This is a genomic window from Streptomyces sp. NBC_00466 (genome assembly GCF_041433995.1).
In the GTDB taxonomy this organism is placed as follows: Bacteria; Actinomycetota; Actinomycetes; order Streptomycetales; family Streptomycetaceae; genus Streptomyces.
Map to the genome: position 1 here is coordinate 974,254 of NZ_CP107896.1, position 115,343 is coordinate 1,089,596.

At 69.3% G+C, this 115,343-nt stretch carries 97 protein-coding genes and 6 pseudogenes (1 of these 103 running past the window's edge); 38 read left to right on the forward strand and 65 right to left on the reverse strand.

All coding sequences use genetic code 11. The features are described 5' to 3' along the window. Positions 1–14: the 5' portion of a M16 family metallopeptidase gene (locus OG210_RS04230; protein WP_371535018.1), read on the reverse strand. Its footprint begins 1,381 nt before the window's first position; 14 of the gene's 1,395 nt are visible here — the first part of the coding sequence; it begins with the start codon at positions 12–14; the stop codon falls past the left edge of the window. A 181-nt stretch (positions 15–195) separates the two neighbouring features. Between OG210_RS04230 and OG210_RS04235 the strand changes: the two genes are divergently transcribed. Continuing rightward, a complete protein-coding gene (locus tag OG210_RS04235; RefSeq protein WP_371535019.1) occupies positions 196–2,643 on the forward strand; it encodes a DNA topoisomerase (ATP-hydrolyzing) subunit A in 2,448 nt (815 codons plus the stop codon). A gap of 115 nt (positions 2,644–2,758) precedes the next feature. Here the strand turns inward: OG210_RS04235 and OG210_RS04240 are convergent, their stop codons facing one another. Both OG210_RS04240 and OG210_RS04245 read right to left on the reverse strand, forming a co-directional pair. Continuing rightward, positions 2,759–3,988 (reverse strand): GTP-binding protein, encoded by a 1,230-nt coding sequence (locus OG210_RS04240; RefSeq protein ID WP_371535020.1) that lies wholly within the window; start codon positions 3,986–3,988, stop codon positions 2,759–2,761. 122 nt (positions 3,989–4,110) lie between these two features. Beyond that, on the reverse strand, positions 4,111–5,250 hold the full coding sequence (locus OG210_RS04245; RefSeq protein WP_371535021.1) for a citrate synthase: 1,140 nt from the start codon (positions 5,248–5,250) through the stop codon (positions 4,111–4,113). A gap of 175 nt (positions 5,251–5,425) precedes the next feature. Here OG210_RS04245 and OG210_RS04250 point away from each other — a divergent pair, with 175 nt between their 5' ends. Together OG210_RS04250 and OG210_RS04255 are read left to right on the forward strand one after the other, a co-directional pair. Next, on the forward strand, positions 5,426–6,742 hold the full coding sequence (locus tag OG210_RS04250; RefSeq protein ID WP_371535022.1) for a citrate/2-methylcitrate synthase: 1,317 nt from the start codon (positions 5,426–5,428) through the stop codon (positions 6,740–6,742). 63 nt (positions 6,743–6,805) lie between these two features. Next, entirely contained in the window at positions 6,806–8,440 is a 1,635-nt protein-coding gene (locus tag OG210_RS04255) for a sensor histidine kinase (protein ID WP_328332304.1), read from the forward strand. A 47-nt stretch (positions 8,441–8,487) separates the two neighbouring features. On the opposite strand, the gene OG210_RS04260 is transcribed toward OG210_RS04255, so the two are convergent. The 3 genes from OG210_RS04260 to OG210_RS04270 form a co-directional block, all read right to left on the reverse strand. Further along, positions 8,488–9,000, reverse strand: coding sequence for an SRPBCC family protein (locus OG210_RS04260; RefSeq protein ID WP_328332303.1), 513 nt, complete (start codon positions 8,998–9,000; stop codon positions 8,488–8,490). A gap of 244 nt (positions 9,001–9,244) precedes the next feature. After that, positions 9,245–9,748, reverse strand: a complete 504-nt coding sequence (locus tag OG210_RS04265) for a nucleoside deaminase (RefSeq protein ID WP_328332302.1) — start codon at positions 9,746–9,748, stop codon at positions 9,245–9,247. Continuing rightward, positions 9,745–11,208, reverse strand: coding sequence for a cytosine permease (locus OG210_RS04270; RefSeq protein ID WP_371535023.1), 1,464 nt, complete (start codon positions 11,206–11,208; stop codon positions 9,745–9,747). Before OG210_RS04270 ends, OG210_RS04265 begins: the two co-directional genes overlap by 4 nt. A gap of 302 nt (positions 11,209–11,510) precedes the next feature. On the opposite strand from OG210_RS04270, the gene OG210_RS04275 reads away from it, so the two are divergent. Beyond that, positions 11,511–13,127 (forward strand): helix-turn-helix domain-containing protein, encoded by a 1,617-nt coding sequence (locus tag OG210_RS04275; RefSeq protein ID WP_328332300.1) that lies wholly within the window; start codon positions 11,511–11,513, stop codon positions 13,125–13,127. 82 nt (positions 13,128–13,209) lie between these two features. Here OG210_RS04275 and OG210_RS04280 read toward each other — a convergent pair whose 3' ends face one another. The 3 genes from OG210_RS04280 to OG210_RS04290 form a co-directional block, all read right to left on the reverse strand. Beyond that, positions 13,210–14,241 (reverse strand): ABC transporter substrate-binding protein, encoded by a 1,032-nt coding sequence (locus OG210_RS04280; RefSeq protein WP_328332299.1) that lies wholly within the window; start codon positions 14,239–14,241, stop codon positions 13,210–13,212. A gap of 135 nt (positions 14,242–14,376) precedes the next feature. Beyond that, positions 14,377–15,276 (reverse strand): ABC transporter permease, encoded by a 900-nt coding sequence (locus OG210_RS04285; protein WP_328332298.1) that lies wholly within the window; start codon positions 15,274–15,276, stop codon positions 14,377–14,379. Then, positions 15,266–16,081, reverse strand: a complete 816-nt coding sequence (locus OG210_RS04290; protein ID WP_328332296.1) for an ABC transporter ATP-binding protein — start codon at positions 16,079–16,081, stop codon at positions 15,266–15,268. Before OG210_RS04290 ends, OG210_RS04285 begins: the two co-directional genes overlap by 11 nt. A gap of 156 nt (positions 16,082–16,237) precedes the next feature. On the opposite strand from OG210_RS04290, the gene OG210_RS04295 reads away from it, so the two are divergent. After that, positions 16,238–16,960, forward strand: a complete 723-nt coding sequence (locus tag OG210_RS04295; RefSeq protein ID WP_371535024.1) for a response regulator — start codon at positions 16,238–16,240, stop codon at positions 16,958–16,960. Here OG210_RS04295 and OG210_RS04300 read toward each other — a convergent pair. From OG210_RS04300 to OG210_RS04325, 6 genes are all read right to left on the reverse strand, one after another. Further along, positions 16,934–18,526, reverse strand: coding sequence for a cation acetate symporter (locus OG210_RS04300; protein ID WP_328335638.1), 1,593 nt, complete (start codon positions 18,524–18,526; stop codon positions 16,934–16,936). The genes OG210_RS04295 and OG210_RS04300 overlap by 27 nt on opposite strands. A gap of 11 nt (positions 18,527–18,537) precedes the next feature. Beyond that, positions 18,538–19,008: a DUF485 domain-containing protein gene (locus OG210_RS04305; RefSeq protein ID WP_328332292.1), complete on the reverse strand. Its 471-nt coding sequence runs from the start codon at positions 19,006–19,008 to the stop codon at positions 18,538–18,540. A gap of 121 nt (positions 19,009–19,129) precedes the next feature. Next, the gene (locus OG210_RS04310) at positions 19,130–19,804 is read right to left on the reverse strand and encodes a response regulator transcription factor (protein WP_328332290.1); all 675 of its coding nucleotides are present in this window, start codon (positions 19,802–19,804) and stop codon (positions 19,130–19,132) included. Then, entirely contained in the window at positions 19,801–20,946 is a 1,146-nt protein-coding gene (locus OG210_RS04315; RefSeq protein ID WP_328332288.1) for a histidine kinase, read from the reverse strand. Before OG210_RS04315 ends, OG210_RS04310 begins: the two co-directional genes overlap by 4 nt. Then, positions 20,943–21,464 carry a DUF1453 domain-containing protein gene (locus OG210_RS04320; RefSeq protein WP_328332286.1) on the reverse strand — a complete coding sequence of 174 codons (522 nt, stop codon included), beginning with the start codon at positions 21,462–21,464 and terminating at the stop codon, positions 20,943–20,945. Before OG210_RS04320 ends, OG210_RS04315 begins: the two co-directional genes overlap by 4 nt. A gap of 185 nt (positions 21,465–21,649) precedes the next feature. Continuing rightward, positions 21,650–23,770 (reverse strand): DNA topoisomerase IV subunit B, encoded by a 2,121-nt coding sequence (locus OG210_RS04325; RefSeq protein WP_328332284.1) that lies wholly within the window; start codon positions 23,768–23,770, stop codon positions 21,650–21,652. Between the two features lie 433 nt (positions 23,771–24,203). On the opposite strand from OG210_RS04325, the gene OG210_RS04330 reads away from it, so the two are divergent. Next, positions 24,204–24,434 (forward strand): hypothetical protein, encoded by a 231-nt coding sequence (locus OG210_RS04330; RefSeq protein ID WP_266852304.1) that lies wholly within the window; start codon positions 24,204–24,206, stop codon positions 24,432–24,434. A 231-nt stretch (positions 24,435–24,665) separates the two neighbouring features. Here the strand turns inward: OG210_RS04330 and OG210_RS04335 are convergent, their stop codons facing one another. The 14 genes and pseudogenes from OG210_RS04335 to OG210_RS04400 form a co-directional block, all read right to left on the reverse strand. Continuing rightward, positions 24,666–25,493: a serine protease gene (locus tag OG210_RS04335; protein WP_328332282.1), complete on the reverse strand. Its 828-nt coding sequence runs from the start codon at positions 25,491–25,493 to the stop codon at positions 24,666–24,668. A gap of 152 nt (positions 25,494–25,645) precedes the next feature. After that, a complete protein-coding gene (locus OG210_RS04340; RefSeq protein WP_328332280.1) occupies positions 25,646–27,193 on the reverse strand; it encodes an RNA polymerase sigma factor in 1,548 nt (515 codons plus the stop codon). Between the two features lie 329 nt (positions 27,194–27,522). Next, the gene (locus tag OG210_RS04345) at positions 27,523–28,461 is read right to left on the reverse strand and encodes a FadR/GntR family transcriptional regulator (protein WP_328332278.1); all 939 of its coding nucleotides are present in this window, start codon (positions 28,459–28,461) and stop codon (positions 27,523–27,525) included. Between the two features lie 106 nt (positions 28,462–28,567). Continuing rightward, entirely contained in the window at positions 28,568–30,472 is a 1,905-nt protein-coding gene (locus tag OG210_RS04350) for an ABC transporter ATP-binding protein (protein ID WP_328332276.1), read from the reverse strand. A 100-nt stretch (positions 30,473–30,572) separates the two neighbouring features. Beyond that, positions 30,573–31,346, reverse strand: a complete 774-nt coding sequence (locus tag OG210_RS04355) for an NUDIX domain-containing protein (RefSeq protein WP_328332274.1) — start codon at positions 31,344–31,346, stop codon at positions 30,573–30,575. A gap of 95 nt (positions 31,347–31,441) precedes the next feature. After that, positions 31,442–33,478 carry a glycogen debranching N-terminal domain-containing protein gene (locus OG210_RS04360; protein WP_371535025.1) on the reverse strand — a complete coding sequence of 679 codons (2,037 nt, stop codon included), beginning with the start codon at positions 33,476–33,478 and terminating at the stop codon, positions 31,442–31,444. Positions 33,479–33,600: 122 nt separating this feature from the next. Further along, the gene (locus OG210_RS04365; RefSeq protein ID WP_328332272.1) at positions 33,601–34,896 is read right to left on the reverse strand and encodes a DUF4192 domain-containing protein; all 1,296 of its coding nucleotides are present in this window, start codon (positions 34,894–34,896) and stop codon (positions 33,601–33,603) included. A 226-nt stretch (positions 34,897–35,122) separates the two neighbouring features. Then, positions 35,123–35,260, reverse strand: a pseudogene (locus OG210_RS04370) (transposase); the annotation flags it as partial. Positions 35,261–35,768: 508 nt separating this feature from the next. Continuing rightward, a complete protein-coding gene (locus OG210_RS04375) occupies positions 35,769–36,134 on the reverse strand; it encodes a transcriptional regulator (protein ID WP_328332270.1) in 366 nt (121 codons plus the stop codon). Further along, the gene (locus tag OG210_RS04380; RefSeq protein ID WP_328332268.1) at positions 36,121–36,639 is read right to left on the reverse strand and encodes a hypothetical protein; all 519 of its coding nucleotides are present in this window, start codon (positions 36,637–36,639) and stop codon (positions 36,121–36,123) included. Before OG210_RS04380 ends, OG210_RS04375 begins: the two co-directional genes overlap by 14 nt. A gap of 708 nt (positions 36,640–37,347) precedes the next feature. Then, positions 37,348–37,770 carry a Rid family hydrolase gene (locus OG210_RS04385; protein WP_328332266.1) on the reverse strand — a complete coding sequence of 141 codons (423 nt, stop codon included), beginning with the start codon at positions 37,768–37,770 and terminating at the stop codon, positions 37,348–37,350. 71 nt (positions 37,771–37,841) lie between these two features. Next, on the reverse strand, positions 37,842–38,516 hold the full coding sequence (locus tag OG210_RS04390; RefSeq protein ID WP_328332264.1) for an HD domain-containing protein: 675 nt from the start codon (positions 38,514–38,516) through the stop codon (positions 37,842–37,844). A gap of 1,277 nt (positions 38,517–39,793) precedes the next feature. Beyond that, positions 39,794–40,753 carry a helix-turn-helix domain-containing protein gene (locus tag OG210_RS04395; protein WP_328332262.1) on the reverse strand — a complete coding sequence of 320 codons (960 nt, stop codon included), beginning with the start codon at positions 40,751–40,753 and terminating at the stop codon, positions 39,794–39,796. Between the two features lie 864 nt (positions 40,754–41,617). Beyond that, positions 41,618–42,499, reverse strand: coding sequence for an SDR family oxidoreductase (locus OG210_RS04400; protein WP_371535026.1), 882 nt, complete (start codon positions 42,497–42,499; stop codon positions 41,618–41,620). 88 nt (positions 42,500–42,587) lie between these two features. On the opposite strand from OG210_RS04400, the pseudogene OG210_RS04405 reads away from it, so the two are divergent. Next, positions 42,588–43,160 (forward strand): annotated as a pseudogene (locus OG210_RS04405) (TetR/AcrR family transcriptional regulator). A gap of 291 nt (positions 43,161–43,451) precedes the next feature. Here OG210_RS04405 and OG210_RS04410 read toward each other — a convergent pair. The 4 genes from OG210_RS04410 to OG210_RS04425 all read right to left on the reverse strand — a co-directional run bounded on the left by OG210_RS04410 (position 43,452) and on the right by OG210_RS04425 (position 48,610). Beyond that, a complete protein-coding gene (locus tag OG210_RS04410; RefSeq protein WP_328332258.1) occupies positions 43,452–43,829 on the reverse strand; it encodes a hypothetical protein in 378 nt (125 codons plus the stop codon). Between the two features lie 372 nt (positions 43,830–44,201). Further along, on the reverse strand, positions 44,202–45,017 hold the full coding sequence (locus tag OG210_RS04415; RefSeq protein WP_371540162.1) for a phosphotransferase: 816 nt from the start codon (positions 45,015–45,017) through the stop codon (positions 44,202–44,204). 162 nt (positions 45,018–45,179) lie between these two features. After that, entirely contained in the window at positions 45,180–46,082 is a 903-nt protein-coding gene (locus tag OG210_RS04420; protein WP_328332256.1) for an aminoglycoside phosphotransferase family protein, read from the reverse strand. Positions 46,083–46,450: 368 nt separating this feature from the next. Then, entirely contained in the window at positions 46,451–48,610 is a 2,160-nt protein-coding gene (locus OG210_RS04425; protein ID WP_328332254.1) for a RecQ family ATP-dependent DNA helicase, read from the reverse strand. Positions 48,611–49,011: 401 nt separating this feature from the next. On the opposite strand from OG210_RS04425, the gene OG210_RS04430 reads away from it, so the two are divergent. Then, the gene (locus OG210_RS04430) at positions 49,012–49,656 is read left to right on the forward strand and encodes a hypothetical protein (RefSeq protein ID WP_328332252.1); all 645 of its coding nucleotides are present in this window, start codon (positions 49,012–49,014) and stop codon (positions 49,654–49,656) included. Positions 49,657–49,818: 162 nt separating this feature from the next. Here the strand turns inward: OG210_RS04430 and OG210_RS04435 are convergent, their stop codons facing one another. The 7 genes and pseudogenes from OG210_RS04435 to nrdR form a co-directional block, all read right to left on the reverse strand. Then, complete coding sequence (locus OG210_RS04435; RefSeq protein ID WP_328332250.1) at positions 49,819–50,481, reverse strand: hypothetical protein; 663 nt, start codon at positions 50,479–50,481, stop codon at positions 49,819–49,821. A gap of 96 nt (positions 50,482–50,577) precedes the next feature. After that, positions 50,578–51,292 (reverse strand): annotated as a pseudogene (locus OG210_RS04440) (ribonuclease HII). Between the two features lie 371 nt (positions 51,293–51,663). Continuing rightward, on the reverse strand, positions 51,664–52,593 hold the full coding sequence (locus tag OG210_RS04445; protein WP_328332246.1) for an ADP-ribosylglycohydrolase family protein: 930 nt from the start codon (positions 52,591–52,593) through the stop codon (positions 51,664–51,666). A 12-nt stretch (positions 52,594–52,605) separates the two neighbouring features. After that, positions 52,606–53,265: a histidine phosphatase family protein gene (locus OG210_RS04450; protein ID WP_328332244.1), complete on the reverse strand. Its 660-nt coding sequence runs from the start codon at positions 53,263–53,265 to the stop codon at positions 52,606–52,608. A gap of 100 nt (positions 53,266–53,365) precedes the next feature. Continuing rightward, positions 53,366–53,971 carry a YdbC family protein gene (locus OG210_RS04455; protein ID WP_328332242.1) on the reverse strand — a complete coding sequence of 202 codons (606 nt, stop codon included), beginning with the start codon at positions 53,969–53,971 and terminating at the stop codon, positions 53,366–53,368. A 316-nt stretch (positions 53,972–54,287) separates the two neighbouring features. Next, positions 54,288–57,173, reverse strand: coding sequence for a vitamin B12-dependent ribonucleotide reductase (locus tag OG210_RS04460; protein ID WP_328332240.1), 2,886 nt, complete (start codon positions 57,171–57,173; stop codon positions 54,288–54,290). 125 nt (positions 57,174–57,298) lie between these two features. Further along, positions 57,299–57,811: a transcriptional regulator NrdR gene (gene nrdR / locus OG210_RS04465; RefSeq protein WP_328332238.1), complete on the reverse strand. Its 513-nt coding sequence runs from the start codon at positions 57,809–57,811 to the stop codon at positions 57,299–57,301. A 561-nt stretch (positions 57,812–58,372) separates the two neighbouring features. On the opposite strand from nrdR, the gene lexA reads away from it, so the two are divergent. After that, the gene (gene lexA, locus OG210_RS04470; protein WP_328332235.1) at positions 58,373–59,167 is read left to right on the forward strand and encodes a transcriptional repressor LexA; all 795 of its coding nucleotides are present in this window, start codon (positions 58,373–58,375) and stop codon (positions 59,165–59,167) included. 172 nt (positions 59,168–59,339) lie between these two features. Here the strand turns inward: lexA and OG210_RS04475 are convergent, their stop codons facing one another. The 5 genes from OG210_RS04475 to OG210_RS04495 form a co-directional block, all read right to left on the reverse strand. After that, positions 59,340–61,310, reverse strand: coding sequence for an ATP-dependent DNA helicase (locus OG210_RS04475; protein WP_328332233.1), 1,971 nt, complete (start codon positions 61,308–61,310; stop codon positions 59,340–59,342). Between the two features lie 38 nt (positions 61,311–61,348). Beyond that, on the reverse strand, positions 61,349–63,154 hold the full coding sequence (locus tag OG210_RS04480; protein ID WP_328332231.1) for an IucA/IucC family siderophore biosynthesis protein: 1,806 nt from the start codon (positions 63,152–63,154) through the stop codon (positions 61,349–61,351). 264 nt (positions 63,155–63,418) lie between these two features. Then, on the reverse strand, positions 63,419–64,159 hold the full coding sequence (locus OG210_RS04485) for a GNAT family N-acetyltransferase (protein ID WP_328332229.1): 741 nt from the start codon (positions 64,157–64,159) through the stop codon (positions 63,419–63,421). Positions 64,160–64,197: 38 nt separating this feature from the next. Further along, the gene (locus OG210_RS04490) at positions 64,198–66,156 is read right to left on the reverse strand and encodes an IucA/IucC family protein (protein ID WP_328332226.1); all 1,959 of its coding nucleotides are present in this window, start codon (positions 66,154–66,156) and stop codon (positions 64,198–64,200) included. A gap of 45 nt (positions 66,157–66,201) precedes the next feature. Then, a complete protein-coding gene (locus OG210_RS04495) occupies positions 66,202–67,587 on the reverse strand; it encodes a diaminobutyrate--2-oxoglutarate transaminase family protein (protein WP_371535027.1) in 1,386 nt (461 codons plus the stop codon). Between the two features lie 298 nt (positions 67,588–67,885). Between OG210_RS04495 and OG210_RS04500 the strand changes: the two genes are divergently transcribed. Next, positions 67,886–69,106 carry a hypothetical protein gene (locus OG210_RS04500; protein WP_328332222.1) on the forward strand — a complete coding sequence of 407 codons (1,221 nt, stop codon included), beginning with the start codon at positions 67,886–67,888 and terminating at the stop codon, positions 69,104–69,106. Between the two features lie 75 nt (positions 69,107–69,181). Then, positions 69,182–70,351 carry a hypothetical protein gene (locus tag OG210_RS04505; protein WP_328332220.1) on the forward strand — a complete coding sequence of 390 codons (1,170 nt, stop codon included), beginning with the start codon at positions 69,182–69,184 and terminating at the stop codon, positions 70,349–70,351. Positions 70,352–70,492: 141 nt separating this feature from the next. Here OG210_RS04505 and hflX read toward each other — a convergent pair whose 3' ends face one another. The 6 genes from hflX to miaA form a co-directional block, all read right to left on the reverse strand. Then, positions 70,493–72,010 (reverse strand): GTPase HflX, encoded by a 1,518-nt coding sequence (hflX, locus tag OG210_RS04510; RefSeq protein WP_328332218.1) that lies wholly within the window; start codon positions 72,008–72,010, stop codon positions 70,493–70,495. Between the two features lie 148 nt (positions 72,011–72,158). Then, positions 72,159–73,616, reverse strand: a complete 1,458-nt coding sequence (locus OG210_RS04515) for a M1 family metallopeptidase (protein ID WP_328332216.1) — start codon at positions 73,614–73,616, stop codon at positions 72,159–72,161. A 98-nt stretch (positions 73,617–73,714) separates the two neighbouring features. Then, positions 73,715–75,862, reverse strand: a complete 2,148-nt coding sequence (locus tag OG210_RS04520; RefSeq protein WP_371535028.1) for a bifunctional (p)ppGpp synthetase/guanosine-3',5'-bis(diphosphate) 3'-pyrophosphohydrolase — start codon at positions 75,860–75,862, stop codon at positions 73,715–73,717. A gap of 194 nt (positions 75,863–76,056) precedes the next feature. Next, entirely contained in the window at positions 76,057–76,929 is an 873-nt protein-coding gene (dapF, locus tag OG210_RS04525; protein ID WP_328332212.1) for a diaminopimelate epimerase, read from the reverse strand. A gap of 47 nt (positions 76,930–76,976) precedes the next feature. Further along, positions 76,977–77,435, reverse strand: coding sequence for a hypothetical protein (locus tag OG210_RS04530; protein ID WP_328332210.1), 459 nt, complete (start codon positions 77,433–77,435; stop codon positions 76,977–76,979). 106 nt (positions 77,436–77,541) lie between these two features. Continuing rightward, positions 77,542–78,480, reverse strand: coding sequence for a tRNA (adenosine(37)-N6)-dimethylallyltransferase MiaA (gene miaA, locus OG210_RS04535; RefSeq protein ID WP_328332208.1), 939 nt, complete (start codon positions 78,478–78,480; stop codon positions 77,542–77,544). Positions 78,481–78,662: 182 nt separating this feature from the next. Between miaA and OG210_RS04540 the strand changes: the two genes are divergently transcribed. Both OG210_RS04540 and OG210_RS04545 read left to right on the forward strand, forming a co-directional pair. Next, the gene (locus OG210_RS04540) at positions 78,663–78,959 is read left to right on the forward strand and encodes a hypothetical protein (RefSeq protein ID WP_328332206.1); all 297 of its coding nucleotides are present in this window, start codon (positions 78,663–78,665) and stop codon (positions 78,957–78,959) included. 28 nt (positions 78,960–78,987) lie between these two features. After that, positions 78,988–79,233 carry an antitoxin gene (locus OG210_RS04545; RefSeq protein WP_328332205.1) on the forward strand — a complete coding sequence of 82 codons (246 nt, stop codon included), beginning with the start codon at positions 78,988–78,990 and terminating at the stop codon, positions 79,231–79,233. Between the two features lie 190 nt (positions 79,234–79,423). Here OG210_RS04545 and OG210_RS04550 read toward each other — a convergent pair whose 3' ends face one another. From OG210_RS04550 to OG210_RS04560, 3 genes are all read right to left on the reverse strand, one after another. Further along, entirely contained in the window at positions 79,424–80,134 is a 711-nt protein-coding gene (locus OG210_RS04550) for a class III extradiol dioxygenase subunit B-like domain-containing protein (protein ID WP_328332202.1), read from the reverse strand. 184 nt (positions 80,135–80,318) lie between these two features. After that, a complete protein-coding gene (miaB, locus tag OG210_RS04555) occupies positions 80,319–81,821 on the reverse strand; it encodes a tRNA (N6-isopentenyl adenosine(37)-C2)-methylthiotransferase MiaB (protein WP_328332200.1) in 1,503 nt (500 codons plus the stop codon). A 54-nt stretch (positions 81,822–81,875) separates the two neighbouring features. Continuing rightward, positions 81,876–82,526 (reverse strand): CBS domain-containing protein, encoded by a 651-nt coding sequence (locus OG210_RS04560; RefSeq protein WP_328332198.1) that lies wholly within the window; start codon positions 82,524–82,526, stop codon positions 81,876–81,878. 279 nt (positions 82,527–82,805) lie between these two features. Here OG210_RS04560 and OG210_RS04565 point away from each other — a divergent pair, with 279 nt between their 5' ends. After that, the gene (locus tag OG210_RS04565; RefSeq protein WP_328332196.1) at positions 82,806–83,801 is read left to right on the forward strand and encodes a TAXI family TRAP transporter solute-binding subunit; all 996 of its coding nucleotides are present in this window, start codon (positions 82,806–82,808) and stop codon (positions 83,799–83,801) included. 108 nt (positions 83,802–83,909) lie between these two features. Beyond that, positions 83,910–84,715 (forward strand): annotated as a pseudogene (locus tag OG210_RS04570) (IS5 family transposase). Here OG210_RS04570 and OG210_RS04575 read toward each other — a convergent pair. Then, a protein-coding gene (locus tag OG210_RS04575) for an IS5 family transposase (protein ID WP_371540165.1) occupies positions 84,707–85,551 on the reverse strand; the annotation gives its coding sequence in 2 pieces (ribosomal slippage) (positions 84,707–85,194 and positions 85,194–85,551; 846 coding nt in all). The pseudogene OG210_RS04570 and the gene OG210_RS04575 overlap by 9 nt on opposite strands. A 65-nt stretch (positions 85,552–85,616) precedes the next feature. Between OG210_RS04575 and OG210_RS04580 the strand changes: the two are divergent. Both OG210_RS04580 and OG210_RS04585 read left to right on the forward strand, forming a co-directional pair. Further along, positions 85,617–86,285: pseudogene (locus tag OG210_RS04580) on the forward strand (hypothetical protein); the annotation flags it as partial. Between the two features lie 150 nt (positions 86,286–86,435). Further along, a complete protein-coding gene (locus OG210_RS04585; RefSeq protein WP_371535029.1) occupies positions 86,436–87,272 on the forward strand; it encodes a hypothetical protein in 837 nt (278 codons plus the stop codon). A gap of 192 nt (positions 87,273–87,464) precedes the next feature. Here OG210_RS04585 and OG210_RS04590 read toward each other — a convergent pair whose 3' ends face one another. After that, positions 87,465–88,694: an FAD-dependent monooxygenase gene (locus tag OG210_RS04590; protein ID WP_371535030.1), complete on the reverse strand. Its 1,230-nt coding sequence runs from the start codon at positions 88,692–88,694 to the stop codon at positions 87,465–87,467. A 36-nt stretch (positions 88,695–88,730) separates the two neighbouring features. Between OG210_RS04590 and OG210_RS04595 the strand changes: the two genes are divergently transcribed. Both OG210_RS04595 and OG210_RS04600 read left to right on the forward strand, forming a co-directional pair. Beyond that, positions 88,731–88,874, forward strand: coding sequence for a hypothetical protein (locus OG210_RS04595; protein WP_371535031.1), 144 nt, complete (start codon positions 88,731–88,733; stop codon positions 88,872–88,874). Between the two features lie 47 nt (positions 88,875–88,921). Beyond that, a pseudogene (locus tag OG210_RS04600) lies at positions 88,922–89,346 on the forward strand (TetR/AcrR family transcriptional regulator C-terminal domain-containing protein). A gap of 831 nt (positions 89,347–90,177) precedes the next feature. On the opposite strand, the gene OG210_RS04605 reads toward OG210_RS04600, so the two are convergent. Beyond that, complete coding sequence (locus OG210_RS04605) at positions 90,178–90,846, reverse strand: HAD-IA family hydrolase (RefSeq protein WP_328332188.1); 669 nt, start codon at positions 90,844–90,846, stop codon at positions 90,178–90,180. A gap of 712 nt (positions 90,847–91,558) precedes the next feature. Between OG210_RS04605 and OG210_RS04610 the strand changes: the two genes are divergently transcribed. Then, positions 91,559–92,365: an IclR family transcriptional regulator gene (locus OG210_RS04610; RefSeq protein ID WP_371535032.1), complete on the forward strand. Its 807-nt coding sequence runs from the start codon at positions 91,559–91,561 to the stop codon at positions 92,363–92,365. A 241-nt stretch (positions 92,366–92,606) separates the two neighbouring features. Next, positions 92,607–93,470, forward strand: a complete 864-nt coding sequence (locus tag OG210_RS04615) for an IclR family transcriptional regulator (protein WP_328332184.1) — start codon at positions 92,607–92,609, stop codon at positions 93,468–93,470. A 118-nt stretch (positions 93,471–93,588) separates the two neighbouring features. Here OG210_RS04615 and OG210_RS04620 read toward each other — a convergent pair whose 3' ends face one another. From OG210_RS04620 to OG210_RS04640, 5 genes are read right to left on the reverse strand one after another with little or no spacing between them, the layout of a single operon-like run. Continuing rightward, positions 93,589–93,765: a (2Fe-2S)-binding protein gene (locus OG210_RS04620; RefSeq protein WP_328332181.1), complete on the reverse strand. Its 177-nt coding sequence runs from the start codon at positions 93,763–93,765 to the stop codon at positions 93,589–93,591. Between the two features lie 6 nt (positions 93,766–93,771). After that, positions 93,772–95,115: an aminotransferase class III-fold pyridoxal phosphate-dependent enzyme gene (locus OG210_RS04625; RefSeq protein WP_371535033.1), complete on the reverse strand. Its 1,344-nt coding sequence runs from the start codon at positions 95,113–95,115 to the stop codon at positions 93,772–93,774. Then, entirely contained in the window at positions 95,112–96,086 is a 975-nt protein-coding gene (locus OG210_RS04630; protein WP_328332177.1) for a hypothetical protein, read from the reverse strand. The genes OG210_RS04625 and OG210_RS04630 overlap by 4 nt, the downstream gene beginning before the upstream one ends. Before the next feature lie 4 nt (positions 96,087–96,090). Next, complete coding sequence (locus OG210_RS04635) at positions 96,091–96,924, reverse strand: hypothetical protein (protein WP_371535034.1); 834 nt, start codon at positions 96,922–96,924, stop codon at positions 96,091–96,093. Then, a complete protein-coding gene (locus OG210_RS04640) occupies positions 96,921–98,093 on the reverse strand; it encodes a hypothetical protein (protein ID WP_328332173.1) in 1,173 nt (390 codons plus the stop codon). The genes OG210_RS04635 and OG210_RS04640 overlap by 4 nt, the downstream gene beginning before the upstream one ends. Positions 98,094–98,431: 338 nt before the next feature. Here OG210_RS04640 and OG210_RS04645 point away from each other — a divergent pair, with 338 nt between their 5' ends. The 15 genes from OG210_RS04645 to OG210_RS04715 all read left to right on the forward strand — a co-directional run bounded on the left by OG210_RS04645 (position 98,432) and on the right by OG210_RS04715 (position 110,441). Beyond that, positions 98,432–99,106, forward strand: a complete 675-nt coding sequence (locus OG210_RS04645) for an HAD family hydrolase (protein ID WP_328332171.1) — start codon at positions 98,432–98,434, stop codon at positions 99,104–99,106. Then, positions 99,094–99,804 carry a dTMP kinase gene (locus OG210_RS04650; protein ID WP_371535035.1) on the forward strand — a complete coding sequence of 237 codons (711 nt, stop codon included), beginning with the start codon at positions 99,094–99,096 and terminating at the stop codon, positions 99,802–99,804. Before OG210_RS04645 ends, OG210_RS04650 begins: the two co-directional genes overlap by 13 nt. A gap of 8 nt (positions 99,805–99,812) precedes the next feature. Then, entirely contained in the window at positions 99,813–100,436 is a 624-nt protein-coding gene (locus tag OG210_RS04655; protein ID WP_328332169.1) for a class I SAM-dependent methyltransferase, read from the forward strand. Then, positions 100,433–101,662, forward strand: a complete 1,230-nt coding sequence (locus tag OG210_RS04660; protein ID WP_328332168.1) for a hypothetical protein — start codon at positions 100,433–100,435, stop codon at positions 101,660–101,662. Before OG210_RS04655 ends, OG210_RS04660 begins: the two co-directional genes overlap by 4 nt. 60 nt (positions 101,663–101,722) lie before the next feature. After that, positions 101,723–102,505, forward strand: a complete 783-nt coding sequence (locus tag OG210_RS04665; protein WP_328332166.1) for a hypothetical protein — start codon at positions 101,723–101,725, stop codon at positions 102,503–102,505. Continuing rightward, positions 102,506–103,531: a Gfo/Idh/MocA family oxidoreductase gene (locus OG210_RS04670; protein ID WP_328332165.1), complete on the forward strand. Its 1,026-nt coding sequence runs from the start codon at positions 102,506–102,508 to the stop codon at positions 103,529–103,531. Beyond that, positions 103,528–104,289, forward strand: a complete 762-nt coding sequence (locus tag OG210_RS04675; RefSeq protein WP_328332164.1) for an SDR family NAD(P)-dependent oxidoreductase — start codon at positions 103,528–103,530, stop codon at positions 104,287–104,289. The genes OG210_RS04670 and OG210_RS04675 overlap by 4 nt, the downstream gene beginning before the upstream one ends. Next, positions 104,286–104,879, forward strand: a complete 594-nt coding sequence (locus OG210_RS04680; protein WP_328332162.1) for a pyridoxamine 5'-phosphate oxidase family protein — start codon at positions 104,286–104,288, stop codon at positions 104,877–104,879. The genes OG210_RS04675 and OG210_RS04680 overlap by 4 nt, the downstream gene beginning before the upstream one ends. 176 nt (positions 104,880–105,055) lie before the next feature. Then, positions 105,056–105,433, forward strand: a complete 378-nt coding sequence (locus tag OG210_RS04685) for a 6-carboxytetrahydropterin synthase (RefSeq protein WP_328332160.1) — start codon at positions 105,056–105,058, stop codon at positions 105,431–105,433. Between the two features lie 196 nt (positions 105,434–105,629). Beyond that, positions 105,630–106,253 (forward strand): 7-carboxy-7-deazaguanine synthase QueE, encoded by a 624-nt coding sequence (locus tag OG210_RS04690; RefSeq protein ID WP_371540167.1) that lies wholly within the window; start codon positions 105,630–105,632, stop codon positions 106,251–106,253. After that, the gene (folE, locus tag OG210_RS04695; RefSeq protein ID WP_328332158.1) at positions 106,253–106,855 is read left to right on the forward strand and encodes a GTP cyclohydrolase I FolE; all 603 of its coding nucleotides are present in this window, start codon (positions 106,253–106,255) and stop codon (positions 106,853–106,855) included. Before OG210_RS04690 ends, folE begins: the two co-directional genes overlap by 1 nt. Positions 106,856–106,872: 17 nt before the next feature. Continuing rightward, positions 106,873–108,030, forward strand: coding sequence for an IMP dehydrogenase (locus tag OG210_RS04700; protein WP_328332156.1), 1,158 nt, complete (start codon positions 106,873–106,875; stop codon positions 108,028–108,030). Continuing rightward, the gene (locus OG210_RS04705) at positions 108,027–108,605 is read left to right on the forward strand and encodes a phosphoribosyltransferase family protein (RefSeq protein ID WP_328332154.1); all 579 of its coding nucleotides are present in this window, start codon (positions 108,027–108,029) and stop codon (positions 108,603–108,605) included. Before OG210_RS04700 ends, OG210_RS04705 begins: the two co-directional genes overlap by 4 nt. Next, entirely contained in the window at positions 108,602–109,867 is a 1,266-nt protein-coding gene (locus OG210_RS04710) for a UbiD family decarboxylase (RefSeq protein ID WP_371535036.1), read from the forward strand. Before OG210_RS04705 ends, OG210_RS04710 begins: the two co-directional genes overlap by 4 nt. A 67-nt stretch (positions 109,868–109,934) precedes the next feature. Then, positions 109,935–110,441, forward strand: coding sequence for an NUDIX domain-containing protein (locus tag OG210_RS04715; RefSeq protein ID WP_328332150.1), 507 nt, complete (start codon positions 109,935–109,937; stop codon positions 110,439–110,441). On the opposite strand, the gene OG210_RS04720 is transcribed toward OG210_RS04715, so the two are convergent. Then, the gene (locus tag OG210_RS04720; protein WP_328332149.1) at positions 110,389–111,330 is read right to left on the reverse strand and encodes a PfkB family carbohydrate kinase; all 942 of its coding nucleotides are present in this window, start codon (positions 111,328–111,330) and stop codon (positions 110,389–110,391) included. The two genes, OG210_RS04715 and OG210_RS04720, sit on opposite strands and share 53 nt — an antisense overlap. 38 nt (positions 111,331–111,368) lie before the next feature. Between OG210_RS04720 and OG210_RS04725 the strand changes: the two genes are divergently transcribed. Together OG210_RS04725 and OG210_RS04730 are read left to right on the forward strand one after the other, a co-directional pair. Next, positions 111,369–112,649 (forward strand): CynX/NimT family MFS transporter, encoded by a 1,281-nt coding sequence (locus OG210_RS04725; RefSeq protein ID WP_371535037.1) that lies wholly within the window; start codon positions 111,369–111,371, stop codon positions 112,647–112,649. Further along, positions 112,646–113,362, forward strand: a complete 717-nt coding sequence (locus OG210_RS04730) for an HAD family hydrolase (RefSeq protein ID WP_328332145.1) — start codon at positions 112,646–112,648, stop codon at positions 113,360–113,362. Before OG210_RS04725 ends, OG210_RS04730 begins: the two co-directional genes overlap by 4 nt. 96 nt (positions 113,363–113,458) lie before the next feature. Here the strand turns inward: OG210_RS04730 and OG210_RS04735 are convergent, their stop codons facing one another. Together OG210_RS04735 and OG210_RS04740 are read right to left on the reverse strand one after the other, a co-directional pair. Next, positions 113,459–114,379: a helix-turn-helix domain-containing protein gene (locus OG210_RS04735; protein ID WP_328332143.1), complete on the reverse strand. Its 921-nt coding sequence runs from the start codon at positions 114,377–114,379 to the stop codon at positions 113,459–113,461. Positions 114,380–114,461: 82 nt separating this feature from the next. Then, on the reverse strand, positions 114,462–115,247 hold the full coding sequence (locus OG210_RS04740; RefSeq protein WP_328332141.1) for a nucleotidyltransferase domain-containing protein: 786 nt from the start codon (positions 115,245–115,247) through the stop codon (positions 114,462–114,464). Between the last annotated feature and the right edge of the window lie 96 nt (positions 115,248–115,343).

Below are 115,343 nucleotides of genomic sequence, written 5' to 3' on the forward strand. Positions count from 1 at the left end.
TGACCCATGGGCATGTACGTCCCTTCGATCGCGTGTGTTGACCGCGTTGAAATGCAGTCCTGCCACTGTATGCAAGCCCGCCGACAGCCGGGAGCCATCCCGGTGTGCACGGGTCGCGGTCGGTGTTGTCAGTGGGACAGTCCACAATGGTCGGCGTCAGTACCGGACCAGGCACGTGAAGGAGCCGCAGCAGCGATGGCCCGCCGCAGCACGAAGACCCCGCCGCCGGAGGACTTCGAGGAGAAGATTCTCGACATCGACGTGGTCGATGAAATGCAGGGCTCCTTCCTGGAGTACGCGTACTCGGTGATCTACTCACGGGCTCTGCCGGACGCCCGTGACGGTATGAAGCCCGTACACCGGCGCATTCTCTACCAGATGAACGAGATGGGGCTGCGGCCCGACCGCAGCTATGTGAAGTGCGCCCGGGTCGTCGGCGAGGTCATGGGCAAGCTGCACCCGCACGGCGACGCGTCGATCTACGACGCCCTGGTGCGGCTCTCGCAGCCCTTCTCCATGCGGCTCCCGCTGGTCGACGGGCACGGCAACTTCGGCTCGCTCGGCAATGACGACCCGCCGGCCGCGATGCGGTACACCGAGTGCCGGATGGCTGACGCCACATCGCTGATGACCGAGTCGATCGACGAGAGCACCGTCGACTTCGAGCCCAACTACGACGGCCAGGAGCGCGAGCCCGCGGTGCTCCCGGCCGCCTATCCGAACCTGCTGGTCAACGGCTCGTCCGGGATCGCGGTCGGGATGGCGACCAATATGCCGCCGCACAATCTGGGCGAGATCATCGCGGCGGCCCGCCATCTGATCAAGCACCCGGGCGCCGACCTCGACACCCTGATGCGCTTCGTGCCCGGGCCCGACCTGCCGACCGGCGGCCGGATCGTGGGCCTCGACGGGATCAGGGACGCCTACGAGCGCGGGCGCGGCACCTTCAAGATCCGCGCGACGGCCACCGTGGAGGACGTCACACCGCGCCGCAAGGGCATCGTCGTGACCGAACTGCCCTTCGCGGTCGGGCCGGAGAAGGTCCGTGCCAAGATCAAGGACCTGGTGGCGTCGAAGAAGCTCCAGGGCATCGCCGATCTGAAGGACCTCACCGACCGGGCGCACGGACTGCGGCTGGTCATCGAGATCAAGAACGGCTTCGTGCCCGAGGCCGTCCTGGAACAGCTCTACAAGCTCACCCCGATGGAGGAGTCCTTCGGGATCAACAACGTGGCGCTGGTCGACGGACAGCCGCTGACGCTGGGCCTCAAGGAGCTCCTGGAGGTCTATCTCGACCACCGCTTCACGGTCGTCAGACGGCGCAGCGAGTTCCGCAGGACCAAGCGGCAGGACCGGCTGCACCTGGTCCTCGGACTGCTCGTGGCGCTGCTCGACATCGACGAGGTCATCCGCCTCATCCGGTCGAGCGACAACTCGGCGCAGGCCAAGGAGCGGCTGATCTCGCACTTCTCGCTGAGTGAGATCCAGACGCAGTACATCCTGGACACTCCGCTGCGCCGGCTCACCAAGTTCGACCGGATCGAGCTGGAGAGCGAGCGCGACCGGCTGAACGAGGAGATCGGGGAGCTGACCCGGATCCTGGAGTCCGACGCGGAGCTGCGCAAGCTGGTCTCGGGTGAACTGGCCGCGGTGGCGAAGAAGTTCTCCACCGACCGCCGCACGGTGCTGCTGGAGTCGGCGGGTACCCCGGTCGCCGCGGCCTCGCTGGAGGTCGCCGACGACCCGTGCCGGGTGCTGCTGTCGTCCACGGGGCTCCTGGCGCGTACGGCCACCGCCGACGCGCTCAGCACGGAGGGGCAGAAGCGCACCAAGCACGATGTGGTGGTCTCGGCCGTACCGGCGACCGCGCGGGGCGACATCGGTGTGGTGACGTCGGCCGGACGGCTGCTGCGGCTGGCCGTGATCGACCTGCCGCAACTGCCGGATACCGCGGCCGCGCCCAGCCTCGCGGGCGGCGCGCAGATCGCGGAGTTCGTCTCGCTCGCCGACGGTGAAGAGGTCGTCTGCCTCACCACGGTCGACGAGTCCTCACCCGGTCTCGCGATCGGCACCGAACAGGGCATCGTCAAGCGGGTGGTGCCCGACTACCCGGCCCACAAGGACGAGTTGGAGGTCATCGGCCTCCGGGACGGTGACCGGATCGTCGGCGCGGCCGAGCTGCGCACCGGCGATGAGGATCTGGTCTTCATCACGGACGACGCACAGTTGCTGCGCTATCCGGCCGGTCAGGTCAGGCCGCAGGGCCGCCCTGCGGGCGGTATGGCAGGCATCAAGCTGGCCGACGGGGCCAAGGTGATCTCGTTCACCGCGGTGGATCCGGCGGCCGGCGCTGTGGTCTTCACGGTCGCGGGCTCGCACGGCACGCTGGACGACTCGGTGCGTACGGCGAAGCTGACCCCGTTCGACCAGTACCCGCGCAAGGGCCGGGCGACCGGCGGGGTGCGCTGCCAGCGCTTCCTGAAGGGCGAGGACCTGCTGGTGCTCGCCTGGGCGGGAGAGACCCCGGTGCGGGCCGCCGCCGCGAACGGCGCCCCGGCCGAACTGCCGGAACCGGACCCGCGCCGCGACGGCTCGGGCCTGCCGCTCACCTCGGCGGTGGCGAAGCTCGCGGGCCCGGTGTAGCCCAGAGCTGCGAACGCCGGGCCGGCGGCTCAGCCGGCCCGGCGAACACCGGCCCGGCGCCCGACCGCTCTCCACCAGGCGGTCCGAGCTCAATCGGGCGGCGGCGGCCCGGTGTTCAGTACGGCAGCCCGGCCTCTTCGGTCCCGTCCGGTTCCCCGGGCCCTTCGGAGAGGCCGGGCACATACCGCAGGACGCCCCACATGGATTCGGCCGGGACGTCCTGCGGTGCGTACTCCCGGCAGCCGTCGAGCCGGTCGCGTACCGCCTCGGTGTCGATGCCGGAGCCGATGAGGACCAGCTCGGTGAGGGTCTCCTCGCCCTCCACCCGGGGCGAGGGGTAGAAGCGCAGGAAGTTACCCACCGCGTGCAGGGTGTACTTCTCCGGGTGACCGGGGACTCCGAAGTGGACGAACCCCTTGATGCGGTAGAGGCCGTCGGGCCGTGCGTCCAGGAACTCCATGAGCCGCCGCGGGTTCATCGGCTCGGCCGAGACGAACCCGACGCTCTCGTAGAGCGCGTGCAGATGGCCGTTGTGATCACGGGCACCGTGATCACGACTGCTGTGATCGTGGCCGCTGTGATCGCCGGCGTCCGTGCAACTGCCCGCTTCCGTCGGCGCGGTGTCCGTCCCGGCCGGCTTCCCGTCGTGGCGCAGGTCGTCGTCACGTACGTCGTCGCGCAGGTCGTCATCGTGCAGGTCGTCGTCGCGCAGGTCGTCGAAGGAGAGCTGCCCGACGCGCTCACCGGCCGGTCTGCGGTCGATGAGCAGCCCGGGGTCGATCTGCCCGTACGCGGCGCTGACCACCGGAACCCCGACGGCGTGCTCGCCGACCGCGGCACGGATACGCGCGCGGCCGGCCTCGTCCACCCGGTCGGCCTTGTTGAGGACGACCAGATCGGCGAGGGTCAGATGGCGGTCGGTCTCCGGGTGGCGGCTGCGGGTCGCGTCGAACTCGGCGGCATCGACGACCTGGACGAGCCCCCCGTACACGATGTCCGGATTGCCGCTCGCCAGGATCATCCTGATGAGCTCCTGCGGCTCCGCGAGTCCGCTCGCCTCGATGACGATGACGTCGATCCGCAGGTCGGGTCGGGAGAGCCGGCCCAGATACTCGTCGAGTTCGCTGGTGTCGACGGCGCAGCACAGACAGCCGTCGCCGAGCGAGACCATCGAGTCGACCTGCCCGGCGACGGTCATCGCATCGATCTCGATGGCGCCGAAGTCGTTGACGACGGCGCCGATCCGGGTGCCTCTGCTCTGCCGGAGCAGATGGTTGAGCAGGGTGGTCTTGCCGGATCCGAGGAATCCCGCGAGGACGACTACGGGCACGGGTTTCCTGGACATGGGCACCGATCCTAATCGAGCGGCGCACCGGCCGGACCGGGCAGGGACCGGCCCCCGCCGGCCCCTGCCGGACCCACCCCCGTCGGCACGCCCGCAGGCCGCACCCCGGCCCGCGTAGCGGGTCAGCCGATGGCCGGCACCGGCTGCGGCGGGGGCGGTCCCACATAGCGGGCCGCAGGGCGGATGATCTTGGAGTCCGCCGCCTGCTCCAGGATGTTGGCGCTCCAGCCGATCACTCGCGCCACACAGAAGGTCGGGGTGAACATCTCGCGCGGCAGCCCGCACTGCTCCATGACGACCCCGGCGTAGAACTCGACGTTGGTGTGCAGTTCACGGCCGGGTTTGAGTTCGGCGAGCAGCGCCTCTACCCGCTCCTCGACCTGGACGGCGAAGTCGACGAGCGGCCCGCCGAACCCCAGAGCGATCTCCCGCAGCATCCGCGAGCGCGGGTCCTCGGTGCGGTAGACGGGGTGCCCGAAGCCCATGATCCGGTCGCCCGCCAGCACGCGCTCCCGTATCCACGGGTCGATACGGTCCGGTGTGCCGATGTCGTCGAGGGTGTCGAGCGCCCGGCTCGGCGCTCCGCCGTGGAGCGGCCCGGAGAGGGCGCCGACCGCGCCGGTCAGGCAGGCCGCCACATCGGCGCCGGTGGATGCGATGACGCGGGCGGTGAAGGTGGAGGCGTTGAAGCCGTGGTCGACGGTGGAGACCAGATACTGCTCGACAGCGCGCGCCCGGTCCGGGTCCGGCTCCGAACCAGTGATCATGTAGAGGTAGTTGGCCGCTGCGGGCAGGTCGTCACGCGGCTCGACCGGCTCCAGGCCCTGGCCCGTCCGGTACAGCGCGGCCAGCAGCGTCGGTACGACCGCGCACGCGGTGAGGGTGTCGGCGATCCGGCGGTCCGTGCCGATGTCGTAGACCGGCCGGAATCCGGACTCGGCGCCGAGCAGGGAGAGCGCGGTCCGCAGCCCGGCGAGCGGGCCGGATCCGGCGCGGGCGATGGCAGGCAGTGCCTCCCGGACCCCGTCGGGAAGCCGGCGCAGTGCGGCGGTCCGGGCGGTGAAGGCCTCGCGCTGGGCGGTGTCGGGGAGTTCGCCGTGGACCATCAGGTACCAGACGTCCTCGAGGGTGCGGAGCCGGGCGAGGTCGACCGCCGAGTACTGCCGGTAGTGGTAGAAGCCCTCGCGGCCCCGCACATCGCCCAGTTCGGTGTCCGTGACGACTACGCCCGCGAGCCCTCGTGGGGCGGTGATGGTGGACATGGCTGTCTCCTTGGTCAAAGTGCGCCCCGATGGATGCGCCCCGGCAGGTGTGCCTTCTCGGGTGTGCCTTGTCAGGTGTGCTTCGTGACGCGTTCCCTCTTCATTGATTCGACTGTCCATGATTGACTCAATTCCTGTCAATGTTGATTGAATCAATATAGATACGGTGAACCACATGAGCGATCAACCAGCGGCAGCGGAATCCCGGCGGCTGACCACCAGGGAGGCAGCCGACCGGCTCGGGGTGAAACCGGAGACCGTGTACGCGTACGTCAGCCGTGGCCAGCTCGGCAGCCGCCGCGCACCGGGCGGCCGGGGCAGCACCTTCGACGCCGCCGAAGTCGAGGCGCTGGCCGCACGCGGCGCCCGGCGGGAACCCCAGCCCTCCGGCGCCGACCTCACCTTCCGTACCGGCGTGACGCTGATCGACCCGGACACCGACCGGTACTACTACCGGGGGGTCGACGCGACCGAACTCGCCGGGCGGTACGGCTACGAGGAGGTGGCCGAATGGCTGTGGAGCGGAACACTCCGCCCCGGGGTGCGGTTCACCGCTCCCCCTGAGGCGCTGGCGGCCGGGCGGCGCGCGGTCGGGGCGCTGCCCGCGCACAGCACGGCGATGGACCGGTTGCGGGCGGCGGCCGTCGCCGCGTCGGCGGCCGATCCGCTGCGGTTCGATCTCTCGACGGACGCCGTACTGGGAACGGCACGCGCCCTGATCCCCACGCTGGTGGGCTCACTGCCGGTGAAGGGCGCACCTGGCCAGAACAGCACAGCCGGGGAAGCCAGTACGGACACGGCAGACAGCAAAGACAGTGCAGACGGGGCGGACAGCGCGGGGCTGGCGCCCAGGCTCTGGCGCCGGCTCACCGCACAAGCGCCTGACGACGGCTCACTGGCCGTACTGGAGGCGGCCCTTGTGCTGCTCATCGACCACGACCTGGCGGCCTCCACGCTGGCGACGAGGGTCGCGGCATCCGCCCGCGCCCATCCGTATGCCGTCGTCTCCGCCGGGCTCGGCGCGCTGGAGGGCCCCCTGCACGGCGCGGCCAGCGGACTTGCCCACCGGATGCTGGCGGAGGTGCTGGAGCGGGGCGGGGCCGCCCCGGTCGTCGCCGACCACCTGCGGGCCGGGCGGCGGGTACCGGGGCTCGGGCACCGGCTGTACCGGGGCGAGGACCCCCGGGCCGCGGCGCTCTTCGCGCTGCTCGACAGGGTCCCGGCGGCCGGTCCCGCACTCGCCGCCGCCCGCGACGTAGTGACGACGACGGCCCGCCACACCGAGCTGCACGCCAACGTCGATCTGGCGCTCGCCGTGCTCTCGGTGTCCTCGGGGATGCGCGCCGAGGCAGGGGAAGCGGTGTTCGCCGTGGCCAGGACGGCGGGCTGGATCGCCCACGCCCTTGAGGAGTACACGGAACGGCCGCTTCGGCTGCGCCCGAGCGGCCAGTACAACGGCCCGCGCCCGCCGAAGGCCCTGCCCCTGCCGTGAGCCGCCCCGATGTAACGGTTGGGAACTTCCGGTAGCTCCTCCCGCCCTCTACCGTTCTGCGACATGAGCACCGGACACCCCTGGAAACGTCGCATCGGACTGCCCCGACGGGTGTTCTCCCAGGTGCTGCTGATGCAGCTGGCCATCGCCGGCGGAGTACTCGTCCTGGCCACCGGCCTCTTCCTGCGCCCCCTCGGCGCGCAGCTGGACGACCAGGCCATGCGCCGTGCCCTCGCGATCGCCGAGACCACCGCCTCGCCGCGGCTCGCGGCGGAACTGCTCGCCTCGCGGCCGACAGCGGGCGGCCCCGTCCAGGCCGAGGCCGAACGCATCCGGCGTGCGACCCACGCCGAGTACATCGTGGTCATGGACGTGCACGGGATCCGGTGGTCGCACACCACCCGCTCGGAGATCGGCCGCCCCGTCTCGACGAGCGCCGACGCACCGCTGGGCGGCCAGGAGGTCATGCAGATCGACAGCGGCACCCTCGGCCGGTCCGCCCGGGGCAAGGTCCCGCTGCGCGACAGCCACCACCGGATCGTCGGCGCGGTGTCGGTCGGCATCAGGTACGACAGCGTGCGCGCGAATCTGCTCGCGGCGATCCCGGGGCTGCTCGCGTACGCCGGCGGGGCGCTCGCCGCCGGGGCTCTCGCCGCGTATCTGATCTCCCGAAGGCTCCAGCGGCGGATGCACGACCTTGCGTTCTCCGACATCTCGGGGCTGCTCGCCGAGCGTGAGGCGATGCTGCACGGGATCCGCGAAGGCGTCGTCGCGCTGGACGGCGGCGGCAGGATACGGCTCATGAACGACGAAGCCCAGCGGCTGCTGGACCTCGGTCCCGAGATCATCGGGCTCCCCCTGGCCGAGGCGCTGGGCGAGGGGCGCACCACCGATGTGCTGGCGGGCCGGGTCACGGGCGAGGACCTGCTGGCGGTACGGGGCCGCCGCGTCCTGGTCGCCAACCGGATGCCCACCGACGACGGGGGCGCCGTGGCCACCCTCCGCGACCGGACCGAGCTGGAGCGGCTTGGCCGTGAACTCGACTCCACCCGCGGGCTGATCGACGCCCTGCGCGCCCAGGACCACGAGCACGCCAACCGGATGCACACCCTCCTCGGCCTCCTCGAACTGGAGATGCACGACGAGGCCGCGGAGTTCATCACCGAGGTGGTCGGGGTGCACCGCACCACCGCCGAGCAGATCACCGAGAAGATCCACGATCCGCTGCTGGCGGCCCTGCTGGTCGGCAAGGCCACCGTGGCGGCGGAGCGCGGGGTCACCCTGCGCCTCACCCCGGAAACGCTGCTGCCCGACCGGCTGGTCGACCCGCAGGGCCTGGTGACGATCGTGGGCAATCTGGTGGACAACGCCCTGGACGCGGTATCCGGTTCAGCCGGCGCGCGGGTGGAGGTCGAGCTGGTCACCGAGGGTCATACGGCCGTACTGCGGGTCTGCGACACCGGCGCGGGGATACCGGAGGAGCAGCATGAGCTGATCTTCACGGAGGGCTGGTCGACCAAGAAGCTCCCCGCGCACGGGAAGCGCGGCCTGGGCCTGCCGCTGGTGCGCAGACTCGCCGAGCGGCAGGGCGGCAGCGCCGGGGTCGGGGCCGGCGCCGACGGTGGCGCCGAGTTCACCGTCGTACTCCCGGAAGCGCTGACCGGACAGCGGACGGCGGCCCGGGAGACGGCGGGCTGACTACTGGGCCTCAGCCTGGGCCTTCGCCCCGGCCGGCGTCGCCTCGATCAGGCCTCGGCCTCGGCCTTCACCCCGGCCAGCGTCGCCTCGATGCCGTTGCGCAGCAGCGCCAGTCGGCCGGCGATGATCTCCTCCTCCTTCTCGGGATGCTTCTCGACGAAGGCCTGCAGCGGGCCGGGGGCCTCACCGATCCGCATACCGTGCTCCAGACGGGTGCCGGACCCTCCCGCTACCGGTTCCAGCGTGTACGTCCATATGGCCAGCGGGCCGCCGTCGCGCCGGTCATCGGCGTAGACGACCTCCCACCGGAACGTACGGGGCTCCTCGATCTCCGCGATGCGGCTGACGGTGTGCCACTCCCCCAGCCCCTCGTTGCGGTTGCGGCCGGAGAAGCACGCGCCGACGGCCGGACCCTCGGCGCCGTCCAGCCACGCCACCTCCTGCAGTTCCGGGCTGTGCCGGGCCGAGGTGGTGATGTCCGACACCAGCCCCCACACCTGCTCCGGTGCAGCGGCGATCTCGATCTGGCACTCGACGTGCGGACCATCGGCAAGACGCATCGTTCAACCTCCGGGGAGCGTTCCGGGCCGCACACAGCCGAGGCTCTGGCTCGGATCCTGGACACGGGATCGCGGCGTCGGCCAGGGTAGTTGATGGCGCTCGCGGCGGTCCCAACGCCCCGGTGGCGACGAGGCCTTGGGCCGCTGTACCGGCGGTGCCGCGGTTCTTCCGCCGACGAGGTACGGCACCCGGGCCGGGACGCCCACAACTGGTGCAGGCGAGCCCGCCCCGGGCCGGGTGGGGTCAGTTCCAGAAGCCCTCGTGGACGGCGCGCGCAGCGTCCATGTCGACGGGTCCGACGACCGGCAGCTCGCGCTGTCCCGCTGTGAAGACGTCACGGCAGGGCAGGGCCATGGTGGGGTTCTCCGGGTTGGCTCCGGTCATGGCCAGCAGCTGGTCCTCGCCGAGTGCGTAGACGACACGGCCGATGTTGGACCAGTAGATCGCGCCGGAGCACATCGCACAGGGCTCGGTGCTGGTGTAGAGGGTGCAGGTGCGCAGGAACTCCGCGTCGTACGCGGCGGTGGACCGGCGCACCAGGTTGGTCTCGGCGTGGCCGGTGGCGTCGCGCTCGGTGGTGACGGTGTTCTCCGCCTCCAGCAGGATCACGCCGTCGGGGCCTGCGAGCACCGCGCCGAAGGGGTGGTTGCCGGCGGCACGGGAGCGCCGGGCGACCGAGACGGCGGTGTGCAGGTGCTGTACGTCGCCGGCGGAAGCGGTCTCTGCGGGGACCTGGACGGTGGTCATACAGGAATCTCCTCAGGGTTGGGGTCGGGGTTGGAGTTGGAGTCAGGGTTGGGGCTGGAGTCAGGTTCGGGGTTGGAGTCGGGTCCGACGGGCCTGCCGGTGCGGGGTGCGCCTGCGCGCCGCAGTACCCGTGCGAGCAGGAGGTGGATGAGCCCGGCCGTGGCAAAGGCGACGGCCGCGGCACAGGGCCCCAGGGCGGGATGGCTCCGGGCGATGGGCCCGGTGAAGACACCGGGCTGGCTCATGAAGGGAACCGCTGCGGCGATACCGAGCAGCCAGGACACGAATCCCGCTCCGAAGCGGCCGGGCCGGCCGCCGGCGGGGGCTCCCGCGAAGAACCGGTGTACGAGCATGACCGCGATCCAGGGCGCGATCCAGTTGCCGAGCAGGATCAGGAAGTTCTGGAACGATTCCCAGTAGTTGCCCTGCCCTGCCGCCCAGCCGATGGCCGAACCGATCGCACCGACGACCAGGACGGCCTGCCAGCGGGCCATCCGTACCCCGACCACCAGCCAGGCCATCGCACCGGAGTAGCAGTCCAGACAGCTGGAGGTGATGGTGGAGATGCCCAGCGCCAGCATCGTCAGCGCCCCGAGTGCGGACGGCAGGACGTGGGTGACGAGGTCGGTGGGGGTGCCGACGAAAGTGAGCGTGCCGATCGCCGCGCCCAGACTCGCGATCCACACCGAGCCGAGCAGTGCGCCTCCGAAGGCGTTGCCGAACAGCTTGCGCGGGGACGTACCGGCCGGCATGTAGCGGGTGTAGTCCGCGGAGTAGGAGGAGAAGCTGAGCGAGCGCGCCGCCTGGACGGCGACCGTGAGCGCGAACGCCCCCGCGAACCCGAGCGGGCCCGCCTTGTGCGCGTCGAAGGACGAGCCCAGGTCGCTCTTGGCGAATCCGTAGAGAGAGACGCCGACGAACAGGAGCGGCAGGACGACCGCCATCGCCTTCTGCACCAGGTGGATGAAGCTGTATCCGAGCAGCGCGATGAGGACCTGACTGACCGTCACGATAGTGAAGGCCAGGCCGAATCCGGCGCCCAGCAGGGACTGCAGGGCGAAGGAGCCGAGTACCGAGTTCACGGCGAACCAGGCGCACGCCTTGAAGAAGACCAGAACTGCGGGGACCGCGCTGCCGAGTCGGCCGAGCGGGCCGCGTGACTGGACGAGCAGCCCCACACCGGCCCGGGGTCCGAAGGTGGACATGGCACCGATCGCGGCGGCGCCGATCGCGCTGCCGAGGACGATCGCCGCGAGGGCCTGCGGCCATCCCAGTCCGAAGGCGGCGGTGGCGAGCAGACCGCTGCTGAGGCTGGAGAACTGGACGTTGGAGCTGAACCAGAGGGTGAACGAGGCGCCGGAACCACCGGTGCGCTCGGCGTCCGGGATCGGTTCGGCCCCGGACGTCTCGACAGTGGTGGCGGCGCGGACGGCACGGGTGATGCGACCGTACTGGGCCATGGGAGCCCCAATCCATCGATCATCGGATTCAACCTGCCCGGACTAGTGCCCGGACAGATGACGGGATTGCTGCAGCACCGGAAGTAGACCAGCGGGCACGGCCGGCGGGGCAGGCTACGAGAGTGGGAATCCCGAGCCGGAAACAGCACCCGGCTCGTACGATCGTCGGAATCAGCGACACCGGAACCAGGGAAGCCCAGAACCAGAAGTCACCATCGGGGAACCGGGAAGTCAGGCGCCCCACCCTGGATCAAGCCCACCGAATCAAGCCCACCGAAGGACACAGAAGGCAGAGTGAGCGTGTGAACGTCGCGGACCTGCTTGACCTGCCGGACCTGCGGCTCGAACTGCTCACCGGGGACGCCGACGCCCTCCGACGGGAGCTGCGCTGGGTGTACGCGACGGATCTGCTGGAGCCCGAGGCGTTCCTGACCGGCGGCGAACTGGTGCTGACCAGCGAGGGCTGGTTCCGGGAGCCCGCCGACTGCGCCCTGTTCGCCGCTTCCCTGGCGGCGGGCGGAGCTGCCGCCGTCATCGCCGGTGATCTGCTGCTCGGCGAGGTACCGCCCGCCCTGGTCGAGGCGTGTGCCCGCCACGGTCTCCCTCTGCTCGCGGCTGCCGCCGAGGTGTCGTACAGCAGCCTTTCGCGCACCGTCATCGACCGCATCAACCGCGAACGCGGCCAGGAGCTCGGCGAGATACTCGGCCGCCACCGGCGCCTCGTCCAGGCCCTCATCGACGGCGCCGACCTCGGCGGACTCACCGCCATGCTGGCCACCGAACTGGGCCGCGACTGCTGGGTCCTCTCACCCGCCGGCCGCCTCCTCGCAGGGTCGCCCACCGCGCTGCCGGTCCGGGGCCGCACGGCGCTGAGCGCGGCCGCCCTGAGCGCCGGACGGCTCCCCGCTACGGTGAAAGCCGACACGGTGAAAGCCGACGCACCACAGGCCGGCCCCGCCTCAGCTGCGGACCGCCGGCAGGCTGCCGCGCGCTACACCGTCCTGGCGATCGGCCGGCGCGGCAGCGGCGGCGGGCACCTCGTGGTGGCCGGAGAACTCCTGGCCCCCGAGGACTTGGAATCAGCCGTCCAGACGGCCGAACTGCTCGCGCTGGGCGGGGCCCGACGGGACGAACGTCGCCGCACCGAGCAGCGCTTCTTCGCCGAACTCGTCGCGCTCGCCGAGTCCGGCGCACCGGCCGCGGTGCTGGCACCCCGGCTGCGCGCCGCCGGGCTGGCGGTCCAGGGCCCCTACCTGGTCATGACCGCCATCAGCCGGGGGAGCCTGCGGCCCTGGGACCTGGCCGCCGACCTGATCGAGAGCGCGCTCGACCACGACCCGCAGGCCCGTACCGTCGTCGCCGGCGACCACAGCGGTCTGACCGTCCTCGCCTCGCTCGGCGACACGATCGACGACGACCTGAAGCTGGCAGAGCTGCTGCGCGAGCGCTTCACCGCGCTCGCGGGCGCAGCCGAGGGCGGCCGGATCTCGTTCGGCCTCAGCGGCACCGTCGCCACGCCGGACGACATTCCCCGGGCCCTGGAAGAGGCCCGGCACGCCGGACACCTGGCCGGACTGGGATCCAAGCAGCTCTCCCTGGTCACCGCCCGCGACCTCGACTCGCACCTCCTGCTGCTCGCCGGAGTGCCGGTCGAGATCAGACGGGCCTTCCGCAGACGGCTCCTCGGGCCCCTGGAGGAGTACGACCGCACCCACGGCGCGGAGTTCCTGCGGACCCTCGAAGCCTTCCTGGAACACAACGGCGCCTGGCGCACCACAGCCGCCGGACTCCACATCCACGTCAGCACCCTGCACTACCGCATCGGCCGCATCGAACAGCTCACCGGCCGCGACCTCTCCCGCGCCCGCGACCGCGTCGACCTGCACCTCGCCTGCGCCATCACCGACACCACGTCCTGAAGAGCCGTCGCACCACGGTCACTGATCCCTCGGCACCGGTCGTCCAGCGGGGCTCAGCGGACCTCAGCGGGCTTCAGCCGACTCAGTGGGCCTTCTTCGCGAACTCCGTCGTGTACGTCTTGGACAGGTCCACCGTGGCGTTCTTGAGGTTGGGGTTGAACGCCTTGAGCACCTTCTCGACCGTCTCGGGGCCGTTGGCCGGCATCACACCGTCCTTGGTGAACATCGGCAGGGTCGCCTTGATCGACTGCGCGTAGAGGCCCTTGCCGCCCTGGGCGTAGTCCGCAGGCATCTTCGCGGCGATCTCCTCGGGCGAGTGCGACGACATCCATTTCAGGGTCTTCACGAACGCGTTGGCCAGCTTCTGCACCGCCGGCTTGTGACCGTCGACCCAGTCGGCGTTCATGTAGAGGCTGGACGAGGGGTAGGGGCCGCCGAGCGCCGCCTGCGAGCCCTCGGGGGTGCGCATGTCGACAAGGACCTTGCCGAGCTTCTGGTCGATGATGTTCGCGACCGTCGGGTCGGTCGTCATACCGCCCTGGATCGAGCCCTGTTTGAGCGCGGCGATGAACGTCTGCCCCGCGCCCACGGCGACGGGTGTGAAGTCGCTGCTCTTCCCGCCCGCGCGGACCGCCAGGTACTTGGTGAGGAAGTCGGTGGACGAACCGAGGCCGGTGACGCCCAGCTTCTTGCCCTTGAAGTCCTTGGGTCCTGTGAGGGATCCGGCGGCCTTGTTGGAGACCACCTCGACCTCGCCGGGCGCATGCGAGAACTGCACTACCGACTCCACGTACTTGCCCTTGGTCTGGAGATCGAGGGTGTGGTCGTAGAAACCGACGGTGCCCTGAACGTCCCCGGAGACCAGCGCGGTCTCGGCCTGGACCCCCGCGGGCTCGGTCAGCAGCGAGACGTCGAGGCCCTCGTCCTTGAAGTATCCGAGCTGCTGGGTGAGCATCGCCGGCAGATAGATGACCTTGTCCAGGCCGCCCACCATGATCTTGATCTTGCCGGTGTCCTTGCCCTCACTCGGGGAGCCGCCGCCGCAGCCGGTGAGCGCGGTCAGCGCCAGCACACCTGTCACCGCGACTGCCGAAACTCTGCTGATGCTGCGCATGTTCATCACGTCCCTGTGATTTGTACGGAATTGCTCTGTAACGAATTGCCAGGAGGGCCGGGTCCGGGTCCGGTTCCCGTTCCGGTTCTTGTTCCGGAGGTGCCGGGTCCGCGAGCAGCCGGCAGTGCAGCGCCCTCAGCGCTCGCTCCCCGCATCCACCGGCCGCCACCTGAACAGCCGCCGCTCGCCGAAGGTGAGCAGGCCTTCGGTGATCAGAGCGACGATCGCGAGGATCACCATCGCCGCGTACACACCGGCGGCGTTGAAGGTTCCCTGGGAGGCGGATACCAGCAGTCCGAGGCCCTTGGTCGCGCCGATGTACTCGCCGACGATCGCGCCGATGAGGGCGAAGCCGAAGCTGACGTGAAGGCTGGTGAAGATCCAGGAGGTGGCGGAGGGGATGACCACCTGGAAGGTGACACGCCGGTTGCTCGCGCCGAGGATCCGGGCGTTGGCGACCAGGTTGCGGTCGACTTCCCTGGCGCCCTGGAAGGCGTTGAAGAAGACGGGGAAGAAGACCAGCACCACGGCGGAGGCGACCTTCGAGGCCGGGCCGAGCCCGAACCAGATGAGGAAGACCGGCGCCAGCACGATACGCGGAATGGCGTTGAGGACCTTGATGTACGGGCCGAGCACATCGGAGAGGAACCGGATGCGGCCGAGGGTGATACCCAGGACCACACCGGCGATCACACCGACGACCCAGCCGAGCAGTGCCTCGTACATCGTGTACCAGATCTGTTCCCAGAGGGATCCCTGGGCGGTGCCGTGCAGCGCCCACTCCCGTATCTGGTCCCAGATCTTCGACGGCATCGAGAAGTTGAAGGGGTCGATGACCTTGGCGCGGGCCAGGATCTCCCAGAGGGCGATCACCGCGATCAGCAGCAGTGCACGGGTCACGTACACCACCGCGCGGCGGTTGCGGGCGGCACGCTGACGCTCCTCGGTCCGGCCGGTCCTCTTGTCGAGGGTGGCCACCGGGCCGACGGACGACAGGGTGGTGGCGCCCGGTACGGGCTCCGTCTCAGGCGGCATCAGCGGCACCTCGCTCACGGGTGATACGGACTTCCTCGCCCAGCGAGGCCCAGATCTCGCGGTAGATCTCGACGAACCGTGGTTCGAGCCGCACCGCCTCGACCTTGCGGGGCCTGGGCAGATCGATCTCGAAGACCTGTTTGACGGTCGCCGGACCGGCCGTCATCACCACCACCCGGTCGGCGAGCGCGATCGACTCCTCCAGGTCGTGGGTGACGAAGACGACCGAAGTACCGGTGCCCGCGCAGAGTTCGAGGAGTTCGTCGGACATCAGCGCCCTGGTCTGGACATCGAGCGCGGAGAACGGCTCGTCCATCAGCAGGATCTCGGGGTCGTTGACAAAGGTCGCGGCGAGCGCGACCCGCTTGCGCTGGCCCCCGGAGAGCTGGTGCGGGTAGCGGTCCTCGAACGAGGAGAGGCCGACGCGGGCCAGCCACTCGCGGGCCTTCTCCTTGGCCTCGGCCTTCGGTGCGCCGCGGAAGCGCGGGCCTGCCATCACATTGGACAGGACGGTCCGCCAGGGGAAGACGGCATCCTGCTGGAAGACGAATCCGACCTTGTCGCCGATGCCCCGGACCGGCTCGCCGGCCACCAGCACCTCGCCCTCGGTGGGCTCTTCCAGGCCGCTGACCAGGGTCAGCGTGGTCGACTTGCCGCAGCCCGTGGGGCCGACGACCGCGACGAACTCACCGCGCCCCACGGTGAGATCCAGGTCCCGCACCGCGGTGTGCGGCACCCCCGACGGGGTCTGGAAGACCTTGCTGGCGCCCCGCAGCTCAATGGCGGGGCTCGTGTCTGTGCTCATGAACCGGGACCGTAGATGTGGCACACAGCACAGCGGCAGCCTTGTGGGCGCAAGGCAGTCTTCTGCCTGCAAGAGACTGTTGTGCTCGTTTTGCGCGCGCTACAACTACGTGGTTAACAAGAACGTCTCAGACCGGTCATGACAGAGAGCAGCCCGATGATTGATGTATTGGTGGTCGATGACGACTTCCGTGTCGCTGAGATCAACGCTGCGTACGTGGGGAAGGTTCCCGGATTCCGCGTCGCGGCCCGTGCGCACAGCGCCGCCCAGGCCATGGCCGCACTGGAACGCGAACGCATCGATCTGGTCCTGCTCGACCACTATCTGCCGGACGAGACGGGGCTCTCCCTGGTCCGGCGGATGCGGGAACTGGGCCACCACACCGACGTGATCATGGTGACTGCGGCCGGCGATGTGGCAACCGTGCAGGCCGCCATGCGCCATGGCGCCCTGCACTACCTGGTCAAGCCGTTCACCTTCTCGGTGCTGCGGTCCCGGCTCGAGGGCTACGCGGCACTGCGGCGCACCGTGAGCCGCGTCGGGGGCAGCGGGCAGAGCGCGGGGCAGGAACAGGTCGACCGGATCTTCGGCGCGCTGCGGACCACCGGGCCCGCAGCGTCCTCGGGGCTGCCGAGCGGGCACTCCGTACCGACATCCGACCTGATCCGCGAGGTCCTGACAGGCGCCCGGCAACCGCTGTCGGCGCACCAGGTGGCCGCCCGGACGGGGCTGAGCCGCTCCACGGCACAGCGCTACCTGCGCCAGCTGGAACAGACGGGGCGGCTCAGACTGACCCTCAAGTACGGGGACACGGGGCGGCCCGAGCACCGCTACGCCTGGGCCGCGCCCGGATCAGACGGCCCCGGCACCGGTGAGTGACCGCACTTCCGTCTCGGCGTGCCGGGCGGCGTCCGGCGGTTCGGGCGAGGTGACCGTACCGAGCCATCCCGCGAGGAAGCCGAGGGGGATGGAGAGCAGGCCAGGATTCTCCAGGGGGAAGAACTGGAAGTCCATGCCGGGGAAGAGCGAGGTGGGGCTCCCGGAGACGACCGGCGAGAGGACCACCAGGACGACCGCGGGGATGAGCCCTCCGTACACCGACCAGACCGCGCCGCGCGTGGTGAAGTTCCGCCAGAACAGCGAGTAGAGCAGCACCGGGAGATTGGCCGATGCCGCGACGGCGAAGGCCAGCCCCACCAGGAACGCGACGTTCAGGTCCTTCGCCAGCAGGCTGAGCCCGATGGCCACGGCTCCGATTCCGGCTGCCGCGACCCGGGCGACGGCCACCTCGCTGCGCTGCTTGGCACTGCGGCGTCCGAGGGTCGCGTAGAGGTCGTGGGCGACGGAGGCCGACGAAGCCAGCGTGATCCCTGCGACGACGGCGAGGATGGTGGCGAAGGCCACGGCGGCGACCACGGCGAAGAGGACCGTCCCTCCGGTCGACCCCGCTCCCCCGCCGACCTCCAGAGCGAGCAGCGGTACCGCGGTGTTCCCCGCCGGGTTCGACGCCCGCACCCGGTCGGATCCGACGAGCGCGGCCGCACCGAAGCCGAGCACGATCGTCATCAGGTAGAAGCCTCCGATGAGCCCGATCGACCAGACGACGGAGCGGCGGGCGGCGCGGGCGGTGGGCACGGTGTAGAAGCGCGACAGGATGTGCGGCAGCCCGGCCGTTCCGAGGACGAGCGCAAGACCGAGGCTGATGAAGTCGATGCGGGAGGTCCAGTCCCCGCCGTACTTGAGTCCGGGAGCCAGGAACTTCATGCCGTGGCCGCTGCGGTGCGCGGCTGACTCGAGCAGCTGGTTGAAGTCCCCGTGGAAGCGCACCAGGACGAGCACCGTGAGCAGGATCGATCCTGTGATCAGCAGGACGGCTTTCACGATCTGGATCCAGGTGGTGGCCCGCATCCCGCCGAGCGTCACATAGATCACCATCAGCGCCCCGACGCCGATCACGGCCCAGGTCTGGGCCGCGCCGCTGTTCCCGCCCAGGAGGAGCGATACGAGGCTCCCCGCACCGACCATCTGCGCCACCAGATAGAGCACCGACACCGTGACGGATGACGAGCCCACCGCGATCCGCACCGGGTGTTCGCTCATCCGGGCCGCCACGACATCGGCCAGCGTGAACCGGCCGCAGTTGCGCACCAGTTCGGCCACCAGAAGCAGAACGACCAGCCAGGCGACGAGGAAGCCGACCGAGTAGAGCATGCCGTCGTAGCCGAAGAGCGCGATCAGTCCGGAGATCCCGAGGAAGGACGCCGCTGACATGTAGTCGCCGGCGATGGCGAAACCGTTCTCCATCGGGGAGAAGAGGCGCCCGCCGACATAGAACTCCTCCGCCGAACCATGCCTGTTGCGGCTCACCCAGGTGGTGATCGCGAGGGTGGCCGCGACAAAGACGCTGAACAGCAACAGTGCCAGGGTCTGGTGCTGCGTGGTGATCACGTTGCTGCTCAACGGCTGATCCCTCGTGTCAATTCCTGTGTGTCCCAGCGGAGATCGAGCGCCGCCCGGTCCCTGCGGAGCCGCGCGTGACGGGTGTAGGCCCAGGTGAGCAGGAAGGTGGAGAGGAACTGCCCGAGCCCCGCCAGCATCGCCACATTCACCGCTCCGGCCACCGGGCGCGCCATGAACCCCGGTGCGGCCGTGGCCATGACGACATACGCGAGGTACCAGGCGAAGAACGCGCACACCGCGGGGACGACGAACCTCCGGTAGCGGCTGCGCACTTCCTGGAAGGCAGCGCTGCTCTGCACTTCCAGATAGATGTCGGCCGCGCTGCGTCCCTGCTCCGGGGCGGCCTGCGCCGGTACAGCCGCGGGGACACCGGTGGCGTCCAACTCGCCCCAGCCGGAGGCCAATGAGTCGTACCAGGGGTCGTCCAACCGCACCTCAGCGGCGTCGAGCCCGTCGTCCTTCTCCACCGAACACCCTCTCCCTGTGCGCGACCGCTTCAGCCGCGTGCCCAAGGATGGGTATTTCGCAGGACATCCGAACCCTTATCGCCCCCTCTTCACCCCTTTAGGTGATGGCCCGGGCAACGGCCTAGGTGAGGGGTATGCCCGGCGGCAGGGCAAGACCGTGCCGGTAGGCATAGCGCACGGCCTGCGCCCGGTCCCGTATCCCGGTCTTGGCGAAGAGATTGTTGATGTGCGTCTTCACGGTGGCCGGCGAGATGTGCAGCGAGCGGGAGATCTCCGAATTGGAGAGCCCTTCCGCGATAAGGGCCAGGATCTCGGCCTCCCGGGGGGTGAGGCCGTCGGGCAGCTCCACTGCGGTCCGCGGGGCCGGCGCGGGCGGCGCGGTGACCCGCTCGACGAGCAGCCGCTGCACGCTCGGCGAGAGCCCGGCCTGTCCGGCCATGACGTCCTCGATGGCCCGGACGATCTCCTCGCCACCGGCGTCCTTGGTGAGGTACCCGCGCGCCCCGGCCTGCAGCGCGGGAAAGAGCGAGTCGTCGTCGGAGAACGTCGTGAGCACCACGACCTGAGTGGACGGATACTGCTCGCGGATACGACGGGTCGCCTCCACCCCGTCGCAACGGGGCATCCGCAGATCCATCAGGACCACGTCGGGGGCGTGTTCACCTACGAGGGCGACGGCCTCCACTCCGTCCCTGGCCGCTCCCACGACCTCGACCCCGGGCAGCAGCCCCAGCAGCATCACGATGCCTTCACGCACGACGGACTGATCGTCGGCCACCACCACCCGTGCCGTCATGCCGGCACCCTCAGCCGTACCAAGAAGCCCTCCTCGTCGGGTCCAGCCTCCAGCGTCCCGCCGAGCAGCTCGGCGCGCTCCCGCATTCCGACCAAACCGTATCCCGAGCCACTGACAGCGAGCTCATCGACCACTTTGCCCGGACCCGAGTCCCGTACTTCCAGGGTGAGTTCCTCCGGCAGGTACTCCAGCCGCAGCCGGACCTCAGCACCCGGAGCGTGCTTGCGCACATTCGTCATCGCCTCCTGCGCCACCCGCCGCACGGTCTGCGAGGCCTCGGCGGGCAGCTGTCTGCGGTCCCCCTTCACCACGAGCCGCGAGCTGCCCGCCACCTCCTCCAAGAACTCCTCCACCGGCGTCATCTCACCGCGCAGCGCCGAGAGCGCCTGCCGGGTCTCGACGAGCCCCTCACGGGCCATCCTGCGCGCCGCCACCACCCGTTCCAGGATCTGGTCCCGTCCCGCGTCGCGCTCGATCAGCAGCCTGGCCGCCTCCAGATGCACCATCTGCGCGGAAAGACTGTGGGCGAGAACATCGTGGATCTCCCTGGCGATACGGGAGCGCTCGGCCAGCGCCGCGGACTCCGCCTCGGCCGCCAGGGCCGCCCGCTCCTGCACCAGCAACCGCTGAGCGCTGCCCCTGGCCTCGGCTTCGAGCCGCATCACGTAGCCGAAAAGAGCCAGCCCAGTGGTGGTCACGGCGGTTGTCAGCCACTGGCCGTCGCTGAGCAGGGCGTATGCCCCGAGAGCGGCAGCCGTGCAGGGCAGGGCCGTCAGGAGCGGCAGCCGCTGCAGTGCCGTGACGGCGCAGCCGCACCAGAGGACGGCGGCAGGAGCGGAGAACCCCGTCTGCTGTGCCAGGAGGGCGACGCCCAGCAGAACCGCGAGCAGCGCCACAGACGGCCACAAGCGGTGCTCCAGGCTGGTCCGGAAGAAGGCCCAGGCCGCCCCCACGCATACGGCCAGGCCGGACACCGCGGCGGCCAGCACCCACGTGTCGCCCACCTTCACGGAGGTGCTCCACAGGAGTACGCCCAGAGCGATGCACCGCACGGCCCAGGTGAGCGAGCGCCGCGCACTGGTCAGATCTGCCCGGGAAAGGGCCTCCCGGGAGGGCCAGCTCGTCCAGGCGCCGGGCGTCATACGCGGTCCTTCCTTGCCCCTCCGGGCGATGCTGCGGCAGGGACACCGTACGACGGGTGTATTCGCCCGGCCCGCCATGCAAGCACCCCGGCCCGTACGAGCAGGGAGGACGCCAGCGCGAGCAGCATCGCCCCGGTCCCGAGCCTCACTCCGGCCAGCGCGCCGAGCCCCGCCACCCCGAACCTGAGGATCAGCCCCACTATCCAGACGGCCGCCGTGGCCTTGGTACCCCTGGTCCAGACCGACCCGTCCGGCTCGCTCCACACCTTGGTGGTCCATGCCCAGCCCGCGCCCATGACCAGGCCGGTTATCAGTTCGGCCCCGATCAGCAGGACGGACAGAGCCGTGTGATGCGCGTCGAGCAGGCCGTGCTGGCGCAGGGCGACGAAGACCAGGATGGCGGGCAGCAGCCACCAGCGCTTGTCGTGATTGACCTGCTGGGGACGGAACTGCCGCACGAGCACCAGGGCGATGACTGCGACAGCCACCGCCACGTCGGTGAGCGTGGACGCTGACATGGGGGCCTCCGGTGAGCGGGGAAGGTTGACGCCTTCGACGCTACGGAAACGCGCGGGTCAGCAGATCGGAGCAGAGGTGGACCCTGGGTGGAGCTTGCGGCTCCACCCACGGGTGGAGACCCCGTGGGTGGAGCAGAGCCGGTGGGTGACTCGGCGCCTGCGGGCGGCAAGCGCCGGCGGGTGGCTCAGGCGTCGATCCGCGAGCGGTCCAGCGTCGCGGCCGAGCTGGTGATGAACTCCTTGCGGGGCGCCACCTCGTTGCCCATCAGCAGGTCGAAGACCTGCTCCGACGACTCCAGGTCGCCGATGTTGATCCGTCGCAGCGTACGGAACCGCGGGTCCATCGTGGTCTCCGCCAGCTGATCGGCGTCCATCTCGCCCAGCCCCTTGTAGCGTTGGATCGAGTCCTTGAAGCGGACGTTCTTGCGCTGGAATTCCAGCAGCTTCTGCCGCAGCTCGTTGTCGGAGTACGTGTAGACGTACTTGTCCTGGCCCTTCTTGGGCTGGACCAGCTCGATGCGGTGCAGCGGCGGTACCGCGGCGAAGACCCGGCCCGCCTCCACCATCGGCCGCATGTACCGCTGGAAGAGCGTCAGCAGCAGGATACGGATGTGCGCGCCGTCCACGTCGGCGTCGACCAGCAGGACGATCTTGCCGTACCGCGCCGCGTCGATGTCGAAGGTCCGCCCGGAGCCCGCTCCTATGACCTGGATGATGGCGCCGCACTCGGCGTTCTTCAGCATGTCCGAGACCGACGCCTTCTGGACATTCAGGATCTTGCCCCGGATGGGCAGCAGCGCCTGGAATTCTGAATTCCGGGCGAGCTTGGCCGTACCGAGCGCTGAGTCCCCCTCGACGATGAAGAGCTCGCTGCGCCCCACGTCGTCACTGCGGCAGTCGGCGAGCTTCGCCGGCAGCGACGAGGACTCCAGGGCGGTCTTACGGCGCTGGGCGTCCTTGTGCTGGCGGGCCGCGATCCGGGTACGGGCCGCCGCGACGGCCTTCTCCAGTACCGCACGTGCCTGCGCCTTGGAATCGCGCTTGGTGGAGGTCAGGAAGGCCTTGAGCTCCTTGGCGACGACGTTGGACACGATCCGGTTGGCGGCGGAGGTGCCGAGCACCTCCTTGGTCTGGCCCTCGAACTGCGGCTCGGCGAGGCGCACGGTGACCACGGCGGTCAGCCCCTCCAGCGCGTCGTCCTTCACCACGTCGTCCTCGGCGACCCGCAGGAGCTTCGCCGACCGCAGCACCTCGTTGACCGTCCTGGTCAGTGAGCGCTCGAAGCCCGACACGTGCGTGCCGCCCTTGGGCGTCGCGATGATGTTGACGAAGGACCTGACCGTGGTGTCGTAGCCGGTGCCCCAGCGGAGCGCGATGTCCACGCCGAGATCACGGGTGACCTCGGTCGGGGTCATGTGGCCGCGGTCGTCCAGGACCGGGACGGTCTCCTTGAAAGTGCCCTGCCCGGACAGCCGCTGCACGTCGCAGACGGCCTTGTCCTGGGCGAGGTACTCACAGAATTCGCTGATGCCCCCGTCGAAGCGGAACGTCTCCTCGGTCTTCCCCGCACCGTCGAGGCCGCGCTCGTCGCGCACCACGAGAGTCAGCCCGGGTACCAGGAACGCCGTCTGGCGGGCCCGCTGGTACAGGTGGTCCAGGGAGAGCTTGGCGTCCTTGAGGAAGATCTGGCGGTCCGCCCAGTACCGGACACGGGTGCCCGTCCTGGCCTTGGGTACGCGCTTGCCCTTGAGCAGCCCGTTGGCCGGGTCGAAGGGGCTGTCGGGGCCCGTCTCGGTGAAGATCCCGGGGACGCCCCGGCGGAAGCTGATGGAGTGGGTGGCGCTGCTGCGGTCGACCTCGACGTCCAGCCGGGCGGAGAGGGCGTTGACGACGGAGGCGCCGACGCCGTGCAGCCCGCCGGAGGCCGCGTACGAGCCGCCGCCGAACTTTCCGCCGGCGTGCAGCTTGGTCATCACGACCTCGACGCCCGAGAGCCCGGTCTTGGGCTCGACATCGACCGGGATCCCCCGGCCGTTGTCCCGGACCTCGACGGAGCCGTCCTCGTGGAGGATCACATCGATGTGGTCGCAGTAGCCGCCGAGAGCCTCGTCGACCGAGTTGTCGATGATCTCCCAGAGGCAGTGCATCAGACCGCGGCTGTCGGTGGACCCGATGTACATGCCGGGCCGCTTCCGGACCGCTTCGAGCCCTTCGAGTACGAGCAGGTGCCGCGCGGTGTAGTTGGAGCCGTCACGGTCTGCACCGCTCAGCAGCGCAGTGGAAGGCACGGACGTATCGGCGGTCACGCGGTTCGCTCCTCGCTGAATTTATTTTGGGGCCCAATGGGTAAGGGCCGGGCGTCGGTCGCCCGTCAGAGCCTACCGAGCCCTGGTAGAGCCGTTGTTACGCCACCCTAGAAGAGACGGGGCGCCAAACCCGCACCGTACACCTGTTCGATAGCTCGATGGAGTGAAGCACACATCACGTTCCCTTCCAGGCATGAACCATTTAGGCTCCGGGCACGTCCTCATCAACAACCGGCAGCCAGTCGGGAGGATCGACCGAAGACAAGCAACGCGAAACCGTAAAGCCACCGCAATACGGCTTATTCGCCGCCAACCGGCAACAGACAGCCACCTTGACAAAAAGTTTCAAGGAAAAGCCACGAGCGGGAACGTTTTGGGCCTGGTTGGATGTTGACCCTGGTACGACAGCTCGTCGAGCTAGAGAAGAGGCGACGTGACTACTGTTCTGACCCCCGCGAGCCCGCTGACGGCCGCTGACCGCTGCGACCGATGCGGCGCCCAGGCATACCTGCGCGTTGTCCTCACCAGCGGTGGCGAACTGCTCTTCTGCGCCCACCACGGTCGCAAGTTCGAGCCAGAACTCAAGAAGATCGCCGCGGACATCCAGGATGAGACGGATCGCCTGACGGCCGTCCCGAGCCATTCCGAAGAAGAGGACCGCTGACACCTCGCACCCACCGACGAGCCAAGGACCGGTATCAGCCCGGTCGACGGGCGGCCCCGCCTGCATCCACAGGAGAGGCCGCCCGTTCTCATGCCCGGACCCGGAGAGCACCGGCCCCCAAGGGCGCCAACGGGCCCTGACGCGTCACGTGCGGCGCCAGAGCCCCCTCACCAGCGTGTCCGTCGCCGGAGCGGCCGGCACGCCGCCACGGCCGCCGCCAGGCGTCCTCCGTCAGCTGTGCGACGCCACGGCCTGGGCCATCGCGGACATCCGTGTGTAGACGCCGGGGCTCTTCGCCCGGCCGCAGCCCGCGCCCCACGAGACCAGACCGATGAGCCGCCCCCGAGCGACCAGCGGTCCCCCGCTGTCGCCCTGACACGCATCGTGACCGCCCTGGGGCTCGCCGGCGCACAGCATGGTGTCCGCCTGGAAAGTACCGCTCGACGACCCGGGGTAAGCGGACGCGCACTGCGCGTCCGGCAGTACCGAGACACGGGTGGCGTGCAGCCCCGACGGGTAGTCTCCCGTGCCGGCCGTGTCCCCCCAGCCGTAGACGGTCGCCTCCGTGCCGGGCTCCTCAGCCGGGTCGTGCGGATCGGCGATTCCGATCGCGTACGAGCGTGGCAGCGCCCGGGAAAGCCTCAGCACGGCGAGATCTGCCGCATTGCTGACCCGGTCGTACCGCGGGTCGGTCCAAGTGGACCGCACCCGGATCTCGCGGCCGTCCGATGTGCGCAGGTCGCTGCGGCCCGCGACGACCGACAGATCATGCACTTGGCCCAGTGGAGCTCCGAGGACTTCCTGGCTCAGACAGTGGGCCGCCGTCACCACCGCCCGCGGTGACACCACCACTCCCCCGCAGAACTGGCCCGCCCGGCCCCCTCCGAAGCGCTCACGGCTGGATACCGCGACCACCCAGGGGCTGTCGGTCACGGACACCCCCTGGCCGCCGATCACCGCCCCAGCGGCGGCGGACGCGGACCCGGGCACGCCCAGCGGCAGTGCTGTCACGGCCAGCGCCAGCACGCCTGTCAGTGCTCGGACGATAGGACGACACATACGACTTCCTGACTCTCCAGTGAACTTGTCTCACTCAGAGTGAATCAGCCTCGTGGCACGTACACCCACACAGGAAACGAGAAGCGGGTCCGCATCTCTCGTTACGGAGAGATGCGGACCCGCTTCGGCGCGTCCTGTGGCGGACCGACGGACTAGTCGAGGTAGTCGCGCAGTACCTGCGAACGCGACGGGTGACGCAGCTTCGACATCGTCTTCGACTCGATCTGGCGAATTCGCTCACGCGTCACGCCGTAGACCTTGCCGATCTCGTCCAGCGTCTTCGGCTGGCCGTCGGTGAGACCGAAGCGCATGGAGACCACGCCCGCCTCACGCTCGGACAGCGTGTCCAGGACCGAGTGCAGCTGCTCCTGGAGGAGCGTGAAGCTGACCGCGTCGGCCGGGACGACCGCTTCGGAGTCCTCGATGAGGTCACCGAACTCGCTGTCGCCGTCCTCGCCCAGCGGAGTGTGCAGGGAGATCGGCTCACGTCCGTACTTCTGGACCTCGATGACCTTCTCAGGGGTCATGTCGAGCTCCTTGGCCAGCTCCTCCGGGGTGGGCTCGCGGCCCAGGTCCTGGAGCATCTGGCGCTGGACGCGCGCGAGCTTGTTGATGACCTCGACCATGTGCACCGGGATACGGATGGTGCGGGCCTGGTCGGCCATGGCGCGGGTGATCGCCTGACGGATCCACCAGGTGGCGTACGTGGAGAACTTGTAGCCCTTGGTGTAGTCGAACTTCTCGACCGCGCGGATCAGACCGAGGTTGCCCTCCTGGATCAGGTCCAGGAAGAGCATGCCGCGGCCCGTGTAGCGCTTGGCGAGCGAGACGACCAGACGGAGGTTGGCCTCGAGCAGGTGATTCTTGGCCCGGCGGCCGTCCTCCGCGATGATCTCCAGCTCACGCTTGAGCTTCGGCGCGAGCTTGTCGGCGTTGGCCAGCTTGTCCTCGGCGAAGAGGCCGGCCTCGATGCGCTTGGCGAGCTCCACCTCCTGCTCCGCGTTGAGGAGCGGGACCTTGCCGATCTGCTTCAGGTAGTCCTTGACCGGGTCCGCGGTGGCACCGGCGACGGCGACCTGCTGCGCGGGCGCGTCGTCCTCGTCGTCGTCGGAGAGGACGAAGCCCTTGGCCTCGCCGCCCTCTTCCTCCTCCTCGCCGGCCTTGGCAACCGGGGTCTCCTCGGCAGCCTCGTCGCCGTCGTGGAGCTCGTCGGCATCCTTCTTGGAGGCGGTCTTCTTGGCCGTGGTCTTCTTGACTGCCGTCTTCTTCGCGGCGGTCTTCTTGGCAGCCGTCTTCTTGGCAGCGGCCTTCTTCGCGGGCTCGGCGTCGTCAGCCACAGCGTCCACACTGTCGGCAGAAGGAGCGGCAGTGGCCGCCACAGTCCTCGCCGCGGTCGTCTTGACCGCGACAGTCCTGGTGGCGGTGCGCTTCACCGGGCTCTTCGCTGCGACGCTCTTGCGGGGGCGCTTCGGCGACTCCGCGGCACTGACCATCAGAGTCACACCCTCTTCCTCGAGGATCTGGTTGAGGCTGCGCAGAACGTTCTTCCACTGGGTGGCCGGAATCTGGTCAGCCTCGAAGGCCCGGCGTACATCGTCGCCGGCGATCTGCCCATCAGCCTTTCCCCGCTCGATGAGCGCCATGACAGACTCGGACTCGGCGATCTCCGGCGGGAGAGTACGGGATGTGCTGGCCGACACGAACAACCTCTCGAAACGATGGAAACGGCTTCCGGCTCCACCCTTGACGGGCCTGGAACCGACGACCGCCGGCTGGGGATGTACCGACGGCGCGGGCTGAGCTTCGGAGCTGTACAGCGCCGCCAACGACGCCTGCATTCCCTCTTCGGCTACCACCTCTTAGGTCATCGCGCTGCCTCAAAGAGTGTTACGCCCAATCCGCGTGGCCCGAGTCACACCCTATTCGCGACATACGGCTCCCCAAGGGACGCATACCCATAATTACGCCGCCGGACCCCCTGGATCCGGCGACACCGGGTTCAGCCCCGCACCCCGGCCGCGCCCCGCGATCAATGCACGCGCGGCGCGGGAACGACGCGCTCCACCTCCGGGTGGACGGTCAGCAGTTGACGCATGGCCGCCTCCGCGGCCTGCGGGTCGTTCGCGGCGAGCGCGTCGGCGATACGTGCGTGGTGGACGAGAGAGATCTCGGTGGGACGGTCGCACCCCGTGACGGGGCCGCCCGAGACCTGGAGCGCGCCCGAGACGATGCCCGAGAGGTGCTCCAGCATGCGGTTGCCCGCGAGCTGGATCAGCAGGGCGTGAAACTCGGCATCGGCACGGGAAAAGGTGACCGCGTCGCCCTGGGCCAGAGCGTGGCTCATGATTTCGACCATGTCCGCGAGGCGCTGCTGCATGTCCTCACGCCCATGCCCGGCAGCCAGACGCGCGGCCAGCGGCTCGATCGTCCAGCGCAGCTCGCTCAGCTCCCGTCGCTGGTCGTCACGCTGCGGCCCGAACGCCCGCCATTCGATGATGTCCGGGTCCAGCAGATTCCAGTCGCTGACCGGGCGGACCCGGGTACCGACATTGGGACGGGCGCTGACCAGGCCCTTGGCTTCAAGGACACGCAACGACTCCCGCACCACCGTGCGGGACACCTCGAAGCGCTGACCGATCTCCTCGGGAACCAGCGGACGGTCGGCACCGAGGTCGCCGGAGACAATCATCTGGCCGAGCTGCTGAACCAGCTGGCCGTGCAGACCGCGGCCGCGACTGCCCGTCGCCCGTCGGCCCGCCCTGCCCATATCGGCGTCGCCGCCCCAGGAAGGAGCTCCGGCACGGCCGGCGCCGGGCGCCTCTGCGTACGGATAGCGGTCGAGTTCGCCCGAGCCTGCGAGGCCGGACTCGGCAGAGCGGGCGGTGGTCATCATGGAGTGCGCAAGGGTAGTCACGCATCCTTTGTCGGCGCCCCTCGGGCCCCCCTTGAGGTCTTTGGTGAAAAGCACACGAAAGGGTGATCATCGACCTCCCTGCAATTGACGCCTTATCGGAAAGAACCCGGGCATTCCCTAAGGAGTTGTTTGCAAGGCGCCACCGAGCGGGCCAGAACGGTCACCAACGGGCCCTGCCCCGAAGGCCGGTGAACAGATACGCGCAGAGCAGGGCCGTGAGCGAGAGCGCGAGGGCCGCACCGACGGGCTGCGAGAGGAGACGGAGAGCCGCGATCAGCCAGCGGTCCGTCTCGTGGGGCCAGACCCAGGCGAGTTCGCGGAGCCTGGCGGGGAGCCCTGCGACCGAGCGGGCGGCGGGTGCGGCCAGGGCCGCCTGTACGAGCGGCACGACGACGACCGGGACCGACAGCACGGCGGCCATCCCCGCGGTCGTACTCCTGAAGACGCCGGCACCCAGCAGCCCTGCCCATGCGCAGCCGACGGTCAGCCCCGACCAACCCACAGCCAGCGCAGGCCAGTTCTGCGGGACACCACCCAAGTCGCCCCCGTACACGAGCCGGAGGACCCCTGTGTCGGCCACGGCCGTGAGCAGTGCCAGCAGGAGGGCCGTCGCACCCGATACGGCGAGTTTGGCCACCAGCAGGCCGAACCGCCCAGGTACGCCACCGCGGCCCACAGCCAGCGCCGGATATCGGAATTCGTCGCCGAAGGCGAGAGCGCCCAGCAGTCCGGCCGCGAAGGCCGCGGGCGGCAGCGGAAGCAGATCGGGCCACGCCATCAGCAGATGGGAGAGCGGCGTCTGCCCGGTCCTGGCGAGTGCGACGGACAGGGCGATGGAGACGGGGAGGATGACGCTCACGACGAGAAGAGCCGTCCGGACACCGAAGACTCGCCGCAGTTCGTATCGGAGCGGCCTGCTCGGCCCCCTGGCCGGTAGCGGAGTGATCACCGGCTGCTGCTCGGAGAGTTCGGATCGCGCCGCGATCAGCGACTGGAGCTCCGGGAGCGCGGACCGGGCCGCGAGTACGGGGGCGTCGGGAGCGGGGCTCGCGGAGCCGAAGGGTCCGCGATCGGATCCGTCGTAGGGGGATTCATCGGGGCCGGGCGCTTCGGAGCGGAAGGTTTGGGACTCGGAGGGTTCGGGCTCGGAGCCGGACGTGCCGGGAGTCAGAGCGTCGGCCTCGCCCGTCGGGCCCATGTCGCCGGTTTCGTCCGCGAGCTGATGGATCAGGACGCCGTTCCGGAACGCTGCCTCACCGACCTCGGCGCAGCTGCTGCCGTAGACGGAGAGCCTGCTGCCGCCCTCCATCACGACTTCCACCGAGCGGTGCCCCTCGCGGGCCTCACGGCCGAGCAGTCCGGCAAGACGTGCAGTGTGAGGTGTGCGTACGGCGACCCTCGGGCGGAGCCGGGTGCGGGCGAACTCGGCTCCGCCCTGGTCCGCCGCCAGCCGTCCGGCGTCGATGGTGACGACATGGTCGGCCGTACGGGCTGCCACCTTGGGGTCGCTCGTGGTGTACAGAACAGTGCCGCCCTGGGCCGCGTGGTCGCGGAGCAGCCCGAAGAGCCAACTGCTGTCACGCGGCGAGAGCCCTTCAGTGGGTTCGTCCAGGACAAGCGTCTGCGGATCGGCGAGCAGGGCGACCGCGAGGCCGAGCCTGCGGTCCATCCCGTGGGAGAGCGTGCCGAGCCGCTGTTCCGCGAGGCCGGCGAGATCCACGCCTTCGAGCAGTTCGTCGGCGCGCGAGGCCGGCATCCCCGTCACGGCACAGAGCATGCGCAGTTGTCCGCGGACGGTACGCGTGGGGTTCCCGGGCACGTCACCGAGCAGGGTCCCCACTTCGGCGGCCGGGCGGGCGATCCGGTGCAGCGGAAGACCTCGGAAGTAGGTGATGCCACGCCCGTGGTCCAGTTCGAGCATCAGCCGCAGGGCGGTGGTCTTGCCGGCGCCCGGGGCGCCGAGAAGTGCCGTGATCTGCCCGGGTTCGGCCTTGAAGGTCAGATCGTCCACCGCGGGCGGCAGATCCCGGCGGGGGTGGCTGGTGAGTCCGATGGCCTGGAGCATCGCTTCTCCCGCGGGTAGCAGGGCCGCCGGGCGGCGTGGGCGGCTACCGAAGCAAGATAACGCGACATTTGGGACTTTTGATGCAGCCTGGCAGTGGTTCTCAGACCTCGGGGCGGAGCATCGGGGGGTTGAGCAGCGTCGCACCTCCCGCTCTGAACAATTGCGCGGGGCGGCCGCCCTGGCGGGTCGTGGTACCGCCCGAGGGAACGAGGAAGCCCGGCGTGCCGGTGACCTTGCGGTGGAAATTACGGGGATCGAGGACCACGCCCCACACCGCCTCATACACCCGGCGAAGCTCACCGACCGTGAATTCCTGAGGGCAGAAGGCGGTGGCCAGCGAGGAGTACTCGATCTTCGACCGGGCCCTCTCCACACCGTCCGCAAGAATCCGCGCGTGGTCGAAGGCAAGGAGTTCGGGCGGCTCGGAAGCCCTGGGGACGGCGCCCTCCTGGCCCAGCAGGACCTCGACGGGCGCCCACCGGGCACTGTGGGCGTCGCCACCGGCCCGGGGCGCGGGCAGATCGGGCGCGAGCGCCAGATGGGCCACGCTGACGACCCTCATACGCGGGTCGCGCTTCGGGTCGCCGTAGGTGCCCAGCTGTTCGAGGTGTGCGCCATTACCCGCCGGAGCGGGGACCGGGGCCGAGGGATCGAGGGCGCACAGTCCGGTCTCCTCCGCCAGCTCCCGCGCAGCGGCTGCGCCGAGGTCCTCGTCTGTCTTGACGAAGCCGCCGGGCAACGCCCACCGGCCCTGGTAGGGCGCCTCCCCGCGGCGCACGGCCAGTGCGCACAGCGCATGACTGCGCACCGTGAGCACGACCAGATCGACGGTGACAGCGAAGGGCGGAAAGGCCGACGGGTCGTAGGGCGACATGCCATGATCATAGTCGTCTCTCTGACGATAAACACGCCCTTCGGCATCCACAGTGTTCTCCAATTCACCCGTACTCCGGCGCTACTCAAGCCCGTTCACATCCCCAGCTGGAGTCCGGGCGCGGCTTCCTCGACCATCCCGAGCCCCAGCCTGCTGACACGCACGGAGAAGGGCTCCCCAGCCACCGACAGCCCCGACAACTGGATCGCGCCGAGCGGGGCGCTGCTCATCGGCCGGAGCGCGACCGTTCCTGCCGGAACATCGGGACGCACACCGGCGAGAGTCGTGAGCAGATGGATCCCGGCGGCAGCGGAGACAGCCGCCGGACGGCAGGCCGCCGGATGCGGGAGGGGGACGCTGTCCTCGGTCCGCTGCACACCGGCATACATTTCGGGAAGCCGGTGGCCGAAGGCGTCGGCCGCGGCGAGCACTCCGCCCAGCAGCGAGCACGCCTCCTTCTCGAATCCCGAGGCCGCCAGCCCGGCTACCGCGAGAGCCGTCTCATGCACGCGCACCGCGCCGCCCCGGTGCCCGAACGGATTGTGGCCCCGCTCCCTGGCACCGAGGCTGCGGAGCCCCCAGCCGGAATCCATCGCCGGACCACCCAGCAGTCTGGCCACCTGCTCCGTCCGCACCTTGTCCAGCAGCCCCTCGGCGAATCTGCCACCACCCACCAGACCGGTGTCGAGCAGATGAGCCGTCCCGGCACCCAGATGCGGAACCAGTTGGCCGTCGGGCGTACGAGCGGCCGCGGGCCTGCCCCCTGTCCGGTCGTCGATCCAGAACGTCTGCCGGAACCTGCTGCGGAGCGTGCCGGCCCACTCACGCCAGCCGTCCGCGCCCGGCCGGCCGCACTCGTCGAACAGCTCGGCCCCGAGCACGGCGGCGCGGTGCGCGTGCGCCTGCGTCTCCGCGCGCTGCAAGCCTCCGGCTCCGGGCTCGCCGAGCAGACCCTCCTCGTCCGCCGCAGCACGGAGCCACGCGAGACAGCGCTCCGCTGCGGGGAGCAGCCCTGCCACATCCCGCTCGGGCAGCCCCCAGCGTCTGGCCTCCGCCAGCAGGACAGGGAAGAGCAGTGTCGCCTCCATCCCGGAACAGCTGGGCGGCAGATGAGGGCCGGCGTCCCTGAGTGGCCCCGGGATACGTCCAGCGCCGGGCCCGGTTCCCCCAAGCTGGGTACGGGCGAGTCTGCGCAGCGCGGCGGCGGCAAGACGGGTACCGAGGGGAAGCGTCATCCGGGCGGTCCAGAGGATCTCCGCGGGCGCGAACCCACAGCGCCATGGCACGCCCGCCACCGGGTAGATGTCGGCGGGGTGGCCGGGATCGCGGACCAGCAGCGCGCGCAGGTCCTCCAGACCGGTGCGCATCAGTTTCTGCGCCCGGGGATCGTCGCTGTCTGCGCTCGCCGGGGACAGCGCACTTCCGAGCAGCGGGCCCGCCGGGCGGGGCGGCGCGTCCGTGCGGATTCGGAGTTCGATGTTCCTGGAACCTCCTGGAGGCAGTTCGAGCTGCCATCTGAGCAGTCCTGTGGCGGCCAGCGCATCCTCCGGCGGAGGGTCTGCCGTGACGACGGCATGGCTCCCGTCTCCCGACCAACGCAGCCCGGCTCCATGGACGCTGGCAGGCAGTTCCACCCCCGGGGATCCGGCCGCGACTGCTCCCAGGAACGCCAGGTCCGTACCGAGCCCGATCTCCACCGGCACCCGCAGAGTCCGGTCCGAGGCGCTGCGCAGTGTGATCCGCTCTGTCCCATCTGCGGAGCGCAGGCGCTCCACGACCAGCTCGGGATCGGGCCCGACCGCGCCGGGCAGACGCACCACAGCAACGAACCGGGCTCGGCCTGATCCAACCAACCCGCCCCGGACGGCTACCGGTTCACGCCCGGACACCCGAACATGGCAACGGGAGAGGAGCCGTCGCCCCGACTGGTAGTAGCCGTCGAAGCCCTGGCCGGTCAGTTGCCCGTGCGAAGGCGAAATGGCCAGTCCGGGGAGACCGACGCAGATCAACGCGTTGTGCACGGCGGGCAGTTCACCTCGTCGGCGCGGGCCTCCGGGCATGGCCGCGGGAGCGGGCCCTGCCGAACGGTCTCCGGCTGCCCCGCGGGTTCCTGAAGGGACGCTGAGAGCCATCTTCCGCCTCCTGAGCGCTACGGCCGGTTGCGGCGGAGCTCCCGGCGCGAACCGCCGCGCACCGCCATCCGGATGAACGGCGCCGGACGCGGCCGGGTCACGGCCGTACCTGTGTCCCGCTCTCATCGCCCGGTCCGCGACCCGCGTTGACCGGTGCGGCGGCGCGACCGACCGCGCGCGGAGGGCGCCCCCGGCCGGTCGGTTCCCGGGAGGGTGTCCTGGCGAGCGCCCGACGGTTTGGGAGGAGTGCGCCGGCCGCTGAGCGCGGGTGGCTTGCCCGATGCCACCCGGATACTCCGCTCCCGGCGCAGACAGTGCCGGAGCGCCTCGGGGTCGAGCCCTTCATTGCACGCCTGGTGAAGCAGTCGGGCGAAAATGTACTCGGGATCGAGGGCCAGAGCGCGTCCCAGGGCTACCCGGGCACTCGGTTCGTCCCCCGTCGACCAGGCCACCCAACCCGCGAGGGTCAGCGGCGCCGCGGCGTATTCGGCGTAAGGGCCGACACAACGGCGCGCCAGGGCCCTCCACAGCCGCACGACTGACGCGGCGGACGGTCCTTCCATCCACTCGGCGGCGCGGTCGCGGGTCGTTCGGTCCTGGAGCCCGAGAAGGACCAGAGCGGCCTCATCGTCGGTGATGAGCGCATCGTCCGCCGCATCGGCCTCGGCCCAGCCCGACGGCTGTGGCGTCCGCCCGATGCGGCGGACGAGTTGCCGGGCAGCGTCCAGCGTCTCCTGTCCCACCTGTTCACGGTCGGCACCGGCCAGGATCCTCGGCACCAGAGTGCCTGCCGCCTCATCCAGCGCGCGTTCCTGTGCCGCCGTACGAGGCGGCTGCCACGGGGTGAGTCTGGCTTCCATCTCCTGGAGCGATCCGCGCACCTGGATTCCCGCGTACGCCGCGGCGGCGGCCATCACCGAAGTGCCGGGCAGGGCCATGGTGTTCCCGTCGGAAGGGCAGCAGCGAGTGTCGGGGCAGCAGTAGGAGAAGAATCTGCCGTCGGAGATACAGAGGGCTTCGGGAACGGGCACGTCCCGGGCTCCGCAGGCCGTACGCAGATGCTGGGCGAACGGGCGAAGCCGCTCCATGACGTCTGCCGGGGTCTCCCCCGCGCCCGGGTCCTGGCAGAGGAAGACGATGATGCCCTCCGGCCGCCTGCCTCGGTTCTCGCTACCGGTGATCAGTCCGTCGGCGAGCTGGTCGGCAACCGGCTGCCACTCCTGCGGCGAGCGTGGGATACCGAGCCTGAGTCGTCCGCCGAAACGACCGCGGGCTCCGTGCAGCGCGACCATCACGACCGAGTCGGTCGGATGGAATCCCAGCAGATAGGGCAACGCGTCGGCGAGTTCGGCAGGGCCTCGCAGTGTGACCTGTTCCTGGACGGGCGAAGGGCCGTTGGTTTCGTCGTGCTTGTTCATGGCTCGAAGATCCCGCGATCCGTCCGAGTCCGCGACCCCTGTGGATAACTTTATCCACAGGCCGGCTGTCTCATCTGCGCATTGTCAGTGCGATCGGGTTGCATGGGGGCATGACCAACTCAGACCACTCCGGCCTCAGGGCATCGGCCAATTCCGTACTGGCCCGTCCCGGCGGCGACTTCGCCGGTGCCGCCACACTGCCCGCGCGTCAGTGGCGGGCGATTGAGGCCGCCCCGGTCGGCAGCTTCCACAGGATCCCGTTCAGCACCTGCCGCCGATCACAGTCCGGCCGCCCCATCCGCGACCGCGGCACCAACGACTCCACGACAGCCCACGAATCATTGCTCAACTCATGGCGACGCACTACTACTCATCAACGAACAACCCGTCTGCCAATAACGTCCGCCAGTTCTATACCCAGTCATTTCGTTGCATCAGTCGGCCGTTGATGCGGGTGTGCCGTTAGTTGATGCGCGTGTGCCGCCAAAGGACGCACAGTGGGCGCGGATCGAGCCGTTGCCCCCGGGCCGGAAGCCGAGGCGGGCTGGTTACCGGCGGGATCACGGGAGGTGATCGATGCGGGTCGCCTTCAAGTTCCGGGCCGGGACACGGTGTGTCCGCCTGCCGGAGAGGTACGGCAACTGGCAAGGCATCTATAACCGGTTACGCATGTGGGCCATCGGCGGCAGCTGGGAGCGGTCATCACGCGCTGACGGCCCAGGCAGGCGCCAATGAGGACCTGCCCTGGGTTGCGTCGGTGGACTCCACATCGTGCGAGCCAGTCGGCACGCGGCCGGGGCCCGCGAAAAGGGTCGCAGGCCGGCGAACCGGCCGACCACACCACACCGTCGGCCTCCGGCCGCCCGTCACTGTCACCCCCCGCGCGCCGGCTGCCCGCCGCGCTCACCCGGCCCGGCGTCCCGGGTCCGCGCCTCGGAACCCTCTGTCCGCGAGTCGTCGACGATCCGCTGCAAGGCCGCGACCTGACGCTCCAGGGCTTCGCGGCCCGCAGCAGTGAGGTTCAGCCACGTACGAGGGCGCTTGCCCACATAGCCCTTCTCCACCTCAACGTAACCGTGCGAGCCCAGCGTGCCCACCTGCTTGGACAGCGCGGATGCCGACAGTCCGGCCGCCTCGCGCACCCAGCCGAACTCCGCCCACTCCGTACCGACGAGCAACGACACGATCGACAGGCGGGTGGGGTCCAGCAGAACCGGGTCGAAGTCAGGACGAGCCATCGAGCGCCCTGGGTCGTTCCCCTTCTCCGCCCGCGGCAAGGGATGCCAGACCGCGCTGGAGACGGCTCCCGAAGAGGATCAGGACCGCGCCCAACACGGCGCCGACGACCGTTCGCGCGTACGGGACGGACAGACCGGGGTGCGGCACGAAGGCACCGACGACCCCGAGGACCAGCACCGCCAGGATGATCACCCTGCTCCACAGCGCGAACCGGGGCGAGACCGCGTCCTGCCGCACCCTGGTCCGCCGCCCCAGCACAGCGGAGCCGCGCCTGCTCCGCAGCAGCACCGCGTAGGCAACGGCGACGGCAGCGAAAGCGATGTTCACCACGGACTCGACGCCCTGCCCGAAGAAGTCGGGCGCCGCGAGCAGAGCGAAAACGGCGACGCCGAAGAGGACTGCCACCCAGCGCGAGTCCCGCGCCGAGCCAAGCGCCTCCTCCCGTCGCCGTTGGACGTCTCGCAGGGCGCGGGATGCCTCGGACGGTGAGGGGTGTCGGGACATGACGACCTCCTTGATGTTTCTCAACCAGAACCACTTTCCTGACAGGAAACTAGTTTCCCAGCAGGGCGGTGTCAAACAGAGGCCAGCCGCCGGCGGTACGACAGATCGAGCAGGGGGCCGATGTCTGTTGCGAAATTCGGCGACACGGTCCGTGCCCTGCGCCGGGGCGATGGGAGACCCATGCCAACGGGCCGGAAGGCGGCGGATCGGTCCTGGGCGAAGATCTGCGCACGCGTCGAGCAGGCCATGGCCACCTTCAAGACCTGACAGCTCCTCCGCGAGCCCCGATGCTCAACAACCCGGATCACCGCCTTCACCCAGGCGGTCCTCGCCATGCACCTGGCCGGCTCAGACCGATGGCGGGGGGCCTTACTGAGTCCACGACATCTCGGAGCAGCCATGGCGGCATCCATACGAAAGGCGGCAATTCTTCCACTCGTGGGGCTTCACCCACCCCCTCGGCGATAGCCCCCGCCCCGAAGGCCGACTCTTTCGGGAGCTGGAGGGCCCCGCCGATCCCGGTACTGGCGCCCACTTCCCTGAGCTACAGTCCGGCCACATTGCGGCCGCGCAAGGGCGCCGCCGGCTCACCTGACAGCGGGCCTTGTCCGGCACGGGCTTGTTCCACCACACGGGGCCTGATGCCCCTTGCCACCGGTCCCACATGGTGACGGGCTCCTGGGCCGGGGACGGCCCAGGAGCTGTGGTCTACCGGGATACGTCGGGGTAGACGGCCGTAGCGCGGATCTCGACGAGAAGTCCCGGGCTGGCGAGGCCGCTGACGCCGATCAGCGACCAGGTCGGGAGGGGCGCCTTAATAAGGCGCTGCTTGGCTTTGACGAAGCCGGGCATGTGCTTGTGGATGTCGACGTGATAACTGGTCACGTCGACGAGGGCAGACAGGTCGAGGTTCTCCAGCCGGAGGATCTCCTCGATGCGCCGGATGGCAATCTCGGTCTGCTCTTCAATGGTGCCTGCGATGGTTCCGTCGGCGCGGCGGCCGATGGTTCCTGCGATGAACAGGAGGCCATCCGCACGGACCGCTGCGGAGTATCCGAAGCGTGCGAAGGCGTTGGTGGTCTCTCCGAAGACTTCGGAGTCCTCGGGGATCTCGACGGTGTAAGTGGTCATTGCGATGAGTTCCTTATTCGTTGTTCGTTGACTGGTTTTTCTTCTTCGGCTCGGCCGTGAAGTCGGAGGGCTCAGTTGCCCCATCGGGAGGAGCGGCAGGCATGCTCGAGTCGGGTCTGGCCGAAAGCGTCGCGTTCACGGAGGAATTCGCCGGGAATCGCATACCTGGGCGCGTTCTTCGGGTCCTTCGCCGCTTGAGCGACAATCGCGTCGGTGAGTGAGCGGATCATTTCCAGTCGCGGATAGGCGGTGTGGACGGCGTCGGCCTGCTCGTCGGTGACAGCGTCGAGGTGGTCGGCTCCGAGCGGGCCGCCGAAGTCGAGCGCGACGCCCTCGCGGACGAGTACGCAGAGCGTGCCGCGGCGTTCCGCGATGCCGGGCGAGGTGTGCAGGGCGATGGCCAGCCAGACCTGGTCGGCGTCGGCAGTGGACGCCCCCTGCTGAATGAGGAATTCGGCTGCCCGGTCGGCGCCTTCGACCTCGAAACGCTGGCGGTGCGGGCCATCGGACGCGACCCCGAGGTCGTGCATCGCGCAGGCGGCGAACAGCAGATCGTCGTCGTAGTCCCGGCCGGCGGCCAGGTCGAGGCGGGCGGCCACCAGCCTGGCGAACAGGTAGGTACGGGCACTGTGGTTGAACACGGAGGGCGTGTGCACCGGCCGGATGAGGCTCACGACGGCACCGGCAAGAGGCGTGCCGGGCAGCGTGACCAGGTCGGTGGCCCCCTCGTGGAGAGGTCCGGTCATGACTTCATCGTCGCCGCGCCCCCACCACCCGGCCAGTGGCAAAAACCCCGTACTTCGAAAGGATTTCGCCACGCCGCATCGAGTGGCGGTCCCGGCGCTGGACGGGGTCACCGCGTGCACCACCAACACTGCCGGGATTCGAACCGTTCCTCCGGTCTCCGGACGCCGTGCGACCGGACCTGCTCCATTCCCTTCTGTTCGGCGGCGACCACGAACATGGCGTCATCTGCCCATCCCGGCAACACCGAATTCCCGGGCCTGGCTGGCGACACCAGTGGCCACGGGGTGGCCTGTTGTACGGGTGGACCTCGGCGGGCCCTCCGGCCCCGACCTCGCCCGGCTGGCGCTCGATCATGGGGTGCGTAGAACCCCTGGGCCCCGGTGCACCGTCGAGTGAGTACACAACCGGCGCCTCCGGCCGCCCTTCGCCCTCCCCCGGCCACGCTCGCCGAAGCGGTCCGCCGGCTCACGTAAGCGGCCACACGGGCAGGACGCTCACGGCCAGCCTCCCGGCAAGCACCGTACAGTTCATGGGTTCTGTGACCGCAGCAACATTCCTCCGGGACTGAAGAGTTGGTACGTGGTGGGCTCTGATACGCCGAAGTCCACGGGCCGGGACACCATGTTCACGTTCGCGTGGCGTCGTACCTCGTAGCTGCCTGTCGGTGGAAGAGCTGTCCCGCTCCACGGCTCGGATGATGTCGCTCATGTGCTCACCGCGGCCGGATCGCGCGCCCCGGACCTCGGTCCGGCCCACGATCCCCGTGTGCCCGCCAACGCCGCGGTAGTCGATGACCTCGGTGAGGGTGTGCGGTCACCCGCCGGACACGGTGACGCGACTCCTCTCGACGGGTAACGGTCGCCCTTCACAGATCGCGCCCGTAGAGCTGACGACAGCAAACCGGTACGGGCAGGTAGGTCGTCCGGTGGCAGTGCGGGCGGACCGACGGGCGCAACAGCAGGTAGGCGCACCTGCGTGGCGCCGTACCGAAGACCCATCAGGGTGGCCGACAGGCCGCCACCGGAGACCAGTTCGTGGGGCACCACCCCCTGGCGAAGACACGCGGGCCAGTGCCACTTCGTAAGACCCGCCTCGACGGGCCTGCTCTGGGACGGGTACACCGAACACACCAGACGCGAGACCGGCGATCCGGCGGCTGCCGGTGATCGCTGAAGGAGCCTGGTTCGCACCACTTCGACCATGACCGACGATCAGAGTTTTGAGGCGCCACCGCCGACCATGTATGAACTCGTTGACGAAGTGGTCCGGTTCATCGTCACGGGACTGGCTGCTGTACGCGGCTGGAGCACCAGAAGGTGCGCCGGTAGGCAGTGGGCGTGGTGTCGAGTGCGCGACGGAAGTGCAGACGCAGGTTGGCGGCTGTGCCCAGCCCGCAGTCGCTCGCCACCCGGTCCACCGGGTGGTCGGTGTTTTCCAGCAGTTCGCGTGCCCGACTGAGCCTGGCGTTGAGCAGCCACCGCAGCGGGGTCGTGCCGGTCTCTTCGGCGAACCGGCGGATGAAGGTGCGCTGCGACAGACCGGCGTGGCGGGCGAGCGCCGGCAGCGTGAGTGGCTCTTCGAGCCGCTGCAGGGCCCATCCTCGGGTGGCGGAGAGCGAGGCTTCACCGGCCACCGCGACCGGAGCAGGCACGTACTGAGCCTGTCCGCCGTCCCGGTGTGGGGCGGCGACCAGGCCGCGGGCGATCTCGTTGGCGATCCCCGCTCCCAGGTCACGCCGCACGATGTGCAGACAGAGGTCGATGCCGCAGCACACCCCGGCCGAGGTGAGGACGTCCCCCTCGTCGACATACAGAACGTCGCGGTCGACTGTGACTGCGGGGAAGTCCCGTTCGAGTTCCTCGATGTGCTTCCAGTGGGTCGTGGCGTGCAGACCGTCCAGGAGGCCCGCTGCCGCAAGCGCGAAGGCTCCCGTGCAGATCGACACCACCCGCCGGCCACGACTGCGGGCCTCGGCCAGCGCGGCGAGCACGGCGTCCGGAGGACGGAGGACCGGCTCGAATCCTGGCACGATCACGGTGTCGGCGGCGCGTACCTGCTCCAGGCCCCCACCGGCGACCAGTGCGAACCCTGCGGTGGTGGTCACTTTCGCGTCGAGCCCGCACAGGGTCATCTCGTAGGGGGATTCCGGCCGGGCGTTGAAGATCTGCGTCGGGATCGCCAGATCGAGCGGGGTGACTCCGTCCAGCGCCAGGACCGCGACTCGATGCACTGTCATGGCAGAATCCTACTGACATGAGGGATTATTGCCACTGGCCGGGGTGGTGGGGGCGCGGCGACGTGAAGTCATGACTGGACCTCTCTACGAGGGGGCCACCGACCTGGTCGCATTGCCCGGCACGCCTCTTGCCGGTGCCGTCGTGAACCTCATCCGGCCGGTGCACACGCTTTCCGTGTTCAACCACAGTGCCCGTACCTATCGGAAGCGGAAGCACCAGCCTTCCGTGTCAGGAATTCCTTTCAGATGTATGGGCATGACCTATGGCGCGAACGGGGCGAGCGAAGGCTGAGTTGACGCTGTCGGACGGGGAGCGGGCCGCGCTCGTCGAGGGGTGGGCGCAGCACCGGAGTCCCCCAGCGGACCAGCCACGGCTACGTCCGCGCCGGCACCACCAGTCTGTTCGCCGCCCTGGGGGTCGCCGCCGGCAGTGTCATCGGTTCGCTGAACCGGCACACCGCGCCGAGCAGTTCATTGGAGTTCCTCATCAAGCTCCACCGCGAAGCTCGCATCTCCCTCTCGGCTGCGTTCCACGCAGATCGACTCGGGGCCGTTCCGTTCCCTCAGCAAGGACAGATACGGAACTGGAATGCATGGTTCGCCATAACCCTGTGGTCGCTGCGAGGGAGCGCCGTCCATGAGGCGTCGTCAGGGCCGTCGAGAACGTCAGACCTTCCCCCCTCGACCGCCCCGCCCCACGACGGCTGATCTTCCGGCAGTACCCAGTGCGGTTGCGTCGCAGGCACCGGAACACGACTGCGGACCAGGCGGCGGCGAACGTCCCGGACCTGATCAGCCGTGGCCTACCCGAGATCAGCGAGTCGTTGTTCGCCTGGGCAGCCGTCACGTTGATGACCAGACCCCTCAGGGCTGAATGTTCTCCAAGTCCTCAAGGAGGCCGGTGTGCGTCGGCTGCCACCCGAGGGCATCACGGGTGTGGGCGCTGGACGCCGGCTGGTCCATTGCGAAGATCGGGCCGAACGGGCCGAAGTCTTCCCGCGGAACCTCCTCGACCGGCAGGCCCAGTCGCCGACCGATGACCGTCGCGATGTCGCGCACCGCGTCCCCCTCGTCGCCGACGGCGTGCCAGGACGTCCCGGCCGGTGCCGACTCAAGGACCAGACGGAACAGGACCGCTGCGTCGAGCGCGTGCACGGCCGGCCAGCGCTGGGTGCCGTCGCCCGGGTAACCGGACACCCCGTTGCGGCGCGCTGCATCGACCAACAGGCCGGCGAATCCGCCCTGGCCCTCGTTGTGAACCGTGCGCGGCATCCGGACAGCCATGCTGCGCAGACCGCGTGAGGCGAGATCCAGCAGCGCTGTGACCGAACGGCCGCGACCGCCCACCGGCCCGTCGGTCGGCAGCGGATCGGCCTCGGTGGAGGCGCGCCCCGGCACCCAGGGCGTACCCGAGACGGTGACGATCGGGCGGTCGCTCCCGATGAGTTCCTGCCCCAGCACAGCGAGAGCGGCGCCCTCCTCGGCGATGGCCTGCGCAAGCGCATCCGGGCTGCTGTAGTCGCGTCCGAATGCCAGGCTGATCACGCCGTCGCACTGGGCAGCGCCCGACCGCAGGACGTCCAGGTCCGCCAAATCTCCTCGCAGCACCTCGGCGCCAGCGCTCCCAAGGGTCTGCGCGGAGCCGTCCGAGCGGGCCAGTGCGAGAACGGTGTGGCCGTTGCCGAGCAGTTCGGCGACAACAGCGGAGCCGATGGTGCCGGTACCGCCGGTGATGAAGACGTGCATGAGCTCTCCCTGAAGGTGATGGGACTGTCGTCCCATCACCGACCTTACACGGTGACGGGACAGGTGTCCCATCACCTATTCCGTTCTCATTGCCGGCTGGCAACCGGGGGACGGCCCAGCGTCTCGTCATTGCGGCCGTCGACCCGTTCTCCGAGCCGGGGTGCGACGCGCCACTACGGTGACGCAGATCGCCGAGCGCACCGGCGTCACCGAGAGCGCCTTCTTCCGGCACTTCTCCGACAAGCGCGAGCTACTGGTAGCCGACCAGGAGACGCTCAGCAGGCTGCTTGTCGACGGCATCACTGAGGCGCCTGCGAGCGCCGGACCGCTTCAGGCGGTGACGGCCGGCCTCAAACGCGCATCGAGCACCATGGGGCCGACGAACCCCGAACTCGGCCCCGCCTCAAAGCAGCCGTGGCAGCCAGCACCGAACTCCAGGAGCGCGATGCCATCAAGAGCGTCGGCCTCGCGGGCCACCATGACCGCCGCGCTCATCGCCTGCGAGGTCCCCGACCCGACTGCGCATCTCGCGGGCGAGCTGGGGGTCCGCGCGCTCAAGCACGGCTACGCCCAGTGGCCCGAAAGCGATCGGGATGACACAGAAGGGCTCGCGCCACATGCGCTGGAGGACATGCGCACGGCAACCGCCTCGCTGGACTGATCGGCGCCACCTGGCTGTTCGCCGACCCGGTCCCGTCGGCGCCGTGAGCGCTGCACCCCGTCCCGCGTCACACGGCTTGACCTGCCGCAACAGGTTGGGATACCGGTACTGAACTTGTCGTCTATGGTCCGCCGTCGAACGCGGCTCGAACTTGGTGAGGGTTTTCGCAGTTCACCGGACGTGGCAGCGGCCTTCGGCTGATTCTCCGCTCCGTCACAGAGGCAGAGGCAGAGGACCAGCACGAAGGCCGTGGCCGTGAGTTTGGTGCCTGTGCCGTTGTCCGGGCGACGGTCAGCCGGTCCCGTCGACTTCCAGGTAGCACCAGCTGACGTATCCGGTGACCTGGGTACGGCGGTTCGTTCCGTACTGCCACTGGTTGGTCGAGCCTGTCCCGCAGTTCACGGTCGCGCCGGTGGTCTGGAAGCCCCCGGTGAAGCAGTCGTGGTGATTCCCGTAGCCCCTGGTGGAGGAGCCCAGGTCCGGGGCTGACCGGATACGGATGCTCGTTCCGGTGAAGTCCACGTCGTTCGGACAGTAGATGGTGCTTGCCGAGGCCGGACGGGCAGTCGCTGCGGGCACGGGTGCCGCTGACACAGGCACGGCCGCGGCGGTGAAGCCGGCGGTCAGGAACGCCGCCGTCGTGACGGCAGCTTTGTTCCGGATACGCATGAAGTTCCCCCTTGCAGGCAGCCTGTTGGCGGCCCTGATGGTTCGACGTGCACCTGATGCCCGCGGGTGCGAGCGCACCGATGGTCGGTCGGCCCGGTGCCACCAGCCTTTTCTACCCCCGTCGAGGCCTGCGGAAAAGACCCCGGGCCCCCGGAACGAGTCCCGTTCGATATCGCTTTACAGCAGACTCATCCCTGACGGCCTTGGACGGTGTCCTGCGACTTGGTGGACCTCGCGCCCTTGTCAGTGCGAAGGGTCACACCAAGGCCGGTTCTACATCCGGCAGTTCGCTCCGGAGCGATCAAGTTCGAGGGCCATTCGACCAGCGACGTTAAATGCCAAGCTGAACTTGTGCCTTAACGTCTGAACTGGTCAGTGCAGCAGGGTGTTCGTGAACGTCTCGCGGTGGGTGACCAGCCATGCCTGTATACGGTCCCAGCGGTCCCAGCCGCCGCGCTGGGTCAGCGCCTGGACGTAGATCGGGTCACCGTCGGCCACGCGGTCGGCGACGAAGTCCCGGCAGGTCTGGGTGGCCTGTTCGATGACACCCGGCAATTCCGCGCGTTCCTGCGGCGAAAGGCCGTAGCCGTCGGCGAGGATCCGCAGCCGCGCGGGTACGTCCAAGCCTGCGGGGTAGAGGGCGTCGGCAGATGCAGGATCGAGCATGGGGGCCCAGTAGCGGGCGGTCATGGCGACGTCCCAGAGGGGGCGTCCCGGGGCTGCCAGGTCGAAGTCGATCAGGGCGAACGCATGGCCGTCGCGGAAGACGACGTTCTCCGGGCAGACGTCGTTGTGGCACAGCATCGTTCCTCCCGCCGGGTCGGCCAGGTCCCGGGGCCATGCGGCGCGGGTATCGATCGGAATGGCCGCGCCGGCCTCGTGCAGGCGTCGCAGCAGGCGTCCCACCGATCGCAGTGCGGTCTGTGTCATCACCCAGCGCGGAAATGGCGGTAGGGCGACGTCACCGGGGATGAAAGTCAGCTGCTCGCGGCCGTCTGTGGTGAGGCGGACCGGCGTTGGAGCCGCGCCAAAGCCGTGTTCTTTCAGCGCGAGGAGGTGGACGTGCAAGGCGCGCGCGGTGCGCGGCGCCGGGCGTTCCACCAGAGCACCCTGGCGGAAGACTGCGCCCGAGTTGGCCATGCCGCCGACCAGTAATTCCGCGTGGGCCGACTCATCCTCAGCCATCATGTCGATCACGTTACCGCCAGGCCGGTCCTAGCGGGCCTGTCTCGAAATGTGCCTCGAACTTCGCCGCTCGGGGGGTATTCGCCGGACGTGAACATGGCCTTCGCCGGCAGGGCACAGGCAATGGCGGTTCGCCGCAGTATCCGCATCCCGGACCGCCTCGGCTCAGCCCAGCGTGTCCATCACAGCGGTGACATAGGCGTCCAGCCGCTCCTCCACGGCTCGCGTCGTCAGCTCTGTTCTCCCTGCCTCCCGCCATGGCTGCGACACCAACTGCACTTCTTCCGAGGCCGCCAGCGCGTCCCGCACCCGCCAGTACAGCCGCTCACTCGCGACCTCGGCCAGCACCCCGCCGGCCTCCTCATACGACTCAGCGAACCGCAGACCCCACGCCGGACCGTGCAGCAGCGCGAGACTGGTGCAGCAGTGCGCCACATCGAGATCTGCCGGGCCCCAGGAAGTCTGCGCCCAGTCGACGACGCCGGTGATCCGGGCATCTGCCGGAGTGGAGGGCTGAACGTCGAACAGCACGTTGCCGGGTTGGAAGTCCCTGTGCAGGAACCGCCCCTCATAGGGCGGCGCGGGCTTGCGGATCACGTCTATCGCCGCGGCCCATGCCGCCGAGTCGACGTCCTTCGGAACGACGACGGTGTCGGCGGTCGTCAACGCCACGTACTCCCGTGGTCGCTCGACGGGTCGCAACGCGTGGATCGCCACGAGTTGACGGGCCAGCAGAGGGACGCGCGTCTCCAATCCCTCATCGTCGAGGACCGTCCGGCCCGCCAGATGTGTCATCAGGAGCGATGGATACTCGCAATGCTCGGCGGTCGGATCAACCGCGACCAGCCCAGGAGCCGGCACACCGGTTCCCGGGAGCAGCGTCAGGGCGCCCGCCTCCCTGTTCAGCCACTCCTCGGCGTACTCCACGTCGACGAAGGTCCGCAGCACCAGGTCACGGGTGCCTCCGTCCTGCGTTCCGACCGTCAGCCTCCGCATGTCGGCGGTGATGCCGCCGTGCAGCGCCTCCGTTCTGACGATCCGTTCGCCAGCCTTCAGATACCGGCCCACCCAAGCCAGGATCAACGGTCGGATTGCCTTCGCCTCATCGTGGTTGAACACCGTGGCACCCCATCATCCGGACGGCGGCCTACGCAAAGGGGTTTTGTTGGAGACGTGGGAGGCGGGTAAGGCGGGTAAGGCGGGTAAGGCCAATGGTCACGGCGTCGAGGTCCCGGAGTGTGCAGAGTGCGAAGTCCCGAACCCTCGCAATCGGACACCTTCGTGCCCCTCCACCGCCACTCCCCGAGATCTGTGCCGGAACCCCGTTCCCGCGTACCGAGCCACCCTGCTCCGAGGCATCCGACAGAGCCACGGCTCCGGCTCCGGCGCCGCGCACAGACCACAAGTTGACCTGCGGCGGAGCCGGCAGAGCCCGGCTATCCGGCCACGGCGAGCACGAGCGGGAGCACCTGGTCAGTACCGGTCTGGCGCAGGAGGCGTGCCCCTACCGCCAGGGTCCAGCCGGATTCGGTGTAGTCATCGACGAGCAGGACCGGGCCTGGAGTGGCCGCCAAGGCGGCGGTGAGTTCGTCGGGCACGGCGAACGAGGCGGCCAGGGCGCGCAGCCGCTGGGCGGAATTGCTGCGGTGCGCCGAATACTCATCCGCCTGCGGGGTGTAGGCCAGGCTGCCCAGCAGAGGGAGCCTGCCCACCCTGGCCACGCCTTCAGCCAGCGAGGCGACCAGCTGCGGACGGGTACGCGACGGCATCGCGACGATCCCCACCGGCCGCGCCAACGCGTCAGGAGAACCGCCGGCCCAGCCGCCCGGCGAACGGGCCCAGTCGGCCAGCACCGTCACTACAGCGTTCAGCACGTCGTCCGGAACCTGCCCGTCCGCCGCCTGCGCCGACAGGATCGGCCGCAGACGGTTACCCCAACCGATATCCGACAGCCTGCCCAACGCCCGCCCGGTGACCGCCTGCTGGCCTGCGGGGATACGGCCCTTGAGGTCCATGCCGACTGCGGCGAGCCCCGTCGGCCACATCTTGCGGGGCTCAACCTCGACGCCGGGACGGTCCAGTTCGCCTGTCGCCGCCGTGAGGGCTGCGGGAGACACGGCCGCCTCCAGCCAGGGTCCGGCGCAGTTGTCGCAGCGGCCACAAGGCACCGCCTTCTCGTCGTCCAACTGCCGCTGCAGGAATTCCATCCGGCACCCCGTGGTCGCCACGTAGTCCCGCATCGCCTGCTGCTCCGCCGCCCGCTGCTTCGCGACCCAGGCATACCGCTCCCCGTCGTACGCCCACGGCTGTCCCGTCGCGGTCCAGCCCCCCTTCACGCGCTTGACCGCCCCGTCCACGTCCAGGACCTTCAGCATGGTCTCCAGGCGCGAGCGCCGAAGATCCACCAGCGGTTCCAGCGCCGGCAGCGACAGCGGACGGCCTGCCTCCCCCAGTACGTCCAGCGTTCGCCGCACCTGCTCCTCGGGCGGGAAGCCCACCGAAGCGAAGTACGCCCAGATCGCCTCGTCCTCCTTGCCCGGGAGGAGCAGCACATCGGCATGATCCACACCACGCCCGGCACGCCCCACCTGCTGGTAATAGGCAATAGGAGACGAAGGCGACCCAAGGTGCACCACGAAACCGAGATCCGGCTTGTCAAAACCCATACCGAGCGCGGAAGTGGCGACCAGGGCCTTCACCCGGTTCGCCAGCAGGTCCTCCTCCGCCTGCAACCGGTCCGCGTTCTCCGTCTTCCCCGTATAGGAAGCCACTGGATACCCGCGCTGCCGCAAGAACGCTGCGACCTCCTCCGCGGCCGCCACCGTCAGCGTGTAGATGATCCCCGAACCCTGCAGATCACCCAGCCGCTCCCCCAGCCACGCCAGCCGATGCGCCGCGTTCGGCAACTCCAACACACCCAGCCGCAGGCTCTCCCGGTCCAGCGGCCCCCGCAGGACCAGGGCGTCCCCGCTCCCCGTGCCCAATTGCTCTGCGACGTCCGCGGTCACCCGCGCGTTCGCAGTCGCCGTCGTGGCCAGCACCGGCACTCCCGCCGGCAACTCCGCCAGCATCGTGCGCAGCCGCCGGTAGTCAGGCCGGAAATCGTGACCCCAGTCGGAAATACAGTGCGCCTCATCGACCACGAGCAGACCAGTCGTCGCCGCGAGCTTCGGCAGCACCTGATCACGGAAATCCACGGAATTGAGACGTTCCGGGCTCACGAGGAGAACGTCGGTCTCACCGCGCTCCACCTCTCCGTAGATCGTTTCCCACTCCTCCGGGTTCGCCGAGTTGATGGTGCGCGCCTGAATCCCCGCCCGCGCCGCCGACTCCACCTGGTTACGCATCAAGGCCAACAGCGGCGAAATAATCACCGTCGGGCCGGCCCCACGCCGCCGCAACAGAGCCGTAGCCACGAAGTACACCGCCGACTTGCCCCAACCGGTGCGCTGCACCACCAGCGCACGACGGCGCTCCTGCACCAGAGCCGCCACCGCCTGCCACTGGTCCTCCCGCAACCGCGCCGAACCCCCCGGGGCACCCACCAGCTCAGCGAGAACGGCATCGGCTTCAGTGCGCAGCTCCAGGGTGTCCATCCCCCCATGCAACCCGATGGCACTGACAATCAGCGAATCCGCCCACCGTGGCCAGAAGGCTCCCGGAGAGTGCGTCCGCCACACGCGAATCGAGGGAACCCGGTGGACACCCGCCGTGGCGGCCCGGCTGCTGTGCCGGTCACAGCGAAGGGGCTGTTTCCGCTGGTCCTCGGCGTTCGGGGGCGATGACAGGAGTCGCTCGGGGCCGCGGTGGGCAGGGATATGTGAGCCGTACCCGCAGATTCCCGTCAGTCGCATGAATTGCTCGTTGCCGCCCGCCCGTACGGCAGGAAGAATTGGGACTGCTCCCCGCACGGCCCGCCTGTGTCCGGAAGGGCTGTGTCCCGGTGCGCCTCACCCGCCCCTGCCCGCACCATGGGCGCGTATGCGAAGGGAGGACCGTGACCTTCGGATTCGCTCCGTCCGCCGCCCTTACAGCCGCTTCGATGTCCATGTCCGCGTCGATGTCCGCCGACTCGGGAAACCGGATCGGGCGGCTGCTCGAACCTGCCGAATGGGCCGCTGCGGGCATACCCCTGCTCCGCAGCCCCCGTGACGTCGTGAGCGGTCTGCACTCCAGACATGGCCCCATCCCCTCGACCGCCGTCGTGGCCGTGCTCGATCATGAGGAACGGCTCGTCGCCAGCGCCTCGTTCACACGCCGTTCCACTCCGGCGGACGGCTGGGCCTTCCGGAACGCACTCCTCGACCATCTGCGCCGGGTCATCCCGCACGACCTCCGCCGCCGCACCCCGGTCCGTACCGCCGTACTGCTCTACTGCCGCGAGGGGGACGAGCGGTGGACCGAGGAGGACGGTGCCTGGATGTGGGGGCTGCGCGACGCCTGCACGCTGCACGGGCTGCGTTGCGGCGCCTACATCACGCTCACCCGGGGCGGTTGGCAGGTGCTGGGCGAAGGCCGCGGCGGGCGGCGGCCCAACTCACTCTCCCGCCCGGCCGCTATCGGCGGCAGCGGTACCGACTCGTCCCCGGCGCCACTCCGTTCGGGTGCACCAGCCGCGCTCCGCCGGGTCGCGGCGCGCTGAACGAGGCCGCCGAAGGGCAGCCAACGACCGCCGCGCCCCAGCCCGTTGCGGACCATTGAGGACCGTTCCGCACCCCCGTACCCCTGCGGGCCGGCCGTACCGAACGTGCCTCCGCCCGGCCTGCTCCTTGCGGGAGAGGGCCGGGCGGAGGAGACGTACGGTTCAGACGCCTGCGCCGAGTACGTCGTTGACGCGCTGCGGGTCACCGCAGACGATCAGCAGCGCTCCCGCGTGCTTCCTGGCCGCGGGCAGCACCTGGGCCACGGAATCATCGGTTCCGCCGTTGAGCGCGACCACCACGACGGGACGGGCCTTCGCCCGGCCCACGGCTTCGGCGCTCGCGTAGAAGACGTCCTCGCGGGCATCGTGCTGCGCCCAGTAGGCGGCTTCGCCGAAGGACAACTCGTGCGTCGCCCACGGGTGCTGCTCGCCGGTGGTGAGCACCAGGACGTCACCCGGTGCGCGACCGGCGTCGAGCAGCAGGTCGACCGCTTCTTCCGCCGCGTCCAGTGCACCGTCCGCCGAAGCGGGGATCAGCTGGACCTGCGGCGCGGAAGAGTCTCCCGCAGGGGTCTCAGGACGGGCCTCCGGACGGTTGCCCGGCCGGTTGTCCGAACGCTGGGAAGAGGATGTCCGCTGCGCGGGAGGCGCGGTGGGCGCAGGCCTGGCAGCAGGACGGGGCCCCGGACGAGCGGGGCGTGGCACGGCCGCGGGACGCGGGCCGGGTACGGGACGAGGGGTCGACGCAGTACGGCCGGCGGCCGGAACGACGCGGGGACCCTGGGCACTCTCGTGAATCTGAGACTCCTCGGGGATGAGAGGCATGAATGGATGTCTATCAAATGGCGGCGCACGAAGCACCACCGGGTGGGCACGTCAGTGCGATCCGGACGGAGTTTCCTCCGCCGGTCCACTGAAAGTTCAGAAGTCGAAGCCGAGTTGGCCCCCGCTTTCCAGCGCGACGGCCTCCGCGGGGAGACGGGTCGTCTTCAGGTGCCGCCACTTGGGCAGCCCGTCCAGATAGGACCAGGAGAGCCGGTGGTACGGGGTGGGCCCCCGCTCCTCCAGCGCTGCTTTGTGCACAGGCGAGGGATAGCCCGCGTTGGCTTCGAAGGCGAAGCCGCCGCACACATCGGACTCCGCGGCGAGCTCGGCCATCATCGCGTCCCTGCGCACGCACCTTGGCGATCACCGAGGCGGCCGCCACGGCGACGCAGGACTGGTCGCCCTTGATCACCGTACGGACCCGCCAGGGAAGGCCGAGGTAGTCGTGCTTGCCGTCGAGGATCACCACGTCCGGGCGGACAGGAAGCGCTTCGAGCGCCCGCACCGCGGCGAGCCGCAGCGCTGCCGTCATCCCCAGATCATCGATCTCCAGCGGAGAGGCGTGCCCGAGTGCGAAGGCAGTGACCCACGACTCCAGAAGCCCGGCCAGCTCCGTGCGGCGCTTGGGGCTGATCAGCTTGGAGTCGGTGAGTCCGTCCGGCGGTCGACGCAGTCCGGTGACTGCGGCGCAGACGGTGACGGGGCCGGCCCAGGCCCCGCGTCCGACCTCGTCGACGCCGGCGACGGTCTTGGCACCCGTAGTCGCGCGCAGTGAGCGCTCTACGGTGTGCGTAGGTGGTTCGTACGGCATGGCGCCAGCAAGGGTACGCCGCCGGACACCTCCCGCGACACCCCGGTACCGCCCACGAATTCAGCAACCGCTTCGACGCAGCGGCGACACCATCACTTCGCCAGTCATCGGGGCGGCAACATGACCAAAGAATTCACACCTGCACACAGTTGATCGGTACATCATCAGCCCCGGGATCAGGCTGCAGATGGGACCGCCCACCGCATCCGGGCAGCCGATACCGCCCTGGATTCCGCCTCCAGCAGCCCACTGAAGAGTCGGACGGACAGCTCGGCGTCCTGCCGGATGATCAGTCCACGGGACGATTCAGCAGCAGCATTTTCACACTCGCGAATCTTCGCGCACAGCGCGAATCCCGGCGGGGAGATCACTCACGACGGGCGCGACGGTGTCCACTCGGGCAGTTCCTCGGTCTGTTCCAGCCACCCGGCGGGCGGCATACCGCCGGTGCCGGCGGCCACGACGCCCCCCGCGATCGCGCAGGTCGTGTCGACGTCACCACCGACCTGGGCCGTCGTCCAGAACGTCCGCTCGAAGTCGCCGAGTCCCCGCGCGGCCGACCACAGCGCGAACGGCACAGTGTCGTGCGCGCTGGTCCGCCGCCCGCACCCCAGCACCGCGGCGACCGTAGCCGCGTCGTCGTAGTCCAGCATGTCCTTGGCCCGGCGCAGCCCCGCTCCCACGGCGCTGCGCGGGACGAGTGCGATCACACCGTCCAGCAGGGCAGCGGCGGACGGAGGCCCCGCGGGATCGGCGACCAGGGCGGCGGCAGCGGCCACCGCCATGCTCCCCACCACCGCTTCACGGTGCTGATGTGTCGTGTACGCGGAGATCTCTGCCTGATGCGTGGCCTGCTCCGGATCGTGCGCGTACCAGGCACCGAGCGGCGCGATCCGCATCGCTGCGCCATTTCCCCACGAACCCTGGCCGTTGAAGAGGGCACTGGCCAGTTCCCGCCAGTCGCCGCCCTCCCTGATCAGCCGCAGCATCCGGTTGACAGCCGGGCCGTACCCCCGGTCGAAGTCATGCCGCGCGGCGAAGGAAGCAGCAAGTACGTCCTGGTCGATCCGGCCCCGCGAGGCCAGCAGCGACAGCACGGAACAGGCCATCTCGGTGTCGTCGGTCCACTGCCAGGGGCCCGCGGGCAGCTCGCGCCGGGCCAGCAGCGGATAGTTGTCCGGGACGAAGAACTGGGAGCCGAGGGCATCTCCGACGGAGAGCCCGCGCAGGCTGGCCCGAGCGCGTCCGAAAGCATCGGGAAGAGATCCGGAAACGGAGTGAAAAGCGGAGTCAGCGGTCATCTCACCTCCACTCTAACCGGTGACGCCGTACGGCTCCGGAACGCGCCAGTGGTCGAACGGCCGGTCCAGCGTGTACTTGCCGTCCTCCCCCAGCACCAGCGTCCGCGACTCCCCGTTCCCCGGGTTGGACAGCGCCTCGAACTCCGCGACCGTCCAGTGGAACCAGCGCATGCAGAAGAGCCGCATCGTCAGACCGTGGGTGACCAGCAGGACGTTCGGCGGATGGTCCGGCGCCTCGAAGCTCCGGTGGAGGCTCTCCAGGAACGATCCGACGCGGTCGTAGACATCGGCCCCGGACTCCCCCTGCGCGAACCGGTAGAAGAAGTGGCCGTAGGCGTCCCGGTACGCCTTCTGCAGACGCACGTCGTCGCGGTCCTGCCAGTTCCCCCAGTCCTGCTCGCGCAGCCGCGGCTCTTCCCTGACCCGTACCTGTTCCGGATCGAGGGCGAAGGCCCGGAAGGTCTCGTGCGTACGGCGGTAGGGCGAGACATAGGTGCTCACCTGTTCCCGGCCGAAGAGTTCCCGCAGCCGCGCCCCGGTCGCCTCCGCCTGGCTCCAGCCGCTCGGGGTGAGCTTCAGGGCGTGGTCGGGTTCGCGTTCGTACACCGTGTCATCAGCGTTTCCCTCCGACTCCCCGTGCCGGACAAGAACGATGCGTTGTGGTCGTGCCATGCCAAAACACTAGATCGGATCGCCGCCGAGCGCGCCGACGCCCCCATGCGGTCAGCCGACGCCCCCTCGTACGGTCAGCCGACGCCCCTCACGCGGTCGGTCATACGGTCCAGGACGGTTCCAGCTGTACGACGTCGCCCGCCAGCGCCGCCACGTCCGCGTCGGTCTGGGCACGCAGCGACAGCCGCTCGATCCGTTCCGGCCGGTATTTCCCGCGCTCGGCCGCGGACTGCCACATCGAGAGCACGAGGAACTCGTCCCCGGGCGCCTCTCCGAACATCCCGCGCAGCATCCCGGGCGACCCCGCCATCGCAGGGTTCCAGACCTTCTCCTGCATCAGCGCGAAGTGCTCGGCCCGCTCGGAGTGCACACGGGAGTGCGCGACCCGGACCACGTCCGCGTCCCCGAAGCGGGGTTCGAACCCCGTTCTCACATCGAAGCGGTACTCGAAGAGCTTGGCCTGCATGTCCTTGAACGTGCCCGCCTGGGCGGCAGCGAGCCGGTTGTGCGCCCGAGCCATGAACGAGTCGTAGAAGGGCCTGCTCTCCCAGAAGGCGAACACATGCGCCACACTCTGCCGACTGCGGCTCCAGCCGCCCCCCTGCCCCCGGAATCCCGGCTCACCCAGCAGCCCCGCCCACCTCCGCTGCCCCTGTTCGAACCCTCTGGGGTCTGTCACCGTGCAGCGAATCCACTTGACCAGCACCGCGCCATCGTACGGCCAGGAGAGTGACGCCGGGCCATGGTCCGGCGGAGCACATCCGGATCAGCTGCCGCAAACATCCGGACCGTTTCCAATACCGATCACATAGTTGGGAAAACCGGTCAACCGGGCGACCGTAACGGTCTGTTCACCCGCCCCCGGCCTCCGGAACGGAGCACATTCGCACCATCGGTCCTGAGTACGGGATCCGGAGTAAGGGAAGAGGGCGCCGACCAGTGGTCGGCGCCCTCTCCGGAGCGGGTTCAGCACCCTCGGCCGTCAGCGCTCAGAGGCACATCAGCCGCGATCGCAGCCCGTGTCAGCTGCAGCCGCTGGTCGAGCCGCATCCCTCGCAGAGGTAGCAGCTGCCCGCACGGCGCATCTTCGTACCGCAGGAGAAGCAGAGCGGCGCATCGGCGTTCAGGCCGAGCGTGATCTCCATCAGCTCGGTCGAGTTGTGCGCCTGCTTCGGAGCGGGCACCTCCGCAGCGGCCTCCGGCTGCGGCGCGGCGGCCTTGGGAGCCTCCACGTGGCGCGGAGCGGACTGGGACAGGCCCTCCACATCCACGTCGTCGTCGCCCGGCTCGTACGAACCGGTGTCCAGGTGGCGCTGACGCTCCGATGCCGAGTGGATACCCAGCGCCGAGCGCGTCTCGAAGGGCAGGAAGTCGAGCGCCAGACGGCGGAAGATGTAGTCGACGATCGACTGCGCCATCCGTACGTCGGGGTCGTCCGTCATACCGGCCGGCTCGAAGCGCATGTTGGTGAACTTCGAGACGTACGTCTCCAGGGGAACGCCGTACTGCATACCGACCGAGACCGCGATCGAGAAGGCGTCCATCATGCCCGCGAGGGTCGACCCCTGCTTGGACATCTTCAGGAAGACCTCACCGAGACCGTCGTCCGGGTAGGAGTTGGCCGTCATGTACCCCTCGGCGCCGCCCACCGTGAAGGAGGTGGTGATGCCGGGGCGGCCCTTCGGCAGGCGCTTGCGGACCGGGCGGTACTCGATGACCTTCTCGGCCTTCGGCTCCGTCTTCTCCCCGGCGTCCCCGGCGGACTTGGACTTGGCCGAGAGCGGCTGCCCGACCTTGGAGTTCTCGACGTAGACGGCGAGCGCCTTGGTACCGAGCTTCCAGCCCTGGAGGTAGATCTCCTCGACGTCCTCGACCGTGCTGGACGCGGGCATGTTGACCGTCTTGGAGATGGCGCCGGAGAGGAACGGCTGGGCGGCCGCCATCATCCGTACGTGGCCCATGGGCGCGATGGAACGCTCGCCCATGGCGCAGTCGAAGACCGAGTAGTGCTCCAGCTTGAGGCCGGGGGCGTCGACGACATTGCCGTGGTCCGCGATGTGGGCGACGATCGCCTCGACCTGCTCCGGCTGATACCCGAGACGCTTGAGCGCCTTGGGGACCGTGTTGTTCACGATCTGCATCGAGCCGCCGCCGACGAGCTTCTTGAACTTGACCAGGGCCAGGTCCGGCTCGACGCCCGTGGTGTCGCAGTCCATCATCAGGCCGATGGTGCCGGTCGGTGCGAGCACCGACGCCTGCGCATTGCGGAAACCGTTCTTCTCACCGAGGCGCAGGACGTCCTGCCAGGCCTCCGTGGCCGCGGCCCACACCGGGCTGTCCAGGTCGTCGGTGCGCGTGGCCGTCGCGTTGGCGTCCGCGTGCTGCTTCATGACGCGCTTGTGGGCGTCCGCGTTACGGGCGTAGCCGTCGTACGGGCCGACGACCGCGGCGAGCTCGGCGGAGCGCTTGTACGAGGTGCCGGTCATCAGCGAGGTGATGGAGCCGGCCAGTGCGCGGCCGCCGTCGCTGTCGTACGCGTGGCCGGTGGCCATGAGCAGCGCGCCGAGGTTGGCGTAACCGATGCCCAGCTGACGGAAGGCGCGGGTCGTCTCACCGATCTTCTCGGTGGGGAAGTCCGCGAAGCAGATCGAGATGTCCATCGCGGTGATGACCAGCTCGACGACCTTGGCGAAGCGCTCGGCGTCGAACGACTGGTTGCCCTGGTCGTCGTCGCGCAGGAACTTCATGAGGTTGAGCGAGGCGAGGTTGCACGACGAGTTGTCCAGGTGCATGTACTCGCTGCACGGGTTGGACGCGGTGATCCGGCCCGTCTCGGGCGAGGTGTGCCACCGGTTGATGATGTCGTCGTACTGGATCCCGGGGTCGGCACAGACGTGCGCGGCCTCGGCCATCTTGCGGAAGAGCGCCTTGGCGTCGACCTTCTCGATGACCTCGCCGGTCATGCGCGAGCGCAGACCGAACTGCGAGCCGGTCTCCACCGCGTGCATGAACTCGTCGTTCACACGGACCGAGTTGTTGGCGTTCTGGTACTGGACGGACGTGATGTCGTCGCCGCCCAGGTCCATGTCGAAGCCCGCGTCGCGCAGGGCGCGGATCTTCTCCTCCTCCTTCACCTTGGTCTCGATGAAGGCCTCGACGTCCGGGTGGTCGACATCGAGGACGACCATCTTGGCCGCACGGCGGGTGGCGCCACCGGACTTGATCGTTCCTGCGGAGGCGTCGGCCCCGCGCATGAAGGAGACCGGGCCGGACGCGTTGCCGCCGGAGGAGAGCAGCTCCTTGGAGGAGCGGATACGGGAGAGGTTGAGGCCGGCGCCCGAGCCGCCCTTGAAGATCATCCCCTCTTCCTTGTACCAGTCGAGGATGGACTCCATGGAGTCGTCGACCGAGAGGATGAAACAGGCGCTGACCTGCTGGGGCTGGGCCGTACCGACGTTGAACCAGACCGGCGAGTTGAAGCTGAAGACCTGGTGCAGCAGCGCGTACGTGAGCTCGTGGTCGAAGAGCTCGGCGTCCTCCGGGGAGGCGAAGTAACCGTTCTCCTCGCCGGCCTTGCGGTACGTCTTCACCACACGGTCGATGAGCTGCTTCAGGCTGTTCTCACGGTTGTCCGCGCCGACAGCGCCGCGGAAGTACTTGCTGGTGACGATGTTGACCGCGTTCACCGACCAGAAGTCGGGGAACTCGACGCCACGCTGCTCGAAGTTGACCGAGCCGTCGCGCCAGTTGGTCATGACGACATCACGGCGTTCCCAGACGACCTCGTCGTACGGATGCACGCCGGGAGTGGTGTGGATGCGCTCGCTGCGCAGCCCCTGCCGATTAGCAGCCGCCTTGGTTCCCTTAGCGCGGGAACCTCGTGCCGGGCCGCTCGCCGTCTCTGTCATGCCGCCTCCCATATGCGGGCTAAAACGCCCAAAAGTGCCCAGTTCTTCCCATGGCACTGTGTCTGTCTGACACCTGCGGCGCAGGAAGCACCGCAGGCAGGTCTGTGTCCGCCGGCCCCGGAGGGTCAGTCGGTGGCAGTGGCGGGTACGGGGGCCGCGGGGGCCCCTCCGCACTCGCATTCCACTGCGGGGGGCTGCGCGTCGCGGAGTTCCGCGATGGCGGCCTCGAAGTCATCGAGCGAGTTGAAAGCCCGGTAGACGGACGCGAAGCGCAGATACGCGACAAGGTCGAGTTCCTGCAACGGGCCGAGTATGGCAAGCCCGACGTCGTGAGTGGTCAGCTCGGCGCCCCCGGTGGCGCGCAGCGCCTCCTCGACCTGCTGGCCGAGTTTGGCGAGAGCGTCCTCGGTGACCGGCCGCCCCTGGCACGCCTTCCGCACACCCGAGATGACCTTCGTACGGCTGAACGGTTCGGTCACCCCGCTGCGCTTGATCACCATCAGCGAGGCCGTCTCCACCGTCGTGAAACGGCGGGAGCAGTCGGGGCACTGGCGGCGCCTGCGGATCGAGGTGCCGTCGTCCGTCGTACGGCTGTCGACAACGCGGCTGTCAGGGTGCCTGCAGAAGGGGCAGTGCATGGTTTCCGAGCCTCCTTCGCAGTACGACCGAATAGCCTCGCCGGGCCCGGAACGAGCCCCTCGAAGCAGCACCAAGCATAGGCGATGCCCTGGGTCACCAGGGACCAGGGACCACAACTTCTGGGTGGCTGTTTGAATCCAACCACTAGATCTGGGGTTCAGCGCTGCTTTCACGGCAGAGCGTGTCGCCCTCGGCCGCCGAGGCCGCCCGGCTCGGAAGAGGGTACGGGAAGCGCGCCGGCGGCCGGACCGGGGGCCACCCCGCAACCACCGGCAAGCGACCGGCGACGGCAGGAAGCGGCCGACGGACGGCAGGCATCGACAGACCGGGGCTCGCCGCAACACTCCGCAGCCGACCGCCCCCGCGACACGGGCGCAGCCGGCGGACGGTACCGTAATCGACCGAATTGCCTTTCGGCCTCGATCGTGCTCATACACCCGACACTGCGCTCATGTGAAGGATATTTTATTTTTTCACTCGAACGTGTGTTTGGCGCAACCTTTCGAAAGCCACTACCGTTGTCCAACCAGGGAGAGAACATCTCGAGAGGGGCCGACGACGTGACCACGACCGCAGACACCGCGACCATCACCGCCCAGGACCGTTCGCAGAACCGACTCGAGCCGGTGCATGCCATGAATGACGCAGCAACGGGCCCCGAAGGCCAGCTGCCCCCGCGACCCGCACGCTCGCTGCCCGGACGGCCTCCCGGTATCCGGGCGGACAGCTCCGGACTCACGGACCGGCAGCGGCGGGTGATCGAGGTGATCAGGGACTCCGTGCAGCGCCGTGGATACCCGCCCTCCATGCGCGAGATCGGTCAGGCGGTGGGGCTGTCCAGCACCTCGTCCGTCGCCCACCAGCTGATGGCCCTGGAGCGCAAGGGCTTCCTGCGCCGCGACCCGCACCGCCCCCGGGCGTACGAGGTCAGGGGCTCCGACCAGCCGAGCACCCAGACCACCGACACCACGGGCAAGCCCGCCGCGTCGTACGTCCCGCTGGTCGGCCGGATCGCCGCCGGTGGGCCGATCCTGGCTGAGGAGTCGGTCGAGGACGTCTTCCCGCTCCCCCGGCAGCTGGTCGGTGACGGCGAGCTCTTCGTCCTCAAGGTCGTCGGCGACTCGATGATCGAGGCCGCGATCTGTGACGGCGACTGGGTCACGGTGCGGCGCCAGCCCGTCGCGGAGAACGGCGACATCGTGGCAGCCATGCTGGAGGGCGAGGCCACGGTCAAGCGCTTCAAGCGCGAGGACGGGCATGTGTGGCTGCTGCCGCACAATGCCGCCTACCAGCCGATCCCGGGTGACGAAGCCACGATCCTCGGCAAGGTAGTGGCTGTACTCCGACGCGTGTGAGTACCGCGTCGGCCCTGAACAGGGCTCCGGAACTCACTGCGCCGGTTCCGGGGCCCTGCCTTTTTCCCTGCATTTTCCGCGCCCTGGTCTCGGCGCGTTTCTCCATGTTTCTTCCGCTTCGCGCTCTGTGCCACCGCTTCTCGCTGCGGCGGCACAGGAGAGCAGTCTCGGCCTACTGACCGGCCTCCTTGGCCACGGCGTCGATCGACGCCAGTGACCGGCGGATCTGGTTCCGGTCCGTGGTGAACCAGAAATCGGGCAGCGAAGCCCTCAGATAGCTTCCGTAGCGCGCGGTGGCCAGCCTCGGGTCCAGCACCGCGACGACACCGCGGTCCCCCATGGCCCTGACCAGTCGGCCGGCGCCCTGCGCCATCAGCAGAGCGGCATGCGTCGCGGCAACGGCCATGAACCCATTGCCGCCGCCCTCCTCGACCGCTTTCTGCCGAGCGCTCATCAGCGGGTCGTCGGGGCGGGGGAACGGGATCCGGTCCATCACCACCAGCTGGCAGCTGGGTCCCGGAACATCCACCCCCTGCCAGAGGGACAGCGTCCCGAAGAGGCAGGTCTCGGGATCGGCTGCGAAATTCTTGATCAACTCACCGAGCGTCTCCTCGCCCTGGAGCAGCACACGCCTGTCCTGCCTGCTGCGCAGTTCCTCAGCGGCTGCCTGGGCGGCCCTCATGGAGGAGAACAGGCCGAGTGTGCGCCCGCCCGACGCCTCCACCAGTTCGGCGAGCTCGTCCAGCATGTCGGTACGCGATCCCTCCCGGCCCGGGGCCGAGAGGTGTTTGGCGACGTACAGAATGCCTTGCTTGGCGTAGTCGAAGGGCGAGCCGACATCGAGGCCCTTCCACTGCGGGACGTCCTCCCCCTCGGTGCCCTCCGGTGAGAGTCCGAGTGACGCGCCGACCCCGTTGAAGTCACCGCCGAATTTGAGCGTCGCGGAGGTGAGAACGACTGAGCGGTCGGCGAAAAGCTTCTCCCGGAGGAGCCCCGACACCGAGAGCGGCGCGACACGCAGGGAAGCGCCGAAACGGTCATGGCGCTCGTACCAGACGACGTCGTACTCGGATCCGAGGGTGATCCGCTCGGCGACGTCGTGGATGGACTCGACGGACGCCAGAGCCTGTTTCCGTACGACGTCCTCGTCCTGCACGGACTTGTCCCGGGTGGCGCCGATGGCCGAGATGACCGTCCGGGCCGCGTCGCGCAGGGACATCAGCGCATAACCGAGGTCCTCGGGGATCTCTTCGAGCCGGCCCGGAAGCGCCAGCTCCATGACACGTTCGAAGGTCTCGGAGGCGGTCTGGAGGGCGTCGGCCGCCTTCTCGTTGACGAGCTTCGCCGCACGCCGCACCGCCCTGTTCACCTGGCCCGGAGTGAGCTCTCCTGTGGCCACACCGGTGACCCGGGAGACCAGCTCATGAGCCTCGTCCACGATCAGCACCTCGTGCTGCGGGAGGACCGGTGCGCCCTCGATCGCGTCGATCGCGAGCAGGGCGTGGTTGGTCACGACCACATCAGCGAGCTTGGCCCGCTCACGGGCGGCCTCGGCGAAGCACTCTGCCCCGTAGGCGCATTTGCTCGCCCCCAGACACTCCCGGGAGGAGACGGAGATCTGACCCCAGGCGCGGTCGGAGACGCCCGGAGTGAGATCGTCGCGGTCGCCCGTCTCCGTCTCGTCCGCCCAGTCCCGCATACGCAGCAGGTCCTGGCCGAGCTTGCTGCTGGGGGCGGCTGTCTCGAACTGGTCGAACAGCCCGTCCTCCTCTTCCTGCGGTACGCCCTCGTGGAGGCGGTGCAGACAGAGGTAGTTGGACCGTCCCTTGAGCATGGCGAACTGGGGGCGCCGCCGCAGCAGTGGCTGCAGGGCCTCGACCGTACGCGGGAGGTCTCGCTCCACGAGCTGCCGCTGGAGTGCGAGCGTCGCGGTGGCCACCACGACGCGCTCCCCGTGAGCCAGCGCGGGGACGAGGTACCCCAGCGACTTTCCGGTACCGGTGCCGGCCTGGACCAGCAGGTGGGCGTTGTCGTCGACCGCTTCGGCAACAGCCTCGGCCATGGTGACCTGGCCGGGCCGCTCCGTACCGCCCACAGCGGTGACGGCGGCGTGCAGGAGCTCGGGGAGGGAGGGCTTCGTCATAGCGGGACCACCCTACGGGGCAGCACTGACAATCGGGGTCACACCTCGTGCAGAGGGTTGGCGACCGTCCCGTGCACGGCGGCGTGCGGCCGGTTCGGGCGGTCGCGGTAGCCGTCGAGGTGGAGCCGGTTGCGGTTGAGGCAGAGCCGTTCGATCCGCGGGGTGAGCAGGTCGAACGTCTCGTAGCGCTCCTTGAGCTCGGGGAACCGGGCTTGGTGGCGGAGGATCTCGGCGCGGACCAGCCACCAGAAATCCGCCTCCGGAACTCCTAGTTGATCTTCACAGAGAGGGGCGAGGTACCGGAACACACCGACGAAGAGTCCGGAGTGGATGAACTGTGTCAGGAAGGCCGGCTCCTCGGTCAGCAGCACGTCCCGGACATCGGCGGGCATCGAGGCGTGCTCCGGCAGGGGCTCCGCGCTGATGTTGACGTCGTCGACGAAGTCCTTGATCGCGAGCCGCACGGGGACATCGTGGTCGTCGAAGACGACGATGGCGTTCTCGCCGTGCGGGGAGAAGACCGTTCCGTAGCGGTAGAGGAAGCGCAGCAGCGGGGGGAGCAGTGCGGCGAAGAGCCGCTCGAGCCAGGCGGCGGGCGCGAGGCCCGACCGGGCGACGAGCTCCGCGGTGAAGGAGCGTCCCTGGTTGTCGGTGTGGAGCAGGGAGGCGAGCGTACGGGCACCTTCACCGGCGGCCAGCTGCACGCCGAGCGGCTCGCGCCAGATGGCGCCGAGGAGTTCCCGGTACTGGTAGGGGACTTCTGGCAGGTGGTCGTACAGAGGGTGTTCGACCGCGACGGAGGCGACTTCGCCCAGCAGGATCACGCCGCACTCGTCTCGCAGGAACGCATCGCTCTCGCGCAGTCCCTGGACCCAGGCGGTCACGGCCGGGGCGGCGAGTGTGCGCTCGGTGGGGAGGCCGCGCCAGACCAGGGTGTTGAGGATCGACAGCGGAAGCTTCACCGTGTGCCGCTCGGGGTGTTCGACGTTGAGGAAGGTACGGATGGACTGCTGCGGCAGGCGCGGATCCGTATCGGCGTGGAGCGGAACGATCTGGTGGTGGGCGATGGCCGGTGCGTAGAGCGGCAGGATCACTTCGTCCCACTGCCAGGGGTGCACGGGGAGGTAGAGATAGCCGTCCGGGTCCAGCCCACGGGCCCTTAACTCGGCGGCGAATGACTCCCGGACGGCGGTGTCGAGTTCGCGGCGGTAGAGCCGGTCGGGTGTCGCGAGGCCGGTGACACCCCGGTACTGGGCGAGGTCCGTGCTGACCGCGATCCATGGCAGCCGGGCGGGCCGGCGGGACTCGGGTGTCCAGCGGGCGGCGTCAGCCGCGGAGAACCCGATCCGGCCCTTGTTGAGAACGAGCCAGGGGTGGCCGGTCTGATGGCCTTCCAGCCGCGCGTAGTCGAGTTCGGCGAGTTCGGCTGCGGGGAGCGCGGTGTGGTCGATACGGGCATCGGCAGCGAGGGTGGTGGTGAGCTCGCGGACCAGGTGCCCGAGAGTCGCGCCGTCCAGGGCGAGCAGCCTTCGGGCCAGAACGAGGAAGCGGAGTGGATCGCTGAACGGTTCGCCCTGGAGCGTGATGGTGTCCGGGTCGATGTGCCAGTGCCCGTAGGCGCCGCGCCGGGCCCGGAAGGTCAGCGGCAGGTCGTCGTCCAGCGTGAGCGTGTGACGGCCGCCGGTCCGGGCCACCGGCTCGATGATCTCTTCGTAGGCGAAGGCGCTGAGCATCTTGGCGAGAAGACGGCGGGCCGCACGGTCCCAGTCCTCGGGGTTGAGCTCGGCGGGGGCGAGCAGCGTCGGTTCTGCTTCGGAGTCGAAGCCAGCAGACGGGTTCAGCACGGGGACTCCTCGGGGTGGAACCGATTCGGGACGGGCGGTGTATCAAAAGCAGCAGTTCGTCAGGGGCGGGGATGTACGGGCAAGGGATGTACGGGCAAGGGGTGCGCCGGTACGGGGTGCGCATGTACGGGGGTGCAGAGGTGGGAGGTTCAGAAGTGGGGGGTTCAGAAGTGGGGGGTTCAGAAGTAGGAGGCGTACCGGCAGGCGCACAGAGGTGTTCGCCACTGGGCGGTAATGGGAGGTGTTCACATCGGGGATCACGTCTCACATCAGGTCGCGGACGGCGCGGTCGCGGACCATCAGCGCCGCGCGTTTGTCGGGAAGGTCGACTTCGGCCGAGTAGCGGAATCCCGCACGGAGAAAGGCCGACACGGAGGGGGTGTTGCGCAGGTCCGGCTCGGCGACGACGCGGGTGCACTGGGGCCGGTTGTCCAGTACGAGGTCGGAGACGGCGCGCAGCAGGGTGGTTCCGGTGCCGCGCCCCCGGTCGGCGACACCACCGATCAGGAGGTGCAGACCGGTGTCGTGGGGGTGTGCCGGATAGTGCCGGGCCAGTGGATCGAGGTCGGCGCGGTAGATCTCCCAGTAGCTCATGGGGGTGCCCTGGAGCACTCCGAGGCAGGGGACACTGCGGCCGTCGCCGTCCAGTTGGGGGCGCAGATGAGCGCGGGTGACGGATTCGGGGCCCGAGAGCTCCCAGAAGGCGGCGACGGCAGGGTCGTTCATCCAGTGGCTGAGGAGAGAGAGGTCGCGTTCGATGTCCACGGGTACCAGTTGGAAGACACCGGCCGGGGTGGCGACCGGCTGCCAGGCGCCGGGGCTGTCCAGCAGGTCGCCACCGGCGGAGCCGGGAGTCGCGGACCACGGAGTATGTGCCGGGTCTCCGGTGCGCAGCAGTGACAGCAGGTCCTCGGACAGCTGCAGGTCAAGGGTGTCCTCGGACTCTTCGTCAGTCCGTGGGACAGGTCCTGTCCCGGTATGGGCGCTCGCATCCGTGGAGGGCACGGCCACTCTCCTCATTCTCTGCTCAGCTATCGGTCGGGTCATGCCCCAGTGGGGTGAAGGGGGTTGGTGAGACGGGCGTAGACGGACTGGGTGTCGACCGGGCCGACGAGTTCGTCGAGTCCGTGGAGTCGGGTCAGCAGGTTGGCCTTGGTACGCAGGACGGGGGTGTCGAGAAGTTGAGCAGGCAAAGGGGAGCCGAGTGCGGTGGCTCGGGTGAGGAACTGCCGGAAGGCAGCGAGCAGCAGCCGTTCGTCGGCGAGTCGCTGGGCGCCGAAGGCGCCGATCAGTCCGAAGACGTTGTTGATGGCGAGGTAGTAGGCGAAGCGTTCATCGGTGACGTCGTCTGCGACGAAGGTGTCGCTGACGGCTCCGATCCCGGGGATGCGCTTCTCCAGTGCGGCACGGTGGGACTCCCGGAAGTAGTAGCCCTGGTTGTCGCGGTATCGGCCGCCGACGGGCCAGCCGCCGGGGCCGAGGATGACGATGGTGTTCTGCTGATGCGCTTCGAGGGCGATGCCCGCGGTGCCGTCCAGCCACAGCACCGGGCGTACGACGTGGTCGAGATAGCGCAGGAACCACTCGGTCGCGACAGCTCCGGTGGACCGCCCGGTCCTGGCCGCGAGTGCGGTCACGATGTCGGCGAGCCGCGAGCGCATGGCGCCGCCGCCGGGGCGGGGGTGGATCGCGGTGAGACCGGCGACGCAGACGGCGTCGTCGGCGGCGCTGAACGGATTGTGGCGGAGGGCGACGTCGAAGCCCGGAAGCGGTTCACCGTCAGGCGTGTTCACGGCCAGCCAGGCCGGATCACGGACGATGTCGAAACCGGGGTGGGCTGCTTGCCATGCACTCCCGAGGCCGCTCCGCAGGATCCGGTGGACCTCCACGCCGCGGTGGAGTTCCTTGCGGAGGTTCTCCCGGCGGGAGTTGGTGATGCGGAGCCCGAGGGACAGCTTGAGCATCGCTTCACCGCCCGGCCGGTGGACGGTGCGTACGGAGGAGGTGGGATACCAGCGGTCACCGTACGGACCGAGGTCGTGCAGCAACCCCGCGTCGAGAAGAGCTGCCACCGCGGGCCGGTGGGGCAGGTCCCGGGCCTGCCAGGGATGGAGCGGCAGAAGGGCTGTGTTGTCGGGGTGCTGGACGGCACCCGCGAAGCGGGCGGTGAGCCGGTCGGCGGGCAGCGTGCGTCCCCCCTCCGTCCACGCCGAGTCCTGGGCGAGCAGGGAGCGGTCGACGGCCATCCAGTGCAGGGGGAACGAGCCGTGCAACTCCGGTGAGAACAGTCGCAGTTCGGCGTCCGAGAGTCCCTCACGGCTCTTCGGGGTGGGGTGCAGCGGGTGACCGAGCAGAAGAGACTGCTCTGCGGTCAGGAAGGGATCCGCCTCACTGGACGGCTCCGGACTGCGACGGCGCTCGGTGATGAAGACGGCGGTCCGTTGAACCGAATCGGCGACCCTGCCGACCAGTTCGGTGCTGTCGCTCTGGCCCGCTTCCCTGCCGAGGAGGGCGGCGACGGTGACAGCGTCGGCGCGTGGCGCACCGATCGATCCGCCTTCGAGTACGGGTTTGCCGAACCGGTGCCAGCCGGTGGCCGACCAGTACAGGACAGGGACGAGCAGCGCGATACCGCTGGCATTCAGGGGGATGCGCAGTGTGGGCCCGGTGGGTGCGGACAGGTTGGTCTCCCGGACCCAGCAGCGCAGCAGGTTCTCGACGGCCGCAGCTTCGGCGGCCGTGTGGGGGTCCGACGCGTCGACGGGGTCTTCGAAGAGGCCGGATCCCGGGCGCCCGTCAGGGGTACGGTCCGCCGTCATCTGGCGCGGCACCGTCTCGGGACCGGCCGAGATCGAACCGGTCGATACCGGGCCGACGGTGAGGGAGTCGGCCCGCAACGGGTGGGCCGGGAATGGCTGGGCCGGGAGCGGACCTGCTGTACGGCTGCTGGGAACGGCGGAGTCACCGGTCTCGGGGGCATCAGGGTCAGGCGTGGGGTTCACGGGGTGCTTCCTTGCGCGGCCGGGGAGGAATGGGGGGAGGTGGGTTCAGTGCGGGTGACAGGTCTCATGACGGCCGTGGATGGCGCGTTCGGCGGCGGACAGGGCGTCGGCGAGCCGGTCCAGTACCGCCTCTGCCTGTTCGTCGGTGAGGGTGAGGGGAGGCAGCAGACGCACGACGCTCGCGTGGCGGCCGCCGAGTTCGACGATGAGTCCCCTGGCCAGGCACTCCCGCTGTACGGCGGCCGCGAGCACGGGGTCAGCCGCCGAGGGGCCGACGGCACCTGTCTCCCGGTCATCGGCAGCAATTGCCGCTTCGGCGGCTTCGGCGGCTTCCGGGCAGACGAGCTCCACGCCGATCATCAGGCCCCGGCCCCGTACGTCGCCGATGGCCGGGTGGTCGGCGGCCAGGCCCCGCAGTCTGCCGATCATGCGCGCGCCCAGGTCGGCCGCCCTCTCGGCGAGCCGGTTCTCACGGACATGAGCGAGGGTGGCGGCGCCCGCGGCCATGGCGAGCTGATTGCCGCGGAAGGTACCCCCGTGGGCCCCGGGCTCCCCGCAGTCCAGATCCGACCGGTAGACGATGACAGCGAGTGGGAGGGAACCCCCGATGGCCTTGGACATCACCATCACGTCAGGAACGATCCCGCTGTGCTCGACCGCCCAGAAGGCACCGGTGCGGCCGACGCCGGTCTGCACCTCGTCCGCGATGAGCGGAATGGACCGGTCGGCCGTGATCTTCCGCATACGGCGCATCCAGCTGTCCGGGCCGGGGATCACCCCGCCCTCGCCCTGCACCGGTTCGAGGATCATCCCGGCCGGCGGAGCCACCCCGCTCCTGGGGTCGTCGAGAAGGGACTCGGTCCAGTTGCCGGCCAGCTCCAGGCCCCGGGCACCGCCGACCCCGAACGGGCAGCGGTAGTCCTGCGGATACGGCAGCCGGGTCACCCGTGCGTCGGGGGCGCCGCCGTGATCGGCCCCGGTGAAGGTGAGAATTCCGCTGCGGCCGGTCGCGGTGCGGACGAGTGTGAGAGCTGCTTCGACCGCGTCCGTACCGGTCGGCCCGCAGAACTGCACCCGTGCCTGGTCCGCGAATCCGCGCGGCAGCGTCTCGAACAGTTCGGTGGTGAACGCGTCCTTGACCGGTGTGGCGAGATCCGGAACATGCAGGGGCGCACCCGAATCGATCACCTTCCTGATCGCTTCGAGGACCACCGGGTGGTTGTGTCCGAGCGCCAGGGTCCCCGCCCCCGACAGGCAGTCGAGATACCGCCGTCCGTCCGCACCCTCGATGGTCAGCCCGCGTGCGCGTACCGGCACGATCGGCAGCGACCGCGCGTAGGTGCGGGCCGCGGATTCACGCATCGACTGGCGGCGCAGGATCCCCTCGTGCGCTGTCGTCGCCGCCGACGGTGCGGTTTCGGTCACGGCCACTGCTGTTGGTCCTCCCGCTGTACGGATCGGCCGCCGCGTCCCTCGTTCCGCGACCGTCGCCCCCGGCGCTGAACACAGCCCAAAGGCCCCCATCCGTACCAACGACGAAGTCGCCCCGGGATCACGGGCAAGTCGGAAGATCCTTGCGGGTGCGGAACCACGGCCCTGCCTTATGCCGTCCACATCGGCACCGGCATAGTGGGGCCCGCACTTTGGTTCCGATCAGTTCCACCGTTTCCACAGTTCCGCACCACAGTGCCGAAATCCGTTGTTCCGGAGTCCCAGGGGGAATCACCACATGCGACCGCTACGCCCGACTTCCACCGAACGCCGCGGGAGGCGCGCATCCCGGCGAACGCTCCCCTCAATGGCCGCTGTTGGCCTCACGGCGGCACTCGCCCTCACCGCGACCGCCTGCGGTCCCGGCGACGACAACGCCAGTGACAAGCCGGCCGCCACCACCTCGTCGTCCTCGGACGGCAAGGTCGTCATACCGGACAACGTCAGGGGCGCGCTGAAGAAGCACGGCATCGACCTGGACAAGTGGAAGCACGGCGAGTGGAAGAACTGGAACAAGGACAAGTGGCTGCGTGAGGCGCAGGACTTCGTCAACCCGGTCATCTCCGGGCTCTGGGACCCGTCCAGGATGCGGCACGCCTCCAGGCCTCCGGAGAAGCCTGTCGACAACGACATCTCCGGTGACAAGGGAGTCACCGACCCGACTCCGGCGCCGGTGACCGCGCAGGGCGTGAACGCCCCATACCACCAGAGCATTCCAGAGGCGGGCAAGGTCTTCTTCGACAGCCCCGAAGGGTCGATGGTCTGCTCGGCGACGGTCGTGGAGGACCCCGCGCACCCCGGGAAGTCCAACATGGTGTGGACAGCGGGCCACTGTGTGCACGCCGGGAAGAAGGGCGGCTGGTACCGGAACATCGCCTTCGTCCCCTCGTACAACAACAGCGGTATGTCAACTGCCCAGTTGCAGAACGCCAAGAAGGACCAGGTCGCTCCGTACGGCGTCTTCTGGGCGGACTGGGCCCAGACCTCCGAGCAGTGGATCAACGACGGCGGCCCCACCGGCGGTCAGGGCGCCCCGTACGACTTCGCGGTCCTGCACGTCACTCCGGAGAAGGGCAGCACCAAGTCCCTGGAGGAGACGGTCGGAGGCGCGCTCCCGGTGAACTTCAACGCGCCCGCGGTGCCGGAGATCCCGAGCCTGACGGCGACCGGCTACCCCGCGGCTCCCCCGTTCGACGGCCAGAAGCTGTTCCAGTGCTCCGACCGTCCGGGCCGTCTGTCGCTCTCCGCGGCCGACCCGACGATGTACCGCGTCGGTTGCACCATGACCGGCGGGTCCTCCGGCGGCGGCTGGATAGCCAAGGGCGCCGACGGCAAGCCCGCGCTCGTGTCGAACACCTCCATCGGCCCGGTCACCGCAGGCTGGCTGGCCGGTCCGCGCCTCGGCAAGGTGGCCAAGGGCGTCTACGACTCGGTCAGCAAGAAGTACGCGGGCCAGTAGGCGCAGTTCTCGCCCCTCAAAGAGCTGTCCCTCGGACAGCGCCATCGATCACGCTCCATCAAGGGGAACAGCTCCATGCGATCCATCCGTCCGATACTGACCGCCACCGGAGTGGCCGCCGCCCTGGCGCTGACGGCCACCGCGTGTGGCGGCGGTGACGACAAGGCCGACGCTCCGGCCGCCGGCAAGTCCGCGGTATCCGCGGCGTCCGGCGCCGACGCCGCGGCCGGTGTGGCCGACGCCCTCAAGCGCCATGGTGTCGACCTGGCGAAGTGGAAGAGCGGCCAGTGGAAGAACTGGGACAAGGACAAGTGGCTCCGTGATGCCAAGGACTTCGCCAATCCGGTGATCAAGGGGCTGTGGAAGCCCGACCGGATGAAGACGGCCAAGGACCCGCAGAAGACCATGGCCTACGGCGACAGTTCGGGCGACCAGAACGTGACCGACCCGGCGCCCGCTCCGGTGAAGGCCCAGGAGGAGAATCACCCGTACCACCGGTACGCGGCGCCTGTCGGGAAGGTCTTCTTCGACTCCCCCGAGGGCTCCATGGTCTGCTCGGGCACGGTCGTCAAGGACCCGAAGCACCCGGGCAAGTCCAATCTGGTGTGGACCGCGGGCCACTGCGTCCACGCGGGCGGAAAGGGCGGCTGGTACCGGAACATCATGTTCGTGCCGTCGTACAACGACGAGGGCAAGTCGATCGCCCAGCTGCGGAACGCACCGTCGCAGGAAGTCGCCCCGTACGGCAAATACTGGGCCGACTGGGCCATGACGTCCAGCGCGTGGATCAAGGACGGGGGCCCCACCGGCGGGCAGGGCGCACCGTACGACTACGCCCTGCTCCATGTGAAGCCGGAGAGCGGGAGCAAGTCCCTCGAAGAGACCGTCGGCAACGCGCTGACCGTCGACTTCAACGCCCCCGCGGCCAAGAGCGTCTCCGCGATGGGCGCCTGGGGCTACCCGGCCGCCCCGCCGTTCAACGGTCAGCTGATGAACAAGTGCGTCGACCGGCCGGGGCAGCTGTCCGTCAGTCCCGGCACGCCGGCAATGTGGCGCATCGGCTGCACCATGACCGGTGGTTCGTCCGGTGGCGGCTGGTTCATCGCGGGACCGGACGGTAAGTCGGAGCTGGTCTCCAACACTTCGATCGGCCCGGTCACCTCGGGCTGGCTGGCGGGGCCGCAGCTCGGCCAGGGTGCGCAGCAGCTCTACCAGGCGATGAGCGACCGGTACGCGAACCAGTAGCGCGGCGGGCCGGTGTGGTCCACCGGCAACGGCGCCGAGGCCCGTCCTCTCACTGGAGAGAGGACGGGCCTCGGCCGTTACATCAGAAGGTGCGCGGTAAGCATCGGAAGGGATCTCCCGGACGCTGTCGTGCTGTCGGTGTCAGGGTGCCACGAGTACGTACGGCGCCAGATCGGCGGCCAGTTCCTCGTGTACCAGGGCCTTGAGCAGAGTGCCCTCCGGGGTGTGCTCCTCGGAGATCACTTCGCCGTCGGAGTGCGCACGGGCGACGAGCTGTCCGTGCGTGTACGGCACGAGAACCTCCAGCGACACCTGCGGCCGGGGCAGTTGCTCGTCGATCAGCGCGAGCAGTTCGACGATGCCCTGCCCCGAGCGGGCCGACACCGCGATGGCGCGGCGCTCGATGCGCAGCAGCCGCTGCAGAACGAGCGGATCGGCCGCGTCCGCCTTGTTGATCACCACGATCTCCGGGACGTCGGTGGCCCCGACCTCCCGGATCACCTCGCGTACGGCGGCGAGCTGCTCCTCCGGAGCCGGGTGCGAGCCGTCCACGACGTGCAGGATCAGGTCGGACTCGCCGACCTCCTCCATGGTGGAGCGGAACGCCTCGACCAGGTGGTGCGGCAGATGCCGGACGAACCCGACGGTGTCCGCCAGCGTGTAGAGCCGCCCGCTCGGTGTCTCGGCCTTGCGCACGGTCGGGTCCAGGGTGGCGAACAGGGAGTTCTCCACCAGCACCCCCGCGCCCGTCAGCCGGTTCAGCAGCGAGGACTTGCCCGCGTTGGTGTATCCGGCGATGGCGACCGACGGCACCTTGTGGCGCTTGCGCTCCTGCCGCTTGATGTCGCGCCCGGTCTTCATCTCCACGATCTCCCGGCGCATCTTCGCCATCTTCTCGCGGATCCGGCGCCGGTCCGTCTCGATCTTGGTCTCACCGGGACCACGGGTAGCCATCCCGCCGCCGCCACCCGCACCGGCGCCGCCCATCTGCCGGGAGAGCGACTGACCCCAGCCGCGCAGCCTCGGCAGCATGTACTGCATCTGCGCGAGCGCGACCTGCGCCTTGCCCTCCCGGGACTTGGCGTGCTGGGCGAAGATGTCCAGGATGAGCGCCGTACGGTCGACGACCTTGACCTTGACGACGTCCTCGAGGTGGATGAGCTGGCCGGGGCTGAGTTCACCGTCGCAGACCACCGTGTCCGCACCGGATTCGAGCACGATGTCCCGCAGCTCCTGCGCCTTGCCCGACCCGATGTAGGTGGCCGGGTCCGGCTTGTCGCGGCGCTGGACGACACCGTCGAGAACGAGCGCGCCCGCCGTCTCGGCGAGGGCCGCCAGCTCGGCGAGGGAGTTCTCCGCGTCCTGCGCGGTGCCCGAGGTCCAGACGCCCACCAGCACCACACGCTCCAGGCGCAGCTGCCGGTACTCGACCTCTGTGACGTCTTCGAGTTCGGTGGAGAGACCGGCCACCCGCCGGAGCGCGGCACGCTCCGAGCGGTCGTACTGGTCACCGTCCCGCTCACCGTCGATCGAGTGGCTCCAGGCGACGTCCTCTTCCATCAGGGCATCGGCCCGAAGGCTCTCGTTGAAGCTCTGCGCTTCCTGCTCGGGCGCTTCCTGCTCGTGCGCGGCCTGGGAAGGGGAAGAAGAGGAGGGCATTGGATCCTTACGTCGAGGCGGTAGAAAGTTTCGTTCGACAGTCACAACGCGTGACGGCCGCCGATGATTCCCTGAGGTTCCACCGGGTCCGGCAGCGCCGCCGACGCGTCGATAGTGACATGGTGCGCTGAGGCTCGTCACCCGGGTTTCAGCGCTTGTGCGCCCGCGGGGGCGGGGCGCTCCGCCAGTCGGGGTGGCCTGGCATGGGCGGAGTCTTCTTCCCGTACAGCCAGCCCCGGAAGAATCCCGAGAGGTCGCGCCCGGCGATCTGCGAGGCCAGCGCGGCGAAGTCGGCGCTGGTGGCCGACCTGTCGCGGTAGCGGCTCACCCAGCTGTGCTCAAGGGCCGAGAAGGCCGCCGCCCCGATCTCCTGGCGCAGCGCGTAGAGCACGAGCGCACTGCCGTCGTAGACCACCGGCCGGAAGATGCTGATCTTCTGCCCGTGCACCGGGGGCTTGGGTGCCGCCGGAGGGCCGCCCTCCGCCCGCCAGCCGTCGGACCGGCGGTAGGCGTCGCGCATCCGGGTCGCCAGCGACTTCCCGTCGTGCTCGTCCGCGTAGAGCGCCTCGTACCAGGTGGCGTGCCCCTCGTTCAGCCAGAGATCGGACCAGCGGTGCGGTGAGACGCTGTCGCCGAACCACTGGTGGGCGAGCTCGTGGACCATGACCGAGTCGACGTACCACTCGGGGAAGGAGCCCCCGGCGAACATCCGCCGCTCGAAGAGGGACAGGGTCTGGGTCTCCAGCTCGAAGCCGGTGCCCGTGTCGGCGATGAGGACCCCGTACGTCTCGAAGGGGTAGCGCCCGGCTTTCGACTCCATCCAGGCCAGCTGGGCGGGGGTCTTCCGCAGCCAGGGCTCCAGCTTCTTCCGGTCGGCCGCGGGTACGACGTCGCGCATCGGCAGTCCGTGCGGTCCGGTCCGGTGGATCACGGCCGAGTCGCCGATCGACACCTGGGCCAGTTCCGTGGCCATGGGGTGGCGGGTCCGGTAGGTCCAGGTGGTGCGGCCGGCGCGGGTCGTCCGGGGGCCGGGCAGGCCGTTGGCGACGGCCGTCAGTTTCCGCGGGGTGGTGATCCGGAACGTGAAGAAGGCCTTGTCGGCGGGGTGGTCGTTGCAGGGGAAGACCCGGTGGGCGGCGTCTGCCTGGTTGGCCATGGCCAGGCCGTCGGGGGTCCTGATCCAGCCGCCGTCGGCGGCGCCCCGCGGGTCGCTGGTGTGCCGGACGGTGATCCGCAGCGGGTTTCCGGCCCTGACCGCGCTGTGCGGGGTCACGACCAGGTCCTCGTCCGCGGTGGCGAACCGGGCCGGCTCACCGTTCACCTCCACCGAGTGCACGGTGCCGCGCGCGAAGTCGAGGTTGATGCGCCGCAGTGGCGCCGTGGCCCGGGCGTCGATGCTGGTCACGGCCTCCAGCGGGGTGGTGTTGCTGCCGGGGTAGGTGAGGCCGATGTCGTACGAGAGGACGTCGTACCCGGGGTTGCCCAGGTGTGGGAAGAGCGGATCGCCGATGCCGAGGGGGACGGGTGCGGGCAGCGTGGCGGCGATGAGGGCCGCCGATGCGGTCGCGAGCAGGACGCCTCGCGCGCGCCGGGAGATGAACAGCATGGACTACGGCTACCAGCCCCTGCCGCGCGCGCCCCGGCGCAGCGCGCCGGGCCACCCGAACGTGTGGTCAGCCGGTCGTGCGGTCAGGCGGTCGTGGGTCAGGCAGTGGCCGGATGCTGGGCGCGGCTCACGTCGTAGACGCCGGGCACGTCCCGCATGGTGCGCATCAGGGCGGGAAGCCCTGCGGCGTCCGGGAGTTGCAGTGTGTAGGTGTGGCGTACGCGTTGCTCGGACGGCGGTTCCACGGTGGCCGAGACGACCGCGACACCTGCCGTGGCGATGGCCTCGGTGAGGTCGGCGAAGAGCTGCGGCCGTCCGAAAGCCTCGGCGACCAGCGTGACCCTGCAGTCGCCTGTGGCACCCCAGTTCACCTCGACGGGGGGCCGTCCCAGGGACAGCATCCGGGTCACCGACGGGCATCCCTCACGGTGGACGGTGACGGCGCCGCCGCGCACGGTGAATCCGGTCACGGCGTCGGGCGGCACCGGTGTGCAGCAGCCGGCCAGCCGTACCGTCGCGTTCGGCACGCCCACGACGGCCCCGGCGGCCGCCCTGCGCATCGCTCCGCCGGTCACCGAAGCGCTGGGCCGGGGAGCCGCCGCCGGTACCGCCGCCCCTTCGGGGTGGGCGTCGAGCCAGCCGGTGATCGCGATCCGCGCGCCGGGGGTGCGCACATGGCCGAGCCAGTCGGGCGACGGCCCGGACGCGGTGTCCTCGGCGAGCAGCAACTGGACGGTGTCGCCGTCGCTGAGCACCGTACTGAGGGTAGCCAGACGCCCGTTGACACGTGCGCCGATGCAGGAGTGCGCCTTCTCGCCGTGCTGCGCGTAGGCCGCGTCCACACAGCTCGCCCCGGCGGGCAGACCGAGCGTGCCGCCGTCGGCCCGGAAGACGGTGATCTCCCGGTCCTGTGCGAGGTCGGCGCGGAGTGTGGACCAGAACGTGTCCGGGTCGGGCGCTGATTCCTGCCATTCGAGGAGCCTGGAGAGCCAGCCGGGGCGGCTGGGGTCGACGCGTGCGCCGTCCTCCGCGGTGCCGGCGGCGGCGTTCGCGATGGTGGCTGCGGAGTGCGGGCCGTCGAGCGGTACGTACGGATTGCCGAGCGCGACCACCCCGGCCTCGGCGACCTTGTGCATCAGGTGGGTGCGGATGAGGACTTCGGCGACGTCCCCGCCCGCACTGGCGACGGCCGTGTGCAGCGACTGGTAGAGGTTGAACTTGGGCGATGCGATGAAGTCCTTGAACTCGGAGATCACCGGCGTGAAACAGGTGTGCAGCTCGCCCAGTACGCCGTAGCAGTCCGCGTCCTCACCGACGAGCACCAGGAGCCGGCCGAAGTCCGTGGGACACAGCTCGCCGCGTTTCGTCCTGACCCGGTGGACGGAGACGAAGTGCCGGGGCCTGATGAGGACTTCGGCGGTGATCCCCGCCTCTCTCAGCACCCTTCTGACGTCCTCGGCGATGGTGACGAGCGGGTCGGCGGTGGCGTCCTGCGCGGCGATGAGGGCACGTGTGATCTCGTACTCCTCCGGGTTCAGGATCGCGAAGACCAGATCCTCCAGCTCGGTCTTGAGCGCCTGCACACCGAGCCGTTCGGCCAGCGGGATCAGCACATCGCGGGTGACCTTGGCGATCCTCGCCTGCTTCTCGGGGCGCATCACGCCGAGCGTGCGCATGTTGTGCAACCGGTCGGCGAGTTTGATCGACATGACCCGGACGTCGTCGCCGGTGGCCACGAGCATCTTGCGGAAGGTCTCGGGCTCGGCCGCTGCCCCGTAGTCGACCTTCTCCAGTTTGGTCACGCCGTCGACCAGATAGCAGACCTCGTCGCCGAACCCCTCCCGTACCTGGGCGAGCGTCACCTCTGTGTCCTCGACCGTGTCGTGGAGGAGCGAAGCGGTCAAGGTCGTTGTCTCGGCGCCCAGTTCGGCGAGGATCAGGGTCACCGCGAGCGGGTGGGTGATGTAGGGCTCGCCGCTCTTGCGCATCTGGCCGCGGTGGGACGTTTCAGCAAGAACGTACGCCCGCCGCAGCACGGCGAGATCGGCATCCGGGAAGTGCGCCCGGTGGGCCTCGGCGACGTGGCCGATGGCGTCGGGCAGACCGCTGCGCGAGGCGGGCCCGAACAGTGCGGCACGGCCCAGTCTGCGCAGATCGATTCTGGCGCGACCGCGTCTGCGGCCCGGGTTGTCCACCGGACGGATCTCCGGGGACGCACCGTTGGGGCTGGCGGCCTCTGCACTCATGGCACCTCCGGCAGTGTCGACCGGCGGTGGACGGGCTGCGACTGGGCGCTCCGGGCCGGTGCTTGATGCTACCGAGCCCACCACGCGGTATCCGCCCGCTCCCGCCCAGCGTGAAACGGATCACCCATTCGAGCGAAGTCCAGGACCTTTCGTTTGGATCGGGCCGGGCTCGCGGGGCCTGATCCGAACGCGCCTCAGGAGAGGGCCGTTTCCCAGAACGAGGCGTCGATCGTGCCCTCGGCGACGATCACCGCGGGACCCGTCATCTCGACCTCGCCGTCCGGCAGCTCGGTGATCACCAGCCGCCCGCCGGGGAGGTCCACGGTGTACGTCACGGGCTCGCCGGTGAGCGCCGGGTCGATGCCGTCCCTGCGGGCCGCCGCGACGGCGACGGCGCAGGCACCCGTACCGCAGGACCGGGTCTCGCCCGAGCCGCGCTCGTGCACCCGCATGGCTACGTGGCGTTCACCACGGTCCACGACGAACTCGACGTTGACACCGTCCGGGTAGACGGACTCCGGTGCGAACTGCGGTACGGAGAGCAGGGCCCCGGCATCCGCCAGATCGTCGACGAAGGCGACGGCGTGCGGATTGCCCATGTTCACGTTCAGCGCGGGCCAGGCCCGGTCGCCGACCGTGACGGTCACCCCGTCCGTGGGAAGCGCGGCCCGGCCCATGGAGACGGTGATGTCGCCGTTCTTGGCGAGGTGGGTCCGCTTCACTCCGCCGCGCGTCGCGATGACCAGGTCCCCCGCGTCCACCAGTCCGGCGCGCTGGAGGTAGCGGGCGAAGACGCGGACGCCGTTCCCGCACATCTCGGCGATGGAGCCGTCGCTGTTGCGGTAGTCCATGAACCACTCGGCCTCGCCTGCCATCGCCCGGGCCTCCGGGTGCGCGGCGGACCGCACGACGTGCAGCAGACCGTCGCCGCCGATGCCCGCCCGGCGGTCGCACAGCACGGCGACCGCCGATGCGGGCAGGTCGATGACGTTGTCCGGGTCGGGGACGATCACGAAGTCGTTCTCGGTCCCGTGGCCCTTGAGGAAGGCGATCTGCGAGATGGTCACCCTGCCATCGTACGAGGTGTCCGCCGGTACGGGCGGGCGGGCGCGGCTCAGCGCAGCCGGGCCACGCGCCCCACGGCGAGCGCCACGATCACGCAGAAGGCCAGGACGTAGAGGGCGGCCATCCGCCAGTCCGGTCGCACCCCCGAGCCTCGGGCGGGCAGCCCCGGCCACGTGTAGCCGACGCGGCGGGCGGCCATCATGCCCCAGCCGGCCGCGCAGCAGCTGATCAGCAGCCCGAGCATGGCGACCACCGGGCCGCCGTCACCGAACTCGAAGGCGAGCGGGAAGGCGAACATCAGCGATCCGACGGCGGCCAGCACCACGATCGGGGCGAGCTGCCAGATGCGGAGCCTGCGCTGCGGCCGCAGCTCGACCTCGACTTCGGGAGCCACCTGGGAGATGTCCATCGCATCGGGTCCGTCGGGGCTGAGCCGCGGGGCGTCGGGGTGTCCCGGGCCGCTGCCGCGTTCTCCGTCGCGTTCGCTGTCGCGAGGGCCGGCCTCCATCGCCACACGCCCTCCCCACTCGGACTCCACTGTCGATCGCAGATCGATGATGGCACGCCCCCCGGCCGCGAACTGACGGGCTGAGCGTCCCGATGCCATCACGTGATCAGGCTGTGACCGCCCGTTCGACCAAGGCCAGCGCCTGCCCGGTAAGTTCCGTCCGGTCCGCGGCCGCACCGCTGAGCCAGTGCACCCGTGGGTCACGTCGGAACCATGAATCCTGGCGGCGCGCGAAGCGTTTCGTGGCGCGTACGGTCTCGGTGCGCGCCTCGTCGTCGGTGCACTCCCCCGCGAGCGCCGCGAGCACCTGCTGGTACCCGAGAGCGCGCGACGCGGTGCGCCCCTCCCGGAGCCCCCGGCCCTCCAGCGTGCGGACCTCGTCCACCAGACCGGCGTCCCACATCCGGTCGACACGCAGGGCGATGCGCTCGTCCAGCTCCGGGCGGGCGACGTCGACGCCGATCTGCACGGTGTCGTAGACCGGGTCGGGGCCCGGCAGATTGGCGGTGAAGGGCTTTCCGGTGATCTCGATGACCTCCAGGGCCCGGACGATCCTGCGGCCGTTGCTGGGCAGGATCGCGACGGCGGCCTCCGGGTCGGCGGCGGCCAGCCGTTCGTGGAGCGCTCCGGGGCCGTGCCGCTCCAGCTCGTCCTCGAGGCGGGCCCGTACGCCGGGGTCGGTGCCGGGGAACTCCAGCGCGTCGATGGCCCCGCGGACGTACAGCCCGGAGCCCCCCACCAGGACCGGTGTGCGGCCGGCTGCGAGAAGCCGGTCGATCTCCGCGCGGGCGAGCCGCTGGTACTCGGCGACGCTGGCTGCCTCGGTCACGCTCCAGATGTCGAGGAGGTGGTGCGGAACGCCGCCGCGCTCTTCGAGCGTCAGCTTGGCTGTTCCGATGTCCATCCCTTCATAGAGCTGCATGGAGTCGGCGTTGACGACTTCGCCGCCGAGATGCCGGGCGATGGCGACGCCCAGATCGGACTTTCCGGCCGCGGTGGGACCGACGACGGCGATGACCCGCGCTGCGGGAGCTGCACTTCTCACCGTCTCAGTCTCGCAAACCCCGGGGCCTGTCCCCGAATGAGTTACGTGACGGCCGGGTGCCCGGATTCGTTTCCTCTTCCGAGGTTCCGGCCTACGGCTTTCGACCGGTGGGCCCGGTCGGCGCAATCAGGCGCTCCGGGTGGCCAGGAATTTCGCTCACACGAGTACGTTATGGAGTGAATATGGGTATTTTTGCAGTGTTCCGTCGGAAGGCGAAGGCCGAGGAAACCGTCGAGGAGCCGGCCGTGGACGCCGTGACCGAAGCTCCGGCGCGGGAGCCGGCTGAGGAGTCCGCCGAGAAGTCCGCTGACGGAGCGGTCGGGGGCCCGGCCCCGGGGCCGGCGTCCGAGGACCCGGCCGGACAGGCGGCGCCCGCGGCGGACACTGCGGGCGGCACCGCAGAGAGCGTGGAGATCCCGCGTCAGCAGTCGGCGGCCGCGGCCGCCGACAACGAAGCCGGTGAGGGCGTTCGCAAGTAGAACGCCCTCCGGAGGGAAGTAGGTAGCCATGGGATTCCTGGACAACGTGAAAGCCAAGCTCGGACCGGCCAAGGACAAGGTCTCCGACCTCGCGCAGCAGCACGGGGACAAGATCGGAGAGGGTCTCGACAAGGCCGCTCACACGGTCGACGCCCGGACCAATGGCAAGTACAGCGAGAAGATCGAATCAGGCACCGGCAAGGCCAAGGAAGCCCTGGAGCGCCTCTCGCACAAGGACGGCGGCGGTACGACCAAGCCGCCCGCTGCCTCCTGATCCGGCACGGCAGATCCGGCACAGCACGGCGGGCGGTCGCGGAGCACCTCGCTCCACGACCGCCCGCCGTGTTTCCGGGAACGCCGTGTTTCCGGGAACGCCTTGCTTCCGGGAACGCCTTGCTTCCGGGAACGCTGGGTTTCCTTGAACGCGCTGTCTCCCGGAACACGCCGTCTGCGGGTATCGGCGCTCAGGACCAGGTGGCGACGGAGTACCCGACGCCGTACGGAGCATCGTCGTAGAGCAGCCGGCCGCCCGGCTCCATACCCTCGGCCGCGCCCGCCAGGACCTGCCAGGGCGCTCGGCCCGCGGCCTTCAGTTCGTACGCCAGCCCGGCATCCAGCGCCTTCAGCGCGGCCACGTCCGCCGTGCCCAGTGCCCGTGCGGCGGCGGCGTCGAAGCCGGCGGCGCGCTCGTCCAGGTAACCGGGTGCCTTCAGGGTGCGGCAGGCGCTGCCGTCGCCCATGACCAGCAGGGCGACACGTTCGGCGCGGCCGGCCAGCTCCCGTCCGGCTGCGAGACAGCGTTCCGGCTCCAGCGATTCGCCGACACCCAGCCCCTCGACCGGGGCGTCGGCCCACTCCGCACGGCCCAGCAGCCAGGCGGCGACCGACAGGGACGGCGGGAGCCGGCGTCCGGACCCTGCGTCCGACGTCCCCAGCCGTACCTGGAGGTCCACTCCGAAGCCGCTGAACGAGCCGGTGGCGCCTTCGGGGTGCGCCCCCCGGTCCGCGGCACCGGCAGGCCCCACGGCGATCAGCAGATCGGGCCGGGCCGCGGCAAGCACTCCGACGGCGTCGAGGCAGGCGGCCCTGGCAGCGTCGAGTTCGGACGCCGCACCGGCGGCCACCTCGGGCACGAGCAGGGGCGGACAGGGGCAGACGGCGGCGGCTACGAGCATGATCCGCAGCCTACCCAGTGCCGCGACGGGCAGGCTGACCCCGTCGCGACGCCCGCGCGGAGAGCGGAGACCGGTGGGACAAACCCTGGCCCCTGCCGGGCAGGAGCCGGACAGCCGCCGGGACCGCCGCCCGAAACCGGGACGGCTGAGACCGCCCGGGACGGCTGAGACCGCCCGAGTCCGCCTAGTCGCAGCCGCAGCCCGCGGTCGCTGCCGGCTCCGGCGCGGGTGCGCCGATGCCCGGGAGCCCGAGCATGACACCGGCCGGCTTGGCCGCAGTCGCGGTGTTGCGCTTCTCCCAGGCGTCCCCGGACCGCGTGCGCCGTACCGCCACGGCCGGTCCCTCGGCGAGCAGATGGTGCGGCGCCGCGTAAGTGATCTCCACCGTCACCACATCACCGGGGCGCACCTCGGTGTCCGGCTTGGTGAAGTGCACCAGCCGGCTGTCGGGCGCACGTCCGGAGAGCCGGTGCGTCGCGCCGTCCTTGCGGCCCTCGCCCTCGGCCACCATGACGTCCACCGTGCGGCCGACCTGGGTCTTGTTCTCCGCCCAGGAGATCTCCTCCTGGAGCGCCGAGAGCCGCATGTAGCGCTCCTGGACGACCTCCTTGGGGACCTGGCCCTCCATGGTCGCGGCCGGGGTACCGGGCCGCTTCGAGTACTGGAAGGTGAAGGCCTGCGCGAAGCGGGCCTCGCGGACCGCGTGCATCGTCTGCTGGAAGTCCTCCTCGGTCTCACCGGGGAAGCCCACGATGATGTCCGTGGAGATCGCGGCGTGCGGGATCGCGGCACGCACCTTGTCGATGATCCCGAGGAAACGCTCCTGCCGGTAGGAACGGCGCATCGCCTTCAGGACGGTGTCCGAACCCGACTGCATCGGCATGTGCAGCTGCGGCATCACGTTCGGCGTCTCGGCCATCGCCGCGATCACGTCGTCCGTGAAGTCCCGCGGATGCGGCGAGGTGAAGCGGACCCGCTCAAGGCCCTCGATCTTCCCGCAGGCGCGCAGCAGCTTGGAGAATGCCTCGCGGTCGCCGATGTCCGAGCCGTACGCGTTGACGTTCTGGCCGAGCAGCGTGATCTCCGATACGCCCTCGTCCACCAGTGCCTCGATCTCGGCGAGGATGTCGCCGGGCCTGCGGTCCTTCTCCTTGCCGCGCAGCGCGGGGACGATACAGAAGGTGCAGGTGTTGTTGCAGCCGACGGAGATCGAGACCCACGCGGCGTACGCGCTCTCGCGCCGGGTCGGCAGCGTCGAGGGGAACGCCTCCAGCGACTCGGCGATCTCGACCTGGGCCTCGCCCTCGATACGGGAGCGCTCCAGCAGCACCGGGAGCTTGCCGATGTTGTGGGTGCCGAAGACGACGTCGACCCACGGCGCCCGCCGGACGATGGTGTCCCGGTCCTTCTGGGCCAGGCAGCCACCGACCGCGATCTGCATCCCGGGGCGCCTGGTCTTCATCGGAGCGAGCCGGCCGAGGTTGCCGTACAGCTTGTTGTCGGCGTTCTCGCGCACCGCGCAGGTGTTGAAGACGACGACATCGGCGTCCCCGTCGGCGCCCTCCGGCGCACGGACGTATCCGGCGTCCTCCAGGAGTCCCGACAGCCGTTCGCTGTCGTGGACGTTCATCTGGCAGCCGTAGGTGCGGATCTCGTAACTTCGGTTCAGGGCGTCCTGCGCGGTCATGCCACCAGGGTAGGCGGTGCCGGGCGGAGCTCCCGCCCCCGGCCGTGCACGCGGTCATCCGGACGAAAGGCCCTGGCTCCCGCCGGTGCTGTCGTCCACGTCGTACTGCAGGCGCTCGGAGACCTCGACCACTCCGTCCACCCCGCGGCACAGCCGCACCGCCGCCGGAATCACGCTCCTGCGCTCGACCACGCCGCTGAGCATCACATGGCCGTCGCTCACATCCACCGTGATCGCGGAGGGTGAGAGCCCCAGGGTCCTGGTCAGTACGCCTTCCAGCACTTCCTCCTGGATGGCGCGGTCGCGGCGGAGGAAGACCTGGAGCAGATCACTGCGGCTGATCACCCCGGCCAGCCTGCCTGCGTCATCCACGACGGGCAGCCGTTTGACGCTCCGCGCCTGCATCAGCCAGCCCGCCTCGACGATGGTCCAGTCCGGGCGCGCGACCACCGCCGGACTGGTCATCAGCCCTTCCGCCGTGGTCGCTTCGGTCTTGGAGTGGTGGTCGGAGTCCTGCCGGACGGCGGGCAGCAGCGCGGTCAGGCCCAGCTGCTTGCGGAGCAGATCGGCCTCGGAGACCACACCCACCGGCCGGTCGTCGTCATCCACGACGGGAACGGCCGAAATGCGGTGTTCGGTGAGGAGCCGGGCGATCTCCTTGAGGAACGTCCCCCGCTGCACCCGTACGACATTCGTCGACATCATCTGTCCGACGGTTCGGCTCGACGTCACTGCGGTCCTCCGGGGCGCGGTCCAGCGGCAATCGGCTGCCGTCGGGTGATCAAGGATCAATAGTGACAGCTATGAACCGGTCCGAATAATTCCGGATACCTGAGCAGGCGCACGGCGACCGGACGGCGACGGCACCGCGTACCGGAGCCGCACCCCGCGCCGTCCGCGCCCGTCCGCCCCGTCCGCGCCGTCCGCCGGCCCGCTCCCCCGCTCCCCTGTTCGCCAGGGGCGTGAACTGGCAGGATCGCGCGCATGCCCAAGGCACTTCCCCGCATCAGCCGCCGCCGCGCCCTCCAGGGGACGGTGACCGTACTGGTGGTCTCCGGACTGCTGATGTGGTGGCTGCTGCCCATCGGCCCGTCTTCCCCGCACGGGACCGTGACCTTCAGTACCGGGGTGCGGACCGGTGTGTACCAGCTGTACGGGAAGCTGCTCAGCCCCACACTCGCCCATGACATGCCCGGGGTGGACATCCAGCTCCAGCCGAGCGAGGGCTCCCAGCAGAATCTCGCCAGAGTCGCGACCGGCAAGGCCGACTTCACGATTGCGACGGCCGACGCCATCGCAAAGTACATCGAGGACGGAAAGCCGGGCGCGGACCGGCTGCGTGGCTGCGCCCGGCTGTACGACGACTACGTGCAGCTCGCCGTCGAGGACAGCTCCCCGGTCAGGCGCGCCGCCGACCTGCGCCACAAGCGGGTCGCCGTGGGCCAGCCCGGATCGGGCGTACGGCTGATAGCGGACCGCACGCTGCGGGCCGCCGGACTCGACCCCGTCAAGGACATCACCGCTGTACCGGCGGGGATCGACACCAGTCCGGAACTCCTCAAGGCGGGCAAGATCGACGCGTTCTTCTGGTCGGGCGGCCTGCCGACCGACGCGGTACGCGATCTGGCCGCGCGCCAACCGATCCGGCTGATTCCGCTCGACGACCTGGTGACCCGGCTGCACGCGGCCGGCGGCACCACCCGCTACTACCGCTCGGCCGTCATGCCGGCCGATGCCTACCGTCAGGCTCGTAACGGCGCCCCGGTGCCGACGATCGCGGTCGCGAACGTACTGGTCACCACCGACCGCGTGGACCCGAAGCTGACCGAGGGCTTCACCCGCAGCGTGATCCGCAGCCGCGACCGCATCGGGCGGCAGGTGCACGCGGCGCAACTGGTCGACGTTCGGACCGCGATCTACACGGACCCGCTGAAGCTGGACGAGGGCGCACGACGCTACTACCGGTCGGTCAAGCCCTGAGCCGTCCTGCCCCGTCCTGATCCAAACGAAAGGCCCTAACTGATCGTTTCAGAATGAAGTTTCATGTGTCCCTTGGCAGTTGGGTGATGTGTCGGCAGGATCTGTTGGGTGTCTGCTGATCTTGTGTCTGATGACCTGTGGGAACGTGTGTCTCCGCTGCTGCCGGTTCGTGCGCCGCGTCGGCACCGCTACCCGGGGCGGTTGCCTGCCGATGACCGTGCTGCTCTGCGTGGGATCGTTTACGTGCTGCGCAAGAGTGTGAGCTGGCGAGACGTCCCCGCTGAGCTGGTCGGGTGCAGTGGGGTGACGGCCTGGCGTCGTCTGCGGGACTGGACCGAGGCCGGAGTGTGGCCCCGCCTGCACGAAGTCCTGCTGGCAGAACTTCGTAGAGAGGGACTGCTGGAGATGGACGACGCGGCGATCGATGCCTCGCACGTCAGGGCCCTCAAAGGGGGGCTCACACCGGACCTTCGCCGGTTGACCGAGCGCGGCCGGGCAGCAAGCACCACCTCATCGTCGACCGGAACGGAACTCCGCTCGCTGTCTCTCTGACCAGCGGAAACCGTCACGACGTCACTCAGCTCATGCCCCTGCTGGACGCGATGCCCCGCATCCGTGGTCTGCGCGGCCGGCCACGGCACCGGCCCCGGCGGCTGTTCGCCGACCGCGGCTACGACTACGACAAGTACCGCCGTCTCATCCGAGCTCGCGGCATCACACCCAAGATCGCCCGCCGTGGAGCCCCGCATGGTTCCGGCCTGGGCAAGACCCGGTGGGTTGTCGAGCGGACCTTTGCCTGGCTCCACCAGTTCAAACGGCTCCGCATCCGCTAGATACGCGCCGACCTCCACCTGGGACTCCTCCAACTCGCCTGCAGCATCATCTGCTTGAGACGACTCAGAACCTCATTCTGAAACGATCAGTAAGAGGTCCTGACAAAGGCGTTGGACGTGGCGGTGAGTGACGAGGCAGGTGGCGAGGCCGAGGAAGGCTTCGTGGATGTCGTCGCGTCGTTCCCATCGGATGCGGAGTCGACGGAAGCCGTGGAACCAGGCGATCGTGCGCTCGACGACCCAGCGGTGAGCACCGAGGCCGGAGCTGTGTAGGACTCCGCGACGTGCGATCACTGGTTTGATGCCCTGAGCCCGGACCAGGCGCCGGTACTTGTCGTGGTCGTAGCCACGGTCACCGAGCAGGATGCCGGGCCACCGACGCGGTCTTCCCACGAGCCCTGGTTCTGGCGGGATTTTCGCCAGGAGTGGCATGAGCTGGGTGACGTCATTGCGGTTTCCGCCGGTCAGCGACACCGCGAGTGGGATGCCTTGCCCGTCGACGAGGATGTGGTGCTTGCTGCCCGGCCGTGCGCGGTCGACAGGGCTGGGACCACTTTTGGGCCCCTTCGAGCGGCCCGGACGTGGGAGGAGTCGATCACCGCCCTCGACCAGTCGAGCTGCCCCGCAGCCCGGAGCTTGCCCAGCAGCACGACATGCAGCCGATCCCAGACGCCGGCCGCGTTCCACGCGGCGAGACGCCGCCAGCACGTCATGCCCGAGCCGAAGCCCAGCTCCTGCGGCAGGTACTCCCACTGGATCCCCGTATGCAGCACGAACAGAATCCCGCACAACGCCTGCCGATCAGGCACCCTCGGCCGCCCTGCCACCAACTTCGGCCCTGACCCGGGCAGCAACGGCTCTATCAGCAAACACAGCTCGTCCGAGACGATCCACGGACGCGACTCCCTCTTCGCCACGAACAGACCAACGAGCAACCAGGCCGACAGTCACACCATCAGAGACTTCTGTTAGGAGTTCTTAGGCGTTCCTCAAGAGCAAGCTGGTCCCGGCCAGCGGCGCCTTCAACGCGATGTTCGGCATCAACACCGACTCCAACGGCTGGGCCGTCTCCGGCCTCAACGCCTGCGGCATCAATCCACAGACCGGTGACTTCCTCACATCGGCCGGCAAGGCCCCGGTGGACTTCCTCATCGCACAGCAGTTCAAGCCCGGCGGCGGATTCAAGTACCTGCCCAGCGACACGACCCCCTCGGCGTACTCGTCGATCGACGGGTTGCGGGCCGTCGCCGGCGGCGGCTTCACAGCCAGCCCGCCCGTGCCGACGACCAGCGGCGCCGCACAGTGGGCGGGCTCAGGGAAGCCTGGCGTCCGGTACCGCAACGAAACTGGCCCTCACAGTCGACGACGGCGCCGGAAACCTGAAGGTCTGTTCCGTCGGCTTCACGCCCACCGGGGCCACGGCCACCCTCGGCGCGATCCTCGACTCGGCCACGACCTCGGCCACGCCATCCGGTTGCGCGAGCGGCGTGACTCCCTCCACGGGGGCGGCACCATCACTTCTCTGAACGGCAAGGCCAACAGCGGGTCGAACACCTGGAAGGTCAGCATCGACGGCTCGTCCCTCACCGGAGCCGCCCGCGCGAAGGTGATCAACGTCGGTGACACCATCGCCCTGCGCTGGGGTGCCTGATCACCTGCGGCGGCCGGGCGACACGACGGGCCCGGCCGTCGCAGGTCGGTCTGCAGTCACGGGCATGCGCATCGTCTCCCTCCTCCCCGCCGCGACCGACATCGTGGCCGAACTCGGACTGGCCGGACACTTGGTCGGCCGGACCCACGAGTGCGACTGGCCGCCCCAGGACGTACGGTCCGTACCCGTGGTCACCAGTGCGGACCTCGCGCACGACGAGATGAGCAGGAGATCACCGACGCGGTCGGAGGCGCGTCGCACTCAGGCTCCTCGCTCTACTCGCTGGACACCGACGCGCTGGCGTCACTGGCCCCGGACGTGGTGGTCACCCAGGATCTGTGCGACGTGTGCGCCGTCTCCTACGAGCGGGTGAGCCGGGCCGTACGTGTCCTGGACACCGGCACCCGCGTGCTCAGCCTGGAAACCCGGACACTCACCGACGTACTGGACTGCCTGGTGACGGTCGGTGAACTGCTCGGGACCCGGGAACTGGCCGAGCAGCGCCGTGCCGATCTGCGCCGCCTCCTGAACGAGGTGTCCCGGCTGACGGCGGGCCGTGCCCGCCCCCGGGTCGTGGCAGTGGAGTGGCTCGATCCGCTGTGGCCGGCCGGCCACTGGGTGCCAGACCAGATCGCCTGCGCGGGAGGCGAGGCGTTGCTGGCCGCGCCGGGCGAACACACCGGGCCCATGACGTGTGAGCAGGTACGGGCGGCACGCCCGGATGTCGTCCTCGTCCGGCCGTGCGGTTTCCCTCCCGAGCGCACCCTGCGGGAGGGAAACACTCACCTCACTGCCGGGCTGGCAGAGACTGCCCGCCGTACGGGCCGGCAACGTCTGGGTCCTGGACGGCCCCGCGTACTTCAACCGTCCCGGCCCAAGGGTCGTGCGCGGCGCCGAAGTACTGGCGCAGCTCCTCCACGGGGTGCGGGCCGGGGCGACGGTGACCTCGGACGAGGCAAGGCCGCTCCAGTAGGGCGTCGCGGGTGAGCATGGTTCTTGCGGCTGGCGACCGTCCCACGGTGGGAGTCCCGGGCTTCGATGCCCCTGACGCCTCCGGGCCGAAGCTCCTCGCTGCGATCCGCACAGCAGGGGCCGAGGGGGAAGCGGGCCTGGGAGGTGGCCGGTGCGAGCAGTCCGGCTCCCGACGACCGGGGGCCGTGGACATCGACGGCCTTCTGGTCAGCGGTGAGTCGCGGATACCGCCACGTGCGCCTCGGCCCGCAGAACTTCGGCGTCGGGCTGTTCGCTCGCCCAGGCGACATGGCCGTCCGGGCGGATGAGCGCGGCACGCACGGTGGACCAGGCAGGGCGCGGGTCGGGCCGGTGCGCTGCGTGCGTGATGATGTGGGGGGGGGTGGAGGGCGGTGCCGGGGTGCCGGTGAAATTCAGCAGGACGTGGCGGCCGGTCCGGAGCAGCGTGAAGAGGTCTGTGCTGTCGGAGAGTTCGAGGTTGGGTGCGCGGTGACCGGTCAGGGGGTGGTGGTGCGCGGGGGCCGGGTAGGTGACGGCCAGTGCGGAGAGGTGTTCGGCCAGGCTTCGGGAGAACTCGGGTACGGTGGAGATGAGTTGGCTCAGGAGTGCGCGCAGGTCCTGGCCCTCCGCCGAGAAGGCGTTCATCAGTGCCGTCTGGGCGCGGGTGCTGAGCAGTAGGTCGGCGCCGACCGGGTGGCGTTCGGTGTGGTAGCTGTCCAGGAGACCGGCGGGGGCGGTGCCTGCCACGGTGGCCGCCAGTTTCCAGCCCAGATTCGTGGCGTCCTGGACGCCGACGTTGAGGCCCACGCCTCCGGCCGGGTAGTGCATGTGCGCCGCGTCGCCCGCGAGGAGGACGCGGCCCCTGCGGTACTCGGCGGCCCGGCGGGCGGCGTTGCCGAACCGGGAGAGCCAGGTGGTGGCGTCGTTGCCGGGGAAGTCGATGCCCGCCGCTTCGCGCACGGTGCTCCGGGTGCCGTCGCAGCCGACGATGTAGTCGGCGCGCAGTGTGTACAGGCCGTCGGGACCGGTTGCCTCAACGCTCACCCCGTCCTCGTCCTTGGTAAGTCCGGTCACTTGGTGCCCGCGGCGGATTTGGGCTCCGGCCGCATTCCCGTGCTCCTCCAGCAGCTCCTCGGTGCGGGCCTGCGGCAGGGCGAGTGTGAAGGGGTAGGGGGTGTCGAGGACCCCGAAGTCCATCCGGCCGTCGAGGCCGCCGAAGTGGCCGCTGGGGATGCGCCGCCCCTCCGCGAGGAAGCGCTCCAGCACGCCCCGGGTGGCCAGGACCTCCAGTGTGCGCGGATGGATGGTGAGGGCCTTGGAGTGGGGATCCCGCTTGCGTCGGGTTTCCAGGACGGTGACGGGTATCCCGCCCAGCCGCAGTTCGGCGGCCAGCCATAGCCCGGTGGGGCCGCCTCCTGCGATGACCACGTGCTCCATGACAGCTCCTCAAGAATGTCGTACATATCTTCGTCAGTGACCAAGAAGCAAGCAGAGGATCAACCCCGGGCTCGGCTCGACCCCGGAACGGTGGTGCGGACGGCCCTGGAACTGCTGGAGGAGAAAGGCGCGGACGGGCTCTCGATCCGCGGCATCGCGGACCGCTCGGCGTCCGGATGAACACGGTGCTCTGGCGTGCGAAGACCAAGACGCGGCTGTCGGAGTTGATGGCGGACGCGATTGTGGCCGGGGCTCCGGTGGACGGGCTGCCCGAGCCCTGGGAACCACGGGTCCGTGAACTGTTGCACCGCTACCGCCGCGCCCTGCTGGCCCACCGGGACGGGGCCAGGATCGTGGCAGTACGTACGCCGCCGAACCCGCCACACTCCGTTTCGCCGACCTGATGACCGAGGCGCTGCTGGCCGGCGGGCTGGCGGAACGCGAGGCGGTCTGGACCGGCCGGAGCCTTGTCTACTTCGCCTTGGGGCTGACTCAGGAGGAACAGGCGCTTCCTGACGCGAGGGGTCCGGCGTTCGCACGACGGCTGGACACGGGCGAATACCCCTCACTGTCCCGAGCCGCCGCGTACTTCGAGGACACCTCCTTCGACGAGCGCTTCGACTACGGACTCTCCCGCATCCTGGGGGTGTGAAACGGAACGGCGCCCCCAACGGCCGGGCTCTCCACCGTCGACGGAGGGCCCGGCCCGCCTCGCGGGAGACCCGCGTGCGGATGTTCTGGATCAAGGAGACCAAGCCCCGGCCGGGTCCGCACCCGGCACCTCGACCGGCGGGACGCACGCGCCCTCGCCGAGTGGTGGGTCGACGCCCTCATCGCATAGAAACCCCTGCCCTTCCCCACGGAAGGCTTCCGGGTGACCACGCTCCATGAGCAACCGCGGGTGCTCGGCACATCGGCGAGTCGTCCTCTGGCGAATGAAAAAGCAGTCAGCCTGCGGGCTCTGTCGGACGAGGAACTGGTGGCCTGCGTCAGCGCTCCGGTTGTCTGGACCAAACCCAAGCCGGTCGGCGACCGCCCGGAGCCACCTCAGCCCGCGGCCGACGACAGCTACGAGGACAAGCTGGACCTCATCGCCACCGGCCACTGTGTCGCGCTCTTCCCTGCCAGCGATCGAAGCGCCGCCGTGCGCGAGGACACCGCCCTGATACCCGTGATCGACACCGAACCCTGCGAGGTTGTGCTCGTCACGCGCGCCGACGACCCGAAAGTACCGGAGCGGTACGGATCCTGGGCCACGCTGCACTCGCTTCGGCCGATGGGCCAGGGGCGGCACCTTCGACCACACCCTCTGGGGCGGGGACAAGTCCGAAATCGAAAGTTGACCGGCCACCGTCCGCACGCGGCTCTGCGCCTGCCAGCTCACCGGTCAGCAGGGCCTGCGAAGGCTGTCTCGGATCCACCGCCCCCGGATCCACCGCATCGGACCCACGCCCGGACGCCAGGACAAGCCCCGTCAGGGTGTTCAGGGTGTGGGGACCGATCGAGGTGCGGAAGCGTAGGCGAGAATGTGCGGTACGGCTTCGCGGAGCGTCGCGAAGTGACGGTGCACTCCGTCCACCGCGTCCGGGGCGTTCACGCTCCAGACCGTCATTCCGGCGGACAGCCCCGACCGCACTCCGGACGGCGCGTCCTCGATGACGAGGCAGTCCCTCGCTTCGGCACCCAGCAAGGCGGCAGCCTTCAAGTACGGCGCGGGCGAGGGCTTTCCCTGTTCGACGGCAGCGGCGTCGACGATCACGTCGGGTGCCGGGAGGCCCGTCCGCTCGAAGCGGCCCCGCACCCGGTGCTCGTAGTTCGAAGTCACCAGAGCCCAGGAGGCCGGCGGAAGGCCGGTCAGCACCTCCGCGGCACCGGCGAACGTCGTGTAATCACCCGACCGGACATCCTCGTCCTCCAGCTCGTGCAGCAGCGCCAGGCACTCCGCGGGATTCCGGTCCGGAGCGACCTGCTCGAAGGTCTCGGTCGGCCTGGTCCGCAGGGCCACCTGATACACCTCATCGGGATCCAGCCCATACCGGTTCGCCCAAGTCCGCCACATCACACGCTGGTTGCCGACAGCGTCGATCAGGGTGCCGTCGACGTCGAACAGGACGCATCTCGCTGCGGCGGACCGCGTAAGCCAGGAATTCACCCAACCGATCATGCCACGCCCCAAACAGGGGCGAACGGACGAGCGGGAGCCTTTCACACGATCACCACATCGCGGTGCGGTACGGGCAACGCCCAAAAAGAATCGACAACGGGCGCGGGGTTTGACGCCAATCCAGCCACCTGCGAAGGAACGCAGCGCCACCGCGATGCAGCCGAAACAGTCTCACCGTCGCTTGACGAAGGACAGTTCAAGCAGCTAGCCATTGACGGTACGCAGCGCTCTGGCTAGCCTCGCATGCAAACAGAGCCATCCCTCCCACGGTCGCCATTTCTGGCATTGACTCGATATGGTATGGCGAATTTTTGCATCGGTTCCTGACCTGCAGAGACGAGGAGCACATGCAACGCCCTCCTGTCGCACGATGCTCGTATCGCCAGACCGTGACCGTATCCGCCGTTGCGCACTCCGTCGCGGCAATCAACGGCTCCCCGCCGCCACATCGCCCGTCCAGCCCGGCCGATCACCACGGCCTTTCGCGCTGAGGGCAACCGCACCCGGGCTGCCTGTTCGTGAGCGGAGCCAGGTCAACGTCTCCGTCACGGTCATGGGCCCCGGTGCACCTCAGGCCGCCGAGCCGCATTCGCACGCCCTCTTTCACGAAGTCTTTTGCATCTGCACCGCAGCATCGAACCGTGCGGGAACAGACGCATAAAATAGCCGGCAGAATTCTTCGAAACGGGTGGACTCACACGTGCAAGTCGCCAGACGAGCCTTAGCAGCACTCCGCGCGCTTTCTACCGCCGAAGACGGAATTACACTCACAGATCTGGCCGATCAAATCGATATACCGTTCAGCACGATGCATCGGCTCGCGACCGTACTCGAAGAATATGGCTGGCTCAGCCGCTCGCCGACGAACCGACGTTTCTTTCTCGGACCCGCGGCGAGCCAACTCGCCGGCGAAGAGCGCCCAGAACCGCCACTGACACGTCCGCATGACGCCGTTCAGGAATTGCAGAAGCGCACCGGTGAATCGGTTTTCGTCACCGAATTGATTGGCGAGCACGTCCTGTGTACGGCGCTGGCGGAGGCTTCCCGGCCGACCCCCCTCTTCGCCCAGCTGGGCCAGAGCATGCCTTTGCATGCCGCCTCGTCGGCCCGCGTGATACTGGCCTACCAAAGTGATGAGGTGGTACTCCGCATGCTGGCCGGCCAACCACTCGTCGCCTTCACAAGGGCCACACCGCGGACAGTCGACGGGGTGCTGAAGCGACTTCGGCTCATCCGGCTCCGAGGCTACGACACATCGGACGCACACATTGACGATGTCTTCGTGGCAGCCGCACCTGTCCGCCTTTCGACGAGGCGCGTGCGGGCCGGTCTTGCGGTCGCCGTGCCATTCGCCCGGCTGCCATCGGACTCGCACAGCCACGTCTTGACAGAAGCAGTCCTGGAGGCCGCAGCGGCGATGTCGTCCGACCTGGGCTACGGAGGCGGGCGGGAGGAATCGCGGAGCACCCGGCTGTCCGCGCGGCCCGGAAGTCTCCTCACGCCGTAGACGGATAGTGGAACCATGTGATGAAGGAACGCACAGCGGCATCCCAAGTACTCTGGAGTGGCGATCAGTTCCAGGTGTTCCGGCTGGACCGCGTCGGCCCCTTCGGCTACGGCGCCCCATTCCCCCGCAAGTTGAGGCGAGTTGAGGGGACGCATCGAGCGGACCGGTCCTTCTCTTACTGCACAAACGATTCTTCATGAACCGGCAGAGGCGTTGACCGCGCAGAGCGTCGGGTTGGACAGTGTCACCGGCGTCCCCATCGCCCTCAGCACAGGCTGAAACTCTCATCATCGCGCGGTACGGGGCGACCGAAGGGGGACCATTGCAACCCGTCAGAAGAGCTCTCCAAGTCGTCGTGCACCTGACCCAGTGCAAGGAGGGGCTCACCCTTCAACAGCTGGCCGACGCGATGAATGTGCCGTGCGCCAGCATGCACCGGCTCCTCTCCGTGCTGGAGACCGAGGGCTTCGTCAGCAGGCACCATACGAGCCGCAGGTACTTCGTCGGCCCCTCCGCCCTGGATGTCGGGATGGCCGCGCAGCGGCCCCTCTCCATCGCCGGCTGGGCGGAACGGTCCCTCTCCGACCTGGCCCACGTGGCCGGAACGGCGGTTCTCCTCACCGAACTCGTAGGCACACGCGCCGTATGCACGCTGCGCTGCGATGGGGACAACCGGGTGGACGTACAGACGGAGGCGGGCCGCCCCATGCCGCTGCACGCCACCGCCGAGGGCAGGGTGCTGGTGTCGGACATGTCCCGGCCCCGGCTCTCCCGCCTGCTCTACACGACCGACCTGACGCCTTTCCGCCCGCGCACTCCGCGCAGCATCGAGGAGGTGATCAACCACGTGACGCTGATCCGCAAACACGGGTACGGCATCTCCTACGACGAGTTCGATGCCGGGACCTGGTCTCTCGCGGCACCCGTTCGCAACGGCGCGGGGCGGGTCATCGCCACGATCGCCGTGGCCTCCGCAGGTGTGCACGTGGGTGGTCGCGAGGGGATCAACTTCCTGCGCTCACAGGTGATAAGGACAGCGGCGGCGCTCTCCGCGGAGCTCGGCGGTCAGGCCAATCCCATAGCCGCCACCGGCGCGGGACACTGACGTGAAAGCGGGGGTGGTGTGTCCCAGCGGCCGACCCGGGCACCGGGTACGGCGACGGCCTTTGCCCGCATGTCCCCTGCCGGGTAAGGCAGTTGTCTCCCCTTGTGCCGTCGGGACGTCAGAGGGCGAGCAGTTCCTCCAAGTCGAGCAGGCAGTCCCCGCACCCGGTGTTGGCTCCGGTGGCCTCGCGCAGGCCGGGTACGTCGCGTACTCCGGATTCCTTCGCCAACAGCACGGTGGCCTCTGTGACCCGGGCGCACAAGCAGACCAGCGGGTCATCGGTGGGCTGGCTCATCGTCTGTCATGTCTCCTCCGCCGTACGGGCGAGTATGTGAAGCGCCCGGTCCAGTACCTCCGTCATGGTGTCGAGATCCTGGTCGGTGACGACCAGAGGGGGATGGATGTTGATCACGTCGGGGGCCATGCCGGTCGATGCCACGATCAGTCCGATCCGGGGATCGGCGGTCAGGCAGAGGTGTCTCAGTCCGGCCGCGTGGTCACCGGTGAGCACCAGCCGGGCAGCTCCCCCGAACACCGCGTGGTCACGGACGAGCCCGGAGTGGGCCGATCGAAGCTGGCCCAGGCGCTGAGCCAGCCTGTCCCCCAGGACACCCACGTCCCGTTCGGCGGTGGTCCACTTGTCCCAGCGGTCGAGCACCGCCCGTGCGACCCCCAGAGCGTGCGGGATGCCGATGTACGTCGAGGAGTGGCTGCCGGGCCGATAGGACGAGGGGGCGGCCAGCGGCTCGCGTGCCCAGATGGCGCTCAGCGCGGCCGCGCCGTTGGTGAGGGCCTTGCTGGCGACCACGACATCGGGGGTCACACCGGCCCGCTCGAAACCCCAGCGGGGCCCGGTGCGGTGCATACCGGAGAAGATCTCGTCGGCGATCACCACGGCGCCGTTGCGGCGGGCGTGGTCCACGGCCGCTCTCAGGAGCGCGTGGTCCGGCTCCACCATGCCGCCGACGTTCTGCACCGCCTCGAAGACGAACGCGCTGACTCTCCGCCCGAATCCGGCCCCGCCCACGCCGGTCATTTCGGAGCCCCACCGGGTGACGGAGGCGACGCAGCCCGGGGTACAGCCGGCCTGTTGCGGTACGGCGTGCGGGCACCGGCCGCAGTCGGGTGTGGGCAGGCGAACGACCTCGAGGCCCCAGGCGGCGAGGAGTTCGCGGTAGCGGGGACTCGAGCTGAGCATGCTGGTGACGCCCGATCTGCCGTGGAACGCCCCCTCGAAGACGACCACCGTCCCCGGGCCGTTGGCGCTGAAGGCGATGCGCAGCGCGGTCTCCATGCCCTGCGCGCCGCCGAGATCCAGCTCGATGCGGCCGGGCTGCCCTGTGACATCGCTGAAGAGCCGTTCCAGCCGGCCGATGAGGTCGAGACGCAGTTCGGATTCGCAGAAGGACGGGAGGGCCGGCATGTCCTGGCAGTGGGCCAGCGCGTCCGCCAGGATGGTGGCGTCGTACCCGAGGGCGACGGTGCCGTTGGCCGCCTCGGCGTCGAGGTAACGGCGCCCGTCGGCAGCCACGAGGTGGCTGCCGTTCGAGCGGACGAAGCGCGGCACGTGCCGGGCGCGGTAGATGAGATTGCCCGCACCGGCAGCGTCCGGTACCTGGCCTTCGGTGGTGGTGTCGCTCGTCATGTGTACATCACCTCGTTGCGCCAGGACTCTGCCGAAGCGGTGGGGATGAGTGGTGAGATCCCCGGTTCGTTGCATTCGATCCAGCTGGTCAGCACAGTCAGAACATCCCAACGGCCAGAAGGGTCGGGCAAGTCGGCCGTGGACAGGACATCGAGCCACGCACCGACCTGGGACGGAGAGGGCCGGGTACGGGCACAGTCACCCCATGGCCCGTCCAGGCCGGAGAGGCGTCGCAGGCTGTGGGCGACATCGAGGTCGTGGGCCGGGGTGGCCGCTTCGAGTTCGTCCAGCAGCCGCTGCGTGACCACGTCGGCGGCCTCCCTCCGACGCGTGGTGTCGGCCTCGGCCGCGAGCAGCGCGTCGGAACACCATGCCCAGCCCGTCTCGTACGAGAACAGCTGGAGTTCACGTACCACGTCGGCGGGTTCGTCCGCCGTGTGCATGAAGTTGAACAGACCGTTCACCCGGCCGATGCGGGTGCGCAGATCGACCGTGCGTGCCGCGCGTGGCTCCGCCGATCCCTTGGCCGTGGTGAGGCGGGCGCTGGCGGGCAGCCAGTCAGGACGGTCGAGGTCCTCCAGCAGCAGGAGAAGGCTGCGGCCTGAGCCGAGAAGGTGGTCGACCACGGCGATTCGCTGCTCGGATGCGGCGTTGAACTGGTAGCGCCAGAGTTCGCGGGTCAGGAGCGGGGTGAAGCGCACCGGAGTGGCGGCCACTGGATGCCATCCCTCCGACCTGAGGGTGTCCAGCACCAGACGGCAGCGCCGGCCCGCCACGGCATCCGGTTTGAGGACGACGAATGTGTGGCGGTGCAGCGGCCCGCCCTCGCGCAGCCCGGAAGGGCTCAGGCCCGCCGCAGCGAGGGAACCCAGCCCCTCCCGCATATAGGGGTCATAACGGTAGGCCTCACGTTTGGCGGGATTCTTCGTCAGCGCGTCCAACGCGTGGTCGCCGATCACACTGCGCAGCACGGCCTCACTCCCCCTCGGGCTTCGCCGGCAACTTCATTCCGCCCAGCGGCATGGGAGTGCCGTCGACAACGACGATCCGGCTGCCGTCACGATGCCGCTCGTCCGACAGCTGAAGGGAACCGGCCCCGAAGGCACGAACGGCCCATTCGAGGCAGGGTCTGTCGCTGAGCCGCTTCTGGGTCAGTTCGTGGGCAGCTGCCTGGCCTGGCTCCGTGCCTGGCGGCAGGGGGACGGCGGGCCCCTGGCAGAGGACAGCTCCACCGTCGTAGGTGGAGTCCACGAGGAAGCAGGATGTCCTCGTGGAGCTGTGGCCGAGCTCAATGGCCCTGCGGACCGGGTCGTTCCCGATGAGCACGCGGCGGCCCTCGTCGTCCAGCACGGCGAGGTCGCCCGGATGCTGGTTGATCATGCGCCCGTCGTAGCGGCTGAGCAGGTTGCCCTCGACCCACCGGTGGTAGGCGAGCACCACGAGGTCGAGGGGGCCCTCGTCCTCCTCCCAGGCAGCGATGCGCGAGTCCAGCTGGTCGTGCCAGTGGCGCGCCCGGTCGCGGTATGCGGTCCTGCCGGCCTCGTCACGCGCTTCGGACGCTCGTCCGCACCGCGCGTCGAAGTCCCCGGCCCATGACTCGATGCCGTACTCGGCTCCCACCCCGAGGGCCGCGGACGTGCTCCCGTGCGAGGCGATCAGGCAGACCTGGAAGTGATCGGGCTCCGCCTGCTGCAGTGCGATCAGGGTACGGAGGTTGGCTCCCGTCGCCGACACGAGGACGCCGATGCGCAGCGGCCCCGAGGAGGACAGGCGGCCCAGCACGGCCGGCGACGCGGCCGTGCGGCTCAACGTGAGCCCCCCGCGGCCTCCAGGAAGCTCCAGCCGGACCGCGTGGCGGCCAGCATGCCGTCCGGCATTTCCTCGGCATCCGGAGCGGTGAACCCGAAGGACCGGTGCGCGGTTCCGGCCGAAAGGTCCCACAGCTTCGGTCCGGTGATCTCCCAGTCCATGGCGTTGCGCATCTGCTGGGCGAGCGGCTGGGAACCTGCCGCGACGACGCCGCCGGCCTGGTACCAGAGTCCGTTCTCCTTGCCCTGAGCCAGGTCCTGGCCTCCCAGGCGCGCCGAGTCGCAGCGGTCGGTCATCATCATCGAGTGGTCCATGCCCATCAGGGCGACGGCCCGGCTCGCGATGGCCAGGTCGACGTGCTCACCGTCGAAGTTGATGCACGCGGCGATGCGTCCTGCGGCGGCCTCGCGCATGATGGCGGCCGGCACGGGTCCGGCGATCTCGTCCATCGCGTCGAGCGTCCAGCCGGGCAGGTCGTAGGAGCGCAGGGTTGCCTCGCGGGCTTCCCGGGCCCTCGATGTGCGGAAGGCATGACGGATCGTCAAAGGCATGTCGTTGAAAAGGTGGTCGGTGACGACGCGGGCTCCGTGCCCGTTCCACTCGGAGTCCCACGCCATGTCGACGATCTCCGTGACCAGTTCGGCGCTGTGGGCCGGGTCGTCCCGGGTGAAGTGTCCGAGCGCCGGGCGGACCCCGTGGCTGAGCAGCATCGGGACGATCCAGTCGAAGCCGGGGTGGCGGGCGTGGATCTGCCCGTGGAAGTCCGACCCCGGAGTGAAGGCGTCCGGAGACAGGACCATGTAGCGCAGTCCCAGGTCACCGAGGCGGGCCAGGGATTCCCATTCGGGCCGGGTGGGAGCCCAGACCGTGGAGGCCGGGGTGCCGCCGCGGCTGGCCAGCAGCGGCCCCTCCAGGGCGATGCCCACCACATGCGGGACGCGTCCCGCGCGGCGCATCGCGTCGTAGCGCCGCATGAACTCCTCGAAATCGCCCAGCCGGCTGTGGTGGAGGTAGAGCGTGGGAATGGCAAGCACTCCTTCGAGCGCGCATACCCGCTCCAGCTGTTCCAAGTCGATCCGGGATATCTCGGAGAAGTCCACCCCTGCGAACCCATGGCAATGGACCTCGACCGGGAGCAGAGGCGTGAAAGGCTCATCCGATTCAGACACGTTCCCCATACTCGGCCCCTCGTTACTCTCCGTTCCGGCCTTTCGTACCAGCATTCCGATTCACGCTGAATGTATTGGCCGGGAATTTTGAACTGCGAACCTAGCAGGGAGCCTCCCTGCTGATAAGGGTCACCAGGCTGATTCGGCGCACAACTTCCGCCGCATGGAAGGCAGGACGAGATTCTTTTCATGTGGCGGACATGCACGGCCTGGCCGGGCGTAAACGGCCCGCACGGCTGTAGAAAAGTGCTGACCGGATTCATTGTCTGCGAGAAGACTGCCGAGCCAGGTTCGACAGCATCCGGTCACATCTCCGGGCCGTCGACGCAGGAGTAATCGTGCAGTATGAGCTGGTTATCTTCGATAACAGTGGTGTGCTCGTGGACAGCGAGCGGGTGGGGAACCGGCTGCTGGCCGAGCTGTTGACACTCCGGGTGACTCCGACCACCTTCGAGGAAGCGGTCGAGCACTATCTCGGCAAGTCCTTCCGGGATGTGGAGACGACCGTACGGCGCCGTACCGGCCGGACCGTGCCTCCCGGCTTCCTGGCGGAGTTCCACGGCCGGCTCTTCGACGCCTTCGCGGATGGTCTCCCGGTCGTCGAGGGTGTCCCGGAGGTGCTTGACGGGCTGGACCGTGCGGGCGTCCCCTACTGCGTCGCCTCCAACGACACCGCCGAGCGGGTTTCGGTGTCCCTGAAAAATGCTGGACTGCTCCCACGAGTGGAGGGCCGGATCTTCAGTGCCGATATGGTGCCGCGGGCCAAGCCGGCCCCCGACCTTTTCCTTTTCGCAGCACGCAGTTACGGAGTGGAACCCCGCCGCTGTCTCGTTGTCGAGGACAGCATCAGCGGAGTGACAGCGGCCAGAGAAGCGGGGATGACTGTATACGCATTCGCCGGGCTGACACCGCGCAGTCTTCTGCGCAGAGCACACCGGGTTTTCGACTCCATGGCCGAATTGCAGGACACGCTCAGCGGTGCCGGCAGCAAGGACATCGCATGTTCATCGTGATGGAAGGCATCGACGGCAGCGGCAAATCCACCGTCGCGCGGCTCGTCGCACGAGATCTGAACGAGGAAGCGGCGAGCACACAGGTGGGCGGCAAAACCGAAATCGGAGTGGCCGACGCCGAAACCGGCGCGCGGGCCGCCCGCCTCAGGGATCTCATCTGGGCGTCGCCCGAATCCGCGGGCGATACCTTCGGCGCCTCCCACTGGATTCTGCTGATCGCCTCCTGGTACGCGGGGCTGGCGCGGCTGCGCCCCGATCTGGCGCCCGAGCACCCGGGCGTGACGGTCATGGACGGCTGGTACTACCGCAACATCGCCAAGACCTTGATCCGTGAACCCGTCGATCCGTCGTGGGTCGAGTCGCTGTTCGCGCCTGTTCCGGAACCGGCTCTGACCGTTCTTCTCGACACGGCGCCGGAGCTCGCCTGGCGGCGGCGCGAAGCGTTCAAGGACACCGAACTCGGCCGCTGGGACGGCTTTCACGGGCCGGCCCGCGAATCGTTCCACGCCTACCAGTCCGTCGTCCGGAATCACCTTCTGCGCATGGCACGGGCCCGCGCCTGGCTTGTCCTGTCTCCCGGCCCGGACGAATCCCCCCAGGAGACCGCGGACGCCGTCGTCAGTGAGGTCCGAGCGCGGTGGGCCGGCCCGGCCCTTGCCTCGAACCATCCGTCTTCCCGACCAGCCACGGAGGGTTAGCCAGAAAGATGTTCGAAGGAATCGACGACGAGATCGCCGCGATCGGCGCTCAGGATCCCCGCGCGCCGCTCGCCTATCAGAAGCCCGGACTGCCGTTCAAGAAGCTGGACTCCCCCTACTACCGCATGGCGCTACGACGTGTCGCACGCGCCGCACAGCCCCGGTCGTATCTGGAGATCGGGGTGAAGGAGGGCGGTTCGCTGAGTGTCGTACTCGAAGCGAGCCGGGAATTGGACCGACTCGTCCTGTGCGACTTCTTCACGGTCAACGAGAAGAAGCGTGCCCATCAGGACTCCGCCGCCACCGTGCTCGCCGAGCGCGGCTTCACCGGCAAGACCACCTGGCTCGACGGATCGTCGACCGTGACGGTCCCGACGCTCACCGAGATGTTCGATCTCATCGGCGTCGACGGAAGCCACCGGCGGTCCATCTGCGCCACGGACCTCCGTAACGCCTTTCCCCTCCTGAAACCGGGAGGCCACATGGTCGTCGATGACCTGTCGCTGTTCGAAGACAACCGCCTGAGCGAAGTGTTCGACGCGTTCGCGGCCGAATACGCCGACACCTGCGCCGTGGTCTACAAGAACACCGCCGCATGGCCCGGCGTCGGTGTACTGAGGAGAGAAGCGTGAGCCCGACCCGCGATGTCCTGGGTACTTCCAACCTCGATGTGCTCGCCGACGCCCTCACCGATGCCATCGCCGGGCGGCGGACGGTGGCGGAGCTGATCGATGTCTGCTCCTCGTCGGCCGTGGCCGGCGGGTACCTCGCGCGCACTCTGCGGACCTCGCTGGTCCGGCAGGACTGGGATGCCATCGAGGCGCTCGTGGCCGTCTGCATCGCACAGCCCCTGGAGTGCTGCGCCGAGCCGCTGGCGGACATCCTGGACCGGCAGTGCCTGGAGATCTCCAACCAGGATGTCGTCACCGCCCTGACCGCGATCGCCTCACCTGTCGCCGTGCCGGCCCTGCGGCGTGCCGTGAACCGCACGAGCGCGCCGCACGCCCACTGGGAGCCGGGCGGCGCCGGCGCAGCGGAGGCTCAGCGGATGCGGGATGCCTGCGCGAACGCCCTCGCGGTGATCGGCGCCGCGGACGCACGCACTGTCCTCCACGCCGCCACCCCCCATGCCCCGTCCGCACGAGGAGGCACCACGATGATCGACTACATGGACCAGCTCACCGTCGACTGGGACGACTTCGAGGCGGCCGGCGAGAGCACTCGCGATCTCGTGCAGCGGGTCTCCGGCGACAAGGAGACGCTGCGCAAGCTGGTGTACGACGTCGAGCGCAAGCCGGAACTGCTGGCCATGTGCGAACGCCACCAGCTCCTGGACTACATCGTCCTGTACGACGCGCTCGACAGGGGCTTCCGGCTGCGGCTGCACATCCACACCGACGATCACTTCGACCGCCCGCACGACCACAGGTTCTCCTTCTCCAGCCGGATCCTCACGGGCGGTTACACGCACACGTGGTACCACATGGAAGGCGAGCTCTACGAAGGTCCCGACCCGGCAGCGCGGCAGTACCTCAGCCGGCACAAGCCCGACCCGCGCGGGAAGGTGGACCTGGACCGGCTGACGCCGCACCTCACCCGCTGGGAGAGCCCGGGCAGCTGCTACACCCTCCACCACAGCGCCATCCACACGACGTTCACGACACCGGACACGGTGTCCCTCTTCGCGCGCGGCCCGGTCGAGAAGGACCGCTCCGTGATCATGGACAAGGCCGAAGGCATCCTCTGGTGGCGGTTCGGGCGGCAGGACGAACCGGAGGAGCGGCGCCGGGAGAAGTCCATGGGCCTGGACGCCTACCGCCAGATCCGTGAGCGTCTCGAGCGCCTGGGAGTCATCTGACGCCCGCGGGCGGCGCCGCCACACCGTACGCACCGGGTCCGAGACAGAAGGAGACGCCACATGACCATGGAAACCGCCGACCGGGTCCACGTCAGCAACACCCGGGTGGAACTGTTCGAGGGCATTGACAAGATCGACTGGGACGACCTGCCGGCCGTGGCCGCGCTGACGCAACCCCTGATCCGCAGGTTCGCCGAGGACAAGGCCCTGTTCCGCCGGCTGCTGTTCGCCGTCGAGCACGACCCCTATCTGTGGGCGAAATGCGAGGAGGACGTCGTCGAGGACAAGATCGTTCTCTGGGACGACGTCGAGAAGGGGCTGCGCATCAGGCTCCGGATGTCCACCGACTACCAGCAGCAGCTGGCCCACTCCCACCGCTTCTCGTTCACCAACCTCGTCCTTCGCGGCACCTATCTGCACCGCAACTACGTGGCCCGGGGCGGTTTTGACGAGAACACGCTGCCGGACGACGTCCACCCGGTGATGCTGCACGAGGACCGGGCGGGTGACTGCTTCACCATCCACCACAGCGCCCTGCACTCCACGCCGTTCACCGAGCTGGGAACCATCTCCCTCGTACTGCGCGGCAACCCCGTCAAGGAGCGGGCCCCTGTGATGTTCAAGGAGGCCCGTGGCCGGGAGGAGGCAGTCCGGCAGCGGGCGGACGGTGCGGGCGGCAGCGGTGAGCTGTCCGAGATCGAGCCCGACACGGCCGGGGTCGGCACGATGTTCTGGCGGGTCGGTGAGGACCGTGAGTCGTCGGAGCGGCGCGCGGAGCGGCAGATGACCAAGGAGAAGTACCACTACTGGTGCGAGAAGCTCCAGGAAATCGGGCTCATCTGAATGCCCCTGCACCCGCCCGCGCCCGGAGCCGCTCCCCTGCGTTACGGGCTCATCGGCCCTGGGAAACACGCCCAGGAGAATCTGCTGCCCGCGCTGTCCGGGCTCGCTGGAGCGCGGTTGGCGGCCGTGGCAGCGCGCAGTCTCGAAGCCGCGGCGTCGGCCGCGCGGCGCTGGAACGCCGCGGGCTGCACCGACGACTGGAGGGAACTCGCCGCGCACGGTGAGGTCGACGCCCTGATCGTCGCCGCCTCGCCGGCCCTGCACGCCGAAGTGGTGGATCACGCCCTGGCGCACGGGGTGAGCGTCTTCGTCGAGAAGCCCCCGGCTCCGGATACCGAGGCTCTGGAGAAGCTGATCGTCAGCGAACGGAACGCTCCCGCCGGCACCATCGCGTTCGTGGGGTTCAACTTTCCCTACGGGAACTCGTACCGCGCTCTGCGCGAGGCCGTAGGCCGTCACGGATGCCTGCGCGCCGTCGACGTCCGCATGGTCTCGTCGAAACCGACCAGTCCGGTCTGGGGCTGTGCGACGGTCGTACAGAGCCTGCTGCAGGGGCTCGGCACCCACGTCGTCGACATGGCGCTGCGGGAGTTGGGGCCGCCGGACGGGGTGAGCGCTCACCGGACGGTCATCGACGATCGGCGGTGCGCGATCCGTATCCTCCTCTCCTACTCCGATGGACGGACGGCCGCGCTGCTGATCGGCAACTTCTCCAACCGCCTTGAGTACCGCTGCGAGTTCGTCACGGACGAGAGTGCCGTCGGCGTTCTGGACCAGCACAACACGCTGACCCTCACGCGCCCCTCCGGCACCCCGGGGACCGGTGCCCTGGACGGCAAGGAGACCCTGCGCCACGACTGGCCCAGCCGGCGCGGCGGTTACGGGCGCACCGGGTACAGCACGGAGCTCGCCTCCTTCCACGATTCTGTCGTCCACGGCCGCTCCAGCACATCGCCGTTGTCCTCCTGCCTGGACGTCTACCGCGTCCTGGACGAGGTGCGGCGCCAGGTGGAGGAGCGGCCATGAACACACCATTGCCACTGGCCGGGAGGACGGCCCTGGTCACAGGAGGGGGCACCGGCATCGGCAGGGCGGTGGCGACGACCCTCGCGGGCCTCGGAGCGCACGTCGCGGTGAACCGGCTCCCGGTGGGATCGCCCGCACGGACCGTGGAGGAGTGCGACCAGGAGGGGTCGCCCGAGGGCTGCTTCGTCCTGGAAGCGGACGTCAGCGACCGTGAGCAGGTCCGCGACCTGTTCTCCCGGCTCGACCGCAGATGGACGCACCTGGATGTTCTGGTCAACAACGCGGGGGTCTTCCCCCGGTCCGACGCGCTGGAACTCGACGAGGAGACGTGGGACCTGGTCCTCGGCACCAATCTCAAGGGGGCCTTCTTCTGCGCCCAGGAGGCTGCGGCCAGGATGGTCACGCGGCGCCACGGGCGCATCGTCAACGTGGCTTCGACAGCGGCGTTCACGGGCTCGCCCCGCGGCGTCCACTACGCCGCGAGCAAGGCCGGTCTGGTGGCGATGAGCAAGTCGTTGGCGCGCGCGTGGGGCGGGCGGGGAGTCACGGTGAACTCGGTCGCGCCGGGTGTGACCGAGACCGCCCAGCCGGGCCTCGACGCGGACGGCTTCGCGAGCAAGGGGCGCGAGATCCCCCTGGGCCGGGTGGCCCAGCCCCAGGACGTGGCGGACACCGTCGCGTTCCTGGTCTCGGACGCCGCGAGCTATATCACTGGGCAGACCATCGGCGTCAACGGAGGGGCGGTGATGGTGCCATGAGCGAGGGAGTGTCCAGCCCGGCACCTGCCGGCGTGGTGGTGCACACACTCGTGACCGCGCGTTCCGGTCCGCCGCTCGACCGGGTGCGCAACAAGCTGTCACCGGTGCTCCACGAGTGGCTGCAGCGGTTCATCGCGCTGTCGCCCTACGTGGTGCTGGCCACGTCCGACGGGCAGGGCAACTGCGACGCGTCCCCGCGGGGCGGGGCGCCCGGATTCGTGCGGATGCTGGACGAACGCACCCTGTTCATACCCGAGAAGCCCGGCAACCGGCTCCACCAGACGCTGTGCAATCTCAGGGAGAACAGCGGGCTCGGACTGCTCTTCCTCCTGCCCGGGATGCCGGAGACCGCCAGGGTCAATGGCAGGGCGGAGCCGATCGCCAACAACGATCCCCGCTGGTCGGAGCTGGCGCTGGGCGACACCGGCCAGGACGAGCTCAGCTGGGGAACGCTCGTCCACGTGCAGGAGGCCTACTACCACTGCGGCCGGGCCGGCCGCTTCGGCGGTCTGTGGAACATCGAGGAGATCAAACGAATCCAATCCGATCCCCCTCTGCCGAAAAGACCAGCCGCCCACCGGACTCAGTGACCGCTGGGCGCCCGGTGGCAATGCACTGGCGCTCCTGGCTGTCGGCGTACCCGTGGGTCACCCCCCGGCCGGCGGCCTCCACAAGCACCGCGTGAAGCAGTTCCGATGCGAGCACTCGGCCAGAGTCTGCGAGCACTCGCCACCATGTGAGCCGAACAGGGAAGAGGGCCTCGACCATGCTTTCCATAACCAAGGAATTCCATTTCTCCGCCAGCCACCAGCTGGCAGGTCTCCCGCCTGGCCACCAGTGCGGCAGGATGCACGGCCACAATTACATCGTCAAGCTCGAACTGAGCGCCTCCGCAGAGCAGTTGACCCCAACGGGCTTCGTGCGGGACTACGGCGAGCTGAACGCCTTCAAGAAGTGGCTCGACGAAACCGTCGACCACCGGCATCTGAACGACATCGTGCCCGACGTCAACCCGTCGGCGGAGCACATCGCCATGTGGATCTACCGGATGTGGGTGCCGGACTTCCCGGAGCTGACCGCCGTGCGGGTCTCGGAGACGCCGCGGACCTGGGCGGTGTACCGGCCGGCCGGGCCGGCGGCCTGACCACGAACGACGACGGAGTTCGAGGGTGAACTCCGCAAAGGGTTCCGAGGGAACACCGAATCGACAAGCCCGGTCGGGCTCAAGGAGGTGGTGAACATGGCGGTTCCGAAACTCGTGGTCAACGAGATCTTCGGACCCACCTAGCGCCGTTCAGGGCGAAGGACCTTCTACGGGACGGTCGTGTGCCTTCCTGCGGCTGGGGGGCTGCAATCTCACGTGCCGCTGGTGCGACACGCCGTACACATGGGACTGGAAAGGCGAATCGGACACGGGCATCGCCTACCGGGCGGCGGACGAGCTGCACACCAGCTCCGTCGCCGACGTCACCGAGCGGCTGCTCGCCTTCGGTGTGGAACTGATCGTCATCTCGGGCGGCGAGCCGCTCAGCCAGCAGGACCGGGTCCTGCCTGTGGTGAGTGCGCTGACGGCACATCAGGTACAGGTCGAGTTCGAGACCAACGGCACCGTGACGCCGCGGGACGCCCTGGTGGCGGCCGGCGCGCGATTCAACGTGTCGCCGAAGCTGGCCCACTCCGGGGTCGCCGAGGAACGGCGCATCGTGCCAGAGGCACTACAGCGTTTCAGCCAACTACCGGATGTGGCATTCAAGTTCGTGTGCGGCGACCGGGCCGACCTCGCGGAGGTCGGGGAACTGGTGGAGAGGTTCGGCCTGCGGAACGTCTGGATCATGCCCCGGGGCCAGTCTCCCGAGGAGATAGACCGGGGCCTGCGCACCCTGGCCGACGATGTGATCGCGCGCAAATGGAATCTGTCGGGACGACTGCACGTCAACGTGTGGGGAAGCAAGCGGGGTGTCTGATGACCAGCAGCGTGGAACTAATCGACGACGACTTGGATGTGCTGAGCGCAGCCAAGGAGAAGGACCCTCTGGAGGCGATCGCCCGTCAGCTGCTTCTGGCCATAGGCGAGGATCCGGACCGCGACGGCTTACAGGAGACGCCCGCCCGCTACGCGAGGTGGTGGCGCGAATTCACCCGGTACGAGACAGGGTCCGTCGACACGCTCTTCGAGACCACCGCGAGCGGCAGTCTGGTCGCCGTCTCCGGGATCAGCGTCTGGTCGCTCTGCGAACACCACCTGCTCCCGTTCTCCTGCCGGTTCACCATCGGCTACCTCCCCCAGAACAAGATCCTCGGTCTGAGCAAGTTCGCCCGGGTGGCACATCAGCACGCCCACAAGCTGCAGTCGCAGGAACAACTGTCGCAGCAGATCGCGGATGACATCGAGCGGCTGACCGGCTCACCCGACGTAGCGGTCATCGGCCGTGGCGAACACCTGTGCATGGCGATGCGCGGTATCCGCACGCCCGCCACCATGACCACTGCTGTCTGGCGCGGTGCGCTCCAGGACAGTGCCCTGCGGAGCGAGCTGATCGCGCTCACGTCCGACGGCCGCTACTGAAGGGGGAAGAGCGACACATGCGGACAACCGAATCCATCCGGACCGGGCTCAGCTTCGATGACGTCCTGTTCGTTCCCCAGCGCACCTCGCTGACCAGCCGCCGCCAGGCCGACCCCACCAGCGGCCTTCTTCCGGGCGTGACCCTGCGGGTGCCCGTCGTCTCGGCCAACACCCAGTGGTGCACCGGTGACCGCATGGCATCGGCCATGGCGCTCCAGGGTGGCCTCGGCATCCTGCACCGGATGCAGACCGCCGAACAGCAAGTCGCCCAGCTGGATGCGGTGAAGGCCGTCACGGTCGCGGGTGAGCAGGCCGAAGGGGCCACCGTCGCCGCCAACGGACGACTGCTCACCGGAGCGGCCGTCGGCGTCACCGGCGACTGGCGTGAGCGCGCGGGCGAACTGGTCGCGCACGGCGTGGACATCCTGCTGGTGGACGTCGCACACGGCCACAGTGACCAGGTCATCGACACCGTGAAGGAGCTGCGCTCCTCCTATCCCGACACACCGCTCATCGCGGGAAACGTGGCCACAGCTGAGGGCGTACGCGATCTGGCGGCCGCCGGCGCACAGGCGGTGAAGGTCGGCATCGGGCCGGGCGGCGTGTGCACCACGCGGCTGGTGGCGGGTACCGGAGTCCCGCAGCTGACCGCCATCATGGACTGTGCCGCCGCGGCCGAAGCGGCCGGGGCGACGATCATCGCCGACGGCGGCATCCGTCAGTCCGGTGACATCGCCAAGGCACTCGCGGCCGGGGCACACGCCGTGATGCTGGGCTCCGCCCTCGCCGGCGCGGATGAGAGCGAAGCCACTCCGGTGGAACGGGACGGCCGCCACTACCGGGTCAGCAATGGTTTCGTCTCGCTCGGTATGAAGCTCACTCTGCGCAGGGCCACGGGCGGCAAGGTCACCCGCGAAGAGATCGACGACTACGTCCCCGAGGGAGTCGAGGCGACCTTCCCCGCTTCGGGCCCGTTGACGAGGACACTGCGTCAGCTCGTCGGCGGTGTGCAGTCCGCGATGAGCTATTCCGGCGCACGCGACCTGGAGAGTTTCCGCGCACGGGCCGAGTTCGTCCGGGTCACCGGCGCGGGCCGCGCGGAGAACGTGCCCCACGCCCGTGAGCGCTCCCCGCAGATCGACGTGGACCACGTCGCGAAGGCGGTGACGGGATGAGCACCCTCCCCCAGCAGGGCACCGCGGCGGGCGAACAGCCAGGGATGTGGACCCGGCAGGGCCCCTACCTCCTCGACATGGTGACCTTCGGGCAGTTGGTGGAGGACATCGCCGACGAGGTACGGGGCTCCGGTTTCAGCCCGGACGCCGTGCTGGCCGTGGCGCGCGGCGGACTCTCGGCGGCCGGGTATCTGACGTGTGCGCTGGACGTACCCGTGATGCACACCATCCGGGTGCGACGCACGGCCGACGACAGCCGGTACGCCGCCAAACAGCGGCCGGTCGTGGACACATCGGCGCCGCTCGGCCTCAGGGCGGGCGACAAGGTGCTGGTCGTCGACGACATCGTGGGCACGGGCGCGACCGCCGAGGCGGTGACCCGGTTCCTGGCCGACGCGGACATCCCGCGTGCGGACGTGCGATTCGCCGCGGTCGTGCGCAACCACCGCAGCGGATACGTCCCCGACCACTGTCCGGCCGTGGTCGACGACTGGATCGTCTTCCCCTGGGAGACGGCTCGCGAGTCCACCGCTGACTGCCGCCCGTTCCCGGCAGCGGCACGGTCGCGCCGGTGACCCGCGACGGTGGCGGCTTCCCCGGCAGCGGGCTGACCCGGGCGGCGGACGCCGCCGCTCTCGGCCTGCCCTCCTGCTACGACGCCGTCAGCCTCTACACGTACGAGTCACGGATCAGCGGCCGGGTGGAGGTGGCGCGGACACTCGCCGGGATCGAGAAGGAGCACGGCGCCCGGCCGACGGTGGTGTTCACCGACATCGCCGGGCGTCCGGGGGCACGGGTGCTGTGCCACCCGTACCCGAGGGCCGTGCTCCTGGCCGCGCTGACCACCACCGAGGAGAAGCACCTCGAGGAGATGTCGCGCCGGCTCGCCGGTCCGGTACCGGCGCCGGACGCCGCCGCCCGGCCGGCCGCCGCGCGGCGGGAGTCACCCGGTCTCCTCGACGACCTGCCCATCCTCCAGCACCGCCCGTCCGACGCAGGCCCGTACATCACCGCGGGCATCGGCGTGACCACGCGCCCCGACGGCGGCGGCGTCAACCTGGGCTTCTACCGCGCCCAGGTGGTCGGCCCCGACGAAGCGCGGATCTTCCTCGACCCGCGCACCGACGGGCACCGCAACCTGCTCGCCTGGCACGAGACCGGCCGGCCGATGCCGATCTCCATCTTCCTGGGCGCCGACCCGGCACTGACCGTGGTGGCCGCCTCGCGGCTGCCCGCCGAGGGCGACGACTACGAGATCGCGGCGCGCCTGCTGGGCCGCCCGGCCGGCGTGCGCGGCACCCCGCCCGCACCCGACGACGCCACCCACGTCATCACCGGATTCGTCGAGCAACGTGACGCGCCCGAGGGCCCGTTCGGGGAGTTCAAGGGCTACTACGCCGAGGCCAGGCGCAGCAACGTGCTCACCGTCACTGGCGTCTGCGCCACTCCCGGCGCGGCCTGGCCGACGATCGTGGCGGGCGCCGAGTCGGGCCTGACGCTGATGAGCTTCCAGAACGAGTACCTGATGTACGCCCATCTGCGGGGCCTCGGGTATCCGGTCAGGTCCGTGCGCTACTCGCTCAGAGCACGGGGCGAATTCGTCGCGTACATCGAGTCGGACGAACCGGGCCAGGAACTGGTGCGTGAGGCGATGGCGTTCGACGTGCGCTCGAAGGTGGTCATCTGCGGACCGGATCTTGCCAACCCGGGCCAGGCACTGGCCACTTACGGATTCACCACGCGGACCGAGCGCTACTATCGCAAGGGCCGGGAAGCGGGTGAACGGATCGGGCTCGCCCTGGTGATCCCGCCGGACGGGTGGCCGACCGAGTACTGACACCGCTCCCGGACAACGCAACCGCACCGCACCGCACCGCACCGCACCGAGCGAGGACTGCACAACGATGGACCGATTCGCGCGAGCGTTGCCCGCGGCCCTGCTGGTGGTCCCCGGGCCGGACCGCACCGTGACCTTCATCCACCAGCTCAAGGGACCGTACGCGGGCAGCTGGCTGCTGCCCGGGGGCGGTATCGAGCCCGGCGAGCCGGCCGATGTCACGGCGATGCGGGAGGCACGTGAGGAGACCGGCATCGCCGTGCGGTCCTGCTCGCTCTTCGCCGTCTACGAGTTCACCGGCACCTGGCAGCAGGGCGACTACCACCTGCTGATGTTCGCCTTCCTGGCCGACGGCGAGTACACGTCCCCGCCGGGCTTCGACGGCGACAACGTCGGTGCGATCCGGCAGGCCCGCGTCGACGAGATCGACATGCACTCCACGGACCTCCAGATCCTCACCGACGCCGGGCTGGCCTCGTACGGAGAGGAGACCATCGCCCGCGCGCTGGCCGCGGACGGCATCACCATGCACGCGCACCGGGTGGCGTCCACGGTCCGGTGCGGCGCGCCGTGAGCACCGGGTCCGTCGCCAGGCTGCGACAGGTGCTCTGCGGGCACCCGATCGTCCGGCGGGCCGCGCGCAGCCCCAGTGCCAGGGCCGCCCCGGGACGCGCACCGCGTACGAGGTGGGTCACGAAGGCGGAAGCCAGTGCGTCCCCGGCCCCCGTGTCGTCGTTGCAGGGACCGGCCTCGGCGGGCAGTGCCAGCGGCGTCGGCCGGCCGGCCGAGGCCACGGCGGCGCCGTCCGCACCCGCGGTCACCACGACCAGCCGGAGGCCCAGCCCGAGCAGCCGGCGCGCCTGCTCGACGGCGCTGCCCGGCTGCCCGGTGAGCGCCTGCGCCTCGCGGGCGTTGAGCACCAGCACGTCGTACAACGGCAGCAGCCGGGTGCGCGGTCCCAAGTCCCGCTGCCGGGTCGGCAGACACACCATCGGGACCGCGTGCTTCCTCGCTCTCCGCGACACCCAGGTGAGCAGATCACCGTCCAGCCCGCCCTCGGCGACCACGGCCTGCGCCGCCGCGATGGTGCCGGCGAGGTGCGGCCCCGCGAGGGTCCTGCCGCCGGCCGGGTCGGGCAGCTCGATGCGGGAGGTGATCTGCCGTCCCCTCTCGTCGAGCAGGACGTCGAACGTGCCGATCCCGTCCGTGGTGCGCAGCACGTGGAGCCGTATGCCGAGATCCGTCAGCTCCGCCTCCAGGACCGCGGCGTCAGGCCCGGAGCCGGAGAGCCCCGCGAAGACCGTACGGGCGCCGAGACGAGCGGTGTTGACGGCGATGTTGCGGCCGACCCCGCCAGGGTGCCGCTGCACGCCCCACACCGTGTCCGCCGGGCCGAGCCCGCCTGCGGCGAAGTACTTGCGGTCCATCACGAGCGAGCCGAGCACCAGCACGTCGCAGTCCACAGGACGACCCCCTGGATCAAGGAGCGAGGAAGGGCTTGATGGCAGAGAAGACCGAATTCACCGTGCGCGGCAAAGAAGGGAGGACGGCATCGGAAGAACTCACGGAGAGGCGTGAATCGCGCGCGTTCAGGCGGAATTTCTGTCTAATTTATCTGGCCGGTGTCTTCGCCGCCACAAGCATGGGGAAAATGACGCCCATATCCCTGGCGTTGCGCGAGGACCTTTCTCTTTCCCTGACTCAAGTCGCCCTGCTCACCTCTCTGGTGACCGCGGTCGCCGCAGCTCTCGGACTGTTCATCAGCTATCTGGTCCGCCCGCTGCCGCCGCGCCGCATGCTGGTCGCCGGGCTCGTGGTGATGGGCCTGGCGGGACTTTTCTGCGCGCGGGCCGACAGCTTCGGCGCGTTGCTCGGCGGGCGGCTGGTCGAGGGCGTCGGCTATGTCGTCGTCGTCATCGTGGCCCCGGTGCTGCTTTTCGCCCTGGGCGACGGACGGCGGCTGACCGGCGCGCTGGCGATCTGGGGGACGTTCATGCCGGTGGGCCTGGCGCTCGGCTCCTTCGCGGGCGGGGTGATGTCCGCGTGGCTGGACTGGCGGGGCTGGCTGACGGCGGCCGCGGCGGGAACGCTGGTCGTCGCGGCGGCCACGACACGGTTGACTTCCGTGCGTGCTCAGAGCACCGCGAGCGCCGGGCAGCAGGGGCGTCAGGACCGTGCGGCGCGGGTGAGACGGCTGGCCCGCCCAGCCACGATGGGCGCGGGATTCGCCACGATCAGCGGGTCGATCGTCGCCTGCGTCACCCTCTACCCGACCTATTTGCACGAGGAGTTCGGCGTCTCCACCGAGTCCGCCGGGACCCTCACCGGCATCGTGTCCCTGGCCGGGGTGGGCGGCGGTTTCCTCGCGAGCTGGCTGCTGGTGCGCGGCGCCGGGGTCAAGTACCTCTTCCTCGTGACCCTCTTGATGCCGGGCGGGGCCTTCGCCGCCTTCGCCGGAGCAGGCGGCCTCGGTGTCTCGGTGGGCAGCGCATTCGTGATCGCCCTCGCCAATGAGCTCGTCGTGGCCACGGTGTTCGCGGCCATCCCGGTGGCCGTGCGGACGACGGCCGATCTCGGCGCCGCCAATGGCCTGGTGGCCCAGTTCGGCAGCATCGGGGCGCTGGCCACGCCACCTCTGGTGGGGCTCACCGTGACCGCGGTGGACGGCTGGTGGGCGGTAGGCCCCTGTCTGCTGTGCGTGTGCGTGCTCGGGTTGGTGCTGTTGCAGATTGCCGTACGACAGCCGGCGGACGCCGGCGTGACTGAGACGGTGGTGGCATGACCATCGAATACGTGATCTTCGACTGGGCGGGGACCATCACCCCGTGGCACACCGTGGACCTGCCAGGCATCTGGCAGGACACCGCGGCCGCCCTGGACGGCGTGGGGTCCGGGGCGGAGCGCGATGTGGGCGCGCGTCTGCTGCGGGCGGAGCGGGAGCTGATGACCCGGTGCCGGGAAACCCAGTGCTCGGCCCGGCTCGACGATGTCTTCCGGCTGGCCGGAGTGGAGGCGCAACCACGAGCCCTGGCGGCGTACCGGCGATCCTGGGAGGCGCACACCGTCGCCGACCCCCGCACCCTGAAGCTGCTGGCCGGGTTGCGCGAACGCGGCATGGGTCTCGGCGTGCTGTCCAACACCCTGTGGCCCGCTCACTGGCACGACGAGATCTTCGAACGTGACCGGGTGCTGAGTTACATCGACGCCGCCGTCTACTCCAGCGAGGTGCCCTGGACCAAACCACACCCCGCGATCTTCGCAGCGGCCATGTCGGCGCTCGGCGCCTCATCGGCGGCCGCATGCGCCTTCGTCGGGGACCGGGCTTTCGAGGATGTGTATGGGGCTCAGCAGGCCGGAATGAGAACCATCCTTCTCCCGCACAGCAGCATTCCGGACGACGAATTGGGAGCATACGCAGCGGTTCCTGATGCGGTGATCGGGACCCTGCAGGACGTGGTCACCGTGGTGGACGGGTGGAATGGAGTAGGCGGGTGAACGCCGCCGAGTGCCGGGCGGATCCGATCGAGCCTGTGCCGCTGTGTGGCTCCCTGCCCGTACGCCGACCGCCTGCCGCCCCATGGCCGGGGCAGTTCAGCTGCCCAGCTCGGCGAGCAGGGCGAGACCCGAGTCCTCCAACTGGTACAGCACACGGATGCCCACACGATGGCGCCGGACCAGGCCCGCCGAGGAGAGTACGGCCAGGTGTTGTGACACGGTGCTGGGTGCCAGACCGATGCAACTGGCCAGTCCCGTGGTGGTGGTCGGTGACAGCAGGGCGCGCAGGACAGCCGCCCTGCCGCGCCCGAGCAGGATCGTCAGATTGTCCCGCGGGATCACGTCGTCGACCGGCTTGCCCCTGTGGGTCGTCGTATGGCCACCGAGCACGGCGGCGCCCTGCGCCTGGTAGGAGAAGGCGACCGTGTCATCGAACGTGGCGAACACCCGCGTGCCGCGAGCGAACAGGACGGCGACGATGATCAAGCGCCCATCCGTCATCGGGCAGTCCAGGTCGGCGTGGTGCGGCACGCTCAGGTCTGGATGTTCCCAGCGGATCCGGCCCCCCAGGTCCTGGAGCATCTTGTCGGCACCCCAGGTCACCAGAGTGCGGCCGCGTACGAGGATTTCCTCTTCCAGCACCCCGCGCATGTCGGGCCAGCAGGGTGCGACCGCGATATTCCAGTAGTCGCTCATGAGCTGCGCGAACCTGTCGTGGCCGGCCGCTCGCAGAGCCAGCAGTTCGTCCTCGATGGCCGGCGACGGCTCCTGCGGGATCGGGGCGAGAGAGGACGGCGACGACGGGCTCACCCACTGCGTCCGCACCGTGGTGGCCAACTCCCGCCGCAGCGCCGGTGGCACCCGGCGCACCGCCGTCGCAGCCCATTTCGCATAGGGATAGGGAGTCTCGCTGCGGTACCGCGTGATCAACGCCAAGCTGGAGATGGCCTCCCACAGCGGACTGATCGCGATGCGTACCCGCCCGAGCGTCAGCTCATCGAGGCGTAGCCGGATCATGCGGCCACCGCCGCGGAGTCACACGACGCATCGAGCCGACAGGGCGGAGCAGCGATCACGGTCGGGCCGCTCATGACGTCGGTCAGACCTCTATCTTGAGTGACAAGTCCTGACACAGTGTGAGAACCTCATTGATCCATTTCGACGGGTCGCCGGGGTCGAACTCCCTCATGGTCTCAAGGTCCCAGTACTGAGCGAAAGACAGCGTCGCAGGGTCGGCCGCCAGGAACCGGCGTGTCCGCCACTTCGGAATACTGCTTCCGTACTGTCCACGCTCCTCCAGCAGCGCGTCGACGGTGTGGCCGAGAACGATCCGGGCCGAGAGCACGGCACTGTTCAGGTCTCCGTCCTCCAGCTGCCCGAGAGTGTCCTCGACGGCCCTGTCCGCTTGGCCGAGCGATCGGGTGACCAGGATGGACCGGAAGGCCGAAGCGTCGATCTCGGCACGACGGCGCGCCACCCAGTCAGCGCCGAAGAGCGGGAGGCACGTCATCACTCGTTCGAGAAATATCTCTTCCCGCCACACGAGGGCATCCCCGGACGATGCCCGCACTTGGTCGAACTCGGCCCAGGAGACCTTGGCGATCATCTGGTCGACCTGATCGTCCAGCCAGTAGGCGAGATCACAGCCGCGGTTGTCGGCGTAGAACGTGTGCCACTGAACCACAGGGGGCCGAAGGGGCACCGAGACCCCGATACTGTCCGCTCCGGACCACGGGGCAGTACTGACCACATAGATGTCGATGTCACTCTTCTTGTTGCCCCAGCCCCGGGCGGCCGACCCGACCACAAAAGCTGCTTGGCATGTATCAGGAACCAACTGCCGACCACGCAGAGTTTCCAGTATCTGCCCGATATCTATCTGCATCAGCAACCTCCCAGGACCGTAGAAATACCGCTGCTCAGGAAAGGAGACGAGAGTAACGAGGCCAGCAGATGGACGCACAATGATTCGGCAGGTGAC

Excerpts from the sequence above, each read along its gene's own strand:
- OG210_RS04335 (WP_328332282.1), bottom strand. The coding sequence starts at position 25,493 with ATGTGTCGTCCTATCGTCCGAGCACTGACAGGCGTGCTGGCGCTGGCC.
- OG210_RS04685 (WP_328332160.1), top strand. The coding sequence starts at position 105,056 with ATGCTTTCCATAACCAAGGAATTCCATTTCTCCGCCAGCCACCAGCTG.
- OG210_RS04715 (WP_328332150.1), top strand. The coding sequence starts at position 109,935 with ATGGACCGATTCGCGCGAGCGTTGCCCGCGGCCCTGCTGGTGGTCCCC.
- OG210_RS04315 (WP_328332288.1), bottom strand. The coding sequence starts at position 20,946 with ATGACGCCCGGCGCCTGGACGAGCTGGCCCTCCCGGGAGGCCCTTTCC.
- OG210_RS04650 (WP_371535035.1), top strand. The coding sequence starts at position 99,094 with ATGTTCATCGTGATGGAAGGCATCGACGGCAGCGGCAAATCCACCGTC.
- OG210_RS04735 (WP_328332143.1), bottom strand. The coding sequence starts at position 114,379 with ATGATCCGGCTACGCCTCGATGAGCTGACGCTCGGGCGGGTACGCATC.
- OG210_RS04505 (WP_328332220.1), top strand. The coding sequence starts at position 69,182 with ATGCGATCCATCCGTCCGATACTGACCGCCACCGGAGTGGCCGCCGCC.
- OG210_RS04245 (WP_371535021.1), bottom strand. The coding sequence starts at position 5,250 with ATGTCCACCATCACCGCCCCACGAGGGCTCGCGGGCGTAGTCGTCACG.
- OG210_RS04240 (WP_371535020.1), bottom strand. The coding sequence starts at position 3,988 with ATGTCCAGGAAACCCGTGCCCGTAGTCGTCCTCGCGGGATTCCTCGGA.
- OG210_RS04290 (WP_328332296.1), bottom strand. The coding sequence starts at position 16,081 with ATGAGCACAGACACGAGCCCCGCCATTGAGCTGCGGGGCGCCAGCAAG.
- OG210_RS04400 (WP_371535026.1), bottom strand. The coding sequence starts at position 42,499 with ATGCACGTCTTCATCACCGGCGGTACCGGCACCATCGGCTCCGCTGTT.
- OG210_RS04385 (WP_328332266.1), bottom strand. The coding sequence starts at position 37,770 with ATGACCACTTACACCGTCGAGATCCCCGAGGACTCCGAAGTCTTCGGA.
- OG210_RS04625 (WP_371535033.1), bottom strand. The coding sequence starts at position 95,115 with ATGACGAGCGACACCACCACCGAAGGCCAGGTACCGGACGCTGCCGGT.
- OG210_RS04565 (WP_328332196.1), top strand. The coding sequence starts at position 82,806 with ATGCCCAAGGCACTTCCCCGCATCAGCCGCCGCCGCGCCCTCCAGGGG.
- OG210_RS04590 (WP_371535030.1), bottom strand. The coding sequence starts at position 88,694 with ATGGAGCACGTGGTCATCGCAGGAGGCGGCCCCACCGGGCTATGGCTG.
- OG210_RS04665 (WP_328332166.1), top strand. The coding sequence starts at position 101,723 with ATGACCATGGAAACCGCCGACCGGGTCCACGTCAGCAACACCCGGGTG.
- OG210_RS04670 (WP_328332165.1), top strand. The coding sequence starts at position 102,506 with ATGCCCCTGCACCCGCCCGCGCCCGGAGCCGCTCCCCTGCGTTACGGG.
- OG210_RS04545 (WP_328332205.1), top strand. The coding sequence starts at position 78,988 with ATGGGATTCCTGGACAACGTGAAAGCCAAGCTCGGACCGGCCAAGGAC.
- folE (WP_328332158.1), top strand. The coding sequence starts at position 106,253 with ATGACCAGCAGCGTGGAACTAATCGACGACGACTTGGATGTGCTGAGC.
- OG210_RS04520 (WP_371535028.1), bottom strand. The coding sequence starts at position 75,862 with ATGAGTGCAGAGGCCGCCAGCCCCAACGGTGCGTCCCCGGAGATCCGT.
- OG210_RS04620 (WP_328332181.1), bottom strand. The coding sequence starts at position 93,765 with ATGAGCCAGCCCACCGATGACCCGCTGGTCTGCTTGTGCGCCCGGGTC.
- hflX (WP_328332218.1), bottom strand. The coding sequence starts at position 72,010 with ATGCCCTCCTCTTCTTCCCCTTCCCAGGCCGCGCACGAGCAGGAAGCG.
- OG210_RS04310 (WP_328332290.1), bottom strand. The coding sequence starts at position 19,804 with ATGACGGCACGGGTGGTGGTGGCCGACGATCAGTCCGTCGTGCGTGAA.
- OG210_RS04265 (WP_328332302.1), bottom strand. The coding sequence starts at position 9,748 with ATGACCACCGTCCAGGTCCCCGCAGAGACCGCTTCCGCCGGCGACGTA.
- OG210_RS04270 (WP_371535023.1), bottom strand. The coding sequence starts at position 11,208 with ATGGCCCAGTACGGTCGCATCACCCGTGCCGTCCGCGCCGCCACCACT.
- OG210_RS04530 (WP_328332210.1), bottom strand. The coding sequence starts at position 77,435 with ATGGAGGCCGGCCCTCGCGACAGCGAACGCGACGGAGAACGCGGCAGC.
- OG210_RS04675 (WP_328332164.1), top strand. The coding sequence starts at position 103,528 with ATGAACACACCATTGCCACTGGCCGGGAGGACGGCCCTGGTCACAGGA.
- OG210_RS04285 (WP_328332298.1), bottom strand. The coding sequence starts at position 15,276 with ATGCCGCCTGAGACGGAGCCCGTACCGGGCGCCACCACCCTGTCGTCC.
- OG210_RS04280 (WP_328332299.1), bottom strand. The coding sequence starts at position 14,241 with ATGCGCAGCATCAGCAGAGTTTCGGCAGTCGCGGTGACAGGTGTGCTG.
- OG210_RS04655 (WP_328332169.1), top strand. The coding sequence starts at position 99,813 with ATGTTCGAAGGAATCGACGACGAGATCGCCGCGATCGGCGCTCAGGAT.
- nrdR (WP_328332238.1), bottom strand. The coding sequence starts at position 57,811 with ATGCACTGCCCCTTCTGCAGGCACCCTGACAGCCGCGTTGTCGACAGC.
- OG210_RS04375 (WP_328332270.1), bottom strand. The coding sequence starts at position 36,134 with ATGGCTCGTCCTGACTTCGACCCGGTTCTGCTGGACCCCACCCGCCTG.
- OG210_RS04355 (WP_328332274.1), bottom strand. The coding sequence starts at position 31,346 with ATGTCGCCCTACGACCCGTCGGCCTTTCCGCCCTTCGCTGTCACCGTC.
- OG210_RS04415 (WP_371540162.1), bottom strand. The coding sequence starts at position 45,017 with ATGATGGCTGAGGATGAGTCGGCCCACGCGGAATTACTGGTCGGCGGC.
- OG210_RS04730 (WP_328332145.1), top strand. The coding sequence starts at position 112,646 with ATGACCATCGAATACGTGATCTTCGACTGGGCGGGGACCATCACCCCG.
- OG210_RS04445 (WP_328332246.1), bottom strand. The coding sequence starts at position 52,593 with ATGACCGCTGACTCCGCTTTTCACTCCGTTTCCGGATCTCTTCCCGAT.
- OG210_RS04380 (WP_328332268.1), bottom strand. The coding sequence starts at position 36,639 with ATGTCCCGACACCCCTCACCGTCCGAGGCATCCCGCGCCCTGCGAGAC.
- OG210_RS04560 (WP_328332198.1), bottom strand. The coding sequence starts at position 82,526 with ATGATGTCGACGAATGTCGTACGGGTGCAGCGGGGGACGTTCCTCAAG.
- OG210_RS04475 (WP_328332233.1), bottom strand. The coding sequence starts at position 61,310 with ATGACGAAGCCCTCCCTCCCCGAGCTCCTGCACGCCGCCGTCACCGCT.
- OG210_RS04365 (WP_328332272.1), bottom strand. The coding sequence starts at position 34,896 with ATGAACAAGCACGACGAAACCAACGGCCCTTCGCCCGTCCAGGAACAG.
- OG210_RS04515 (WP_328332216.1), bottom strand. The coding sequence starts at position 73,616 with ATGCTGTTCATCTCCCGGCGCGCGCGAGGCGTCCTGCTCGCGACCGCA.
- OG210_RS04550 (WP_328332202.1), bottom strand. The coding sequence starts at position 80,134 with ATGCTCGTAGCCGCCGCCGTCTGCCCCTGTCCGCCCCTGCTCGTGCCC.
- OG210_RS04725 (WP_371535037.1), top strand. The coding sequence starts at position 111,369 with ATGGCAGAGAAGACCGAATTCACCGTGCGCGGCAAAGAAGGGAGGACG.
- OG210_RS04260 (WP_328332303.1), bottom strand. The coding sequence starts at position 9,000 with ATGCGTCTTGCCGATGGTCCGCACGTCGAGTGCCAGATCGAGATCGCC.
- OG210_RS04295 (WP_371535024.1), top strand. The coding sequence starts at position 16,238 with ATGATTGATGTATTGGTGGTCGATGACGACTTCCGTGTCGCTGAGATC.
- OG210_RS04460 (WP_328332240.1), bottom strand. The coding sequence starts at position 57,173 with ATGACAGAGACGGCGAGCGGCCCGGCACGAGGTTCCCGCGCTAAGGGA.
- OG210_RS04235 (WP_371535019.1), top strand. The coding sequence starts at position 196 with ATGGCCCGCCGCAGCACGAAGACCCCGCCGCCGGAGGACTTCGAGGAG.
- OG210_RS04255 (WP_328332304.1), top strand. The coding sequence starts at position 6,806 with ATGAGCACCGGACACCCCTGGAAACGTCGCATCGGACTGCCCCGACGG.
- OG210_RS04395 (WP_328332262.1), bottom strand. The coding sequence starts at position 40,753 with ATGACAGTGCATCGAGTCGCGGTCCTGGCGCTGGACGGAGTCACCCCG.
- OG210_RS04540 (WP_328332206.1), top strand. The coding sequence starts at position 78,663 with ATGGGTATTTTTGCAGTGTTCCGTCGGAAGGCGAAGGCCGAGGAAACC.
- OG210_RS04705 (WP_328332154.1), top strand. The coding sequence starts at position 108,027 with ATGAGCACCCTCCCCCAGCAGGGCACCGCGGCGGGCGAACAGCCAGGG.
- OG210_RS04320 (WP_328332286.1), bottom strand. The coding sequence starts at position 21,464 with ATGTCAGCGTCCACGCTCACCGACGTGGCGGTGGCTGTCGCAGTCATC.
- OG210_RS04410 (WP_328332258.1), bottom strand. The coding sequence starts at position 43,829 with ATGCGTATCCGGAACAAAGCTGCCGTCACGACGGCGGCGTTCCTGACC.
- miaB (WP_328332200.1), bottom strand. The coding sequence starts at position 81,821 with ATGACCGCGCAGGACGCCCTGAACCGAAGTTACGAGATCCGCACCTAC.
- OG210_RS04680 (WP_328332162.1), top strand. The coding sequence starts at position 104,286 with ATGAGCGAGGGAGTGTCCAGCCCGGCACCTGCCGGCGTGGTGGTGCAC.
- OG210_RS04700 (WP_328332156.1), top strand. The coding sequence starts at position 106,873 with ATGCGGACAACCGAATCCATCCGGACCGGGCTCAGCTTCGATGACGTC.
- OG210_RS04350 (WP_328332276.1), bottom strand. The coding sequence starts at position 30,472 with ATGCTCCAGGCCATCGGACTCACCAGCCACCCCCGCCGGGATCTGCCG.
- OG210_RS04435 (WP_328332250.1), bottom strand. The coding sequence starts at position 50,481 with ATGCCTCTCATCCCCGAGGAGTCTCAGATTCACGAGAGTGCCCAGGGT.
- OG210_RS04390 (WP_328332264.1), bottom strand. The coding sequence starts at position 38,516 with ATGACCGGACCTCTCCACGAGGGGGCCACCGACCTGGTCACGCTGCCC.
- OG210_RS04500 (WP_328332222.1), top strand. The coding sequence starts at position 67,886 with ATGCGACCGCTACGCCCGACTTCCACCGAACGCCGCGGGAGGCGCGCA.
- OG210_RS04250 (WP_371535022.1), top strand. The coding sequence starts at position 5,426 with ATGAGCGATCAACCAGCGGCAGCGGAATCCCGGCGGCTGACCACCAGG.
- OG210_RS04450 (WP_328332244.1), bottom strand. The coding sequence starts at position 53,265 with ATGGCACGACCACAACGCATCGTTCTTGTCCGGCACGGGGAGTCGGAG.
- OG210_RS04360 (WP_371535025.1), bottom strand. The coding sequence starts at position 33,478 with ATGGCTCTCAGCGTCCCTTCAGGAACCCGCGGGGCAGCCGGAGACCGT.
- OG210_RS04425 (WP_328332254.1), bottom strand. The coding sequence starts at position 48,610 with ATGGACACCCTGGAGCTGCGCACTGAAGCCGATGCCGTTCTCGCTGAG.
- OG210_RS04740 (WP_328332141.1), bottom strand. The coding sequence starts at position 115,247 with ATGCAGATAGATATCGGGCAGATACTGGAAACTCTGCGTGGTCGGCAG.